The following is a 94,459-nucleotide window of genomic DNA, read 5'->3' as shown; positions in this document are numbered from 1 at the left end:
AGATGTGACCGATGCATGTGTCGGTGACGCCGCCTCTGAAGCGTTCTTGCCCTGTGAAGGCCATGCCGTTGTCCGTCAGAACGGTATGTATGCGGTACGAGAAGACCACGAGCACCTGCCGAAGGAACTGCGCTGCGTTGGCTTTCGTGGCCCTGTCAAAGAACGCAACATGCGTGAATTTTGTGACGCGGTCTATGGCAACAAACATGTGCTGTCTGCCGCTGGAGATCTTCATTTCGGCACTGTCGATGTGCACGAAGCCCAGCGTCGTTTCTTCAAACTTTCCGTGCCTTCGCGGCACCTGCGTTGCGGCCTGTCGGCTGATGCCGTGTCGCTGCAGGCAACGATGCAAGGCGCTGCGGCTGAGCTTGGGTGCCGTCTCCAGGAGCTGCCCCATGAGATCGTCCAGCGACAGATGCCCTTGCTTGCGTAATACAATTGCCAAGTGTTCTTGCTCTTGAGAAAGATGCTGGCTTGCTCTGTCCCGAGGACCCATGGGCTCATCGAGAACAGAGGTGCGCGCACGCCACTTGGCCACGGTCTTGGGGTTGAGGCCATAGAGCTTGGCCAAAGACCGATGGGAGCCGGTCGCTAGCAGGAGTTCTGCGCGGATACGCGGCGTCGTGCGGGCGCTGCCATGCAGGCGGATTGCCATAGTGCTTTCTCCTGTTCCAGGCTAAAGAATGCACCATGACTTCCTGGGACCATACATCTAAGCAACCTTTTCGCCATGAAATGAGCAGCTAACTCGCGAAAAAGCCGGCACTAACCATCACCAAATCTTGTGAATAAGCGACCGATTCAGAATACCTTAAGGAGAATAACCACTAACGCGCTACTAAACTATTGGGCGTAGGCCATATATAAGCGTCGTAGACCGAATCAGCTACTCTTTTGAATACAACACATGCATCTTTTTCATGTAAGAAAGATTTTAGTGAAAGATCTGAATCGAGCTGTTCATGAAGATATCCAAGTTTTTCAAGCTTATGTACGTTTAGACGGCGTCGCCAATCGTAACCAAATATCTCCTCAGCCCGAATCGATGTAATGTGTTTACGTGATTTTCCATGCTCATTCCTATAAGTTTTAGATTGAGTTAGAACAATACGATCATCTTTTCTACCATTGACATAAATATCCGGATTCCTACAGCCTACTTTCCGAAAATCTTCTTCCGAAACGCGGGCCATGACTTGATTTTTTGTTTCGTGAGTTACCTCCACCCAAGCATTGAATCGGATAATATCCAGCTTGGTGCTCTCTTTATTAGAGAGACACAAATCCAAATGAATTATACTCAGTAATTCATAACTGTTTATTTCTTTTATAAAAGTTTGCATTTTCTGATTAATTTTCATTTGAGTATAGCAGATTTTCAGGCTAAGAATTGGGACCTTTTTAGTATTTCTGCTTGTCTGAGCATCTCCATCGCTTTAATCGCTTTTTCTATCTGAGATAAAGTTTCTGCTACGGCAGGATTTTTCTCTATAGACATTTTTTTTGGACTGAGCTCCAAAGCTGATGTGTTTAGCCTGCCACGGCGCATATCCAAGAGCTGCTGCATCTGCAATTTCATCTGCTGAGTAGCCTTCGTTGTGCATGTCATGTAGAAAATCCCAATCGCTCATCTCATATCTCCTAGATTCGGCTATTAATGCTGTAGAGGATGCAAAGCTGTCCGATATATTTCTTAAGAAGAAGATGCTATGAAATTGACGAACTTGCTCGTTAAGTTCAAGGCGCTATCAAACGGAGCATCGTAACACTTGGTAAGGTATCCTTGCGAAAGGCGCAAAGCCTTCCATCTTTCCGATATGCGCACACGCCGAACCGAAGCATCATCTCAGCAGAAAACAACAATTAAGCCCTTGGTAGCGGCTCTCCACGCTACATCTTGTCTTGAGAGTACGAAGGTCGAACTGAGGCTATCTCTGTTCCAACACTCCTTAGCTAAGCCCACAAAATAAACTGCACATAAATCAGCGGAGCGTCTCCAATTAATTTTTGGAACATCTACTATTGACACATGAGCTAAATAGATAGCTCAAACAACCAAAGGAGCAAAAAATGCATATTGCAAGAATTTTTCGTGAGACTAAAGGTGGTCATAAGACTTACCGCGCATTTATTATCAACAACCTCGGAAATGGTGCACGCACTTGCCGCATCTGCATTGATGATGATAGTGATATCGAGGTCGGCGCTAGTGTTTATGCACTCGTTGCTAGTAGAAGCAAGCCCACAGCGTCACCATTTCAACACTACGTTGTTATTGAGCGTGTCAGTGATGCCGCTGGTGCTGAGTACCTCGAAAAAAACTCTGAAGTTAAGAAAGCTTATAAAGCTTTGTGCACAGCGACAAAGCATATTGAAGCAGGTAAGCTCAAATCTCCTGCTATCAAAACTGTCAAAGAACTCGCATTGAATATGCCATTTTTCAAGGCAGAATCTGAAGAAATTTTGGATACTCTCGCTGAGAAGCAAAAAAATTAAGCAAGCATAATTAACGAAAACCCAGCAGACGCAAAAGCACGCAGCGTCAACGAAAAACTGGCTCGCAGCCGAGAAATCTTCGCTCGCGCATCCAAGGCAGCGAAGCCACTCCCACTCACCACCGCATCTGGCGGGGTGAGCCTGGCTTGGCTCAAAGAGAAGACTGATCTCGAGCGCCAAGGCCGTGAATATTAAAAGCAATTCTGATATCAGGAGCTATCAAATCAACACCAAAAAATTCAATGCGCTGGCCGCCAAGCTTGCTGTCACCCGCCCCGACATCGGACATCCCGATGTCGTGGAAAGGATCTTGAAAAAGGCTCGAGATGCTGGCGCTGCCGGTTTGCTGATCACCCCCATCGCAGATGGAGGGCTCGCTGTGCGAGCTGCTGAGTGCCCAGACCACATCCCCGCAGCACTGATCTCTCTCCCTGGAGGGCCATCTCTGCTGCTGAGTACAGACTCGGATGCTACAGACGCTACAGATCTGCTCATGTATCTCCAAATGCTAAGTGCAAAACTGCCTGTACCGCCGTTTTACATCGTGTCTGCAGCCATGAGTGCTGTCGCTGCAATTCGCATCGACACAGGAATGTCTGCGTTGAGCTACGTCCAACGCTGGGGTGCTCAACAAAACCCTGCGGTTGCCGGCCAGCGGCCCGAAGATGTTTGGCACACGCCAGCGAATCATGCAGCTCTTACATATCTAGTTCGTTTGTCTGTTGCTGCCCGCAGCGCTACAGCTGCAAACGACAGATTCTGGAGGAAATCAGCATGAATCACGACTCCAGCACCACTACCTCAACGCTGGAATCTGAATTCCAGCGCATTGCGGCCAAGTACGGATACGACGACCTCTCGAGCATCAGCAGATCCTTGGATGATACAGAGCTACAACGCAAGGACGCTAGGGGTTTGCTCATGGACCTTGGGAAGCCATTGTCACAGCTCAACACTAGAGATGTTATGCGTGCTCGCGGCATAGGAGACAAACCCATGCCACGGACAGCTGATGAAGCGGCTATGCAAGCAGCGATGGAAGTCGTTATGCAAATCCTGAAAACACTTTTTGGGATTCGTACTGCCGATGACCTCGAGCGAGATCTCGAACAGCTCGAGCAAACCCGACTAGCTCTCAATCTGGAGCGCAACCACGCACAGGCAATACAGATGATGAGCGACGCAGCAAACGATGACGAATTCCGCGCAAGATCAACGCGCAGGAGGCCCTGACATGGCCCGCAAACCCTCCCCACGCCGAACTCTGACTGGCATGACCAAGGAACGAGCCGGCCGGTTCCTTAACCGCCTTGCCGAGGTCCGCAGTCTGGGTTTCCAGCGCCTCTACATCACATGCAACTGGGAGAATAGACGTTTCGTCATCGAATCCTGCGCAATCGAACCCCCGGCTAGCGAAAACGAAAACATAATCGCAATTGACACTAATATCGAAATCGAAACTTTCGTCAACGTAATAATTAAGTTTGGAGCGCAGCGAGAATACCATTATCGAAATAGAAAAAATGACGATATCGAAAATGTATTATCTGCTGACGACATGCTAATACATTTAGTGCCCGCATATTCTCACATCGCATTATGTAAGCAAAAATCGATTCTGTGGAGTTCGGCGCTTAAATACACGCCAGATCCTGAGATTTGGTGCCCGGATTGCGGTGCTGCATTTCGCGAGCGAGATGATTGAAGATGACGAAATCTGAACCACGAGAGCCCAGAAATTCAGGGGCTCTTTTCGTTTGCGGAGAGTTTTTCGTTGACTAAACGTGGTGCGTTGCCGAGATGGTCGAAACCGCAGGTACAGGGTTGCAATAACTGAGAAAAAAGTGCTTCTGGTTACGTTACTGTTAAGTTTGGCACAGGGGGTGCACTACCTCAAAACAGGGGGTGTACTGTGTATCTAAACAGCCACATCTGTATTTTTAAAATTAGCTACGAGAGAGTAAATTTTAACCTATATCAAAGAGCTTTTGCAGGGTTCTGTCTACACAGGAGATCTCACATGTCATTCGTCAACGCCGGCCAAATTCTGCATATGCAGCTCAACGCCTTTGGGGTCGCATATTCATCTCTTATTAACATCTTGGAGCACGACAAAATCAAGCGAGAGATTCTCACAGAGGTTAGTCAATACAATGCGCTCGTGAATAAATATAACGAACTGCATTATCGAGCGACTAATAAAATTAGCATTCTGCGTCATGAAAATATGCTGCTTGAAATAGAAAACTCCCAGCTCAAGAAGAAACTGGGCATCCCACGTTAAAAATTACAAGCTCGGCTTTTTGCCCTTAGCTTTGTTAACTTCCTCGGCTTGCTTTGCACGTGCGCCATCCTGTTCGGACGCTTGTTGCATCTTAAGCTCGTTGAAAACTTGCTGCACGTCAGATAGCGTAGCTGTGTAATAACTCGAACTGGACGCTCTTGGCTCTAATCGGATTGTCCTCATCTCGGTCCGACCTGTCTGGCCCATCACACATTTGGGGCTCGCTTGCTCTCCTTCAAAACGTCAGATTCACAATCAATTCTTCGCGCTCTTCAGTGCGCGCGCTGTCAAACTTGCGCGTTCCACGACTGCCCTTTGGCAAGCACGGCCCAGATGGTCCTGGCCAGCTTGTTAGCAACTGCCGCAACCACTACGTTGAGCAACGTTTGCAACCACGGCCATGTGGATGCTTCGTGGCTTTTGAGCACAACAGATCTCGCCGCGTGCATCAACAGCGTTCGCAGATATGCGTTTCCACGTTTGCTGATGCCCATTTGCTGCACTCGACCACCTGTGCCGCTTTGGCGTGGCACCAATCCGACCCACGCTGAGAACTCTCTCGCGTCTTTGAACGCCTGGGCATTGCCCATGCTGGCAACAACTGCGGTCGCCGTGAGCAAGCCAATGCCGGGTATCTGAGCAACGCTCTGGCAGTGCGGGGACTCACGCAGTTGCTGGGCAAGCCTGTGTTCGATCTGATTGATATCCTGGCTCAGTTGGGCAATGCGGCGCACTTGCTCGTTCAGACTCTCCATCAACATCGCTGGCAGGCGTTGGGCTGCATCAGCAAGCGCGTCTGGTATTGCTTGGAGCAGTGCGCGATGCCCTTCGGGCAGCACAAGGCCGAACTCATAGAGAATGCCTCGCAGTTCATTGGTCTGCATGATGCGGCTCTTCATGAGCCGCGCCCGGATCCGATGCAACGACAACACTACCTGCTGCGCTTGGGTCTTCACGGGCACAAAGCGCATGCCCGGCTGCTGGCACGCCGTCCAGATCGCCTGTGCATCCGCGGCATCTGTCTTGTTGCGCTGAACGAACGGCCGGACTTTGCGCGGAGAGATCAGGCGCACTTCGTGCCCCAACTTCGTCAAAGCGCGAGCCCACTCATGCGCGCCGCCGCAAGCCTCCATCACCACGAGCGATGGCTCACGGATGGCAAACCATTCAAGCAAGCGCGCCCGCCTGAGTTGCAGCCGTTCTATGCTGCCCGTATCGTGCTCCACCCAGTGCAACTGGAACACCTTCTTGGCAGTGTCAACCGCAATAACGGTATGGTCCATGACAGTCTCCTGTGCAGTAAGACTTCACACCTTGGCCCTGATTGGTGCAGAGCACAAGCCTCTCGGGAGGGAGGCTTCCATACCATCTAACACACCGATCCACGAAGCGTGCACAGATGATCGCAGCGGCCAGTTTCAGCGATGCGTCGTGGATATCTAGCCGCCTTTCAAAGCGGATGCGCCGCTCAGCCATGTGTGCGCTCTACAACCCAGCGATGCTTGCCTAGCTTTTCGCTGCTCTCGACACCTCGCCTGGCAATCCGGCTGGCAATGCCTCGTCGCCTGAGATAGCCGCGGCAGCGCTTGTAATCGTAGCCTTTGTCCGCATGCAGCTTCGCCGGCCGCTTGCGTGCCCGCCCCGGCAAGCCGGCAATGGCTGGAATCGCATCCATGCACTTCTCGAACATCATGGAGTCATGCCTGTTGGCACCATTGACGAGGATCAACAGCGGGATGCCTCTGGCATCTACAACGAGGTGGCGCTTGGTGCCAAGCTTGTCTCTGTCCGTGGGGTTGGGGCCCGTTTCCTGGCCCCCCGGGGGCTTGGCACCGAGGAGCCATCTATGCAGGCTCGGCTCCAATCAATCTGGTCATGCTCACGCAGACGTACCAGCATGGCTTGGTACAAACGCTGCCAAACGCCATTGGCATTTCAGTCACGCAAACGCCGCCAGCAGGTCATACCACTGCCGTAACGCAAGGACTGAGGCAAGTTTTCCCATGAGATGCCTGTTTGCAGCACTAACAGAATGCCATTGAGCGCTGCTTCATCGCTCACGGTGAACTTGCGTGCGCCACCTCTGACGGAAGGGGTGAAGGCTGGGATCAGGGGCTGCAGCTGTCGCCACGGTTCATTGCTAACGGGTTGTCTTGCCATGAGGTCTAGAAGCATAAAGCTTCTGGCTGATCCCAAAGCGAAGTGGCGTCAGCGGCTCTTATACAAGCTATATGTCAAAACCCCTTAGCGGCTTGCGGCTCCAACTACCGAGAGCCTCTTCTCAGTGACTTGCTTGACCACTTCTTCCTTGAAGTCCAGCGTAAACCTCCGTGCCCTCCTATGCTCAAAGATAGACCGGGTAGGCAGCCTCACTTGAACGCTACCCCTACATGTTACGTAACACAGCCGTGCCACTCACTTGAAATCGCCCTTAATAAAATAAAATTTCAATAAAAATCAATTAGTTAACTACAGAAAAAAATTAAAATTTCTTGGCACATATTTTGCTTGGAAAGGGTATGGATACCCATCATCAATAGCTAGTGACAATTGATTGATCAGGAAAAATTATGCTCACATTAAAGAGATATGTCTCCGGCTTTTATCAGCCTCTTCAACAATGGATGACAAGTGGAATCTTTCGTCAACTCGAAAGAGTAGACATACCTTCAGAGCCGACCTTTCAAGCATCAAATGAAGAATCTCCCCCTCAGGCTAGGCTTCTCCAAAGCAGCGAAGGCGTTCTTATTCTACGCGACGGTTATGCGCACTCCGCACGTTCAGGACTTCTCCTTCAACTTGGTGACCGCGTGATGGTCCCTAGGCAAGGCCAAGCTCAATTCATGTTTCATGAACAGGGGAGTAAAGCTTTGCTTGGTCGCTTTGAAGGAGGAAGCATTGCCTCCTTGGTCCATTTCAGTAAGGAAGATGGGGCTTGTTCAGTCGCCTTTGACGTACTGAGCGGCAAAGTACACCTATTCATGGAAGCTATTGGCGGAAACTGTCTTTGGGTTGGACGCAACACATCGGGCCAAACCACCGTCGGAATTTACTGCGCCCCATCTCGGACCTGATTATGGGTAACAGTCACCAAATTTCGCTGACGTAACTTTTACTCCCCTTCTGCCTTCTACCTTTTGTTAATTAGCTTCGTGATGCTTGGATACTCCTTAGGTGTGATTATGCCTGCGGTTTATTAGAAGTAAATAATTTGCAGGCTTCGGCCAACCAAGTTATTGATTAGTAATCCGAAATTTTTAACAGCCAGTAAAATCTAATCTCATCGCTTACAAAGAACAATAATTACGAAAATCATGATATTTAATCGACTTGATTTGATAACACTGACATGAGACAAAGTGCAAATGTTCGGACAACAGCATGCAATATGACTTTCCTGTGATCGTCCTGACAACAGTGATCTGCACGGTCGCTTTGTTTACCTCCATATATCTTCTGGATCGCATCAGTATAACCACTCGTAAGGTATGGCTCAGCGTGGCAGGAATTGCCACGGGATTCGGCATCTGGGCCACTCACTTCATTGCGATGCTCACTTATTCTCCAAGAATACAGAATAGCTATAACACCACCCTAGTTTTAGTCTCTCTATCCGCTGCCATCCTTCTCGCAATCCTGAGCTTTGCGGTTACCTCTGGTCTCCCACAGAGATTGGGCCGTGAGAAAGGTGGACTGTTGGTAGGCTGCGGAATTGCTATCATGCACTATAGTGGCATGGCTGCATTCGAGGTCCCTGGTCGTATTCTGTGGAACCCATCAATGATGGTTATATCCATTGTGCTGGGAAGCCTATTCTCCACCTTCGCATTGCCGACAGAATTACGCAAGAAAACACACCGCACCATCACCTCTGGAGCTCTGCTGCTGACCCTGGTCATTTGCAATCACCACTTCGCTGCGATGGCGACTGCGGATCTGATTCAGAATCAATCCATCACGGTTTCAACCAACGCCCCCCCCCGCTTACTGGCTAGCGATCACGGTAACCATTGCCTGCCTTCTGATCTTTTTGCTGACCCTGATAGTTTTTACACTGAATGTCTGGAATCTTCATCTGGCCACTCGCGAAATGGAACATTTAAACAGCTTGGCCAATGCAGCGTTCGAAGGCCTACTCGTATATGAGGACGGTGTGATCACTATGGCTAATACCAGTCTCGCTAAGTTGGCCGGTTGCAGCGCCGAAGAGCTTACTCACCGTGACCTCTCTTTGATTTTTCCTGACGCTATGGCGCGCAGTTGGCTGGAAGAAAAGCCGTGCATTGCACTCAAGACTATGCTCCACCCGCTTAGCGGCGAAGATTCCATAGTGGTCGAGGCGACATCTCGTTCCGTCATTTATGCCCAGAAACTGCAAAAAATCGTTGCTATACGCGACCTGCGAGATCACATAAAGGCCGAGCGGGACATTCACTATCTATTCAATCACGATACGTTGACGGGCCTAATCAACCGCAAAGCATTTAACCAAGAGCTGGAAAAGTTGCTGCAAGACCATGGAGTGAACGGGCGACTCTGTGGCAAGCATCTGGCCGTGCTGTGCTTAGACCTAGATCGATTCAAAGAAGTCAATGACCTTTTCGGTCATGCAGCCGGCGATGGTCTTTTGCAAACTGTGGCCCGCAGGGCGCAGCAAACGCTGCGCAGTGATCAATTGATGGCGCGCCTGGGAGGTGACGAGTTCGCGATCATTGCACCTGGGCTAAGCGATCCACAACAGGCCGAGCGAATTGCGCAAAAGCTATTCAGTGTATTCGCCGATGCAAACCGCTCAGCCTCAACGTCCTGCGGCACCATCTCCATCAGCATCGGCATAGCCATCTTCCCTCAGCATGGACATAACAGTCCCTCTATGATGAGGTGCGCTGCTAAAGCACTCTGTCAAGCCAAAGCCGATGGCCGTGGGGTTTACCGCTTTTTCGATGTTACGCTGGACCAGCAAATGCGTGATCGTCAGCGCCTAGAGCATGATCTACACTTAGCCATTGCGAATCAGGAGCTATCATTGGTCTACCAGCCACTGGTTCAGACCAAAAGCCGAGAAGTTGTAGGCTTTGAAACCCTGTTGCGCTGGAAACATCAAAATCGCGGTTTAGTGCCTCCAAGTGTCTTCATTCCAATCGCAGAAGAATGCGGCCAGATCTTGCAGATTGGAGAATGGGTACTGCACCAGGCTTGCAAAGAGGCATCAAGTTGGGAACGCCACTTGAATATTGCGGTGAATGTGTCGGCCGTGCAGTTACACAGCCCACAGTTTGTGCAGATAACCCGTGAGATCCTGAAGCAAACCAAACTACCGCCGAGCCGCCTCGAGCTGGAAATCACGGAAACAGCACTGATCCGAGATCCAGATATTGCATTATCTACCATACGTCAACTCAAGGAAATCGGCGTGCGCATCGCCATGGACGACTTCGGCATGGGATACTCGTCTCTATCTCACCTACTGACCTTTCCCTTCGACAAGATCAAGATTGATGGCTCATTCATCAAATCTGTTCACGTCAACCCGCGAGCGGCAACAATTGTGCGCGCAGTCTTAGAGCTGGGACGTGGCTTGGAGTTGCCAGTGCTTGCTGAAGGTGTAGAGACTGAAGAAGAGCTCGCTTTCCTAAGCGCAGAATCATGCGAGGAAGTTCAAGGCTATCTATTTGGAAAACCTGAGAGCATCGAGAGGTACTTGCAACTCACAACACGGGCACTCCAAGTCCCCAGATATACGGGGCCGATCGCACCAAAGGGTCCCGTTCGTGAAGACACGTGCCACCACACAAAGTTGCTCAAACAGGACGCTGATCTTGAGCACCAGATCATTCGCGTTTCAGAAGTCAAAGTCGCAACCACCCTACTTTGAGCAAGCCCCCTAAGGCACCCCAAATGCTTCAATCCGGTAAGTTTCCATACTTTTGGTAGGCACTGACAAACAGACCGATAGGATCCTGAACCAGGATTATGCAGCTTTGCGATTTTGCAGTCCCCTGTGGAATGGATTGTTGCAACGCACTGACCATTAATTGATTAGGCAGGTTTTTCAAATGCGCTGCATCCTAGTGTTCATTGATATGTCAAACAGCGAACCTAGGGGCAATACGTGCTTTTCTAAGCACTTGACTCGACCGTGAAGTCAAGCTGCAGACATTAGTAAGACCAAGCATAGTCCTATGTTTTGGAATACGCATGCTACATGCCATCAGCGATACAGCCACTGCAAAGCTGACCTAGGAGCCAGAAATCACCTTCAGGTTGAACTGGGACAGTTGACAGTGAAAATCCAGAAAGCACGGAGTCGTCGTATTCACTAGACAATACTCAGCCACGCACTCAAATATCCTCCAATGCGGCTTGTGACTACCCTCAGAAAGCCTTCCACTCACCGTCACGCATTCCCGCATATCTTGGTGTTCCTGAGATAGCAACTGCGTGACGCTGCGTTGAAAGCGTGGCCGTAGCGCCAAACTTTTGAAGCGACTCTACCGCCTTTGTAGCTTTCACCAGATTCGTCTTGCTGAGTGTGGTCACGGACCTTTCAATGCGGACTACCTGTTCAGCCTCTGACAGCTTGAAAACTGCCACAGCTTCAACCAAAGATTGAGCTTGGTGGCTCAAGCTGCTCGCTGCGGCAGCCATTTCCTCAACTAGTGCAGCGTTCTGTTGAGTGGTCTGAGCCATCTGCGTCACAGCTTTGCCAACCTGTGCCACTCCTTGACTTTGCTCTTGGCTAGCAGCGCTGATATCGCCCATGATGTGGCTAACTCTGCGAATAGCCGAGACCACATCGATCATCGTCTTACCTGCCTTATCCACGAGCATAGAGCCTTGTTCGACACGCTCGACACTAGTGGTAATCAAGGCTTTGATTTCTTTGGCTACTTCTGCCGAACGTCCAGCTAGTGCCCGTACTTCGCTCGCAACCACTGCAAAGCCGCGGCCGTGTTCACCGGCCCGAGCAGCCTCGACTGCTGCGTTCAATGCCAGGATATTGGTCTGAAAGGCGATGCTGTCGATGACGCTGATGATATCGGCAATCTTGTTGCTGCTTTCAACGATGCTCTTCATCGTTGCTACCACTTCAGCCACCACTTCACCACCCTCAGCTGCTACGGCAGACGCTTTCCTAGCCATCTGGCTTGCTTGGTTAGCGTTCTCTGCATTTTGTTTGACAGTAGAACCCAACTGCTCCATGGATGCAGTAGTTTGCTCGAGTGCGCTGGCCTGTTCTTCCGTTCTACCCGACAAATCATTGTTGCCTGCGGCAATCTGAGCGGTCGCGGCAGCTACGCCTTGCGCGTTGGAGCGCACTGTCGTCACAGTAGTCATCAGGCTTTGCTGCATGCGCTCAAGCGCTCCAAGCAGAAGGCCCATTTCATCCTTAGACTTGACTGCAATTGGGGCACTAAGATCCCCGCCAGCCACACGGTCTGTCACCTCCACAGCTAGGCTCAACGGGCGAGTAATCGAGCGAATGATGGCCAAGGCTAAAAAAAACGGCAATACTCGTGGCAATCCCACCACTGACCAGGACCTCTAGCACTAGTTGACGCGCAGCCCTCTCCGCCTGCTGACTGGCATTTTCCGCGCGCTGAGTCTGATTGGCTAACAATTCGTGAATGACTCGCTGATACTCAAGCTGAGTGGGGCGTAGCTTATCCTCAAGCATCGCCATAGCCTCATTATGCTGATTACCATCAACAAGTGCAATGAATTCATCGCCTTGCTGAAGGAACTTCGTGCGTTGTAACAGCAAGTGCGCCAACAAGAATTAACCTTTCTCCGAGCTTATCAATTGGGTCACGGTCTTTACCTGCTCCGCGATGTCAGTGCGTGCCTCTAGAATTCTGATGTGCGCAGCCTTCTGAAGGCTCTCTGATTTGAATAACACCAAGTTTCGAAATTGGATGGCTTGTTCGTTAGTGCCATCAATAATGATGTTTAATGCTCGGCTGAGAGGGACTCTTCTCAGGGTAATCTCGTCAATAGCTGAGCGCTGAATGGAAGAGCCAAAGAGTGCAACACCGCCCAGTACGGCAAGAAGCAGAACCATCAGTGTGAATGAGATGGTCAGTCGGATAGATATCTTGAAACGTTCCATAACAATCTAATATTTCATAGGTACTAATTTATTTATTAGAAAATATTCACTTTAAAAATTATCTAAAAATCTTCTTATTTAAGACAGAGTTTAGTATTTAAATACGCACTTATGCATTCTATTGATTATCCATTAAAATAAGTTAAGAAATATTTATTCCGTCAGATAATCAAATAATACAGCAAAAAAAATTTACTGAAGGACGCTTTACTAGATCAGCTCCCCAGGTTGAGTTTCATATGCAGAGCGACTAGGAAGCGTTATTCTAAATATGGCTCCACCATCAGGCTTGTTTTTTGCCGAAATAGTCCCATCCATTGCATCAATAATTTTTCTGCATATGGCAAGCCCCAGACCAGTTCCACCAGAACCATCTTTTGTCTTGCTCGATTGCACAAACGGCTGAAATATTTGATCAAGCTCCTGAGGTGGAATACCTGGGCCTTGGTCGGAAAAATCAATGCAAATATTTCCTTGATCATCGAATAGACCAATGACATCAATTCGTCCATGATTAGGTGAAAATTTGATCGCGTTGGCCAACATATTTCGAACCACTTGCTGAAAGCGTACAGGATCAGCTTTTGCGATCATCGGGTAATTTTCCAAATCGAGTCGTAGATCTATCTGCTTTTGATGCTGCAGTGGCTCCAGTTCACGAGCAATGGGCCTTATCAACCCTCTTAAGTCAATTCTCTCTAAATGTATGACTCCCACGGCGCTCTCAAGCTTGGCGACATCTAAAAGGTCATTGACCAAAGCCAGCATGCGTTGTCCCGCCGAGTGAATGTCATTGAACATTTCGCCCAACTGTGGTGAGTTGCGTGATCGCAGGTGACCAAGCTCTGCGAATCCAATGATAGATTGCAATGGAGTACGCAACTCGTGGCTCATATTGGCAACGAACTCTGACTTGACACGAAATGCCTCCTCTGCCGCATCACGTGCCTCCCTTGTTGCCTGCTCCGCTGCCCGAAAATCTGTGACATCAACAAAAATACTTAAAACACCTGTCGCTTTACCCCTGGAATCCTTAATTGCAGCCTTGGTAACTTGCATATCGCGATAATATCCGTTTGCATGAATTATCTTGGCATCAATGACCGCTTTTTGACCTGAATCCAACACCTTCTGATTGATCATCAACTGCATCGATGCGTTATCGCATGAGCAAACATCCTTTAAATACTGCCCCATAATTTTCAGGGCGCTGACACCAGAGAACTCTTCCCATGCCCTATTTACCAATGTAATAGAATTATTTTCATCAGTAATTAATAAAGGTAGCGGTGTCGTTTCAAAAAGCAGATGTTGAAAAGCCAATTGCGTCTGTAAATCATGCTGAGCTTTCCAACGAGCCGTCACATCAACGGCGCTTCCCGCAAAGCCAACAATTTGGCCTTTCTTTATAAGTGGAACGACAGCAATTTCGCACAGAATTTCTTTGCCATTTGGTAAAGAGAAGAAAGCTTGACAGGTGCGTAAGCTCCTCTGACTATTTGCATCAAGCAAAACCTTCACTTGATTTCGACATTGCGGCTCTACTATTTTCTCAAAGCGTAGCCCAAGTGCCATCTTACTTGATTGACCGGTTAGCATTTCCCAACGAGCATTCACGAATGTCAAAAGTCCATCTTTGTCAGTACGGAAAATTAACTCTTGAACACTTCGCATCAGTACAGCTAACTCTTGCTCACTTCTGGCAAGGCGTGCCTGAGAGCGATCCATCGCTTGACGGGCTGCTCTTTGGAGCTTTTGGGTCTTTCGTACAGAATGAGCAAGTCCCACTACTAATAAAAATACAGCTGGGGTAATTATAAAAAAAAATGAAAACCCTATCCTTCCAGCGTTTCAGCGCCGCCGAATAAGGCTCTTCCACAAGTATCCATAAAGGCCAACGGCGTACAGCACGGTAAGAGACTATTTCTCGCTCACCGAGCATCCCTTTACCAAGGTATGAAGCACGCTCGATATTCGCGCCAATAGGCGACTGCATCGCCATGGTGAGTGGCAATGTTGGCCCTACGTTGGTGCTGGCTAGAAGGCTTCCTTCATAGCTCAATAAAAAAGCATCATAGCTTGATGACTCCAAAGTAGATTTATAGAAATTAGCAATTGCATCCGGATTGATTAGCCCCACTAAATAGGCGACCGATCTATCATCTTGCTCAAAGCAGAAAACATGAGGAAGAAAACTAACACCTCGTGGTGCTATATTCCGGCTAGAAGTCAATGCAGAAAGATTTCGCCCTAAAATCATATCCCCCAGCCTTGCCTCACCTGGCTTAGGAATCAATTTTTTTCCTCCTACTAACCGTTCAATTGATATAGATATGCCTGTTTCTCCAGGCTGAGTGCTGGCAATGACTTCGCCTTTAACGTTTACCAAAGACACTCCACGAAGGAAAGGGATCTGCGACACAACCTGGGCTAAAGCGGCCTCACGCTCTTTGAGCGAGATAGCCTGGCCAAAAACCGTGGGATTTACTGCCAAACTAGTCAATGCAACTTCACTAGTCTCAAATGTTCTGGACGTTTGCTCTTCTAGAACGCGCGCAAGAAGCATTGACTGAGACTTGCTATTTGCGACTTGCGCATTCAGTTGGCCCCATAAGAATATTGATAAGGATCCAAGCACACAAAGCGAGAAAACCAAAATTAATGCTTTGACATGTGCGCTGTGCTTTACCCCAAAAAATTCACGAGTAGCAACTCTGTATGGCATAATATATGCTCTCTATTGACCGACATCAGTAACCATAATAGTGGTCAAGCCGTTTTTTTTGCGCAGCTCTAGCAAGACGCCCATCACGCTTGATGTCTGCAACAAATCGGTTTAGCCTAGCAAGCCATTGCAGGTCATTGGGATTAACTGCATATCCGTACGGCAATATATAAAATGGCTTTGGAGGAGCAATCAATTGAGCCCAGTCAGCCCCATCAAGTAGTCGACGACTGTATGGGTAATCGGTCATGAATACATCCACTCGTCCCGCCATGAGCTCCTTTTCGCGAGTCTGAGGCAGCTCAACGGCCACAACATTCGCATAATTGAGCGATTGCCTCATCACTGGCTCCATAAAAGTTCCGCGCTGCACTGCCACCTGCACACCTGGCTTATCTATATCCGCCCATTTCTTCACAGCGGGGTTAGTTTTGGTGCTAATCCCATAAATATCGCTTCTCAAATAAGGGGCCGTGAAGCTCAATTTTTCCTTTCGCTGGGGCAGCATACCAACGGCAAACATTGCAACATCACAGCGTGAACCCAAGAGATCTGGAATTAGTTTCAAAAATGAAGAATCAACGTATTCTAAACGTACCCCCAAATCCTTTGCGAGCTCAGCAGACAGCTCGATGTCAATTCCTTGCAGACGCCCTGAACGAGGATCTCTAAATGTCACTCCATAATAGTCCGGCCATATGCAAACCTTAACTACCCCACGCGATTGGACACGATCAAAAATGAGGCCCGCAGATATATTCATCGAATTCAGACATAGCGAGCTTAGGATCCCCATTTTTGCAACAAAGCGTTCAATAGCGGAAAATGACTTCATATACTTATATTTAGAATTTTTTCACTCATTAATTATTTAATGAGTATCAATTAAATCCGCGAATGTTGGTGTTTGACGGATTAGTGAGAGTCGTATATTCTCTAATTCATCTATATGCTTCAAAAATGTGTCGACAATTATTGGCCCCAATGCCTTACCATGCTCAGCCTGAATTAACTTGAGAGCATCATCTAGTGCAAATGCTGGTCGATATACTCTATCCATTGTTAATGCATCATATATATCCACGATTGAAGTAATCTGTGCAGATAGTGGGATTTCATCCCCCGAGATTCCGTTCGGATATCCTTTGCCATCAAATCGTTCATGATGAAAAGCAGCGATTTCAGAAGCCATCTGAAAAACCGGGATACGTGACTGCCCTAACAACTTTGCGCCAATATCCGTATGCGTATTCATGCAGGCACGCTCCTCCGGCGTCAACGGACCACGCTTTTTAAGAATGCTGTCTGGTATGCCGACCTTTCCGATGTCATGCATCGGAGCCGCTTTACGAAGTAGTCTGGCAAAATCAGGTCGGCAACCTAAGTACAAAGCAAGTGCTTCAGCTAAAAAGCCAATACGGATGATGTGCGCCCCCGTGTCGTCATCTTTAAACTCGGCTGCCATAGCCAAGCGCAGTAGAGTCTCGTGATGAGCACGAGTGACTTCTTTGAGCAATTGGTTGCGCTCCCGGTACATATACCCGAAGTCACGAATAAGCTGCTCCATTTGATCGACGGCCGCCGGGTCAAATCGCTGCGACTCAGATTCAGATTCATCACTGAGGATTTCAGTCATCGGATGCTCCCTTCTAAGCTTTCGATGACCTCTAGAAGCTTCAGTGTGCTGAAGGGCTTGACCAGGTACTCATCAGCCCCTGCGTTCAGGCCAGCCTGACGATCGTCGGCACTGCCCCTTGCAGTCAGCAAAATCACCTGGGTGTTACAGAGCTCATTGCTCTCTTTTATCAAGCGACAAACATCCAAGCCGCTGAAGGCTCCCGGCATCATGACGTCAAGAAGCACAACATCTGGTCTGACTTGTCGGACAACCTGCCATGCATCGTCACCGTTGGAGACATCAAGCACTTCAAAGTCACTGAACTCAAGAGTCATGCGGAGCAGTTTGCGTATGTCTGCGTGATCTTCAACGATGAGTATTTTTTTCATAGGGAGAGCATTCAGGCAACACCAGTAATTCTTAACAAATTGTATCCAAGTTATCAATTCTATCAAATTTACGTCAAATTCTTCAAGCCGATTTAAGGCAGAATGCCATCCATGTCCGAAATCAGCACACCTCTAGACGACCTTCCTCACTTCACAACCGCGGAAGTTGCAAAATTGTTAGGACTGGCAATTCGCTCTGTACAGCTGATGGTTGACCGCGGCGAGCTCCAAGCGTGGAAGACTCCAGGCGGCCATCGTCGAATCACTCGAGCCTCCGTTGAGGCATGGCGAAGCCGGCAATCAAGCTCTGCTGAACAATCGACATCTGTCGCCACATCGCACCTCAGTACCAAAGTTCGGATCTTGCTGATCGAGGATTCGGTACATTTTCAGAACCTTGTGCAGTTGTTAGTTCAGCGTCACTTCCCAGATGTCGAACTACATGTTGCTCACGATGGAATCACAGGCATGGCCTTGTTTGGAAAGGTTCAACCTCATGTGATGCTGGTAGACATCCTTCTGCCCGACATCAATGGAGCGGCTCTCATCACCGCTTTACGCACAAATCCGCAGTTCTCCACATGCAGGCTGCTAGTTATCACATCACTGGATCAGGAAGAGCGAAAAACATATGATTTCGCCCTAGAGGGAGTACGTGTCTTGCACAAGCCGAAGCTTGTTCAAGAATTTTCTCAAGCCTTGAATGAGCTGTTGACCTCATGAACTCGACCCCAGCAGTTGTCTTGTTGGTTGAAGATGACCCATCGATTGCTCGCTTTGTTGGACTAGCATTGGAGGGGCTTCCGTTAGAACTCATCACATGTACTAGTGCTGAAGAGGCACAACTTGTTTTGCCTGAGCGGCCATGTGCGATGCTCATCACCGACCTTATGTTGCCAGGTATATCCGGCCTTAAGCTCATCGAATGGCTACGCAGCTCAACTTCAGCCACTTGCCAAGTAGTGGTGTTCAGCGCGGGAGTGGACTATTCAATCGCCCAACAGCTTGATCATCTGAAAGTTCATCAGATATTGCGTAAACCCGTATCAGTCATTGAGCTGGTGACATGCGTTCAGAATGTTTTGGAATCCTGCTCAAACCGCTCAACAACAGTCACTTCGCCAAACAATACAAAGCCAGATGCTATCGAGAAATTTTTTTTGCGGCGATCGCGAATTGTTTCTGAGCTATCGAGCGTCATGCTCACTCCAGATGCCTGCTGACCAAGCCGAAGGCTCTAAACATGTGAGTGCGCGCGATAGTACCGCACTGCGACGACTGGCGCACAGCCTTAAAAGCGTTTTCAGACTTCTGGGGCAAGAGCAGGCTTTTAGCATCGCGCAAAGCTTGGAAAAGGCATGCTTACGCGAAGACTGGGTAATGCTTGATAAGCTCTGGATGCAGCTTGAAAACGAAATGCAAATCGCGTCCTCCTGGCACTGAAAGTTTGGAAAAGACTTTTCAATAAAAAGTCACTCGTCATAATTTCACAGCATTGGCATAGATATTCTTCCAGCAAATCGACGCAGCAAGCCAACAGCGGTACGACAATCAGCAGCCTATTCACCTGGCTCTCAGGTGCCTCATCGACATGCCTTGACAGCAGATGCTGCCAAGGCATTTTCTAGCTCTAAGCAGAGTCAATACATGAGTTCATCTTGCCGCTGCCTACTAGGAGATTCGTCCAATTGCCTGCCCAGGTCACTACTCAGAAGCACAACTACATGCTTCTCCCTAGGAGGCGAAGGGCTCGGAACCGTTGCTCCAAGTTCGAAGGTCGCCACCACCTTAACCAGCTCAGTGGCCTGCTCTCTGAGACTGCTCGCCGCAGCCGATACCTCTTCGACAAGGGCCGCATTTTGCTGCGTGACTTGATCCATCTGTGTAAGCGCCTCGCCTACTTGCAAAACACCATGGCTCTGCTCATCGCTCGCAGCACTGATTTCGCTCATGAGCCCAGTTACGCGTTTAACACTAGCCACAATCTCCTGCATCGTGTTGCCTGCTTGATTGGCCAGCCGATTTCCCCGCTCTACGCGCTGAACACTGTCATTGATAAGGCACGTAATTTCCTTGGCTGCTCCAGCAGAACGAATAGCCAGACTACGGACTTCAGAGGCCACAACTGCGAAACCACGACCTTGCTCACCAGCTCTGGCAGCCTCCACTGCGGCATTGAGAGCAAGGATATTGGTCTGGAAAGCGATGCTGTCGATGACATCGATAATCTCGCTAATCTTCTTGCTTGATGTAGAAATTCCCTGCATCGTGTTAACGACTTCGCCCACCAATTCTGCACCTTGTGTGGCGATATCGCTGGCACTTTGAGCGAAGGTGCTCGCCTCACGAGCACTATCTGCATTCTGTCCCACAGTCGCCGACAACTGCTCCATCGATGCAGCAGTCTCCTCAAGAGCTGCTGCCTGCTCTTCAGTACGCTGCGACAGATCCAAATTGCCTTGCGCAATTTCTGTACTAACAGTGGCCACCGATTCAGAGCCGGTGCGCACCACACTGACAACCTTTACCAGCTCGTGCTGCATCTCGTTCAGGGAGTTCAGAAGCTCACCAACTTCATCTTGACTCTGAACCTCAATGGCTGTGTTGAGGTCACCTGCTGCAACTGCTCGAGCAATATTGACGGCATGTCGAACTGGCCTCGTAATAGAGCGCACGATCCAGACACCTAATGTCACCGATATAACAATAGACAGCAATATGGCAATCAGAGTCGTAATCTGCAACGATCTCACCTCCTTGACGGCCTCAATCGATGAATCGTTTGCCAAATCAGATTGAAATTGAATGCTGCTATCCAAAATGCGTAGGTACTCAAGTTGAACAGGACGCAGCCCCTCAAGCAAATATATGACAGCTTTATTTTTCTCACCAGAATCAATCAATGAAAAATATCGATCAACATCAGACGAAAACCTCTTTCGAGCATTCACTATTTGATTTAGCAATTCCTGCCCTTTAGCGGCATTAATCTCTTGACTAAGAAGATTTATTAATTTTTCTGACTTTTTTCGAGACTCTATTACAGCTTGATGCTCTATGTCTATTTTTGACTTATCATCAATAATCACCATGTTTCTTAAAAATCGTGACTGACGATTTACCTCAAGACGCAGATCATTAAGATGTGATATAAGGACCATGCGCCGCTGGGTAATATCTATAATTCTATTTTGCACCGCAGAGGCTTTAATAATACTCTCCACCCCAATACCGATGGTTAGCAACAATAGTATTCCAAGTGTAATTATTAATCTCGAACCTATTTTTAAATTACGCAGAAATTTCATTTTATATGGATTTAAATAGTTTCAATTTATATCAAATTTGACTAGAAATATATTACACATCATCGAAATGAAAGTAATTCTTATTAATTTCATGTTTTAAATAGTCAAACTATTTTTTGAGATTATTTCACAGATAGACAAGGAAAAATATGACTATTGAAATTTAAGAGACAAAAGCAACGATAATTGGAAAAATATTCGCTGTTTGATTAGCCACTCTCTTTGGGCAAGGTCTGCGTAAGGTTAATAGATGCAATCAACTGACACCAACCATGCGGACAGATCAATCTTGTCCCGAGCCATAAACTTGTGGCATGGGTTTTGTCAGAAGTTGCCCACATCCATCGGCACATAAGGTCAGTCGATATCAAGTAATCCTTTAGTCCAAATTGACGCTGCATCTTGAGTCCTTAGCGGGCAAGGATGCATTGACAAGTCTTGTAAACCGCAGATGATTTGATGGGATTATTGAGTCCGAATGGCGCAAAGTCCACCGGTCTGAGGAAGCGCTCTCACTGCTCATACTGGGCGTAGATCACTTCAAGCCCCTCACCGATAGCTATGCTCATCCTTTTGGCGACAAGGTGCTCAAATGTTTTGCAAGTGTTCTAGTGCGCCCGTAACGCGCGCCCGAATTTTAGTTGCACGATACGGAGGAGAAGAGTTTACAGTGCTCCTGCCGAGCATGGACTTTCTAGTGCAACTATGCTCGCTGAATCCATCAGGCAACACGTTGAATCCATGTCACTTGGTGACGATTAATTCACGTTACTAAGAATAACAATCAGTATTGGCGTTGCATATTCCAGCGAGTCAGCATTTGATTCTCCTTGCATTTATGCTTGTAGATGCCTCTGACAAGGCTTTATACGAAGCCAAGCGGAATGGTCATAATCAAGTGGCTGTTGCCAGGTCAGAATTTTCCGAATGCGCTGGGATGTAAAATCTGCGCAAGTCTTACGTTGCTCATGCAGCAGTCCGGACTGTTGGTCAACAGCGATAAAGCAATCGGCCACTAACGAAGCATTAGTTCGTCTTTTAATTCGAAGATCTAATTGTTCGAGGTAGTCTTTAATACTCCTCTATCTCATGATCCAACTGACGATGTATAACTGTTTTCCACTTTTTTGCACTCTACTTTTCTGCCATCGATAAAATTGTGCACAGCTTGCCTAATGTTAGAAATCGGAATTTTAATTAACAACCTAGCTTTGTGAAAATTCAAGCCCGTGTGAAGAGTCTCTAGCCCAGAATAGCCAACAGGTGAGTCTGAAAGGCAAATAAATTGCGAACCTTGGTCAAGGGAATTTTTCTTATCGTAAATCACAACTGTAAAATTCTCAGCTACCTACGACCTCTTCCGAAAACAGCCTCCACCGATTTCCGACCATGCGCCAGTAAAGTCTCAGCCGCAAATCCTCTGCAAATGCCGTACTTCTAACCCTCAAATTCACAATCCGAATATCTCCCTTTTCATCATTCCATGCATAGACAGATACTTTTTGCAGCGATACATCTGAGGCTCCTGTGAAGTACGCAGACAAACGCATTTTTGATGAGATACGATGCTCCGACTCAGGCAGATCGGCTAAATAGATGCTGGCCAGTCGGTTCGCATTCTTACTTCGCCAAGCCTGCCTCCAATCATCAAGCACTTGCAGAAAGGGCCCTACAGATTTTTCTTGTGCTGGCCGCTCTTTAGGAGGAACCCAATGCAAACTGCTTCTGATCAACACCGGTGTTTGTCGCTCTACTGTCTGCATCAGAAAGTCTAGATCCGGGTTGGCCAGAACCACACAGCCATCACTGGCCTCAGGCAAACGGGCATATTGATCAGGTGGTGTGCCATGTAGCCATATCCCACTACCTGAACGACCAACCGCTCGATCCCAATCATTAGGGTAATTCATGGTCAACGCTCCCAGACCATAAAACTCTGGTAGTTTCATACCCGAAATCTGACGCCCTATAAAATAAAGCCCTTGGGGGGTACGCTGATCGCCCTCCTCTTTCTTGCCAAGACCTAGCTTGCCTACAGAAACATAAAAATTCCCTACGACACGAAAATGACCATCTTCATTAGCGAATAAATATAGCCTCGACTTGCTAGCATCGATAGCTATAGCCTGTCTTACTGATGCATCTAACATCAGAAACTCGCTAGGAATACTGCCAGTTTCTGGAACACTGTCAGCTCCTTGAACACGACGTCTAATCTCATCGTGGAGACCTGCAAGTTGCAAGTGAAGCTCTTTAGGTAAAGGCGCACTTGAAGCAGAACTTTTCACCGACGAAAGCCCCCCCCGCAAAGTCCTGAAATGGAACTCTCGATACGCCACTTTTGAAGCGCAGCAAATCTGCATAGACCAGTTGTGCTGCATGAAAATTAGGCACATCACTGGTCAATTCGGATGCAGAAATGAGCGCCCCATTTAAATCTTTCCGCTCAACTTGAGCAATGATGTTAAGCAGTCGCCTCTCATCATCCCGTTGCTTCACGCTCCTTGTTACAAATGATTTTTTTGCTGAAAAATTAGCCTTTCCGTGATTTTTTTTGGAATTAACAGGATTAAATTCCTGCGCATAAACTCCCAAAAACATCAAAGACGATCCAATAGTTATTATCAATCGTCTAAAATTCAGTCTATCTTTCGACATACTGTAATTCTCTAAATTTCGATAAAATTCGGATATCAAGCTCCGGTTGCCTCATTAATAATTCTCCAATAGCCATTTTCATATTGAAATTTCAATGTCTTTTTAGTTGTAGTTTTCAAAGAATCCGCCGCGTAGTTCTGTCGAAATTTGGCAGTTGCCGTATCGCCATCAATTCGTACTACAGTATCGAGGATGACGACGGTAATTGCAGACTTGCTCACGATGCGCTGACGACGTATCTCTTTCCACTTTGCAAGACTCGTGCCGTCAGAGGGAGTGAAATGATCGCTATATGCACCCAAGTATCGATCCAGATCTTGATCCGCCCAAGCCGCAGCCCAAGATGCCACCGCTTTTTCAACAGCCTGCACTGATACATCCTTCGAGTCCTTAACATCAACCGCTTGCTTGGTTGCAGTTATCACATCGGACTCAACACGCTTACTACTCTGATTCTTCTGGGATTGTGACGCTTTGTCTGCGACTGCAGGCTTTATCTCGGTTTTGACTTCCAACGGCACACGGACGCGTGTGTCTTCTATATTGATGATCTGCGAAGCAACTTCTCCACCCCTCACTCGCGAAGCAGTAGGAGTGGCCGGGAGAGGGCTAGCGGACGATAACAACTTAGCATCTTCCACCTTGGTTGGCCTAACAGGAAGCACAGAACCTGCCGCGCCCTTAACTTCCGCAATTTTTGAAACTGCCTCCGGCTGAGGGAATATCTGTGTAATCAAAGCCAACTTAGGCTGTATGGCTTGTCGCCGACCATCTAGCTGCAATGCCTTCGAATAAGCCTCACTCGCCATACGAGCGTATAGATCACCCAAGTTTTCATGCGCGGTCGCATAGCTTGGATTAGTCCTAATCGCCAACTCTAGGATTTCAGATGCTTTACGCTCCTTGCCTTCTGCCGCATAAATAACTGCCAAATTATTATACGGTTCCGGCAGATTTGGATAATCCTGAGTCAGTGCTGTAAACACTTTGATGGCCTGAGAATTTTTCTTCTGTTCAGCAGCAATCACCCCCTGCAAGAAACGCATTTGAATATTTCCAGGATTTTGCTTCAGATAACTGTCCGCCTGCTTTGAAGCCTGCGCCACTTTGCCTTGCTCTACTAACTTGGCAACTTCATCGATCGACTCCTGAGAGGCATATGCAGGCCCACAAGCCCCCCCCCAAACCGATGACTAGGGCCGCCAAGGGCCTAAAAACTAAAGAAACACTGTGCCCTGACATGACCGACAGGAACCGAGACGCATTCAGCATAAGGGTAAGAACCTTCTACGCGACAGATTGTTTAGCAAAAGCTGCAGTTTTTAAACACAGACATGCGCTTGCTTTGAAAAAGCATCGATTCTAAGTGCAGAAGCAGTTGACAAGTTCTATTCGGGAGGGTCTATCAATCTTGTTCAAGCACCTTTCAAGTTCCAAGGCCGAGTTGCAGAACGTTACGGAACAAGCAACGTAACAACATCCGTAACACTAACCTTTAAACCTACCAAGACAGCAGCACAAAAACGGCCCAAAGAATAAAAGCTAATAAAAATCAATAGGTTATAAATTAACACTAATCTCCAGATGAAATCAGCAGATATGGCACGCATGTTGCTTTGTAGTCCGCTGATCAATCTCGCAGCCTCAGAGGCTCCATTCAGCCTTCGGGCTCATCACCCCTGGAGAGAAAAATGTCCGCTCAATCAACACAGCCAACACCAATTGCATCAATAAGCAATGCACAGTTGGGTGGGAATGCACCGATTACGAACGTCGCCCAACTCGACGCTTCGAACATGTCCTCCGCCGCTGCAATAAATGGAGGATCTGCTCAAGCTGCCAAGATGGCTCAGGCGTCAGAAGGAGTTCAGATCATTCGCAATGGAGTAGCTCTTCCTGCGTCAACTGGCACAACACTGCAGTTGGGCGACAAAATCATCGTGCCCGCCAATGGCACCGCCAAAGCTGTCTTCAATGGGCAAGATGGCCAGGCAATTGTCGGGACTTTTGTCGGAGGTACAGAGGCAACTCTGACAGATGGCGGTGCTGGAACTACGCTGCTGGATTTAGCATCCGGTGATGTCGATGTCGCTCCAGCCAGCGACAGTGATGCTGTCGGCCTTATCGTGGCCAAGGACGCTGGCGGCTCTGTGCTAAGCGACTTCCTACTTGCGGGCTTGATTGGCGCGGGAGGTGCAGCCCTGATAGCTGCCGCAAATAACGATGACGAGTCCGGCCCTACAGGTGTGCCAACCAACCCCACCGACCCCACTGACGGCCCTACCGACCCCACCGACGGCCCTACCGATCCCACTGACGGCCCTACCGATCCCACCGACGGCCCTACCGATCCCACCGACGGCCCTACCGATCCCACTGATAGTCACGGCCTGATCACATCAGTCCAGGATGTAGTCGCCGGACTGGCTGGCGGTACATTGATTGAACCGGTCTCTGAATTACTGGACTCTCTGCTTAATCCTAATGAAGGGGCCCTTTCCTCCATAACAAGTATTCTAGAGAGTCTCACAAACACAGAAGGCGGGGCCTTGGGTGTGGTCACTGACTTGGTGGATGGACTGGTCAATATTCCAGAACAATCCCTAGAGCCACTTATTAGCACATTGAATGACTTGCTTGCAGGCTTAGCAAACCCAGGAAATGACGGAATAGGCGGTGTGGTTCATAGCGTCCTTGGTGGTCTTTTGGGCAAAGATGGAGTCTTGGATGGTCTGCTTTCCAGCGTCGGCGACGTCCTGGGCCAAGATGGCCTGCTGGGCGGCATCCTCGGCCAGGATGGCTTGCTGGGCAATGTCGTCGGTGACAACGGTCTGCTCGGCGGTGTTCTCGGTGGCAGCGGTGGCTTGCTCGGAGGCATCTCTGGAGGAAACGGAGGAACTGCCGAAAGCGGCTTGATCACAACTGTTCAGGATGTCCTTAGCAACCTGTCTGGCGGCACAGTTATCGAACCTGTTGGTCAGCTGCTCAATACGCTGATTGATCCTTCTGAGGGTTCGCTGAGCACCGTAACCGGTCTCTTGGAAGACCTGACCTCCGTTAACGATGGTCCTTTGGGCGTACTAACGGAGCTAGTAAATGGCCTAGCTACCGTCGAAGACAAGGCATTGGAGCCTGTAATCAGCACACTTAACGAGCTGATTGCCGGCCTAACCCAGGGCCTAACTGACGGAGGTAGCTTGAATAGCGACCTCATCAACAATGTGGTTGGAGATGTTCTCGGCGGCAATGGCGGTCTGCTCGGCGGCGTCCTCGGCCAGGATGGCTTGCTGGGCAATGTCGTCGGCGACAACGGTCTGCTCGGCGGTGTTCTCGGTGGCAATGGCGGTCTGCTCGGCAGCATCCTCGGTGGCCAATCAATTGCAGTACCCTCCATTGTCAACACAGCGATAACGGACCTGTCCTCAATAGCAACGGCTATTAATAGTCAAGCGGACACAGGCGGATATTTGACCGCAGACGTTTTGTCCCTGACACATCAACTGCAAAGCCAAGTGATTTAACACGTTTTCTGCGGCTCAGCATGCCGCATTCCCATGCCACGACTTCCCCAAAAAAGTCGTGGCATGGCTAAAGGAAAATTTTCATGCATAAAAATTACAGGCTTTGCGCCGCACTATTGCTTTCTCTCGGCTTGATAGCCTGCAGTTCAGCACCAACATCCAACAAAACGTCTCACCACTACGCGTATGGGCGCCCCACCGTTAGTACAGCAAGTGGCGTCGCACCAATAGTGGCTACCTCTCAGTCAGGCAAAAAAGGCCCCGCCAACGCCGCGCATATTGTCTATTTCGACTTTGACTCATACACCGTGCGTCCATCTGACCGGGGAATCGTCGAAAGCCATGCCCAATGGATGCGAAACAACCCAAGACAAGCGCTCATTTTGCGCGGTCATACTGACTCTCGGGGAGGCACTGAATACAACCTGGCACTGGGTCAAAAACGTTCCGAGTCAGTGCTCCAAAGCTTACAAATTCTGGGCATCGACCCTAGCAGAGTTGAAGCAATTAGCTATGGCAAAGAACGCCTCGTTGATCTAGGTAGCAGTAATGACGCCCACCAACTCAATCGACGTGTGGAGTTTGAATACCGCTAGGCGGAACCCGCACCTCTTTGCAATCGGCAGATGAACTTCACAAAGCTGCGACTCGCGCAGCCCTCTATCTGCCGTACCTAACGCTCCCGCCATATCTACAGATTGGGCTGCCTTTGCTACTTTTAGGTAGCTTTTATCGTTACCACAGTTATTAAAAGCACGAAATCCAAATACCACAAATAGAAATCGAAATCAGAAAAAATATTAAAAATAAATGAAATGAATTGATCTATGTCAATTAATAGTCTTAGTATTATTTGATACAATTGATACATTTGCTAAAGTAAATAGCAGAAAATCTAGTTTTTTAAAATTCCATACGTTAACCCTAATGATCCGATACTTACTTCCTCGTCAACTGGCATCTACTGCTAGTTATCCGGCGGATGTCAATGAGTTAGGGCCATACGCAACGGCAATCACCGACTCTTTTCGAAGCGCTTCTGTGCATTTACACAGCGCAGCATGGCTTTCTCTACCCATCAGTCTGCTAGGCCTACTTCCCTCCATTTTTTTGTTGCAGGTCTACAACCGCGTCCTTTCACGAGGAGGTACAGCCACTCTGACAGCAATGGTGGCTGGAGTCGTCTGTTTTTTGTGCCTTGAGTGGTGGCTGCGTCGCAGGCGCTCACGAGCCTTGCGCGAGGCTGGAGCCATGATTGACCGGGATGTATCTCAGGCACTAATGCAGTCAATGCTCAGGCACCCGCTGATAACGCTAGAGCAGCGCTCTGCAAGTCAGTGGCTACAGCTTTTTCGTGATGTAAGTGCCATGCGTGCAGGCATCTCCGGAGGACTCGCCACCTCCATTCTTGACCTGCCAATGGCCCTACTAGCATTGATCGTCATCAGCATCGTTGCTTGGCCAGTGCTTCCCGTCATTCTTGTCGCCATGGTTTCACTTGGAGTCCTAGCGTGGTGGTGGGCCGACGAATTACGCAGCGGACGTATCGAGGAAGTTGCTAAAGCCCGCGCACTGGATCGCAGCACCGCCGAAGTCTGCAATGCGCGCTCGACGCTCAAGGTATTGGGCTATGACACCGCTGCGAAACAGTCTTGGCAAGCTGGATATGACCACTGGCTGGCCGAAAGTTTTGCAAAACGGCGAGCTGGAAAATGCAAGGGAAACCAGTCATGTCCTGCTCACCTTTTTCTCCATCTCGGTCATTACCGTAGGAGCGATTGCTATCAATGCTCAATGGATGAGCATCGGCAGTCTCATGGCCGTAAACTTGCTCGCGACTAAAGCACTTGCACCCATCGCCCAGTTGGCAAGTAACTGGCGTTCCATGGCTCGAGCCAACGAGGCAGCTGAGCGCTTGCAAGCCACATTGCAAGAGCCTCTCGAAGTTCAGGGACAAACAGTGGAGTTGCCACGACCACGCGGTCACTTTCGTCTTGACCAAGTTAGCTTCCAATACCCTTCCGGCAAGTCCTCACTGGAGCAGGTTTCCCTAGAAATTGGTCCCGGTGGCATCCACGCAATTTTGGGTCGGAATGGCGCTGGTAAATCCACACTGGCTAAGCTCCTTGCGGGTCTCTATAAGCCAACTCAGGGGCGCATCTTTGTCGATGAATATGACATGGCCCAATTCCCACGTAGTGACCTCTACCAATGGATCGGCTGTCTAGCGCAGGAAGTCTACTGGTTTAGCGGGCCAATTGTGGATTGCTTGCGCATGGTCAACCCCGAAGCCGATGACAAAAACATCATCGCAGCATGCCATCTCGCTGGAGCACATAGCTTCATCAGTCGACTGCCTAATGGCTATCAGACAGTTCTTGGAGAAGGCGGCGCCGGCCTGTCCGCTGGTGAATTACGCAAGCTGGCACTTGCCCAATTGTTTCTGCGCAATCCCTCGATCCTGATTCTCGATGAGCCCAGTAACGACCTCGACTTTGAAAGTGAAACAGCGCTATTGAAAACCTTGAAGCAAATAGCACTGAAACACACCGTCATTGTAATTACACACTCCTCACGCGTAGCTTCGCTAGCGCAGCATATCTACCATGTGCGCGGCGACGGCAGTGTTGAGCATGGCTCTCCCATGCAATTGTTGCCCCATTTGTTCGGTGTCGCACAAGACATCGCACCTTATCAACCCGGAACAGCCCGCCCCGCCTCCACGTCTGGGCACAATCACGCTCAGCCGCAGGAGGTCAGTTCATCATGAAGATCTGGCACGACAGCGAGCTCCCACTGGCTTTACGCCAGTCACAGGATGTGGATTCCGACCGACACCCGAATCCAGTGTCAGCCTTGCGAACTGCAGCGGATGCAGCGCAGGCAAATGAACGAGCAGGTCTCTGGCGTCACCTGAGCCGCAAGCAAAAGCTGCTAGGAGGGGGCATTGCCGCCTTAGTCTTGTTCGGCCTTTTCTATCCTGTTGAAAACGTGGTCGTAGCCAGCGGCCAAGTCATCCCGTCTGATCGCGTCCAGACTGTCCAACACTTGGAAGGCGGTATTGTGACCAAGGTCCATGTGCGCGAAGGTCAGGCTGTAACCCGGTCTCAGCCTCTACTCGAAATAGACCTCGGTGGCTCCAGCCTCAACCTCGAGCAACTCACGGCTCGCCAGGCTACAGCAGAGGCAGTCAAAACACGCCTAACAGCCGAGAGCCAAGGCCATGTGCTGAAGGCCGAATACTTTCCTACTAGTCTTGATCCGCAAATCGTTCAAGCTGAGATTGGTGCCTTTGCCTCCCGGACCTTAGAACATCAAGGCACACAAGCCTCTGCACAAGCCCAGCTTATGCAGGCACAAGGAGATGTTGCTCAAGCTCAAGCACGCATTCAAGGCCTTGAAACAAGTCTTCGTCTTCACGAACAAGAAGCCGCCATTTCACGACAATTGGCTGCTGAGCAGCTCATCGGTCAGCTAGAAGTAATTGATAAACAGCGGGCCTTGGAGCTGGTACGTACTGATCTAGCTGCAGCGCGCCAAATCCTAGTCAGCAACCGAGCCAAAATTGAACAGGCTCAGGCCAAAAAACTGGAAACCCAGGGTGCCTTCCGCCGCCGTGCATCAGATGAACTAGCACAAACAGAGCGAGAGCTGTTAAGTCTGGCTGAAGATATCTCCCGCGCCAAGAGCCAGCGTACCCGCACTATCGTTCTTGCTCCTACCGACGGGGTGGTCAAAGGACTGCGCAGTTCTGGCACAGGTTGGGTCGTTAAACCCGGTGAAGCCATTCTCGAAGTTGTTCCCGTCAAAGACGAAGTCATTGTCGAAGCTCAACTCAACCCTGCAGACCGTGGCTATGTCCATACCGGTCAATCCACCAAGGTCAAGATTTCAGCCTACGACTTTCTGCGCTACGGTTATGTCAAAGGCCATGTCACGCTGGTTTCTGCAGATGCTGATCGCGACCGCAGCCAGCCTAATGCATCGTCCTACTTTCGGATTCAAGCGAGCTTGGATCAACCGTGGGTGGGACGCACCGACAACCGCATCACAACAGGCATGCAAGCTGAGCTGGACCTACTTCTAGGTCACGAGCCTTTTATTTGGTATCTGCTGCGCCCAATGCTGCGTATTCAGAGTGAAGCATTCCGGGAGCCATGATGACCAAGAGCATCTCTTCTTCGTTGTGCCATTCTGCTGCAGCGTCACTGCTCACATCGAAGCCTTGGGCAATTTTGCTTGGCGGACTGCACTTCATGGCATCTACAGCCATCGCACAAGCCCCCCAAGATGGCATGACACCAGTACAGCAAACAAAGCAACTGCTCGTCATTCGCAAGACACCTGCATCAGATTTGCGCTTAGTGCACAAGCTCAGTCCAGCCACTCTGGCTAACGACAATGCCAGTCGCCGCCTGGTTGATGCTCTGCATGCAATGCTCAATGAATACCCTGATGTTCTCAAGGCTCGCGCAGCACTGGAATCAGCTGGCCATGATGTCAATTCTGCACGCGGCGCGCGCTGGCCTACCTTCAAGGTAGGCACATCCAGCGGAGATGCGCAGATGCGACAGGGCACTCGAGCCAGTTACACCACCGTCAATGCAGAGGTACGCATGAGTCTGCTCGACGGTGGAGCAATTGGTGCCGGCATACGCTCTGCAGAGTCCTCGGAAGCCGCGCAAAGCAGCGCACTCTATGCAACTCGGCAGAACGTGCTACTCGACGCACTGACGGCCATGCAGGAACTTCAGCGCTTTGGTAGCAAAGCTACTATTGCCGCAGAATCTGCACGCATCATCGGCCAGCTAGCCCGACTTGAAGAGCGGCGCGCAGAATTAGGTGCTGTGGGCCGCAACGACTTGCGCCAAGCCTCTTCGCGCCAAGCCAGCGCACTCGCGCAGCAGCAAGCGCTTGAATCCCAGCGCCTGGATGCCCAGGCACGCTTTACCCGCTATTTCGGCTTCACCCCTGAAACTGACTGGCTACCGCAACTTCATGTTCCCCTGCAATGGATGCCTGCCAATGAGAGCGGTGCACTGCAAGCTGCAGAAAACAACAGCACGGAGCTTCAGGAGATTGAGCAACAGATTGCGCGCGCTACGGCCGAAGTCGAGCGCAGCAAGGCTCAACGCTATCCAACTCTAGCGGCTGTCGTGACGCATAACCGCGACCCTAAGGGCGTGCTTTACGCCGACGGGACACGCTATGGCGTGGAGCTGAACTGGAACTTCGGCAACGGCTTTGAACTACGCGACCGCATTCTGAAGGCTATCAATGAATTACAGGCTCAAGAGGCTCAGCAGGAGGCGGTTCGCCGCCAGGTTCGGGAAACCACATCTGCCACATGGGGTCGCACTATGACAGGCCGCCAACGCGAAGTCCAACTCGCTGGAGCCGTACGCGAAGCACGCGCAGCCTTTGAAGGCCGCCGCCGCCTGCTTGAAGCCGGTCGCGGCAGCCTCTCTCAAGTGCTTGACGCTCAACTCGACATGCAACGCTTCATGCTTGAGGAGGCTGATGCTATTTATGACCAGCGCATCAATGAGCTGCGCCTAGTGCGTGCCACTGGCAAGCTGCTGCCCTCCCCTATGCCCAATCAATGGCTGGGCCTGCTGTTTGCACAGCAAAGCCAAACACCTGCCACCTCGAGCAGCCAAGGTTTAGCCATCGCCTCTAAAGCGAGGCTCGAGCTATCTCCCAAATCACCGGCGATGTCCACGGTAAGCACAGACAAAGATTTGAACTCTGCAACTGTGCGCACTGTGCCAACAGCACAGCACCTACGACTGAGGCTGGAGCATCGTCTAGCCACCGAGCAATTGTCCCTGCCCCAAAACCAGATTAAGACGACCACCGCCCAGTGGTAGCTGCCAAGCATTTTTACGCCGTGGTCGGCGCTTGCCCATAGCCGACCATTGGATTTTTCATGGGCTTTTTAACTAACTGGAAATCATAATGACCAACCTCATCAAGACTTTCTGCAAAGACGAAGCAGGTGCTACCGCTATTGAATATGGACTGATAGCTGGGCTGATTGCGGTGGCGATCATTGCCACAGTTGGAAGCATTGGCCAAGAGCTCAAAGCATACTTTGACTACATTCTGGCGCAGCTGAAACTCAATCCAGCTCCCAAGTAACTCTATGCTGTTTGCTTGGCTTCTCTGGCTGGTCACCATCACAGTCATGGATCTCCGTATCCGCAAGGTGCGTAACTGGCTGGTACTGCTTGGCCTAGTTGCAGGTCTGGCAGTGCTGTTCAGCAGCTCACAGCCTTTTCATGTGCCGGTCTGGAATGGATTGGCAGGTATGTGTTTGGCTTTTGTTGCCTTGATGCCGTTTTATGCACTGCGCTGGATGGGAGCCGGGGATGTCAAATTTGCCGCCGTCATCGGCCTATGGTTTGGTTTTTCCCACCATCTACTGGTCATCTGGCTAGGGGGCAGTTTACTGGCGGGCCTGCACGGCCTGCTGGTACTTGCTTGGCATAGCGTGTGGCGTAGTCCTTATACCGACTGGATGCTGGCCTGTTTGCCTAGCCGACTGGCCACCGCACTTGCGTCGGCCGCATCTGCGCAGCCACTGGCCGGCCGTCTTGTCACGAATGGCGAACGCCCCGTACCACTCAGCATTCCCTATGCGGGCTATATGGCCATCGTCGCCATCTGGGTGGTGATACATGCCGAGCCGCCATTGGCGATTTAGACCTTACCTCTAAGCACAGGCACCACGATCACCAACGGGTGCTTTGCCATCGTCACGCTCACAGCCTCCAGGCTTGCGTGCCCGTTGCAAAGCGTCTGCTTCAAGCATTTTCAAAATCAAAAATCAAGGGAATACAAGCGATGAACCTCACCAAGATTCTTGCCGGCCTGCTGGTCGCGCTCGCTATCGCCTTAGCCATCATGGCCTGGATTATGGGGCGCCAACCCCAGCGTGCCGTGGCTCCTGCGCCCTCAATCAATGCTATTGACACAAATATCAGCGCCGAAGCATCCAAACCACGACCAGCCCCCATGCATGATGTAGTGGTTACAGCAAAGCCTGTTGCCGCAGGTCAGAAGCTCACAGCAGAAGATCTGAAGCTTGTGCCCAAGACCGCCGCCGTGGCTGACGGTGTGCTCTCCACCGAGGCGGCCATAGGCCGCACCACACTCACCGCACTGGCGGCTGACGCACCACTGCTGGAACAGCAATTGATCAGTGGCCTATCCCTTCAAATTGAACCCGGCCAGCGCGCGCTCTCGATTGCCGTCAAGGAACCCATGGCCGCAGGTAACCATGTACGACCCGGCGATTTTGTCGATGTGTACTTCACGCTGGACAGCAAGAGTAACGCCGCCGATGACAAGCTCAATGTTGATACCCAGACTCGCCTGCTATTGGCTCGCAGTCGTGTGCTGGCATATGGTGCCAGCAACGTGGAAGTACCTCCCCCCACAGCGGCCCAGCGCCTGAAGGCGCAGCAGGAAGAAGAAGCCGGAAGCAAAGGCCAACGCCGAAATACCGGCAACGACCAACGCTCTCAGCAGTCCGCAAACACCGCCGTGCTGGCCGTGCCCCTGGACGATGTAGAGCGCCTTACGCTTGCCGAGAAATATGGCCAACTCACTCTGGCCCTGCGTCACCCCGATGACTTATCTGTGCCCGAGGCTGCACTGTTTGCCACCCTGCCCACCGCTTTACTGCCCGTGGCCGGTCGACTGGCTAAGGGCGAGACCTTGAAGGGCGTAGATCGCTCGTTTGCGGGTCTGCGCTTCAAGGATCTGGCCACCGGTGCTGCTGCCAGAAATACCTCCCAAAGTAGTGCGCCAGCAGCGCCGCGCAACCAGCCCCAAGCTCCACGACAACAGACCGTACAGGTCCATCAGGGTGCAGCCATGCAGACGCTGAGCTACTAAAACAGCCCTACGCATGGATAAAAAAGATAGCCAAATATTCATAAAAAACCGAGCTTGCCGGCAAATGACGTCGCAATAAAAAGTTTTGACGTCGTTATCGATAAGCGAACAGAACAATTTCCAACCCTGAATGCAAAAGGCATTTTCCGTTCTGTGCGCTAAGGACACCGCTTGCAACGCCAAAGAGAGAGAAAGAACATGACCCGCCCCCCTTGCTTTACCGCACTCGGCCTTGCCAGCAGCGCTATTCTGTCCACCTTTACAACATCAGCCATGGCGCAGACCGCTGCGGCGGACAATGCTCTCGCAGGCGTGGTCTCTGTGGCTACACCCGCTGGAGCAGTTTCCCCACTACCTCTCACTATGGGTAGCCAGCACGTGCTGCTGCCCGGCATGCCTTTGGCTCGCCTAGCCGTCGGCGATCCTAATGTGCTCGATGTCAAGGTGTTGCGCTCGACAGGCAACTCTTCTGCGCCAGAGTTGCTGCTAACGCCCAAGGCTCCTGGCAGCACAACCTTATCCACCTGGTCCACACGCGGTCTGTCGCAAAGCTGGCAGGTAGAGGTCAGCAGTCCCAGTCTGCTCCTGAAAAAAAAAACTTGACTCCGTTCATGACCATGCGCTGGAGCTCGCTAGTCTTCGCCTCAAAGCGGCAAAGGATACGGCGCTACTCGACCGCTCACAGATCTCCGTACGCAGCAACACTGTGCAGGTTGATGTGCAAGTAGTGGAGTTCAAAAAGACGGCGCTTAAGCGCGCAGGTATCAACTTGTTCAGCGGAGGCTCCAACAATCATGGTTTCAGCTTTGGGATGTATACACCCGGCGCCAGCAGTTCTTCAGGATCGGGGGGTAGCTCTGGAGGTTCAGGTGATGGAGGTGCCTCTGGAGGCTCCACTGCGCTTTCTAGCGCCATGAATCTAGTGCTGGGGTTTAGCAAGGCGTTTAGCGGTGCCGGCATCAGCGCCCAGTTGGGTTTTCTCGAAGGCAATGGTCTGGCCCGTGTTCTGGCCAAGCCCACTTTGGTCGCGCATACCGGCCAGAGCGCCAGTTTTCTAGCTGGCGGCGAAATCCCCATTCCCGTCCCCAGCACTAGCAGCAACAATATTTCCATCCGCTACAAGGAGTTTGGCGTCAAGCTACAGCTGACCCCGACAGTTCTGTCCAACGAGCGAATTGCCCTCAAGGTCGCCCCCGAGGCCAGCGACCTGGATTACACCAGCGGCGTGACCATTGCTGGAGTGGCCGTGCCCGCCATCGCCACGCGCCGCGCCGACACCATGGTAGAGCTTGCCGATGGCGAAAGCTTTGTGATCGGCGGCTTGGTCAGCCGGTCCACCAGCTCCAGCGTCAATAAAGTACCTCTACTGGGCGACCTGCCTATTCTGGGTCCATTTTTCAAGAACCTGAACTATTCGCAGGACGAAAAAGAGCTGGTCATCATCGTCACTCCGCGGTTGGTGCAGCCACTGCCGGTTCAGACCGATCTAGAAGCCCTACTACCTGGCGGCCGCTCCGAACAGCGCAATGCCAACCAAGTCTGGGGGCCCTACCTGAGTGGCGCCTTGCATACCAATGCCGCTCTGCCTGGTTTCTCCAATTAATTGGAACAGAGCATCAGCCCTACATGAATACTCAGCCCCCTATCCCGAATAGGCAGCCTGCAGCCTCGCATGAGAGCGTAGCAGGCCTGCCGCCACTGGACACGCCAGCCACACTGGAAGCCTTGCTCTCACTACGTCCGACAACATCCAGAGAAGCCCCTTTTCCCGTAGAACCGGTCGATATACAGAGGCAAACTCGGACCGGGTTACTTCCTAATGTAGAGAGCACGAATCAAGTTGCCTTGGGTGATGTCATCCCAGCAGGTCTGCCGACTTTTACCGATGCACAAACTCACTTCCTGTTTATCCACGCAGGAACCAGAGAAAGTGCCCTGGTCAACATTTGGCTACAGAGCGTTCTGGGTAGTGACAACCTACACGCGACAAGCTTTGTGGACAACGCACTCGAGCAGTTGATGCAGCTGATGCCGCATATGGTGCTGGTAGATTTCGAGTCTACGTCCACAGAAACAGCCTCAGAGTTGGTTGTGCAAATGCGCGGCCAACTACCGCAAGTGCTCATAGTGGCTGTTGGGCGAAGCCGCGATCCTCAATGCATGCTCGCGGCCTTGCGAGCCGGCGTACAAGATTTTCTCGATGTCGATAGCTCTATTCAGTCTGCTCAGCAAACGATGAAGGATTTGCTGCGGCGCAGTAGCTCCATACAAAGCAGTGTTTCCTGCGCCCCTTTGTCAGTCATTCTTTCCGCACGTGCAGGCCTAGGAGCCAGCCTCCTGGCGTCACACCTAGCATGCTATCTACAGCAGTACCTGCGCATGCACTCTGCGGAAAGCTCTCCCTCAGCTGCGACCTATGAGACTGCGAAACTGGATGGTCTTTTGATTGACCTAGGGCATCCCAGTGGCGATTGCTCCTTATACCTAAATACTCCTAGCGAGTTTGATTTCATGCAGGCTCTCGGCAATCTGCACCGCTTTGACCGTCGTCTCGCGTCCTCGGGGCTTAGTCGCCATATCAACGGACTTCGCTTGTTGTCGCTACCTCGCAAGGCGGACATTCCAAGTGACACATCACGCTCCGACATAGAGGGACTGCTGCAACGCTTGCGTCAGTTTTTCCGCCATGTGGTGGTAGATCTGGGTGCCTCGTCACCAGCACTATGGACTAGTGATGTGATGCGCCATGCCAGCAATATATGGGTGTTGTGTGACCAGAGCGTGCCTAGCGTGGTGTCTACAACCGAAATGTTGCAACAACTAAGCGCACAGAAGATCGCCGCCGAGAAGTTGCAACTAATTGTCAGCCGCTATGACAGTCAGCTAGAGCTGAATGCTCAGCAGATTGCGCAACAACTGGATCTCCCCTTACTGGCCGTCATTCCCGAATGTCGCAGGGAGCTAGCTCATGCTGTTAATCAAGGTCAGCTTCTGAGCAGCGAGCAACGACGAGACCCTTATGTGCAGGCTGTCACCAAGCTTAGTACCAGCTTGCTATCAGCTCACCATCCGGGAGTTGCAGTTGGACCCGAATCTGCAAGCTCCGCATCCATGTCGGCCAGACTGCTGACCCATCTCATTCAACGCCTCAGAAGAAGCTGAACGCATCATGAAGACTTCAGTTTATGCCTCCTCGACAGAGAGCTCGAGCAGTGAATTCGAGCGCAGTGCGCTGTATGCAGAGCTAAAAAAATAGCACTTATGAACATCTGCTCAATCGCATTGAAGAACTAGGTGCCGAGTTCGGCCGCTGGTCACAGGCCGCGATTGCACAGTTTGTGCTGATGGAGCTCGATAGTTTCATCCGCTTGCATTCTGTGCCAGTGAACGAGCAGGAAGCATTGCTCGTGGCCAGATCACTTACCAGAGAGCTCACAGGTCTGGGACCGCTACAGCCGCTGCTGGAAGATGCACAGGTCGAAGATATCTTGATCAATGGCTACCGCAACATTTATGTCTCGCGCGGCGGCATGCTGCAGCGCGAAGACCTGCACTTCAAGGACGATGAACATGTGCTTCGCATTGTGCGGCGCATTCTTGCTCCACTTGGTCGACGATTGGACGAGTCCAGCCCCATGGTGGATGCCCGTCTACCCGATGGGGGGCGTATTAATGTCATCATTGCTCCCCTGTCTATCGACGGACCTTCAGTCTCCATCCGTAAGTTCCGTAAGGATCCACTGACCCCCGCAGAACTAGTTTCGCTGGGGACCTTTAACAGTGACATCTGCCGCATCTTAGAGATGGCCGTGCAGGCCCGCTGCAACATTCTTGTCAGCGGCGGGACCAGCTCGGGTAAAACTTCGCTACTTAATGCTCTGGCAAGCTTCATCCCCAGCAGCGAACGCATCGTATCGATCGAGGACACGGCCGAACTATCACTAAATCATAGTCATGTGGTCAGATTGGAAAGTCGGCCCGGCGGCTTTGAAAGCTTAGGACAGGTCAGCATTCGCGATCTGCTGCGCAACAGCCTGCGCATGCGTCCTGACCGCATCATCGTGGGCGAAGTACGCAGTGGTGAAGTCCTGGATCTACTCCAAGCCATGAACACCGGACACGATGGGTCGATGGGCACCATTCACGCCAGTTCACCACGCGAATGTCTGTATCGCGCTGAAATGCTGGCCGGATTTGCCGGCTTTCAGGGTAGCGAAATCAGCCTGCGCCGCCAGATTGCAAACGCAGTGGACTTTGTAGTTCAAATCGGTCGACTCTCCAATGGCCGCCGACGGCTGATCTCACTTACCGAAGTAACCGGTATGACGGACAACATGATTTCCATGCAGGAACTGTACCGCTACGAACCGCAGGTGACGGCTGACGGCCAAGAGATTGACAACTGGGTCTCAATGGGAATTTCTCCACACTCCCCCAAGCTGCTGAACTGGTGGCGTATGCAACAGCAAGCGGGCAATGGAGGTACAAGATGAGCCCGGCCACATTACTTCTGCTCGGCCTTGCCTGCCTACTGCTATCTTTTGCACTCTGGCTATGGGCACGTATGCAAAACAAAGCGCATAACCAATCAGTGCAAAACCATCTGCAGCGCAGCCTGGAAACACAGCGTCCACGCAATGCAGCATTCGATGGCCTGCCCGGAACACAGGCTACATACCAGCCTTTGTCCACTTCTGAACAACGCCCGCTAACTCAATGGCTGGAGCGTCACCTGAATCTGGATGCTTGGGACATAACACCCCGTACGCTGGCTCTGCTGACTGCTTTCGGCTTGTTGCTGGCCCTGCTCGCGGCTCTCAAAGGTGGCTTGCTGCTGGGCCTGATAGCAATGTCAATCTATGGCCTAGTGTGCAGCTTTGGCCTCTGGCGCCGCCTGAGCAAGCGCCGCGAACAGCTTCTACAACAGTTGCCCAGCTTTCTGGACAACATGGTGCGCCTCATAACTATCGGAAACTCGCCCCACGCAGCTTTTCAGCTAGCCGTGGTCAATGTACCAGCTCCGCTTGGAGACGCGCTGCAGCAAGCTTCAGCCTCATTGAGAGCATCACCAGACTTAGGACATGCAATGGGTCTGCTCGAGCGTAGCTGGCGTCTGTCCGAATTCGGTTTGCTTGCCGCCGTGTTTCGTATGAGCACCCGCTACGGCGGAAGGGCCGATCAGGTTTTGGAGCGTGTATCGGCCTATATCCGCGACCGACAGTCGGCCGAGCGTGAGCTTCACGCCCTGTCGGCTGAAGTTCGTCTCTCAGCCTGGATACTGGCTCTACTTCCCGTTGCCGTTGGCGGGCTAATCATGATACTTAACCAAGGCTATTTCATGACCATGTGGCAGGACGAAACTGGTCGCAAGATGGTATTGGGAGCTGCGGGCCTGGAAGCTCTGGGCTCTTTTTTTTCTTTACCGCTTGGCACGGCTTAAATAAGAAACAAAAGAAGAGCCCATGAAGCCAGTCCCCCCTCATTCACCACATTAGGAAAGTAGCGCTGTATGACATCGCATTTGCTCTGGATTCTGAGCCTATGTCTTGGTGCACTTGGTGTAGGGATTTTTGCCTACATCATGATTGCACGCTTGCACCTTTCAACGAAAGCCGCGCAGCAGGTGATCAAGCTGCTGCGGTTGCATTCCACAACTACGGTACCGTCCACAACGACAACGTCGTTCCACACTTCTGCCAGCCTTCCCGGCTTTACAGCCGGTACGACAACAGAAATAGCCTTTGGCATGAGCAGCGATACAGCTCAGCAACTAGCTGCCAGTCTGCAGCCGCCTGCATGGCTTAACTCTGGTATTGCGAAGTCTTTGCTAGCCGATGAAGACCGCAAGCTGTTGGATCAGGCCGGCATAAGCCTACGTAATGGTGGGTCAGTCTTTGTGGCTAGTCGCATGATTCTGGCTGTCGCCATGCCATTGCTGGCGATTCTGGTTTTTCAACCTAGAGGTATCCACCTGCTGATGTACGGTTTCTTTGGATTTGGCGGAGGCTTGATGCTGCCCAAATGGCTCGTCAGCTACAAATCAAGCCAGCGACGCGAACAGGTGGTCGAGGAGCTTCCGTTGTTTGTGGACCTGCTGCGTCTACTGCAAGGCGTAGGCCTAAGCATTGACCAGAGTCTGCAGATTCTGTCTCAGGAGTTCGGCAGCGTGCTGCCTGTTCTGAGCAGCGAACTAGCCATGGCCAACCAGTTGTATGCCAGCGGCCGAAGCCGTGATCAATCACTGCAAAGGCTAACTCACTTGAGTGACGATCAGGACATGACTGCCGTAGTCAATCTACTGGTGCAGGTGGACCGGCATGGCGGCGCAGTACAGGGTCCACTGCAGGATTTCGGTATTCGTTTGCGCGAAAAGCGCCAGGCAAGGTTCAAGGAAAAAATCGGCGCTATCACCGTCAAGATGACAGGGGTCATGGTTCTCACCCTGCTGCCTGCCCTCATGGTGATCACCGCAGGTCCAGGGTTCATGGCAGTGATTCGCTCACTTTCAAGTATGGGAGGACGCTGAAATGTCCTTAGCCCTTCTAATACCTTCACGCTGGCAAACTGCTGCCACATTTACTGGACTAGCTTTTCTTGTCGGCTGTGCCAACACATCAGCACCACAAGGCTACGGCGTAAACCAAGAAAGCACAGTAGCAGAGGCCCAACGGCAAATGCGGCAGGCCGAGCAATCCACCAAGGTAGATACGGCTCAGACCTATCTAGGTTTGATCGCGCAAATGCAGCAAGCCGGCAAGTGGTACGCATCACTTGCACATACTGAAGCGTTTGAGCAGCAGTACAGTGGTACCAGTACATCTGTTTATCTACAGGTCAAACTGCTGCGCGCCGACGCCTTACGCAATACCAACCAAGACCAGCTGGCACGACAGGCATATGGAGAGCTGTTGACCGCTCATGACAACAGCACAGTGGCGCGCGCAAGGCGTGGCCTGGGTCTGCTGGACGCTAGCCAGGGACAATACACCCAGGCGGTTACACAGTTGGAGATGGCACGCAAACTTGACCCGACCGATTCCAGCGTGCTGAGCGATCTTGCCTATGCGCATATGCTGACCGGTCAACTTGATCTTGCCCAGCTCCCCGCACTGCAGGCTGCACAACTGGCGCCCACAAACGCCAGGGCGCAACTCAACCTTACCCTCTACTGGCTGGCAAGTGGCAACAAAGCCGAGGCCAATCGCCTGCTCGAAGAACTCACCCTGCCACGCGCTAACAACGAGCCGCCACTGATCGACCAAAAGTCGCTGCAGACACTGGAAGCCCAGTTGACTCGCGTCAGACAAGCCATACAGGCTCATGCGACAAATTCGCCGATTTCACATCGCGCCGTGCCTCAGGAAACATTGGCTTTGTCACAAGAGCAATCACCGAACATCAACACGTCATCAGTCTTAGCACAACCTGCAATTTCAGAAGCAGTATCGGAGAAAGTCCTTGCCGCTGAGCAACCCGAAAGCGTTAAGTCAGCCCGGGGCGAAGAATTAACACAAGTTCCGGCCCAAGCATCGCTGCGGATGGAAACCCAAATTATCAGTGTCACGCCCAACCTCATGGTCAGGCGTCAGATGTACTTGCCTGCCATACCTGGCAACACCACTGCCCCCTCCGTCACAAGATAAACCATCTTAAGGAACACTCGTGCCCCACTCTCTTTTTTCTTTTTTTCCTTCCCTTCTGCTCGCCATATTGCTTTACTGCGCTGCAGCTACGGCTATGGCTCAGAGTTTCACCGGCCAGCCAGAAACCGCCGCGTCACGTTCAGTCACTGCAGTTGAAGCGGGCCTACCTATGAGCCCCTCGACCTTTGAATATGTGGCGACAAAACCCGACTCCACCGCCATCCAAGCCAGTGTTGTAGCCCCAGTGCAGCCAGTGCAAGTCCCCCCCCCAGCTGCGCGAACACACTGTTATTGGTAGCGCCACCGAACACTTGTTTTCCATGCAGAGAACACTGGCAGCTCAACGGCCCAGGCCTATTGACGGCGAGCAAGCCAGCCGTAGCTATCAGCGCTACCTCAAGAGCTTTGAAACCACCATTCCCGAGCAATTCGAAATGGGCTTAGATGTAAAGCGGTAACTCAAAGAAAGAAGACATCATGAATCCGCGACATCGGCCAGCGGCGTTAAGCACTTGTCCGCGTGGCCCCCAAAGCGGCGTATATGCGCTGGAGTGGGCAATTATTTTTCCAGTATTTTTTATATTGCTGTACGCCTGCATCAGTTATGGCTTCGCATTCTTAGTGCGTGAATCTATGCAGCTTGCTGCCGAAGATGGTGTGCGTGCGGCCTTGCAGTATCAAGCCAATCGTGACTCTCGCATGCAAAAGGCAAAAAAGACCGTCGAAGAAAAGCTAAGTTGGCTTCCTTCTTCGTTGCACCCCATCTCAAAATCCATCAATGTGGACGTCTGCCGTGTCGGCGCACCGAGTATTTGCTCGCCTGAACTGAAGTGCGGCGTCGCCATGACAGAGCGCTGCATGGTTCGGCTGAATTTCAGCATTCCCTATGGGTCATCGCCTTTGACTCCTAGCCTGAGCATGCTCGGCATGCACTTCTTCAACCCTTCAGAACTGTCTGCCAGTGCGACCATCCTTGTAGATCAAGGAGGAATCTAAGATGTACCACCGATTTTCTCTTTTCTACCCCTCTTTACGCAGGACGCAAACAGGCGTGGCTGCCGTGGAATTTGCTCTGCTCGTCAGCATATTGCTGACTATATTTTTCGGTATTTTTGTGTACTGGCATGCACTACAAGCACAGCAGTCCGTAGTTCGTGCGGCAGGTGATGGAGCGCGTTATGTCCATGAACTTTACTTTGGCAGCAAATTTAAAAATATCGATCTAGAGCATGAGGCCAAGACAGTGGTCGAACATAGTCTGATCCAAAGCGGGTTGAGCCTGTCTCATTTGGAGTCACAAGATCAGGAAAATCTGGTCACGCTGATTCAAACCCCTCAAGACATCACTCTTACCGTTTCATACCCGCTTCAATTACTACCTGGAGACAGCAGTCACGCGCTGAAAGGCCTGCTGGGCACCCCTCAAAAATTGCAGGCACAAAGCGTGCTCCTGCTGGCACATCAATGAGAAGGTGAGCCATGCATTCGAGCAAATCACTTCAGTTACATCGTTCACACGGGAGATTTCTTCCTAAAAGTAAGCGCCAGCAACGCGGGAGTCTTCTTGTGCAGTTTGCACTGGTTGCCGGCGTCATTTTCTCCATGCTTGGCGTTGTGGATCTTGGCTATATGTATTACGCAAAACGTAATCTTCAGCGCATTGCTGACTTGGCAGCTTTGGAAGCAGCGCAAAGCATCAATGCGGAGCAGGATAACTACTCAGAATGCCAAACAACTGGAGAAACCAGTCTGGATCGTCATTGGCCTGGCTTGGCCGAGCGCTCGGTGGTATGCGGGAACTGGAGTGCTCAATGGAGTGCCCCCAAGCACTTTACCAATGACATAACCCTACACCCTGTCAATGCAGCCTATGCAGTAGCAAAAGGACAATCCCCCACTCTCTCGCTTTTTCCCTGGGATCGCACTCTCTTTGCCGAAGCCATTGCCACTCGCAAGACTCCTGTTGCTGCATTCCAAGTCGGCTCTCAATTGCTAAGTCTCAATGAGGAAGCACCACTTGGCAGATTACTCAAATTAGTAGGCCTAGATGTCGATCAATTGACCGTGCTCGACTCCGAAGGTCTGGCCAATGCCAAGATAACCCCTTCTGGCCTTCTTAAAGCGTTGGGCATCGACTTGGGAGTTGGCGGCCTATCCGCGCTCTCTCCTGATCAGTTACTCCAGCTCAACAACCTGACCTTGCTGAACATAATAGATGCCTCAGTGGAGGCCGTTTCAGACAGCACAGCTAAGGCCAGTCTGAAGGCTATCATCGATATTCTTAATGAGGGGAAAATAGACTCTATAAAGCTCTTGGATCTGCAAACGCCGCTTATGAACGGCTCCAGCAACCCTGGCATCCTGGCCTTCCTCTCTACAGGCTCGGATAAATCACCCAACGACGCTGCACTAGATCTGCAACTGGGTGTGAGCGATCTGATTAAAACCGCCATCATGGTGGGTGCTAATGGACATGCAATCTCCATCCCTGAGCTTAATGTGCTGAACCTTGTAAAAGCCAAACTGACTGTGGTCGAACCCCCCAGTATTGGTGTTGGCCCCATTGGAACCAAAGCCAATAGCGCACAGGTTCGTCTCGATCTCGATATTGATTCCAAGCGCATGACTCTGCTCGGCCCTCTTCTCAGCATGATTGGCCTGCGAGTCAACTTACCAATTAAGGTTGAAGCTGTCCATGCAGAAGCCACACTGGATGCCGTGTACTGCTCTAACCCCAGTCGCAACAGCCAGCCTGCTATTGATCTAGGTGTCAATTCACGTCTGGCTCGAATCATCATCGGACATACCGATAAAAGTGCAACCGACGAAGAAAACATTCTGATTAAGACACCTCTGTCTTTGAATGTTCGTGGCCCAATCATCACCAATGTGCTCCAGGATCACGACGACATCAACAATCTGGTCGTGGATTTACCCCAATGGACCCGGGAAAACCGCCTATTCCTAGGTGATACGGTGGATGCACTGCTCAATACTGTATTCAATCTGCTAGGCGGCCTTTTTTCCCCTCCTATTCTTAGCTCCGACTGGGACGGCATGCATACCGATGGCAATCCTGAAGATGTTCGCAATGCACAGATTGAAATGCTGGCCAAGCTCTATTTGGAAGAAACCAAGGTCAACGGCTTCTATAACGTAAAAAATGCCACCGATCTGATTCTCAACGGCAAAGGCAAGCCTGGAACAGAAGGGGCTCTGGGAAAGCTGGTTGGAAGTGACTTTACTTTTGACAATGCGATTCCTCAGTCTTGCGCGCTTTTTGTCTGCCCTCCCAGTTCGTGGAAGCCCGGAACTTTCTCAGCAGCTTTTTATGCTTACACCAGCACCCCTTATAGCCTGCTGGACGTTGTTGGCATTCCCACCTTAGGCAATGGCTATATCAGTTGCTCGGGCTTGCTGACCTCTTTGCTAGCCTGGAATTCCTGCACATTAAGTAACCTGAACAATTTACTCAAACGTAACCAAAATCAAGTCGCACTGACGAATAGCAATGCGTTAGTTAACTCCCTCAAAGACAGGAGCTCCGACAGCGTCACTTGCGGTGGTGCTCTATGTGCACTCCTTCAACCTTTACTCAAGCCCATTAAATGGGTACTTAATCAATTGGGCAGTTCGTTGCTCTCTCCACTGCTTACCAAAGTTCTTGGACTGGACTTGGGAAAAAGTGAAGTTAAGGCTATTGAAGTCAACTGCAACTCAGCTCAATTGGTGTACTGATTTTGTTAGGCATTCATGATTCAACAACAAGGAACCCCACAGTGAATCTGGACGAGCTGGTCATCTATGTCTGGGAAGGACAGGCCGATATTGCAGAACGGGTAGAACGCTGCATGCTCAATCTAGGCGTAGAAGTAATCGTCGCCGACGGTTTGAGTCGGCCTGTCGTTACCGGAGAACTAGGCAATGCGATTGCAGTAGTCAGCGTCTCAACTCTTGAGGGGGCGCGTTTCACGCGCCAAGGTGTGGAAGGGACTTTCGGCATGCCAGTGCTGTGGGTCAGTGCGAACCAGCGCGAAGCCAACCCCGGCAGCTACGCAACCGAATACTCACATGTACTACCCTTTGACTTCACCGGTGCCGAGCTACGAGCTATGCTTGTGCGAATGCTTCGGCGCATGCAAAGTCATCAGCAACAAGTTGAACGCTCGGGTGACATCATTGCAGTATCCGATTGCATGCAGCAGCTGCTGCACGATGTAGATACCTTTGCCGACTGTGAGCACAGTGTGCTCATCATCGGTGAAACGGGCGTGGGTAAGGAGCGTATTGCCGAGCGACTCCATGAACACAACAGCCGTTATGGTCAAGGCCCGTTTATAGTCGTAAATTGTGGCGCCATTCCCGACGGACTATTCGAATCGCTGTTCTTCGGTCATGCCAAGGGCTCTTTTACCGGAGCTGTCTCCGCACACAAAGGCTTCCTTGAGCAAGCTAACGGCGGCACGCTCTTTCTAGACGAAATCGCCGACCTGCCGCTATATCAGCAGGTTAAACTCCTGCGTGTACTTGAGGAGCGTTCAGTAACGCGCCTTGGAGCGACTACTCCAGTCCGTCTGGATTTTCGTCTGGTTACGGCCACCAACAGGCCTCTACGCGGACTTGTACATGAAGGTAAATTCCGCGCCGACCTATTCTTTCGTCTAGCCGTGATCGAACTGAAGATCCCTAGCCTTGAAGAGCGTGGGGAGCAGGACAAGTTAGCGATTTTCCAAAGCATTTTGTCCAATGTAGTCGGCGAAACCATGATGACCGAACTGGGAACCCCGCCCTTCTTCATTATGGATGCAGTGGCTCAAATGTACTTTCCTGGCAATGTGCGTGAGTTACGCAATCTGGCAGAACGCATTGGTGTTGCTGCACGTCAGACACGCACTTGGGGAGAGGAAAGTGCCATTGAGCGCATTATCCAATACGCTCAAAGTCACTCTGCAAACACATTTCCACCAGAAACGGTTAATGAACCTGTTCTGGCCAATCGTAGTAACTGGGATATGGATGAGCGTAATCGCATTATCTCTGCACTCAGTGCACATGATTGGAAGCGGCAGAATACGGCTCAGCATCTGGGTATCAGTCGCAAAGTGCTTTGGGAAAAGATGCGTAAATACCAGATCAGCGACGGGGAGCCAGAAGTTCCTGTTTGAAATTCCTGTCTGAGATTTACTGAATTCAACGCCCTTAGTGCCACAACTTTAAACGGTCTCATCTGGCCGCCACTGCGCGGCCAAATTCAGGATCGTCAAGCTCAATTAAGACCGTCTATTCCATGCAGGAAAAACCCGTCATTATATTTATCGGTGCTGTATATCCTAGCCAATACACTTTACTATGCAGCCATTTACGTAATACCGGCATGGCAGATAGCTGGTTTATGACTACTCCCGGCCATAAGGCTCGTCATGAGCATGAGTGCGATCATCTACTCTCCTTCCAGCCTGACGGAAAAATTGTTGGTCCCCAAAGCTATTATTACTCCAGCAAGTTAGAGCGCTCTGCCCGTATTTGCCGGGGTGTACTTCAGGCATTGCAAACCTTCGAAAAGGAAAACTGCAAGCGCATTGATCTGGTGGTATGTCATTCACTATGGGGAGCCCCTAATTGGCTTTATGACGAGTTGAGTGCGGCAGTAGTCAGTTATATAGAATTTCCAAGCTATAGGCAGCATGGCTGGGATACTGCATATCCACCGGACCCTTCGCAACGAATGGCAGATCGCAATCAAGAAATGTTGCACTTCCATCAGGTCCTCCTTAGCGATCTAACCATCACACCCAGCCACCATGCTCGATCGATGTTTCCACCACAGTTGCAAGGAAGCATCGCTGTCCAATTTGAAGGGTTCGATATCCCCCCTCCACTGCGGGAGTCTCACGCAGCCATCCGGCACGAAAATGAACGATTCACTGTTGCATTTACTGCCCGTGATCTCTCCAGTGCCAAGGGTTTGGAGACATATATCCGCCTAGTTGATCGCCTTGTGCGTGAGGGAGACGGAGAGGATATGCGGTTTATCGCTATTGGTGATGCTAAAGCCATGACCTATGGATATGAACCGCAGTGGGTGCAGCGGCGTTATCAAGGCAAGGTGGGTAGTTTTCAAGAGCATCTGCTCAAAATTTATCCCGCCGCACAGGTTATTGAGTTTACCGGTTGTTTGCCATACCGAGATTTTTCGCGAATACTAGCCGAAGTAGACTTGTTTCTATATCCACTTCGCTATGGCGTTGCAAACTGGGGATTGATGGAAATTCTGGCTCGAGGTGGTTGCGTGATAGGCTCCAACTGGGGATTTGTTCCTGAACTTGTACAGCATGATGTTAACGGAATGCTGATGCCCGACAATGACGATGCTTGGATCTTCGCAATTCGCCAACTAAAGACAGACCCAAAACGACGCGAGCGCTACTCCAGTGCAGCACTAAAAACAGGTAAGAAATTCCACATCGCAAACGTAGCTCCTCGCTTCATGGAGTTGTTCAAGCTAGCTATGGCCCGTAAAAAAGTAAAGTCCTTGCAGGCATAGAGCTTGGAACGTTTGATTCATCTTCAGCTTATCCAAGCAGAGCATCAATAACGATTTCTATGCTCGGCACATCGCCTTGCGATTCACTGTCTGCCAAGCTATCAACCATCTTGGGGACTGCAGAGATCCGAGCAATTGTTGATGCTACAAGTTACAGCTCCTATCTAGCTGACTGGACATTGTCCGTCGGCTATGTGATCGGCATAGCTGGCTTTGCAGTGCTGTTCATCGACATGATGACGCGTACAGTGCTGAGCCATCTGGGTCAGTAGTTGCGCATTGACAGAGTCATATATGGGCTGCTGCTCGCCACCACGTTGTTGCGCATGCTGGCATTCCCGTCAGCGGGTGGCCTCAAGCCCACGCTGAATGCATCGACTCTGACACGGAGACCAGCCTTTGCTTTGTACCGGTGGCGCATTGCGCCATTGCTAATTTGACAAAACCGGCCACCTGCCGGCCCTCAGGACGCGTCGCGATCAAGTCCTGAAAATCTGTTTGAACGGAATCCGTCAATGCGTCTTACCTTAATGACTGACTATGCGCTGCGACTGCTTATGCACGTGGCCCAGCGACCCGAGCGGCTGTGTACGATTTCCGAGATCTCGCAGGCTTATGGTATTTCCGAGGCGCACATGATGAAAGTGACACACCAACTAGCCCAGCAGGGGTGGATAAAGACGGTTCGTGGCAAGGGCGGCGGCATGCGCCTTGCCCATGAGCCGCAGCAGATCAATCTCGGGGCCGTGGTACGTGGAATGGAGCCAGACTTTGCGCTGGTCGAATGCTTTACCAATGACAATCGCTGCATGCTAGCTGGTGACTGCCGCCTAACTGGTCTGCTTCAGGGTGCGCTACACAGCTTCATGGCACATCTGGACGGCTTCACTCTAGCGACTCTTCTGATCCCACAAGCATCGGCCAACGAATTGCCGCCGTTATCGGTTATACGACTGCGAAGAGAAGCGATGCAAACATGAGCTACAGACCGTTTATCACACTCATCTATTGGGCGGAGTTCAGGAACAGGTAATTGAAGTCCTGATCGAGCTGTGCCGGCACGCCGTCCACAACGCGCACGTCAGGAGGCGGAGAATGCGTTTTCTTGCATCCTTCCACGTGGTCGACTTTTCTGTGAGTCATCGGCTGAACCCATGCTTGGAGGCTCAACAAAAATCTATGCGTCTAAACCAATCTCAGTTGGGCCAAACGGCACAAGAAACGACAAAGGCACGAACAACTCACCGAGCGAGCGGACCGCATCAGTACCCGGCGCCAACTCGGAAGGCTCCGGTAACGCATGATTCCCAGGCAAATGGCGAAGGACATGCGCATTCATGAACCGAACAGTGAACGCCGTCCGCAAATGCATGTGGTATTGCTTGCTGATCCACCAAGCGATAGCGGCTGAACGGGATCGTCCCGCCCAGCAATGCACGAATACGTGAGCATACCTCCCACGCTCCAGCCAACGATCGCACCATGCCACCAGATCACTTGCCTGATCCGGCGTGAAGCATTCGGCGACGCGCGGCACTGCCTCCCGGGCTGGATCGACGTCCGAAAACCGCAGGCGTAGCACAGCCGCAAAGCCGGGCTCGACCTCGGCCTCATAAAAGCGGTCGGAAATCGAAATAACCAGCGCCTCAGGCCCTGGTCGTACCCACTGGAACTGCTCATACGAGAGAAACCACACTCCACCCATCATTCCCCCACATGCCCAGAAGCCGACATCGACTGCAACTGAGCGACCATGTGCTTGGCCTGATCAACGAGCGCATACCGCCCGGCGACGTAGCCAGTCCATCGATGTTTTTGAACGTGTTGAAGGCGCTCGACTGCTTCGGCGGACGTGCACACCAGGATGTCCGCCGGCCATGCACGTTCCGCGCCAGGATAGGTCAGCACCACGGCATCAAGGCCCATGGCCAGAGCCTCCCCGATCGCGTAGCCAAAGCTCTCGAACATCGAGGTAGACAGCAGGACGTCCTTGTCGGCAAGCCATTGGGGCATGTCGTCAACCACCCCGTCGAAGTGCACGACGTCCTGCAACCCGAGTTTTGCAACTAAATCGAGCAGGTGCAGGCGTACCCTAAGGCTTTTCCAGGCCCCGGCAAATGCCAGGCTTGCTTCGCCGCCCGCACGACGGAAATCGGCCAGGATCCGCAAGGCAAGCGCCGGGTCTTTTTTCGGCGCTAGGTCGCCTACCCAGGCAATCTTAGGAGCCTGCCTAGAGCCTGGCTGGTCGTAGTTGACCTTGAACCGGTGCAGATCGATACCGTTCTCGATTACGCACACATGACATCGCGCCATGCCTGCGCAACGTTCGTGCGCGATGCCGAGAATGGTCTCGCTGACCGCCACGCAGGTTGACACATTGGCCCAGTCGATGCGTTCGATGCAGTCGGTATCCAGCGCCTCATAGGAATGCAGCCGCACCAGCAGGGGCTTGCGTGCTAGGCGATTGAGCTTGGAGGCGAGCACAGCATGCTCTGTGGACCAGTCCACCCACAGGATGTCGGCTAAGGCCAGTGCCGGCGCGACCATTCCCAGCGGGGCATACTCGTGTAGCTCGACCCGGTAATACTGTTCCAGAGTTAGTAGCAGGGGCCGCACGAAGGACGTGCCTGGCGCCTTGACCGGATCGAGGATGATCAATAGAGGCTTGTACATCACCGCTGCCACATTCGCTGCAAAGCATCCAGCACTGCCGTCTCAGCCGCGGCATGTCTGTTGCAGGCTTGCCGCTGGAACTCGGCAATGCGGCGCGGCACATCATCCGAGCATAGTTGCCGTACCTGGTCCACGACATCGGCGACAGTCGCTACGCCGGCTTGCATGACAGGCCACCCCAGCCCTCCCAACACCGAGCGCACCTTCGCACCATCCCGGATCTGGTCGATGGCCAAGGTTGGCGTGCCCTTTGCTAGACTGAGCAAGCCGCCGTGCATGCGAGTCGTGATTACTAGGTCGACCGCTTCGAAAGCATGCTCAATCGCCTGCGCTTTTGCAATTTGGCCGTGCAAACGGGTATCGAGGACGACCACCGTTCCCCCAAGCATGTTTATGGCGGCGCGCACCAGCGCATCGGCGGCATCATGCAGTGAAGCATCGGCACCATATTCGCGTTGCGCGTGCCGAAGGCATAATCCGATCCGTTGCATCGCTTGCGGCGCGCGCGGCGGCTGCGGCCGAAAGCCAGCTAGGTCGCCCAAGCATGGCTCGATGCCGTCCCTTGCGATCGTGACGTCGAACGGATTCCAGGACTCTCCATCCTGCGCGGTCAGGACGCTGACGCCGGCAGCCATGCTTGGCACGCTGGCATAGCGGGCCATCAGTGCCGCAAAGGCCGCAGACTCACCGATCAGCGGTCCGCAGACGAACAGCAGCAAGTCCACCTCGCAGGGGGCGAGCGCATCCCACTGAACGCAATCGAACTCGCGCAGTTCCCGGTACATTACATTAGTGCCCACGCTGACTTTATATCCTGCCTGCTCCGCAAGTCGGCAGACGCGCACAACAGCATACAGGTCGCCGATCGTTTCACCGCCGCGCGCCAATGCACCCCACCACGCGATCAGGCACCGCTTCTTATTCATGGTTTTTCTCATCCAATAATGCCAAGTCTGGTGCTAAGGCCAACAGCCGGACCATTGCCTGCGCCGTGCCAGAAAATGCTTCGCTCGGGCCGCACACAGCAGCCAACGATGCGATGACGGTGGCCTGGCTCACGTACACCGCAAGCGCCGCCTGCTTGGCATGGCCCCAGCGAGACACGAAGCGCTGCCTCAGGGTACCGTCGTGTGCCTCCCTGGGCTGGTCAAACGGAGCGAACGCCAGAAACGGCACGTCATGCGTCCGTGTCCAACGAGCTACCAGCGCTGCGCATTGCGTATGGTGGCGATGCCGATGCAGTTCTCCATCCGCACCATGGCTCAGCACCAGCGACGGCCGCAAGACATGCAGCCAGTCAGCAAGCGTGCCATCGTCGAGGGACAATTCCGCGCGTTTGTTGTCAGCCAAGTCGAACATCGTGGGGCGAGCTCCCAGTGCCAAGCAGGCCCGCGCGAACTCATCCCGCCTGACTGGATTGCCGCCATTGGTCGCGGACACCACCTCGACCCGCTGCCCAGCCGCGGCGAGCGCGGCAATTGTTGCCCCGCACCAGATCGTTTCGTCGTCCGGATGAGCGACGACCACCAGTACGTCACATTGGTCCATGCGCCGCGACTTTCTCATCCTTGAGCCGTTGCAAGTGGGATTTGCGGTAGGCTTCGACGAATAGCGCATCGATCACGGGATGCTCCTTCACCTCTAGTGGCAGGAGAAAATCCGCATCCCTATCGTGCAGGGCAACGTCGTAGGCACTGGTGGCAAGCTTGTGAGTTCCGTCGCCGTCGAAGCCGATATTATTTACCAGCGAGACCGGCGGATACAGGAACAAGCCGTCGGCCAAGGCCACAGAGGCAAACCACATAGGCGACCAGGAATTGTCCTGGCCGAGCACGCCCTGGCGTAGCCTATTGGTCATCGACATCCCGCCCTCGGGGTCAAGGAATGCGGCTAAGCCAGTGGACGCGATCCGTTCCAACAAGCGCTCACGGGAGCGGTCCAGCCGGCGCCAAGATCGGGCCCACACGGCCCAACCCCAGCATGCCGCGCGGCGCGAAAATACAGCGCGTTCGCCGAGCGACCCGCGCAGGTCTTGCATGACATATCCCGATATGCCCATCACCTCCGCGTCGCCACCATATGCCTGCAGGCCTCGGTTCATGAAAGTCAGGAAGCCCGGAGCGACCAGCAGGTCATCCTCGACCACGATCGCGCATTCATACTTGGCAAGCATCGTATCGATCGCTGCCACCACCGCCTGTGCCATACCTGCGTTCCACTCGCGTTCGGCCACATGGACTGCTGCGAAGCCGCGCGCGGTGCGGCACAACGCTGCCACCTGCTGCGTCAGTAGCGCCTCGCCTTTGTCGCGAGGACCGTCGACGAACACGTGCAGTTCGCTGTCCCGGGCTTCCGGGCAATCCGCCAAGGCCGCCAAGCAGTACGCGGTCAGGGCCGGGCGCCGGTGTGCGACCAAGCAGATGGGCACCGGGTTCATGGCAGTTCCTGCGCGAGATAGCGTTTTTCGAGCAGTACATCGTCAAGCAACAACGCATCCAATGCCGAGTTCAGGAAGCAGCGCACAGCATCAGCCGGGCTTTCCACCAACGGTTCGCCGGCGATATTGAACGATGTATTCAACAGAACCGGGACGCCACTGAGTCGGCCGAACTCCGCTAGGAGCCGGCGAAGTTTCGGGTTCTGGTCGTGCGCCAGGGTCTGGGGCCGTGAGCTCCCGTCGATATGCGTGACGGCGGCGAGCCGCTCGCGCCAGCGCTCGCGTACTGGGCACACATACAGCATGTACGGGCTCGCGATGCCTAGGCTGAAGTATTCTTCCGCATCCTCGAGCCGCACCACCGGCGCGAACGGGCGAAACGGTTCACGGCGCTTGACGATGCGGTTGAGGTGCTCACGATTGGCGGCGGTGAAAGGGCTCATCAGAATCGAGCGGTGGCCCAGTGCACGCGGCCCCATCTCCGAGCGTCCCTGGAACAGCGCCACGCTACGCCCTTTCGCCAGCAAGGCTGTCGCCTTCTCGTCGGGGGCGTCGGTATGCACGAGCGCTGCACCGCTGTCCTGCGCCATGGCCACCGCTGCTTGGTAATGAGAGGCTCCGTATCTCGGACCGGTATAGGGCGAGACGTCCTCGTAGACTCGCTCCACGCCAAGTTCCACGTGCAGCCCCCATAAGGCAGCGCCTAGTGCGATGCCGGTATCCGAGCAAGCCGGGTTGATGAAGACTTGCTCGAAAATCCCGGAGCGCAGGATCCGGAAATTGGCGACGCCGTTCAAGGCAACCCCGCCACCCAGGCACAGATTGACTTCACCGGTCTCGCGGCGGGCCCATTCGGCGAGATGTAGCATGACTCGTTCGCACTCCTGCTGCACGGCCAAGGCTACGGTGGCGCGTTGGTTCTCGTCCCCTAGCGGCCCGAGATCGACATACAGTTCGTCGTCGCGGCCGCACAAAGAGCCGTAATCGGTCAAGATGCCATCGAAATCGGCCTTAAACGCCGTCGATAGCCGGAGGTCGTTGCAGCCAAATGGTGCCAATCCCATAGTCTTGCCGGCTTCAAGCGGACCGAAACCAATGCGACGGGTGACGGCTTCATACAGGAGGCCAATACCATTTGCGCTGGTACGCGCCACCAACTCGAGCGAGTGGCCGCGACCAACCCAGAGCGACTGCGTTTCGTATTCGGAGCCGCGGCCGTCGACGACGAGCACCGCGGCGCGCTCGAACGGCGAGGTGAAGAAACTGGCGGCCGCATGGCAGGCATGGTGCCGCACCATGCGCAAACGCTGGGCGTCGATCACATTCAGAAAGACGTCCGTGCGGCAGGAATTGCGCCGGAAATCGCGGCGCCAGTCTTGCCCATTCATGGTCCAGTCCAACACCACCAGGTCCGCCTCGCGCGGATCACTCATACCGAGTTCGGCTAGGCAGGCCGCAGTCGACAGCGCCGGGAATGCGCGGCTACTTTTTTCGCGGTCGAGCCGTTCTTCATTGCAGTGCGCGATTAGGCGTCTGCCATCCGCCCCCACGGTAACGACCGCAGCGCCGGTGTCATGCCAGCGATCCTTGTGCAGGCCTAATACGATTGGGGTATTCACATCATAATCCAGTTGTTTGACGGGCCAGTTCGCGATACACGCGCCAGCATGCGACCGAATCGTTGTCCGGCAGCGTCGTTGCCCACGGCTTGTCTTTTCCGACGAAGTGCAAGACCCTCACGCGGCCGAACGGGCCGACAAGTTTGGGTAGGCCACGCCGGTCCCATCCGGCGATGCGATTCGGTGCGAGGCCGGGAGCGCGACGATAGGAGTGCCGGGTGTTGTAGATATGGCCGGGGTCGATGTATGGGCGGCTACGGTTGGCAGCATATGCTGCAAAGTTCATGATGGCCATGTCGTTCCCCCAAAATAGCTCATGGTGCGGCAACAGGCGATCGACGAAGGGACGCATTCGCTCTTCGTAATATCGCGCATCGACTGCGAACACGCCACCGTTGAACGTCCGCGAGTCGAGGTCAGCGCCGGGCACAGCCCCATCCAAGGCATCGCGTGCGCCCGCCAGTTCACCAAGTTGATAGGCGAGCGTCAGCTCAGGGTAGTCCGGCACGCCGCAAATACCTGGATCTGCGACCGCCGCTGCAGCCAGATCGTCGAGCTTGCCCAGTACCACAGCATCGGCGTCGAGATGGATCGTGACCGGATACAGGTGGTCATGCACCGAAAAAAAAACCATAGACGGCGCTCGTGTAGTAATGGCGCATTACTTCGGGGATGACGAAACCCCGGTCGACCGCGGCCACGAGTTTGACACCCTCATGCCGCAATATCGCTGCTCGCTGCGGTAGAGTTAGCCCGCAATCGACAACCGTTATCGGCCATGCCGGATGCCAGACCCGCAGGCTTGCCAGCAAGGCATTAATACCATCAAAAAATTGCGCATCGGCCTTGGTGACGACCCCCGTTTGAGCAGACGTGCTTTCCATCATGCCGCCTTGCGCGCTCCGAGCGCGAGAATCATTGGCGCGCCATCGGCCAGCTTGGGCCAGGCCCAGCGTCCGTCACTTTGCATTGTCATCGAACGATGGAAGCGGTAAGATGAGCTTGGACGCTCCTCCATCAAAACCAGCTCCAGACCTGCCAACAGCATTGCGGTGACGATGGCGTGCAGCGGATGCGCATAGGCTGTCAAGGCGCCGAACTCGGCGCCGGTCGCATAAGACGCACCTCTTTCGTGCGTCATGGTCTGAGCGCAATAAGCGGCGTTACTGTCAGTTTCACACCGCATCAGCCATTTTGCGACCGGGTGCACTTCGACCAGATACATCATGCCGCCGGGACGCAGCACGGCGCAGGCCTGCATGAAATAGTCATGCAGATCGGCAACCCAGTCCAGCACGCCGTAACTTGCGAATACGGTATCAAATTGCCTTTCGCCGACGCATTGTGCGAGATCGCCACCATTCGCATCCCACTCGACAAAGATGGCATCAGCTGCGCAGCGCTCCGCGAGGGCTCGGGCGGCGGCCAGCGCCGGGACGCAGTTGTCAGCGCCGACTGCGCGCGCGCCAAGGCGAGCCAGGCTGATCGTGTCCAGCCCAAAGTTGCATTGCAAGTGCAGTACGTCCTTGCCATCGAGAGGGCCAAGCGCGAGTAGGTCATCCTCGCCGATCGTCAGGCGGGCTAGATCGACCACGAAACCAGGCAGGTCGTAATACTCGCTAGCTAGGTGATCGTGTAGAGCGCGTTCCCACCAGCCGGCGTTGTCTATCGTTGCCGGAACGGGATTCGAGCTGTCTGTGACCCCGAAGAAGGCTTCGACCTCTTGAGAGTGGGTAGCGAAGGTCACGCAATGCAGCGTGTCGTTGCGCCGGAAGGCTAGATTACCTGCGCCGCTGACACGCAACCACTCTTTCCAGTGATTACCCAGGAAGAGCATGGGTCGGCGCGATCCGAAGCCACGATCCGTCGACCACAAGGCGGCCGCGATTTCAACGATACTGCCGATGCCGCCGGGCAGGATGATAAAGGCGTCCGCCACCTCAATCAGTATGCGCAGCCTTTCCCAATGATCGGTGGCGGGAAAGACCAGATCAAAATGTTCATAGGCGATGGCGTCTTCCAGATTCGCACATGGCACCCCGATCGCCGTACCGCCAGCGCGCCGCACCGCGCTTGCGCTGGCCGTCATGGTGCCCTGGTAACCGCCATTGACGATTGCCGTGCCAGGACGCACCAACGAGCGCATGCAAGTCTCCAGTAAGCAAGTTGTCGCAGTGTCACCAGCGCTCACGGAGCTACCGAATACGACATATAGGAACGTGGCGCTCCGCGCCGCCGCTTGCTGGCGAACTGCTTCAGCCTTGGGATGGACTTCCATTGGTGTGTTTCCTGCCCCTAGTATTCAATGAGATGAGTACTGCCAGCTTCTGCGCTTCGTGTTTCGCCCTCAACGCGAAATCGTCCGCGGTGTCCTTTTCGACTGCGCAAAGGACTTCACGCACACCGAGTTCGAATCCGACATATCGCATTGGCAGGTCGAAACAGGCTTGCAGAAGCAGATCGAGTGGAATGTGTTTACCGTACTCTGTGTAATCGTCGCGGTCGGCAGCGGCCGTTATCAAGGCGTGGACAGTCTTGCCAGCCATACCGCCGGTGCCGTATTCCATGGTACCGCCATACGCGAAACCGCGGGCCAATACCCTCTCGACCCAACCTTTTAACACCGCCGGCATGCCGAAGAACCAGATCGGAAAGATAAATACGACATGGTCTGCCCACATCAGATTGTCTTGCTCGATCCTGATATCCGTTGCAAAGCCATCGCACCGCACTGCCAGCTTTTGTGAGGCTCGATAGCTGGGTTGGAATGGCAGAGTCGGTAGGAAGTCTAAGGGGCCTGCGATTGGATTGAAGCGGCTAGCGGCAAGGTCGCTTAAACGATACGCAATGCCGACTCGCTCCAGTGCACCTGTTATCGCCTCCGCTAGCACGCCGCCTTTAGTGTGCGGCGTGGTGTGGCAACATATGATGAAGACGCGGATGGTCATATGATGGACAGGGTTCAATATGCTGCCAGTTTCAGCCCTTGAATGAGTGTTGTGATTTCTTTCTAGGAAAGCACTCCCTCTGCAATGAGTTGTTCGAGGAGAGTCCGCCACTCATCTGCTTTCCACTCTTCATCATTGAATTTGTTCTTTTCTGGCATTTATCTTCCCTGGGGCGAGCATGCTGACAAGCTTGGTTGCCTCAGAAGTGGGTCTTGCTAGGGATGCTATGTACAAATCGCTTTCCTAGAAGTCAAACAATGGCGAACAAGTGCCTGTAAGTCTCGAGATACATAGTTTACATTTTATCGAAACTGAATAGAACAACGCAAACGATCTCGCATCCCCCTGCCTGAATCGCCCCCAGACTCCATATATCCTTCCGAGCTCCAACTGCAATAGGTGTTCAACCAATTCGATGAAGTACAGGAAAGTTGATTGGGATTCACTCGGCATCCGCAAATATGAATGAGCTCCATTTCACCTGCGGCCAATGCCCTAGAGATTTCTTCTCGCTCAGACATGGTCAATGCTCAGCGAGACCGACGCCTCGCTGGTGGCCGGATGCCGCCCGTCGCACTCAAGATGGTGTGAATGAAGGTGTGTGGTCGATCAAACAGCTTGCCGATCTCGTGCAAGGTATCGCCAACTTTCCAGCAATCCCACATCAGGGCTTTCTGCACTTCGGTGTAGTAAATCCGCAGTCTTTGCTTCATGCCAACGCTCCTTGCGCCAGTGGCGGTCATTGTGTTGCATTGACCATTTGAATATATACCGGTGAGTAGCCTTTGCGTGACATTGAGCGCACTAACTTGGCATCCGCGATGTGTGACAACCATCCTGGCCAGCGATAGTGGGCGCCTCGGTCGGAGTGAACCACAGGTTGCACCTCGCTGTCATTCAGCTTGGCGATCGCGGCATCCAGCATCGTGTTGACCAGTTCAGCGTCAGGGCGTGTTCCGATAGACCCGCTCACCACCAATTCATCGAAGCAATCGATCATGGGCGAGAGATAGACTTTGCCGGCTGGCAGTTGGAACTCCGAGATGTCGGTCAGCCACTTCTGGTTAGGTGCAGTGGCATTGAAGTTACGGTTCAGCAAGTTCTCAGGGGCCGGGCTGATCTCTCCCAAGTAGGAGCCAGTTTGGGCGCAGCTGCCACCAGCCCTTCCTGCTTCATCAGGCGCCGAACCACCTTCTCCGAGATCCACACGCATTGCCTGACCAGTGAGGCCTGGATGCGACGGCAGCCATAGCGCTATGGTTGCGCTCGAAGGTGTCGGTGATCGTTCGGCGCACAGCGACATACTTCTCGCCAGCGTTGGACCGAGCTCGATGGTAGAAGTACGTGCTGCGAGCCAGGACTAGCGAGGCGAGCAACTCGGCAAGCGAGTACACATGGCGCAGGGCATCAACCAGAAGTGTCTGTTCCCGATTGCTAAGGAGATGAAGGATGATGCCCTGATTCTTTTTTAGGAGCTCATTCGCCTTCTTCAATAGCTCCTGCTCCAACTGCAACCGTCTCACTTCACGGCGTAGTGTCTGGAGTTGCTGCTCCAACTGAGGCAGCTCCGAACTCGTTGAAGAATCATTGAAGCGCTTCATCGATGCGAGAGCCTCTGGCCCCAATAGTTCATTGCGCCAGTTGTACAGCGTCTCTCGACACACACCAACATCGTCAGCAATGGCTTGGGCACTTCCTTACCGTGTGCACAGCGCAAGCACCGCAGCGTGCTTGTTCTCGTTCAACGATGCTCCGAGCATGCGTGGCCGAGCCCGGGGATTGAGCTCTTGAACCCAAGCGTGAAGTGAGGCCCTCCCGGGATAGCCAAGAGCCTTGATTGTGAAAGCCACGCAGCGCCCGTGCGTCAGATAGTGCTCGACGGCCCGAGCCTTTTGCTCCCGGGTGAACTTCGGCGGGCGAACAACCGCGGTCTTCAAGTCCCGATCCTGCTCGTACTCGCAGTGCCTGCCCTTGAGCGAATTCTTGCAGGGATAGCCCAACTGCTGAATGGTTGCCGCGACTCGTTTGCCTAGCTTGATGTAGAGCATCACCGAGCGGATTCGATCTTCGTATGAATACATGAACTACCTCTCAGTAGTCCAAGTTTTTGTCCGCATCCCCCAATACCATCTGTTTTTCGAACGCATGGGCTGGTTGGAAGGTCTCTAGGCAGATAGACAAACACTACCTATTCTTTCATTTACCGCAGCCGATTTATTCGCCGCAGTTCCACTGCATTGGCTTGCGACAAAGGCGCTTCGCCGCGCTCGAGACGGAATAGGCGCATTGAGTTGCTCACACTGTTTACTTGACCTCGCAGCGATTGCGCGGCTGCGGCCAGTTCCTCCACCATCGCAGCGTTTTGTTGGGTGATCGAGTCCATGTGCGCCACAGCAGCGTTGACCTGTGAGATACCGGTTTGCTGCTCTATGGCTGCGGTACTAATTTCACCCAGCACAGCACTTACGCGTTGCACCGCTGACAATGCTTCGGCCATGCGCTCGCGCGCTTCGCCTGTAGCGGTGGCGCCCGATGCCACGCGCTCGGCCGAGTCGCCGATGAGCTGCTTAATATCGCGCGCTGCCTGGGCGGTGCGTGCAGATAGCGTGCGCACCTCCGACGCCACCACAGCAAAGCCCCGCCCAGCCCCTCCCGCACGCGCAGCTTCTACGGCTGCGTTCAGCGCAAGAATATTCGTCTGGAAGGCCACGCCCTCGATGAGGTGCACGATGTCTTCAATGTGTCGTGACGATTCAGCGATGCCCAGCATGGTCTGGCCCACGGCCTGCACGGCATCGTTGCTGCGTTGTGTGATGCTCGAAGCTTCTTCTGCAAAACAGGCGCCACGGCTGGCGGCTAGGGCGCTGTTATGCACTGTGCCATTAATCTGCTCCATGGATGCGGCAGTCTGCTCCAGGCTGCTGGCTTGAGTTTCGGTGCGGGACGACAGGTTGTGGTTGCCGCTGGCGATTTCCTGCACGGCAATCTCCAGGTGCCCTACCTCCTGGCGCACGTCGCTCACCACAGTGCGCAAGTTCACACTCAGTTGAAACAGTGCGCGCTGAAGATTTCCGACACTGCCGCTGGCACCTGTACGCATTGCGTGCGACAGGTCTCCAGATGCCAGCTGATTGGCATCGTGCACAAGTTCTTGCAGCGGCGCGATAGCCAGCGAGTGAGTCAGAAAAGACGACACAGCCACGGCCAACAAGGCCGCACTGCCCGTGACTAGCCAGGGGACATTCAGCCACGTGAGCAGTAGCGGAAGCATTACAGCTAGCGTCAGTACCAGCAGCAGGCGCACAAACGTAGAAGGAGCCAGTAGCCGCGTCAAGCGTCCACTCAGATTTTGGCGCAGTACGGCTCCATGGTGTAGCGTATGGACGGCACATCCAGCTTCCGCCTCGGCACGCATGGTGGCATAGAGCCTTTCTGCGACAAGCACATGTTCGCGCACAGGGAACGTGCGCACCGACAGGAAGCCCGTGATCTGCTCGCCGTCACGCAAGGGTGTGATGTTGGCCTGTACCCAGTAAAAATCTCCATTCTTGCGGCGATTTTTCACGATGCCGGTCCAAGGAAGGCCTGCCGATATGGTTTGCCACAAATCGCGGAAAGCCTCGGCGGGCATTTCAGGGTGGCGGATCAGGTTGTGGGGCTGGCCCAGCAACTCCTCGTGTGCGAAGCCGCTCACGTGAACGAATGCGGGGTTGCAATAAGTGATACGGCCCTTGGTATCCGTGACCGAGACCAGAGTGTCTCGCTCCGGAAACGTGAACTCATTGGTAGTGACTGGCAAATTGATCCGCATAGAATATTCTTTTTTATGGTGTTTTTGAGGAGGGTCAGAGGGACAGCCAGTCGCGTGTCAACTCGGCTGCGGGAACAGCTTTCGAGAAAAAGTAGCCTTGTACTTCGTCGCAGTGCAGGTCGCGAAGTTTGTCGAGTTGGCTTTGTGTTTCCACGCCTTCGGCCACCGTCCGCAGTTGCAGCGCATGGGCCAGGCCAATGACTGCTGTCACGATGGCGAGACTGCCAGGCTCGCTGAACATGCCGCGTACGAAAGACATGTCGATCTTGAGCCGAGAAACGGGAAAGCTCTGTAGCCGCGCCAGCGAAGAGTAGCCAGTGCCAAAGTCGTCGATAGATAGCGTGAAGCCCTGTTTCACTAACTGGGAAGCAACGCGCTTAGCCTTGGCAGGGTCATGCATCAGCGCCGACTCGGTGATCTCCAATTCGATGCATCGAGGGCTTACGGCGTGCGTGCGTACGATTGCCAAGGCACGCTCGGAGAAGGAGTCACTCATCATCTGCGTAGCCGATACGTTGACGGCAATCACAGGCGGCTGAGCTATGCCGGCAGAACTCCAGGCCCGCCACTGACGAGCTGCGGCGTCCAGACTCCAGTCGCCGAGCGCAATGATAAGGCCGCGTTCCTCTGCGACGGAGATAAACTCGGCGGGGCTCACCCAGCCCCATTCTTCGTCGTGCCAACGTGCAAGCGCTTCCACGCCGTATAACGTATTCGAATCTAAGGCTATCTTGGGCTGGAAGTGCAATTCCAAACGTGACTGAGCGAGAGCCTCTTCCAGCTTTGCTCCAAGTGCTATGCGCCGCTGAAGCCGGTGGCCCATTTGTGCATCGTAGAGTTGGCAATTACCACCGCCTTGCGTCTTGGCTTGGTACATCGCAATATCCGCGCGCTGTAGCAACTCGTCTACGCTGTGACCGTGCGAGGGATAAAGAGCTACTCCGACGCTTGCCCTCACTTCGAAACAAAGATCGTCTACCCTCAAGGGACTTGACAATGTTGCGCAAACCTCGTGGGCCAAGGCCATAGTATCGTTGCCTTCGGTGAGTGCACGCACGAACATAAATTCATCGCCTCCCAGGCGAGCCACCACCCCGTCTCCCCCGAGCATGCGTTCGCACCGCCTTGCCACTTCAGCAAGCAAGTCGTCCCCCACCACATGGCCTTGCGAGTCGTTGATCTCCTTGAAGCGATCGAGATCAACGAACAGCACAGTAGCTTGCTGGCCTCGTTGGCCTGCTATGTCGAGCAGGCGCTGAGCCAAATCTATGCCGTGAAAGCGATTAGGTAACCCAGTGAGCGCATCAAAAAACGCCAGCTTCTCCATGCGCCGTTCGGTCCGTTTGCGTTCCGTGATGTCGAGTAGCGTGCCATAGCCCCGGATCGGTTTGCCAGTTGCGTCACGCTCGATCGTGCCCAGTGCATCTACCCAGCGGACGCTGGTTCCATCCTGGATGCGCATTTCGAACGCGTAATGGCCAGTGGCAAGCCCTTTTTTCCATTGGGCATCTGCGAAGGCGCGGTCTTCTGCATGTACACAGCCAAGTAAGTCTGCATATTCGAAGGGCTGATCCGCTGCCCATCCAAGGATACGTGCAGCTTTTGGCGTGAGGGAAGGCTTGCCGTCAAAATATGAGAGCCAGGTACCGATGTTGGCTACCTCCTGGGCATTGAGTAAATCACGAGTGAGTTGTTCCTGTTTGCGCAGATCTTCGACAGTGATCAACAGCCGTGACTGACCTTGGCTATCGGGCTGTTGCAGGGAGTGGACGGTGATGGAAACCGGGATCGCCAATGCTTGAGCGTGGAAATGTAGTTGCGACCTTCCCCTGGCATGTTGATGCTGTAGCGCTTGCTTCACCAGTGCAGGTAAGCTGCCTACATCCATAAAGGCCGGTAGCGGGTCTCCTTTCGCTAGCGCCATGGGTGTTTGGCCTGCGAGTTGTGCGAAAGCCTGGTTGGCAAACACCACATTCAGCTCATCCGTGACCACAAGCGTGCCATGGGGCAGGTGCGCGAAAGCTGCGCCGTAATCTCGAAGTTCGGCGATAAGCGTATCGCGATGTGCAATATAGCTATCGATAGCCAGCCCGATATCCAGCAAGACCACTTTGATCAATGCCTGGATTGCATCATTGCGCTGCTCTGGCGTCAGTCCGGGCAGCCTGGTGATTCGCGGCAGGAGTTCGGTGAGGTAGTGACTGTAGGCGCCCAGATACCAGCCGGGCGACAGTCCAATACGCGCATGAGCCAAACCCACATGTTGGCGCTCATCTCCATAGGCCTCGTCATAGGTGCCTTTTGTGAGCCTGAGAAAGTAACGCATTTGTAGCGTCTTGAGCCTGTGCAGTGCCTCGTCGTCCGGCAGCAATGCACGCATCTCAGGAAAGGAAAGCAGGTGACGGTAGAAGCCTTCCACGAAGCCGTGTGCCTGGGTGCCAAGGGCGTCGTGCAGACTCCGCATGGCATGCTCATCCTGAACGGTGAGGCAGAGAAAGTCTTTACGGCGTTTGAAAGTTTGGAAGGTTTCTGTCAAGGATTTTTCTTATTTTCTTTGAAGAAAAACAATGTTATTAGATGTAACTTTCGAAATTCTGACCGATGGATGCAAGCTCTTGATGTATATCAAGTTTTATGCGATCTGCTACCGCTCAATCGCCAATATTCAGATCTATTGCTGTTCCTCACTCGCTACACCTCATCCACTTTGCGGCTCTCGCGCACAAGCGGGAGCGTGAGGTCGTGAACCTGCATAGGCTTGGTCTGCTTAACGACCTCCAACTGACATAAGTGCTGTCTCGGAACACCTAGTAATGAGTCGACGCTAATTGAGGGCCGAATTGGGGTAGATCTGCAAATAGGTTCTGCTTCATCGTCTTACTGCTTCCAGACTTGATGTGTCACAAAGTTACGTCGGCGTGAAGGGGCGCTCATGAGTGGTAGTTTGAGTTCTCGGATGGGCCAAGAAACAGACATCCTGAGACGTGCGCACGAATGTGCGGATTCCGGCTGAGTTGACCACCTGTGCCGGTTGCGACTGACAAGGCTGCTGTTCGTGACCGACCGAGTTCGGCCATGAGCAGACTCCCATAGTGCACCTCCGAACTACAACTTCAGTCTGATCTGAGTCATTCATGGCCCAGTGCCTGAGCCACAACAAGGGCCAACACCAGTCGTTGAGCGCAGTCTGTCCTGAACGGCCGCTTCACCCTCGGGACCCGCCACTCGATTGCGCGGTTTGCTAAGTACTGGCTCGAAGGACCGCTTCTACGTGCCGCCACGGCCTGGGGGCAGCCAAGCGACCATAATGAGCCAACAAGACCGCATCAATGGCATCCGTCTTGCGGAGCATGCCCAGGCCTCGCGCTAGCGAACGAACCTGCGCAGGATTGACCACCGAGACAAGTAGGCCAGCGTCATACAGCCGCGTTGCGGCGATCCACGGCGATAGAGCGAGCCCAGGTGATCAAGTCCAGAACGCCCTGACCATCATTGACAAAGGTTCGCGGTCGCTTGACACGCTGACCCTGCTCGTCAAGAACCGCACAGTCCAATTTGTCGCGGGACACAACGAGGTCAACCAGCGCGTGATCGCCAATGCTGATGACAAGTTCCGCTTTGGAGACATCTACTCCGATAAAGGTCGCTTGCATAAAAGCACCTCCAACAAAGACAATGACTTCGTCGAGGCGCCTGCTCCACCCAAGTGCGTTGGCTTGCCTTCAGATCGGTAGTCATGCAGAGTCCAAAGATTGCATGCTGCTCAGTTTTATATCGACGCTATTAGGTGGGGTGGGAGGGGTCGTCTGCGCAAGCAGCCATCTATGCATAGCCTCTGCCAAATCCAAACACCCACCCAATGGCCGATTCGCTCACTGCGAGTGTATTTCCGTGAGCCCAGGCGATGGGCAAGAACCTTCGAAGGGTTGCAAGAGCGGATACTCATCGCCCTGTGACCACTGGACCAGCAGCGGTAAGCCCTCGTCCAATAACACTACCCCCTTGAGACGCAGCAGGTGCGCCCCCAACCGTGAACCAAGCCAGGCCTTCCATGCATCAAGCGCCATGGGCTGCGGCAAGGGAATGAAGCGGCTTTGGACGCCATGCACAGACTCGCCTATCGGCGCATAGCCCGAACGTCCGCCGAGACGGACCGCTGCGAATCCAGCTCCACGAGGCACGGCCGCGGATAAGCGGTTGCCGAGCGACCGACCCGGAGTGGCGGCGGCCATGTCATTCCAGTCGAGAGAAGCCATCGCCGACTGCAAAACTCGGGCCTGAGGCGCATATGCTTGGATCAAAGTGGACAGCGACGCGATGGCAGCGGGTTCGGCACGATCCACTTTGGTGAACACCACCGTATCCGCCGCTTGAAGTTGTTCACGGGCTTGCGTCTGGGCTTCGATGCCCTCGCACCCGGCCGTGGCACTCACGGTCGTCACAACGGCATGCAGCACATAGCGCTCCCGCAAAAGCGGCACCAGTTCGAAGAGTTGGCTGATCGGCCCCGGCGCGGCCAAGCCCGTCGTCTCGATCACTACAGTATCGAAGTGGGGCCGCTCGCGCCGCAGCCGTGCCCACCAAAGCTCGGTCAGCGTCCCCTCCAGGCCGGGCAGGCCGTTGCAGCAGATGCACTGGTTGGCCAAAAGCGTCGAGGCGCTATCGGCGCTGCGAGACAGGATGTGGTCATCGAGCCCAACTTCCCCAATTTCATTGATGATCAGCACCGCATGCGCCAGCCCGGCGTGGCGCAGCCATCGGTTCAGCAATGTGGTCTTGCCGCTGCCCAGATAGCCTGTGACGACCCAGACGGGAATGGGGGAGTTTTTCATAGCAGGGATCAGGACTCGTGGCCGAGCCGCTGCGAGATCGCGTGCGCCGTCTCGATCACCATGCTCGTGAATTGATTCGTTTTGGCTTTCGGAAAGCGCGAAGTCGGCACAGCCAGGCCCACCGCGGCCACCACGGCCCCGGATGCATCGAAGATCGGTGCAGCAGCGCCCCTCATCCCCTCTTCGCTTTCCTCGTCGTCCACGGCACATCCGGCGCCATGCACTTTTTCCAGCAAATGGGCCAGCTTTGCCTTGTCGGTCACGGTATTCGATGTCCGTGCCTCCAGGGGGCCACGCAATATCTTGGCCTGTACCGTGGGTGGGCTGAAGGCAAGCAGGGCTCGGCCTTCGCTGGTACAGAACGCCGGTTTGCGCACGCCCAGATAGGAACGCGGACGAATGGCATGCCGGCTTTCAATGTTGCGCAGATACAGGATTTCACTGCCGTGCAGCACCGCGAGATGCACGGTTTCACCGCTTTGCTCGCCCAGCGCATGCAGCAGCGGTGCAGCCTCCTCCGCAACATTCATGCGCCGCCGCACCAAGGTTCCCATCGCGAAAAGCAGCAGGCCCAGGCGGTAACCGCTGCCCGTCGGAATGCGCTCAAGAAATCCCTCGGCAACCAAGGTCGCCGCGAGCCGATGGGCCGTGCTTTTGGCGACACCAAGACGCCTAGCAAGCTCGGTGATGCCCAGTTCGGGCTCTTCGGCCGTGAATGTCTTCAGCAGGCGCAGTGCCGCGCCTACCGAAGACAGGTTGCGGCTTTCGTCAGTGTTGTCTTTCGTGCTCAACGTTCAGGATCAATGGTTGTATGGATCGCCCCTTCCACTCCGTCACCCACCAGAGACCTAAGGGCAAGATCGGTCTCCTCCAGGGAAAAGGTGTGCGTACACATCTTCGTGACGCCATGGCGATTACCTGCAATCAATTGCAGCGCCAGTTCGACCGACTCATAAGAGTGCCCGCGCATCCCTTTAACAGTGAGGAAGTTGGCAATGATACTGTCACTGTCAAACGCGGGAACAGGCTGCCTTTTCTGGCCCGCGAGGATGACCGTGCCTCGCTTGCGGGCGAGCTGGATGGCACTGGAAACCGAAGCCGGCCCGCCTGAGGCGCAATCGATCACGAGATCGGCCATGTGGCCACCCGTGATGTCTGCGACGGTCTCCAACAGATCCTCCTGCTCGATGTCAATCGTATGGTGCGCGCCAAGTTCCCTGGCCAGGGCAAGGCGCTGCCGGTCCGTTTCGTTCGACAGCCCTGTGACGATCACGCACTGTGCGCCAGCCTCCCGGGCAGCAACAGCACAGGCAAGTCCTTGCTGTCCCGGTCCCTGGATCACCACCGTCTGACCTGGACCTGCGCCCCCCTGGAGATAGGCCCACTCGATGCCGTTGGACAACGGCAACGCCAGCGCCGCATGCCGGGGCGTCACCCCCGTTGGAACACGATGAAACACGGTGTTGAGATGCAAGTGCTGAGCCTGTGCGAAGCCGCCCCACAACCCCGGTTCCTTGCTCAAGGCCGTCGCGCCATAGCGCATGCCGCCCAGCCTCCAATCGGTCGCATGACACAGGCGGAACTCGCCGGAGCGGCAGTACTCGCAGTGCCCGCACGGCAGGTACTCCTCCAGTGCGACTAGTTCGCCTTCCTTGACTTTCCACTGCTGAGCGGCAAGGGAGCCGATCCGCTCCACGTAGCCAACAGTTTCATGCCCTAGGATCAGCGGTCCGCGCGAGCGCGGCAGGTTCTGGTAGTAACCCCAATCGCTTCCGCAGACACCTGTAATGGCGACCCGCAAAAGCCCGGAGTCGGCGCCGGGCTCCGGCACCTTCAGTTCCTGAATCTCGGTGCGCCCAGGCTCGACAGCGACCGCTGCCCGGATGATGGAACGATCAGTCATACGGTAGCGTGCGGTTTGCCGGGTTCTGCGCGCAGCGCATCGCGCGCGGCTTCGTGGAAGACTGCGCCTTCGGGCAACACAATTGCCACGGAACGCACCTTCTGCTGGCTTGGCTCGGTGCCCGGAGGCGGTGTTCCCGATTCGGCCAGTGCCATGGCTGCCGCCATGAGGCGCCGCCGGGCCTGAACAATGCCGCGATCCGTGCCGGTGAGGTTTTCACGCGTGCGGTCCTGGATAGGCCCCATGCTTTCCTGCAGCGAGGAGTCCTGAATCGCGATGCTTTCAACCCCACTGTACAGCTCGCCGGTTCTCTGCTTTTCGCGATCCATCAGGTAATCGTTGGACTTGTTTGCCAATGGAATAAACGTTCCGGGAACGTACTTGCAGTGAATCCCGGCGCCGTTGTGCATGGCCTCCACCTCCTGCTCCGTAAGCGGCCGGGTGGGGTGATAGTCAAAGCTCCAGGCCCAGCAATTTTCATCGTCGATAGGCACCCAGAAGTGACCGTGTACGGGGTGGTCGCCGCGCGGAGGCACCATGGTGAAGCAGGGAAGAATCCACGGCGTGATGCGCCAATAGAGCGAACCGGGCTCGGCCTTGCGCCGCACGCCGATGAACAGGCCGCCGTCAGCCTCCGCCACCTCGAACTGCGGGCGCAAGTCGTTCATGTTGTATTCATTGCCCTTGGCGCCCTTGAACAAGGGGTCGTGCTGCAATCCGCCGCTGTGCAGAAAGGAGACGTGGCTCGAATCAATGCCGCCTTCAAGGGCCTGCAGCCAGTTGCACTCCTGCAGACGCTTGGACATGAAGCTCTGATTGGCGGGCACGGTGGCGAACTCCCACTCGGGTGCAGGAGGCTGTAGCTCGGGCGGTCCCATGTAGATCCATACCACGCCACCGCGTTCGATCAGCGGATAGGACTTGAGCTTGATGCGCTCGCAATACCGGCTGCCTTCCGGTTCCGAAGGAACTTCCACGCATCGGCCGGAGACGTCGTACTTCCAGCCGTGATAAGGGCAGCGAATGCCGTTGTCCTCATTGCGTCCGAACCAAAGTGACACGCCGCGATGGGCGCAGAACTCATCCATCACCCCCAGACGCCCCTGCGTGTCACGGATCGCGATCAGTGACTCGCCCAGCAGCTTGACCCGCACCGGAGGACAGTCCGGCGCGGGCAGTTCCTGCGACAGCAGCGCCGGCAGCCAATAGCGCCTGAACACCTCCCCCATCGGGGTTCCCGCATTCGTTCGAGTCACCAATTCATTCTGCTCTTGCTTCAACATTGCACATCTCCTTTTTGTTCCATATAGAAGAACTGTTTTCCTTATGAAAGAACGATGATACATTCCTTCCCAAGCCGGAGCAAGCGGCTGAACACAAGAAAAGGAGACTTTGATGATGGAAAGAATCACCCGCCGAGCCTTGCTTTGCGCCGGCGTTTTGGGCTCCCTGGCCCTAAATTCAAATGCACAGAGCCCGGAGGTGGCAACCTGGCCCAACAAGGCAGTACGCATCGTCGTGCCCTATGTTCCGGGCGGAACGGCGGACGCACTGGGCCGCGCAATCGCCCAGCATCTGCAAACGGTCTACAAGCAGCCTTTCGTCGTCGATAACCGCGCGGGCGGAGCCGGCACCATCGGTTCGGCGCAGGTGGCCAAGGCCGTACCGGACGGCTATACCCTGGTGCTCTCTGGTGTCGGCTCGCACGTCATCGCTCCCGTGGACATCAAGGCTTTTGATCCAGTAGCCGACTTCACGCACATAGCGATGCTGGGGGGACCGCCCACGGTGCTGGTAGTGCATCCGTCGCTTCCCGCAAAGACGCTCGCCGAGTTCGTGGCCTATGCACGCGGGCTGCAAGGCGGCCTGAGTTGGGGCTCTCCCGGCCTGGGCACACACGGTGATCTGATCGGTTCGGTCTTCGCGCACAACGCGAAGTACAAACAGACCAGAGTGGGCTACAAGGGCGCCAACCCAGCAGTGACGGATCTGCTGGGCGGCCAGATTCCAGCGGTGTTCGTAACCTACCGCACGGCAAGCGCCTATATCAAGGCCGGCAAGCTCAACGCGCTTGCCATCACCTCGCCGGCGCGCCTGCCCGACATGCCTTCACTGCCGACATTCGCGGAGCTGGGCTACCCCTCCCTGACAGCGACGACCTGGTTTGCCCTGTCCGGTCCTGCAGGCATGGCACCGGCCCTGGTAACCAAGATCAATGAGGAAGTGCGGCGGGGGCTCAAGTCCGATGCAATGCAGAAGCTGTATGCGTCAGAAGGCATCGAGCCACAGGACTGGAACGCCTCAACATTCACGCGCTACGTCCAGACCGAAATCTCCCGCTGGACACCCCTGGCGAAATCCACCAGCAAATCGGCCCCCTAATCTGACACAGGAAACACCATGAACAAACTCCGACTCTCGGTCGCCATGGGCGACTACGACCGCACGCGCCCCCTCTACGACGGGCGGGTGCAAATCGATGGCGTGGACCCGGTATTCATGCTTCTCAATCCAGAGGAAATGTTTTTCCGCGCCATGCGGAGCCAGGATTTCGACATCACGGAAATTTCCTTCTCCAGCTATCTGGTCAAGCATTCCCAAGACTCCTGCCCCTATATCGGGATTCCAGTCTTTGTCTCACGAGCCTTTCGCCACACGTCAATCTACGTTCGCAAGGATCGCATCCAACGGCCCGAGGATCTCAAGGGAAAGCGCATCGGCTTGCCGGAATACCAACTCACGGCTAATGTCTGGGCTCGCGCCATCCTGGAAGCAGATCATGGTGTTCGCCCCTGTGATGTGCATTGGGTCCGCGGAGGAATTGAGACGGCAGCACGGCCGGAAAAAATCAAACTGGCCCTGCCCAGCGACATCCATATCGAAAACGCTCCGGAGGGCGAAACCATCTCCGCCCTGCTGGACCGTGGCGACATCGACGGATTCATCGGTCCACGCCCACCAGCCAGCACTGCCTTGCGCAACCCCAACATCGGCTGGCTCTACGACGATCCGACAGCCGCGGCCAAGGACTATTACCGCCGCACGGGCATTTTTCCGATCATGCACATCGTGGGTATCCGCAAGGAACTCGCCGCTCAGCACCCATGGCTGCCCTCGGCCGTATTCAAGGCATTTTCGCAAGCCAAGCAGGCAGCGCTCGACTTGCTGGAGGACACCTCCGCGACCAAGGTCACTCTGCCGTTCGTTGAAGAGCAGATACGCGCCGCGAAATCCACTCTGGGCGACGACTACTGGCCCTACGGCGTGGCCGCTTCGCGCCGAACCCTGGAGGCCTTCGTCCGCCACCACCATGCCCAAGGCCTCTCGGCCCGCCTGATGGCTGTGGAAGAACTCTTCCACCCCTCCACCTACGAGACCTACAGCATCTGAAAGTACCCTCATGACTGCCGCCACTCTGAGGGTTAGGGTTGCCCGCAAGACCCAGGAAACACCGGACATCTGCAGCCTTGAACTGGTCCATGCCGACGGAGAACTTCTACCCTCTTTCTCCGCAGGCTCCCATATCGATGTCCATCTGCCCAACGGACTCATACGGCAGTACTCGCTGCTCAACGATCCCGCCGAGCAGCACCGCTACATGATCGCCATCCTCAGGGATCCTAGCTCGCGCGGAGGCTCCCAGGCCGTCCACGACCTAGTGCAGGAAGGTCAGGCGATCACCATCGGCATGCCCCGCAACCTGTTCCCGCTGGCGCCTGTCGCGGGCCACAGCCTGCTGCTGGCTGGCGGCATCGGCATCACGCCCATTGTCTGCATGGCTCACCACCTGTCGTCGCAGCAGGCCGACTTCACGCTGCACTACTGCACCCGCTCACGCGAGCGCACGGCCTTCCGAGACAGCATTGCGCAATCTGCCTTTGCACCCCAGACCCGCTTCCACCATGATGATGAGCATCCTGCCGGCCTGCCCGCACTGATCGGCGATCCGACCCCCGACCGGCACTTGTATGTCTGCGGACCCAGAGGGTTCATGGACGCGGTGCTGGAAACGGCCCGCCGCCAGGGCTGGGCGGAGCAGAACCTGCACTACGAATTCTTCAGCGCCAGCACTGTGTCTCACGACACCGATGCGGCCTTCGACATCAAGCTTGCCCATACCGGACGCGTGATTCCGGTGCTGAAGGACCAGTCCGTAACGCAGGCGCTGGCCGCTGCAGGAGTCGCACTTTCGACCTCCTGCGAGCAAGGGGTCTGCGGAACCTGCCTCACCCGCGTATTGGAGGGAGAGCCGGACCATCGGGACATGTTTCTCTCCCCGGTTGAACAAAAGCGCAACGACAGCTTTCTGCCGTGCTGCTCGCGCTCGCGCACCCCCATGCTCGTGCTGGATATGTAGCCCCAGACCGGAATCGAATTCAACCGCCAAGGATGCTGACTTCAACCCAGAAGTAACACACTAGCCCCGGCGGGTCAGTTTTGCGTGGAAATTAACACCCTTCGCATCAGTAACTCACAAAATGCCGTTCACCCGCTTAAGTGAACGGCATTATCTCGTTGAGCGCTACCTTATGGCTATCCTGAATAGATCAGGGCATCAAGCCCCAATCACTGTTTGAACAAGCGTTCGTGTATCCAACCGTTATTGGTAAGGATAAGCGCAGCCTTGCTTTTAATGTCACCTTTCGACTGCTCCGCAATGTTTTTGTAACTGGTACGCAGTGCTTCAGACTTCGCCCAATCGGCGATCCCATCGACCTTGTAGCGGTAGTTCACCCGAGACACCTTCATACCCATCATGTCGCTTGGCTCGGTGAAGTTGTCCACGTCAACCATCACATACTTGCCAGAACAGAAGGCGTCTTGCCGCCCCAAGGTATCAGCCGCCTTGGGAGTGAGATGTGTTTTCCCAAAATCGGAAACTTGGTACTCGGTGGCGGGCTCCATCCTGTTGCCAAACATGGCCTTGATTTCGGTATCCCGCTTTGTCAGCAATCCTGCGTCTACCAGAGCGTCTGCGCGCTTTTTGGCATCCGCATTGAACCCACCTTTATTCTCCAGGGTGAACGGCACTTCCATCGCAGGGAGGGCAGCACATAGCCCGTGCTGCGTATCTAGGTAGGCCTGGATGGACTTGCTGAAATTGCTCTTGGTCGCATCCTTCGGATTGCCGCACGCTGCGAGGATCAAGGCCAAGCCTCCCATGACGGCGATTTTTCCTGTCTTCATCTTCTCTTTCTGTACCAGTGCAAGCCGCACTGCAAAGCCCAGAGAGCTTTACGCTGAAGCCTGTGCTGGGGAGAGACATATTGCAGCCGCCAGTTACTCATAAGACGGTAAGTTGCGGAGCACATCTCGACAATGAAACCTGCCTGCATACGGGTTCCAAGTTGGTCAGTGACTCTCCAAGTCACTGACTTCCCGGTAAGTTAACACATGAATTTGAGGCCATCCGGTGTTTTGCCTATCCTGCAATAGTGAACAATCCTAGCGGCAGTTCAGAATCACAGAGGCTCCATGATTTTCAAACATGGAGTCAATGACGAAATAATCCCCCCGAAGTAGCAAGCAAGCAGTGCGCCTAGTGTTGAAGCATCGTGACGAACACACCTCGTCACAGGACTCGATCTCTCAAACTACACCAACAGTCATTTTCCAGGAAAGTACAGCCACATCTTGAAAATACCGAAACCAGACCGAAACCAGACCGAAACCAGACCGAAACCAGACCGAAACCAGACCGAAACCAGACCGAAACCAGACCGAAACCAGGAATATAAACAAAAAAGCTCGCCACAAAAATTAGCAGGCTTTTAAATACCAGAAATGGCTATCTGGTAGGGCGTGGCGGACTTGAACCGACGACCAAAGGATTATGAGTTCGGCAAAAAAGGACTGCCAATCCTTTTGTCTCGTCCATCAAACCTTGTACCGCAAGGCCTCCACAACTCGTCTGGTCCGTCGTCGGTCCACGATTGCTGCACTAGACAAGTACCAGACACCCAGCTATGGACCGGAAAACGACCGGCAGCTAATGCAGATTCCGGTCTTAGTTGAGCACCCATTCCAGTGCTCCGTAGACAGGCCGCTGAAATTACATGGACCGTGAACCACAATTTGGTGGCCATATAGACCGTAACTTTAACGGCTGCTTCGACCGAGGCTGTGTAAAAACTCGTTCAACTAAGAAATTCAGGGGTCTTCTAACCGTTCCCTAGGGCAAGAAAAACGCATACAGAGCGATCTGAGAAGTCAGTTTTTGCCGAGCTCAGTGCTTGATCCGTTTTCACACAGCCTCGATCCTTAGCAGTCACTCAGCTAGTGGCAACGTTGCATTACCGGGAGTAAAAAGCACCTCAAAAGGCGCTTTTTTTTAATGAAGTTTAGCCTACCCGTTTGAGGCGGTAGCCCTCGCCTTCAATACAGAGTTTTTTGAACCAGGCTTACTCACCTGGTGGCATTTTTTTTATTGGACTTTATTTAGTACTCGCACTTGGCATCAGTGCTTGTTGCGACTATTAAATCGGTCCTCTTGCTGACGGCAAAGATCAGAGAGGGTTGTGGCAAACGCCGTCACGAACTCACGGTTAGGAGTTCCTCCTGAAAAATAAAGATCGTTGGCGAGATAGCCGAAGCCGTTCGTGAATGGGCCTACACAGACAAGAGAAACGGCCTCTGTGGGCTTGAGCCGACCAACCTTGCGGGAAACCTCTCGATGAAGCATGTCCGTCGCCGGTATCGACCGAACGGGTTTTTTGGCCGGATTGATGTCCAGAATGTCGATTCGGATGCTTTTGGTTTTGTATTCTGATGCCTCGCCTGCCATGCGGCGGATGTCGATCGTGCGAATCGCTCTAAGTTGTCTGCTTCTTTCTCCCAAAACAGTGTCATATGGAAGATCAGGCGATTTTGGAAGCGCAGTAGGTATCACTGGATACCTCATAACCTTGGTTATTGAGTTTTATGCCCGCGGCGAGAGCGACTTCTTTCGTTTGCCACATTTGATTGAACATCGCGAAGAACTCAATTCGATACTTTCCGTCTGGAAAAGAATATGCATCCAGACTGCCATATCGCTTAATAGTTGCTTTAAACGAACGATCGTTAGCAACAAAAATGTTCTCTACGGTCTTCATTGTGTGGCGATCTCGGTCCAGCGGCTTACCGTCGATGCTTATCACTGTTGCCCACATTTTTGTACCCGGAGGAATGATGTTGGCGACCCCTTCCACTACGATCGATGAACTCGTTCGTTCGTACTTCTGAACCACGATGACTGGAGAGCCTTGCGCACATGCAAGGGTGGAGGCGATAAGAAATACAGAGAGCAGTGGCAGTTGGGTGAATTTCATGGTCAATTCTGTGACTTTGAGTCAGTAGGCTCGGCACGGTGGAGTATGGGGTTCGGTAACCCCCCGAATTCCGTCGCTCCGAGAAGTAGAGCTATGCGGCCATGACCAGTAGCTGTTTCGGGGTGATACCGCCCAAGGCCATGTTTGGACGTTCATGCTTGCAGCTCCACATCTACTGCGTAGCGAACTCCCACACCTCGTCAATGTCGCTCCAATCATACTGGGACAGCCATTCATAGCGGACCGTTCTGTTGAAGCGCTCCACGTAGGCGTTTTGTTGCGGTTTGCCTGGTTGGATGTGTTCAATACGAATGCCCTGGCTGCAGGCAATGTGGCACTGATGTATTCCGGCCCGTTTTCACAACGAATCACTTCAGGTTTGCCACTCCAGGCCATGATCTGCGTCAGCACCCGGATCACACGATACGATGGCAGTGAGAAGTCCACCTCCATGCCTAGCGCCTCGCGGTTGAAGTCATCGATGACATTGAGCAACCTGATGCTACGGCCATCCTCAAGCATGCTCATACCAGACCGCATTGCAGTTTTCGGGCACCGTCAGAGGCTCGGGCTTTTCCCGCAACAATCGTTTGCTGGGCTTGATACGCAGGTTCAGTTCTAGCTCCCGGTAGACACGATAGAAGAGCGTGCCAAGGACAGGCACTTCCGGACCAACGGAGAACACGCCACGTGCACCGGATTGGATTCGTAGCGAAGGCAAGGAGAGCACCTTGTATCGGATATCCATTTCCAACATAGAGAACACCGCATCGAGCGCCGTGTTTTTAAGCTGGATGAAGTTGTCCAGGCTGCCCGCCACTGTGCCGATACTAATGTTCAGTTTGCCGCCCAGCAGGTTTGCCAGGAATCCGAAGACTGAGCCTGTTTTGTCACCACGGGCAACCTCATACACGATGCCACGCACAGGCACTTCACCGGTGGCCACATCGACTTGCGGCAGCAGCTCTTGCAGCTTGTCAATTTCACGCTAAGAGCCGGAGAACAGCAACGCATCGGCATCCTGGTCGATAAGCGCCGCAGCAGAGCCGCTACAAAGCGCCACGGTACATTGCAGGCCGGCCTTCAATCATTGCTCCGAACCATCTGCAGCGGCCGTTCACGGTGGACGCCCCAGACAAGGCCTGGGTCACTGACATAACCTTGTATCTTGCTGTGTGACGATTCGCTATCGTCACACGAGGCGGGGTCAGCACGGACATCACGTAAGGCACCGAGCCTGGAATGTAGATGTAGCGCCCCGCCTCACCTTTGCGCCATTCAGAGATCGGACGGTAGCAGAGGCCCCGCTCGGCGCGGTGAGCCTGCATTGACAAGGTAGATCGGCCCAGAGGGCATGGCGCAATAACCAGGAGTGTTGTCATGCTTAATTTCGGTATCGATGTGTCCCGCGACAAATTGGACTGTGCGGTTCTTGACGAGCAGGGTCAGCCTGTCAAGCGACCGCGAACCTTTGTCAATGATGCTCAGGGCGTTCTGGACTTGATCACCTGGGCTCGCTCTATTGCCGTGGATCAACTGCGGCGCTTTGTCATGGAGGCAACAGCCGCCTATCACGAAATCGCCGCAACGCGGCTGTATGACGCGGGCCTGCTTGTCTCGGTGGTCAATCCTGCGCAGGTTCGTTCGCTAGCGCGAGGCCTGGGCATGCTCAGCAAGACGGATGCCATTGATGCGGTCTTGTTGGCTCACTATGGCCGCTTGGCTGCCCCCAGGCCGTGGCGACCGGTACGACAAGACTTGGCACAGTTCAATGCCATGCTAATGCGCCTTGACTGCGTTGAGGCAGATCTGCGGCGCGAGCAGAATCGGCGGGAGCAAGCCTCAGTTCGCCGCTCAGCGGCTTGCGTTCTGCTCTCAATTGACCAGAGCATCGAGTTCCTTCGAGGTCAGCGCAAATCTCTGCGCAAGCTGATCGACAGCCTCATTGAATCCAGCCCTACTCTGAGCGAGAACGTGGCGCGCCTTCGGACCATTCCCGCTGTCGGCGAGAAGACAGCCAATCGAATGGCCGCTGTTCTTGGCGCAAACACCTTCGTCAGTGCCAAGGAGGCCGCAGCCTTTCTTGGCCTAGTTCCGGTCAAGGTGGAATCGGGTGTAAGCGTCAAAGGACGCGCTCGCCTGTCGAAGGCTGGGAATCCCCGCGTGCGTGCCTCGCTATACATGGCAGCTGTTGTTGCCAAGAAAGTAAACCCGGAAATCAAGGCACTGTACGAGCGGCTATGCGCGCAGGGAAAGTCCAAGATGTCAGCACTCGGCGCCTGCATGCGAAAGTTGGTTCATCTGTGTTTCGGTGTACTTAAGTCTGGCAAGGACTATGCGCCACCCGAGCAGTGAAACATTGCAAGCACTTGACTTTCAAGACGGTATCTACATTCGCACTGAGCAAGGTTGGTTGTACCTGGCTGCCGTGGTGGACCTGTACTCACGCAAGGTGGTGGGCTGGTCCATGAAGGCCACCCTCAACCGTAAGCATCGTGCTCGATGCGTTGCTGGCTGCAGCTTGGTGGCACAGGCCAGCAGTCGAGGTCTTGGTCCATTCCGATCAGGGCAGCCAAGGCGGATTCAAACGTTTCTGCCAAGCCCAGGGTCTGGTGCCCAGCATGAGTCGCAGAGGCAACTGCTGGGACAATGCCGTCATGGAGTTGTTCTTCAGCAGCCTGATGAAGGAACGCATTCGCAAGCGGATCTACAAGACCCGGGACATGGCCCGGGCCGATGTGTTTGACTACATCGAGGTGTTCTACAACCGCTCACGCAGTCACAGTCATCTGGGTGGCATCAGCCCCGAGGCGTTTGCGCGCGCCCGGGCTTGAGGCTGGGAATTGTCTACTGGAGTGGGGGCAGACCAGTCCCTGTAATGCAACAACGCCCCTCCGAGCGACAGCTGAATCTGCCGCGCAAAGCCGTCGTCGGCTGTAGGCCAAAAGCGGACTCTCAAGAGATTGGCTAGCGACGAAGCTGGACTGGCAGTGCTCTCTTTTTTTCGCTGCCCGCCGGCCAACAACACCAAAGACTCGCTTGCTTGCTAAAGGTCCAGCACCAAGCATTTGCTCTTGGCGCGAGAAACGCAAGCAGTCATGCAGTGCGTGCGCTCCTCGTCCGTCAGGATGTAGTCTTGATGGTCTACTTCACCCTCCAGGACCTCTACCTTGCAGGCGCCACACAGGCCAGAAAGGCAAGATGTGGCAACCCGATGGCCCGCAAGTTCCAGCGCGCGAACGATGGTTTGGTCGGGTAACACCTGAACCGTTTCGCCGGACTTGGCAAGCTTGACCTCGAAACTCCCAGCCGGGGTGTCGTCCGACTTTGGACGCTCTGGTGCCTTAAAGTGTTCACAGTGCACCGTACCCGATGGCCAATGCTTTGCGGCTTCCGTACATGCGTCCATGAAGCCGCTAGGTCCGCAGTAGTAGACGTGCGTCCCCGGTGCTGCGGACTTCAGCAGTTTGATCAGGTCGAGTGCTTTGGCACGGTCCCCACCGTCGTGATGCATGTGAAGGCGCTCGGCAGACACCAAAGAGCGCAATTCATCCATGAATGCCGCGTGTTTCGGCGTTCGAGAGCAGTAGTGCAGTTCGAAAGACTCGCCCCTGCTTGCAAGCGTATGGGCCATCGCTTTCAGTGGCGTGATGCCGATGCCGCCTGCCACGAGGATGCTATGAGCAGCCCCGGTAGCCAGCTTGAAAGCATTTCGAGGCCAGCCAATTTTCACGGTGTCGCCGACCCGAAGCGACTCGTGCATCGCCTTGGAGCCTCCGCGCCCCTTTAACTCTCGGAGCACACCAAGAGTCCAGTGTGTCCGGTGAGCTGGGTCTCCGGCCAACGAATAGGAGCGCACAACTCCGCCAGGCAGATGAACATCCACATGGGCTCCGGCTTCTACAGCCGGTAGCTCAAGGCCGTCCGACTGCACTAGCTCGAAGGAGTGAATGCCCTCGGCCTGCATCCGGATTGCGCGCACGACCATCTCGATGGGCTCGCCCTCCTTGTAGGGGGCAAGCGCTTCAAATACCACTGGGGCATTCATGCCATTCTCCGTGCTAGCACTTCCTGCTGCAGGTCTTCAAGTTTGCCCTTGATGAATGTGGTGCGCTCTGCACCCCGAAGAGAGTCGGACTCAGTGATGATGTTCACCACTTGCTTGGCAAGGTAGCGGCGAAGAGTGACCTCTTCGTCCTTGGTGCGGCCGACGGGCAAGTCGAAAACGTTACCCGAGCAGTAGCTGTTGGGTTCGCCATCGAAGTCGCGGAGCCATTCAGCGAACGCTTCCGGACTGGCCTTCGGATTGTTACCGCGAATTGCATCGCGGAGCAGCTTACGGAACATGTAGAGCCCCGCGTCGAACTTGATTGGGTTCTCCAGAGCATGCACGGCGATGGGGCGCTGCGAGATGATGGCCTCGTAGTCGCCAGGTGCGTATTGGCACTCCTTGTAGTTCTCGCGGGCGCGGTGGTCTGCGGGAATCGGAGGGATGTCTTCGAGCTTGTACTTGCCGAAACGCTCCGGCCGGCGCATGGCCACCTGGCCCTCCAGGAAGTCGATGGTCTCGTAACCGACCATGCTCTTGTCGCCGATGCCACGGGTGTCGATACCAGGGCCCATGACGCGCCAGCCAATCATCTTGCTATTCACGTCGTCGACCGGCACCGTCCATCGAATCATGTGGAAGCGGCCGAAAAGCTTCTTGGCATGACCGTCTTCCGAGGTGTAGGCGTGCAGGCTGAAGTTGGGCAGCACCTGGTGCTGCACGCGGATGTACATGTGGTCGTCGTCCGACCGACGGGCGCCCGTACATGCCAGTCCCCGGCCGCCATGGATGGGCACGAACTGCATGTCCGGCGGAACCTCCATGGACGCGGCACCCACCTCGTCGAACGTGGTGCCCTGGTAGTTCTCGCCCGTCACTTGACGCTTCGCGTGCAGCGCCATCGTGTGATAGTTGTCAGCCGAGTTGTCCTGCACCTGCAGCCAGTTTGCATGCTGGAAGTTGCTGTAGGGCACCAGTTCATCGCCCTCAGCGCAGGTGAAGTTGCCTTCCCATGCCGGGAACGGTGGCTCCTGTTCCGGTGGGCCCATGTAGGCGAACACCAGGCCGTGGCGTTCGACGGTCTTGTAGGCGCCCTGGCGAATGGAACAGCGATACCTCTCGCCTTCCTCCTCTTCGCCCTCAGGGAAGGGCACTTCCAGGCAGGTGCCATCGACGTCGAACTTCATGCCGTGATAGCAGCACGAGATGCCGTGCTCTTCAATCTTGCCGTATTCGAGCGACGCCTTTACGCATCGCAATGCGGCAATAGCTGCATGCAGGCTGTTTGGGAGAAAGATATGGAAAGTCTGGAGCGGCTACCACCGAAGAAGTTTGGTGGGGACCAAGATGAACTGCATCAAGCGACTGGGTGAGCGAGCAATGTCTCGAACCTTTGAGCGCCAAGTCAATGAACTGCACATCCGGGCAGCTATCTTGAATCGATTTACTGAACTGGGCCGTCCTCAGACGGTGGCCGTGGCCTAGCCACGGCTGGGGTTGGGACGGTTCGCCTCAAGCAAGATACTTTCTGTTAGGCCCATCAAAGCATTGAAGGGATGCCAAGTTGCGCCGCGATCAGCTTTCAGAAGTTGTGCCGAACTCCCATGTAGATATTTCGCGAGGCTCCGTTCGCCGAGCCTTCTAGCATTGCAGGGCCTTGAGCAGTTCCGGTACCCAGTACGTACTGCGATCCGTTCTTGTTGGTAATCCTCGCGACGCCGAAGTAGAGACGCGTCCGCTTAGACAGGTCATAGTCACCACCAAGGGCAATCCAATTGGCATCACGATTGCCAGTCGAGGCCGTGTAGTCGGAGCGGTCATTCACTCGGGTGAACTGGGCAATGGTGGTGAATGGCCCGAATGGCACGCGCATGCCGACGTTGGTCAACCTGAACTCGCTCATGAAAGTTCCTGGCAGTCGGGCAATGGCGCCGGTGCAGGTGCTGCAAGAGTTCTTCTCAACCGTCGTACCGAGGAAAAATTTGGCGAAGCGGGCATCGTAGGATCCGCCAAGCACCATTGCCGAGATCTTGCCCGAGGCAGTGTTGTCCGCACCCTCCTGCCGCTGGAAGCCCGCATTGAGGTCGAAGCCGCCAACTTGGTAGCGCGCAGATACGCCATAACCGCGCCCGATCGTCGCAGACTTCTCACCAAAGGAATACTGCCCACGCAACTCAAGGCCACCCCAGCGCGGAGACACATAACTGATGGCGTTGTCCTGACGCGCCGCTACACCCATCGGCAACACCTGACGCTGCGTGGTTGCGTTGATGTTCCGGGTGAGCGAAAGCAGCCCTCCAGCCCCCTCCCAGATGAAGGCATCTACATTACTCTGGACGGAATAGTAGGGTGTAGGAACACGCCCCATCTGCACGGTACCGAGCCTTGTATCGCTGAGGCCCACCGATGCTTCGCGCCCGAAAGCACGCCCGCCTTGGGCCAAGGTACCTTCATCGAGGTTGAGGCCTTGCTCTAGGCGAAAAACGGCTGAGAGCCCTCCCCCCAAGTTCTCTACACCTCGGAAACCGAGGCTACTACCAGCACTTCCGCCCGAATACACGCGATTGATGCTGGAGCCGCCAGAGCGAGGTGAGTCCACGCCAGAGTCCATGCGTCCGTAAATGGTGACACCTCCTTGCGCGTTCGCTGCTGGGCAAATGTTGAGCAACACAGCGCATGCCACAGCATGCTTGGCCAGTCCGATCATTGATGTCTCCTTCATTTTGTTTAGGGCCTTTTACCCCAGGTCCTCTTCTTCACAATGCGCTTGATTCTTCATGGGCAGCCCCAAGCACAGTCTTACAGCGTCCACATCCTCAGATGAATCTCAATTTCATCGTGGCTCCTCTGGTTCACGAAGTATAGGTAGCCATCTAACAATTTTGATAGCCATCTAAGTAAATATCCCAGATTCAGAATGCCCAACTGTGGCGAAGGTGCCACGCTTTATCTGCAAGGGGGCTAGTGGTTCACTTATGGGTGGAAATCAACAGCTTGCTATTGGAGACCTCATGAAAGCCTCCAGCCTCACCAGATGCTCGCTGTGCGCGACATCAGCTTTGGTCATCGCATTCCTTGGCCATACGGCCATTGCACAAGAATACTATCCGGCTAAACCGGTCACACTTGTCGTGTCCTTCACACCTGCAAGTCGCAACGACGTGATCGCCTGAGTAATCGGCATGCGACATAGTCCCAGCAGCTTCCTCTGCGACTCATGCTGGGTACTCGGCCATGGGCTCGGTACAAGCGTTTGAAGTCATCGCTACTGTATTGGGCGGATTCAACCGGTCGTCGCAACGCCTTCAATCATGGAGGTGATGATCTCCAATCGACCTGCAGAGGCAGAAGATCGTGCCGTGCCGGGGCACTGGGAAGGAGATTTAATCATCGGGTTGGACAGGTTCGCCATCGGAACATTGGTGGAGCGGTCAAGCCGCTTCACCATGCTCGTGTATTTGCCTCGCGAGGTGGGCTATGGACTGATTCCACGGACGAAGAACGGTCCTGTGCTCGCAGGCTACGGAGCCGTCACCATGGCTAATGCGCTCAAGAGAGTGGTGACCACGTTGCCAGCCCAGTTGTGGCAATCATTGACATGGGATCGTGGCAAGGAAGTGTCCGACCATGCCCGATTCACGATCGAGTCCGGGGTGAAGGTCTTCTTTGCCGACCCTCACAGCCCTTGGCAACTTGGCAACTTGGCAACTTGGCAACTTGGCACCAACGAGAACACAAACGGGCGCTGCGCCAATACTTCCCCAAAGGCACTGACCTGTCTCGCTGGAGCGAGCAAGAGATTCAAGCCGGGGCTCGGGCTTTGAACAACAGGCCGCGCAAAACGCTGGGCGGGAAGACACCCGCTGAGACTTTGAATGAGTGTCTAAAATCCGCGCAGCGACCCGGTGTTGCGACGACCGATTGAATCTGCCCCTGCACTTTGCGATATCCATAGCAACGGTAGCTGTTTTCGAAGATAGCCTATGTGTCAAGATTCTCAACAGCGCCCTGCTCTACACAAGCCAACTGAAGACAGTTAGACATGAGGGTTGGGATAGCACTGGTTAAGGCTTCTGGGAACCCTGAGCAGCCGCTCGCTTCGCGTCATCTTGAAGGCACTCGTCAGTTGCCAAGTTCTCGATAATCTTCAGTAGCGAACGCCGCACGATGACGATATGCGCATCCGACAGAGACTTGACGGCCAGTGCGTTAACCTCCTCGGCCATAGGCACCAGCTTCGCCTTGAGGCGCTTGCCTGCAGGCGTGAGGAACACGTACATACTCTTACGATTGTCGGGCCGGTGCCTTCGCACGACATATCCCAGCTCCTCCATCGCTTTCAATGCAATGGCCGTCGTGGGCGCCATTACCCCTGCTTCAGCGCTCAACTCCGCCTGGGTGAGCCCATCCCTTTCCCAGAGAATCCGCAGAAATGTCCAATGGCCGAGCTGGACATCGTAGCGTGCCAGACGGTTCTGCAGTGACCGTAGAAATGCGCGCGTCGCGTCTTTAACCAGATGAGCCAGGCGATCGTCAGGAACGCCCTCCTGCCAGTGCTGCAGGATTCGGCTCGCCATCTCTGCTGATTCTGCCTTTGCTTTCTTAGCCAATGTCAACCCCTCAATGCATGCCAACAGACGCTTTGCCTAGTCTATTCCCCGCAACACAGGCAACGAGCGACTACGCCTCAACGAGTCGACAATCACAAACAAGTGAGAGAAGTATGAAGATGTACGGAACCAAGCCAAGCGAGCCTAGCAAATATAGCACTCCACATTCCGCTGCTCCGCACTCCACCACTGCAGAAACAGATCGCGCTGCGATACGGCTCCACTGGCAGAATTGAAAGCGCACCCGAGCGGCAGCCGTGCAAGCTGTCCGCTTTGGACTTCCCCCTCAAAGGGCATCACCAAAGCCGATTCGGTGCCTCAGGGGTAAAGCGCCACTGCACCAATTCCGGTGCAACTGTGGCGACTGTCGGTGGTGACCACGAACTGGCGCTTGGTCTTGGCCCGAATGCCGTGCTGCTGCATGAGCTTGCGAACCCGGTCTTTGCCAACACGAATGCCCCTGGCTGCCACTGCCTTGTGCATGCGGAGCCAGCCATATTCGCCTTTGACCTCGGCATGGGTCGATCGGATGTGGGCCAGCAGGGCTTTGTCGCTGTAGCGTGCGCCAAGCCCTGGTCGAACTGAATCCCGGCGGCGCAGCCAGCTGAAATATCCGCTGGCACTCACATCCACCACCTCGTATGCCAAGCTCACCGGGTAGCGTGCTCTCATTTGGTGAATCCAGGCGTACCTCGCAGCATGTCCTAGGCTAAGTACGCCCTAGCCTTTTTTGATATCTCGAGCTCCATCCGAAGTCAGGCATTCTCGGCTCGCAGACGAGCTACTTCCATTTTCTCCTACGTGATCTTGGCCGTACTCCCGCTGCCAGCACCGTCCAATTCCCCTTTGGCCGACTGCCGCGCCCAGTTGTCCAAACTCGCCCTCGGGATATCCAGCACCTTCGCTATCACCGCAATCGATTGGCCCGCTCGCAGCTGCCGAACAGCCTCCAGCTTTAACTCTTGCGTGTACTGCGCACTTGCATGTCTGTCATTTCTTGATTCCTTGCCGATATTTTTCAACAAGACCAAGAACTCCACGTCTCAGGCGCAACCTCAGTAAGGCAGGACACATCGTATGGGGACCGGGCCAAAGGAGGCGCTCAGAGCACCGACGTCTTGCTCGTCCGCAGCCATCGCAGAAGAGACAGCTCATAGGGCGGAACATCCAACCGATCCGCCCGTGACTTCTACTGTGCAAGCACTTCAGCGCGGCAGTTCCACGTCTTTACCCGAACCGGCCGAGTCGAGCAACGCTAGACATACCTCAAGCGTGGCGCGCGCCCATACGCCGTCATGCAGCGGCTTGATCTCGTTCACCACAGCGTGGTACAGCTCATCGATAACCTCGAAACGGGGCACCACCGGCCGCTGCAACGACCGCCGCTCCTTGGCGAGGTCTGCGTACACGCAGACACTGTCCGGTAACGGGCGTATGTCTCCGCGCTCGCACGACACCACTATCGGGCCAAAATGTTGGTGCCAGATAGGCTGCGCATCCGTTGCGGCAGCCACATATCCAGGACCTCCATAGGTAGCAGCAGCCTTGAGGTTCGCCTCCTCCTGTGCTGAGCCCACGGTAGCCAGCTTGCGGCGGGCGGCGCCATATGCCTCAGGAGACTTGTCACCGCCCATCTCGCCAATCCAGTCGCACCACTCGTCGGAGTCGAAGTGCCCGTAGCCGTTATAGGAGATGCTGGCGAACGCGCCACCCTCGAACCACAGCAGCGCCGAATAGGCACCCTGGGTAGGACGCATAGGATCCCAGTCACCCGTGATGGCTCGCACCCTCCTGACCCGAGTGCCAACCAGCAAGCGCACAATGTCGACTTGGTGAGCAGCCTGACTGAACACCACGCCACCGCCCTCTTCAGTGCGCAGCTCCTCGGGACGACGCGGTCGGTAGAGAAAGTCGGTGTAATTCAACGCGTGGACCATACGCACGGGCCCCAGCTCCCCGCTCTGCACGATCTCTCGGGCGCTCAGGTAGGGTGTGTCAAAGCTGTGACAATGACCCACGATCAGGTGTACCCCTGCATCACGGCAGTGCTGGATCATCTCGTCGCAGTCGCCAAGGGACAGCGCCATCGGTTTTTCCACAAGAACATGCTTGCCGTGACGTGCTGCAATGCGTGCCTGCTGCGCATGAAATTGGTGTGGGCTGGCGATATAGATAGCCTCTACATCCGGATTAGATGCCAGGCCTTCAATGTCCGGGTACACCGGAGCACGGAAGTCGCTCGCAAATTGAGCCCGCGCCGATCCGCGCGGATCACAAGCAGCCACCAGCTTTATCCGCGGGTCCTGCTGGAGTGTCGGCAGCATAAGCGTGAAGGCGCGCCCGAGTCCGGCGACACCCAGTCGAAGTTGGTGGCCGGCGTTCACAGGTCGATCACCAATTCGTCTGACTTAGCCCGAGAGACGCAGATCATGATTTGCTTGTCCATCTCCTCGGGCAGCAATACCATGTCTCGATGATCTGCCTCGCCACTAAGTAGATTCGTGCGGCAGGTGCCGCAAGTACCGCTCTCGCAAGACGCCGCTGCATTACAGCCATGCTCACGAAGCACAGACAGAATCGACTTGCCGACTGGTACCTCAAACGCCGCGCCGGAGTTGGCCAGTTTTACCATGAAAGGCTTGTCGTCTGGCCGCACGCCTCCGCCTTCGTTAAAGCTCTCGAAATGTACGTTGGCCGGCGACCAGTGCCCAGTCATGTCGCGCACAGCTTCCATCAGCGGGCGGGGGCCGCAGCAGTATACGTGGGCGGAATTAGGCTTTTCAAGCTCGGGCCACAGGTCGAAGACGCGCTCAGCGTCCCCGTGACTGTGGTGGATCCGCACTCGCCCCTTGAGTTCGGGGGCTCCAAGCTCTTCACGGAAGGCTGTGTTTTCGGGAAAACGCGTCAGATAGATTAGCTTCCACGGCGCAGGCGGCAACTCACCGAACGAACGGATCATGGAAAGGATCGGCGTGATGCCAATACCCCCTGCGATAAAAAGGTAGCGCTTGGCGTTATCCACCAGCGGAAATGCGTTGGAAGGAAGCGATGTAGGCAGCGTGTCGCCTTCCTGCAGTTGCTCATGCATTGAAAGTGAACCGCCCTGCCCTTCGGGGTCGCGCTTGACGGCAATAACATAGCGCTTTCGCTCTGTCGGGTCATTGCAGAGCGAATATTTTCGCAGCATGCCGTTAGGGGTTTGAACCTTTACATGCGAGCCGGGAGTGAAGGGGGGTAGATCGCTGCCATCGTCATGCACCAACTCAAAGCTGCGGATGTCGAGCGCCAAGTCGATGATGCGAGACACCCTCAACGGCATCTGCGTATCGGAGTGAGTATGCGTAGAAGACATTGTGAAATCTCTATTATTCAGCCTTGAGTTGGGCCCGCTTAGCCGCGTCTGTGACCTGCGTCTTCTCGGCGCGTAGTGCCTGCACCAATTGGTCCACTGAGCCACCTACTGGGTCAACACCGGCAGTGCGTAACTGTTCAATGACATCGGGCATCTTCACGATCTTGTCAATCTCAGCATTAATGCGACTAACCACTGCTTCTGGTGTGCCCTTCTTTCCCAACACTGCAACCGTAAAGGCAAAGTCAAAGCCAGGAATTTTTTCGGCCAGCGAAGGCATTTGTGGCACTAGAAGGGAGCGGGCTGAGGAATTAGTGGCCAAAAGCCGAGCTTGTCCCGATTTGACAAACCCCATGAGAGATGGTGGCGAAGCGAAAACCATGTCGACCTGCCCCCCGATCATCGCAGGCACCGAGTTGGCGCTCCCCTTAAACGGGACGTGTGTCATCGTGAGGCCCAAGCTAGCATTCATGGCCTCTGCCGTGAGGTGGTGGATGCTGCCTGTGCCAGCTGAGCCATAGTTAAGCTCTCCCGGCTTGGCCTTCGCCAGCGCGATGAGCTCCTCCAGCGTCTTCGCCTTAACCTTCGCATTGACAGCAAGGAACAGCGGAGCCTTGCCGACGAGCGAAACCGGGACGAAGTCTCGACCAGCGTCGTAGCTAATCTTCTTTGTAAGCAGCGGGGTGATCGACAACATCGGTCCATCGGTCACAAGCAGCGTGTAGCCATCTGCAGGCACCTGCAGTATCGCTGATGCTGCCACCGCGCCACCGGCGCCGGGCCGATTATCGACGTAGACCGACTGCCCCAATACATCGCCCAACGGACGAGAGAGGATACGAGCCACTGTGTCAGGAAGGCCACCTGCAGAGTAGGGAACGACCAACTTGATGGCGCGGGTCGGGTAGTTTTGAGCGTACGCGCTGGAGCTAAATGCAAAGGGAGCCAGAAAGGCGATCCCAAGCAACTTGATTAGGGTTTTGCGTCTCATGAGGTTTGTCTCCACTTATGTTTTTTTGGATTTAGATGCTGTAGCTCTCATAGGTTGCGGGATGGAACAGCTCACTAACTGAAACCAGTCTGGATGACAGACCTTGCTCGTAATGACTACGAACGAAGGTCTCCAGGGTCCTACTTGCCGGCGCCACACCATAGGACCAGAAATCCTCACCCATAGCCACGCGTGCAGCGTGCAGTTGCTCTTCAACGAATGGAAGCGTGACCTTGGTGGCTGAGGTATCGGAAAGAAGCTCCAAAGCCACAGCCTTGGACTGGGTGAAAGCCTTCACAATCGCAGCTGCCAGCCAAGGGTGCTTGGCCGCCAGATCTTTTTTTAATTGCCGCCACATGCATGATCGGAAAGACGCCAGTACGACGGTAATAGTCCTTGGCTACCGCAGTCGGATCGTCGAAGAGCCAGCCAATATTTGGGTTGGCCAGCGCTGCCCGACTGGGTGGACGGGGGGCCATAAAAGCGTCGATCTCTCCTGAATCGAGCATTTGCGAAATCGTTGCCCCCTCGGGAGCCTGTTCAATACGGATATCAGCTGGAAGCTGCAGTTTGACTTTCTCAGGGCGACCGGGCGTCTCAATGCCTCCGCGTACCCAGGTCACATCGGAGGGACTGACTCCGAAATCGTCTTGCAAGACCGCTCGTGCCCATACATTAGCGGTAAGTTGATACTCAGGTACACCAATGCGCTTGCCCTTCAGGTCAGAAGGCTCCCTAATACGGTCCTTGCGGACGTAGATTGATGTGTGCCGAAAAGCCCGCGACAGAAAGACCGGCAGCGCGATATAGGGACACTCACCGCGCGAGTGTTTCACCAAGTAGCTGGAGAAAGAAAGCTCGGTGACGTCGAAGTCAATGCTACGCATCGCTCGGAAGAACATCTCCTCGGGATTGAGGAGCATATACACTGGGTCGACGCCATCTATTTGCACACGGCCATCGAACAATGCTCGAGTACGGTCGTAGTCGCCCATAGCGACGGAAAGTTGGAGTTTACTCATGGGATCAGGACTTCACGGAATAGGAGGGTTCGAACTCGGGGCGATCCTGGCCATCCAGCCAGACATAGTGAGCGTCGTATGTGCGCCAGTCGGTCGTCTTTGGGACGATGGCTTGGAAGGAACAGACCGTTGGCGTCGCCGCCTCGACCCCCGTCCCGATGGCAGGTGCCCCTTGCTCGAAGGCCTTCACCGCGTCGAGCATCTGCTTGCGAAATTCCACGATAGCCAGATCGCTTGCGCCCAGGCGGTCATGGGTACGGTCGGCGATGGGCCCCATAGTCAGCCACATCGCGACATCTTGGTTAGGGAAACCAGTGATGCCAGTGAAGTTACCGGCCTTCATAGCGTTACGGTCCTGCCAGAATTTGTTTGCTTCATTGCGCAAGGGACGGTAGTTTTGATCCAGGTCGACCCCCACCGTCTGACGCAAAAACTTGCGCCAGGTTTCAGTCTCCGGCGTTTGCGACGGATGGCCCCACGCGATGAAATAGAACGCCGTGTTTGTGTCATCCATCGGCACGTTAATGTTGGCCACGTTATAGAGGTTGTTTGGCGGGATCAGCGCAGTAGCCGGGGCCACGAAAACCGTGGAGCGCACGTAATCGTTCTCCGCAGCATTCGAGAGCGGCCGGCGCAACGCGGCATAGCGAAAACCGTAACCGGTACGCTGCACCTGCATGCGCGGAGCCTTGTCGGTCGAGGGACGCAGCCAAGTCTTGTCGGTGGCCTTCGCGCCATCGACCCGAGCCGGCACCATATCTGAGGAATGGAGACTGGAGCTATGGGCTGAGTCGATAGCGCCTTCGAGAATCTGCGCCCAGTTGCACGGCAGTAGCACCTTCGCGATGCTCACCCGCGTGTCGGCCGTTGGCGCCCATGCCGGCGGCAGGAATTCAGGCATGGTTTCCTTCGGCCCCATGTAAGCCCACACCATACCGGCCCACTCTTGGGTCGGATACGCGGTGTGCTTAACCTTGTCAACCATGCCGCTGGCTGCTGGCTCGGACGCCATCTCCAGCACGTTGCCATCGACATCCATCTTCCAGCCGTGGTAGAGGCAGCGCAGACCTCCCTCCTCGTTGCGACCGTACACCAGCGAGGCTCGGCGGTGAGGGCAATACTCGTCCATGACACCGACGCGGCCCTCACTGTCGCGAAAGACCACCAGATCCTCGCCGAACGCACGCGCTTTCACTGGCGTACCGTCGGGCTCACCCACCTCCTCCACTAGGCAGATGGGCGTCCAATGGCGACGCATGAGACGCCCCATCGGGGCGTCGCCTTCAACGCGACAAAGCAGCTCGTTTTCTTCGTGGGTCATCATGATGAATTCTCTACAGGGGTGATTAAAAAAGGGGTTGAATTAGGTCGCCAAGGCAGCCGCAGATTTGCGCACCTTGCGCAGCACTATCGGTTTAGCGCCGTGCTGCAGCTTGCAAAGCCAATGGGAAAGGGCCGAATCGAGGTGCTGGACATGGGCAGGGAACCAGGCAGCCAACTCATCCGCCAACCTGTATGCGACGCTGATTTCGTCGCTGCAATCCAGACGCCGGAGCACACCCCGAAGCGTCGAAAGCACGGCATCGTGCTCACGAATGTGACAGTCGCGCGGAGGAAATTGCGTACCAACCATCAGCTCGTTCTCAGCTGCGAAGTGCGATGCAGCATGCGCGATTACCGCTTCGAGCGCTTGCGCCATATCGGAAGCACTGGCGCGCTGCATGCGCTCGATTAGCCAAGCGAGCCGCTCGTGCTCATCATCGATTGGCACTTGCCCCAGCAACAGCGCCTCTGACCAGAGCGGCGGCTGCTCAGTTGACTTCGGAATAATCAAAGCAGACATCGACATACACAGTTGATCCGTATTTTTTATTAGATACCTAACAATTATATTGATGCACATTCATATCAACAATGGATTCCATCCCCGTGGTTTCCCTAGAATAGTTTTACAACTAACAATTACCCAAACCACATTCACACACGACCTTGGGCCACAATCGGTGGTCCACAAGCGCCTCTAACGGGTCATGGCGCGGCATCAATTGCTGCTGCCAAAGACGCCCAGTCGGCGGTATTCGAGCCTCATTCACGATGGCCAGGTCAGTGTGCCGATGAGCAACATGCGCTGGTGCTCTGACGGCTTTGAGATCAAGTGCGCTTCGGGCGAGACGGTCACAGCCACCTTCGCCAAGGACTGCTGCGACCGGGAGATCCTGGCCTGGCGCGCTTGGGAGGGCAAGGGACTTGCGGGAGAGCCTGTGCACGACATGCTGGCGGAAGCCGTGGAGCGGCGCCTTGGCACAGTTGAAGCTGTGCTCCAATTGGAGTGGACGGCCCCTACTCCAGTAGACAAATTCCCAGCCTCAAGACCGGATACGCTCAAACGCTTCGGGACTAATGCCACCCAGATGACTGTGGCGGCGTGAGCGGTTGTAGAACACCTCGATGTAGTCAAACACATCGGCCCGGGCCATGTCCCGGGTCTTGTAGATCCGCTTGCGAATGCGCTCCTTCTTCAGACTGCTGAAGAGCGATTCCATGACGACATTGTCCCAGCAGCTTCCTCTGCGACTCATGCTGGGTACTCGGCCATGGGCTCGGTACAAGCGTTTGGAGTCAACGCTGCTGTATTGGACGGATTCAACCGGTCGTCGCAACATCTTCAATCATGGAGGTGTTACGGGAAGACTTACAGGGCAGATGCAGAAGTCAACGGGGCGCTCAACAATGCCCACAGATCTACGCCTTCAAGAAGCTGCTCTACACCTTGAAGATCATGCCAGTTGGACTGGCAGCAAAACAAATCGCATCAAGTTCCCGAGGGCATCTGTCAGCGCCAAGATCTTGGTGGACAAACCACCTCGACTGCGACCTGTGGCCTGGCCCGCAGACCCCCTTTTGCACCCTGACCATGCCGGTGCACTCGCACAATCGTTGCATCCACCATCACGTATTCCATGTCCGGTTGATCGCTGACTGCATCAAACAGCTTTTGAAAACCATCAGCTTTGACCCAGTCGCGAAACCGCTGGAAGACGGTGTTCCACTTGCCAAACTCAGGCGGCAAATCTCGCCAAGGGCTACCTGTTCGTGTAATCCAAAGCACTGCTTCCAAGAAGAGTCGATTGTTGGAGCCACTGCGTCCTCGGTCTCCAACTGTTTGATCCCAGGTTTTGATGGTGCAATCTTTTCCCATGAATGGAAGGAAGCGCTATGGCCTAAGTTCTGCACGGGAGCGCCACCACGAAAGAGGCGATCCGTCGAGCGGTGCAACATAGTCAAGAGAGCCTGAGAGCGCTTTCTGCGCGCTATGACATCGGTCAGAAGACGGTGGCGAAGTGGAAGAAACGGACCTCAATCACGGATCTGCTAACAGCGCCTAGGCAGTCGTACTCCAGCGCTTTGTCCGCTGAGGATGAAGCCGCGATCGTCGCCTTTCGCAGGTATACCCTGCTGCCGCTGGACGACTGCCTCTACGCGCTGCAGCCGACTATCTCACATCTGACACGCTCGTCGTTGCACCGCTGCTTGCAGCGGCACGGTATCTCGCGGCTGCCCTAGGTGCAGGGCGACAAACCAGCCAAGAAGCGGTTCAAGAGCTACCTGTTGATTTCCACCCAGAAGTGACCCACTAGCCCCCGGTTTTTCCATCTCAATCTGACCCACGCATTAACCCTAGCCTGCTGCTTTCTTGTGCAGCAG

Annotated in this window: 77 protein-coding genes and 18 pseudogenes; 44 read left to right on the top strand and 51 right to left on the bottom strand. The window is 54.2% G+C overall.

What is annotated here, in order from left to right:
• From V8Z78_RS22100 to V8Z78_RS22090, 3 genes are all read right to left on the bottom strand, one after another.
• On the bottom strand, positions 1 to 655 hold a 655-nt coding region (locus tag V8Z78_RS22100), incomplete at its 3' end, for a helix-turn-helix domain-containing protein (protein ID WP_349732139.1).
• 172 nt (positions 656 to 827) lie between these two features.
• Positions 828 to 1,361: a hypothetical protein gene (locus tag V8Z78_RS22095; protein ID WP_349732138.1), complete on the bottom strand. Its 534-nt coding sequence runs from the start codon at positions 1,359 to 1,361 to the stop codon at positions 828 to 830.
• 75 nt (positions 1,362 to 1,436) lie between these two features.
• Complete coding sequence (locus tag V8Z78_RS22090) at positions 1,437 to 1,631, bottom strand: hypothetical protein (protein ID WP_349732137.1); 195 nt, start codon at positions 1,629 to 1,631, stop codon at positions 1,437 to 1,439.
• Positions 1,632 to 2,070: 439 nt separating this feature from the next.
• On the opposite strand from V8Z78_RS22090, the gene V8Z78_RS22085 reads away from it, so the two are divergent.
• The 5 genes from V8Z78_RS22085 (at position 2,071) to V8Z78_RS22065 (ending at position 4,780) form a co-directional block, all read left to right on the top strand.
• Entirely contained in the window at positions 2,071 to 2,496 is a 426-nt protein-coding gene (locus tag V8Z78_RS22085) for a hypothetical protein (protein WP_003054574.1), read from the top strand.
• A gap of 184 nt (positions 2,497 to 2,680) precedes the next feature.
• A complete protein-coding gene (locus tag V8Z78_RS22080) occupies positions 2,681 to 3,274 on the top strand; it encodes a hypothetical protein (protein ID WP_150106959.1) in 594 nt (197 codons plus the stop codon).
• Positions 3,271 to 3,729: a hypothetical protein gene (locus tag V8Z78_RS22075; RefSeq protein WP_003054572.1), complete on the top strand. Its 459-nt coding sequence runs from the start codon at positions 3,271 to 3,273 to the stop codon at positions 3,727 to 3,729. The genes V8Z78_RS22080 and V8Z78_RS22075 overlap by 4 nt, the downstream gene beginning before the upstream one ends.
• Position 3,730: 1 nt before the next feature.
• On the top strand, positions 3,731 to 4,201 hold the full coding sequence (locus tag V8Z78_RS22070) for a hypothetical protein (RefSeq protein ID WP_349732136.1): 471 nt from the start codon (positions 3,731 to 3,733) through the stop codon (positions 4,199 to 4,201).
• A gap of 315 nt (positions 4,202 to 4,516) precedes the next feature.
• Positions 4,517 to 4,780, top strand: coding sequence for a hypothetical protein (locus V8Z78_RS22065; protein ID WP_349732135.1), 264 nt, complete (start codon positions 4,517 to 4,519; stop codon positions 4,778 to 4,780).
• A 287-nt stretch (positions 4,781 to 5,067) separates the two neighbouring features.
• On the opposite strand, the gene V8Z78_RS22060 is transcribed toward V8Z78_RS22065, so the two are convergent.
• Positions 5,068 to 6,063, bottom strand: coding sequence for an IS110 family RNA-guided transposase (locus V8Z78_RS22060; RefSeq protein ID WP_349732134.1), 996 nt, complete (start codon positions 6,061 to 6,063; stop codon positions 5,068 to 5,070).
• 94 nt (positions 6,064 to 6,157) lie between these two features.
• Positions 6,158 to 6,940, bottom strand: a pseudogene (locus V8Z78_RS22055) (IS5 family transposase); the annotation flags it as partial.
• Positions 6,941 to 8,161: 1,221 nt separating this feature from the next.
• Here V8Z78_RS22055 and V8Z78_RS22050 point away from each other — a divergent pair.
• Together V8Z78_RS22050 and V8Z78_RS22045 are read left to right on the top strand one after the other, a co-directional pair.
• On the top strand, positions 8,162 to 8,926 hold the full coding sequence (locus V8Z78_RS22050) for an MHYT domain-containing protein (protein ID WP_349732133.1): 765 nt from the start codon (positions 8,162 to 8,164) through the stop codon (positions 8,924 to 8,926).
• Positions 8,871 to 10,655, top strand: coding sequence for a putative bifunctional diguanylate cyclase/phosphodiesterase (locus tag V8Z78_RS22045; RefSeq protein ID WP_349732132.1), 1,785 nt, complete (start codon positions 8,871 to 8,873; stop codon positions 10,653 to 10,655). The genes V8Z78_RS22050 and V8Z78_RS22045 overlap by 56 nt, the downstream gene beginning before the upstream one ends.
• A gap of 500 nt (positions 10,656 to 11,155) precedes the next feature.
• On the opposite strand, the pseudogene V8Z78_RS22040 reads toward V8Z78_RS22045, so the two are convergent.
• The 6 genes and pseudogenes from V8Z78_RS22040 to V8Z78_RS22015 form a co-directional block, all read right to left on the bottom strand.
• Positions 11,156 to 12,890: pseudogene (locus V8Z78_RS22040) on the bottom strand (methyl-accepting chemotaxis protein).
• Positions 12,891 to 13,100: 210 nt separating this feature from the next.
• Complete coding sequence (locus tag V8Z78_RS22035; protein WP_349732131.1) at positions 13,101 to 14,618, bottom strand: sensor histidine kinase; 1,518 nt, start codon at positions 14,616 to 14,618, stop codon at positions 13,101 to 13,103.
• Positions 14,584 to 15,615 (bottom strand): cache domain-containing protein, encoded by a 1,032-nt coding sequence (locus tag V8Z78_RS22030; protein WP_349732130.1) that lies wholly within the window; start codon positions 15,613 to 15,615, stop codon positions 14,584 to 14,586. The genes V8Z78_RS22035 and V8Z78_RS22030 overlap by 35 nt, the downstream gene beginning before the upstream one ends.
• Positions 15,616 to 15,640: 25 nt before the next feature.
• Positions 15,641 to 16,450: an ABC transporter substrate-binding protein gene (locus tag V8Z78_RS22025; protein WP_349732129.1), complete on the bottom strand. Its 810-nt coding sequence runs from the start codon at positions 16,448 to 16,450 to the stop codon at positions 15,641 to 15,643.
• A gap of 36 nt (positions 16,451 to 16,486) precedes the next feature.
• Complete coding sequence (locus tag V8Z78_RS22020; RefSeq protein ID WP_349732128.1) at positions 16,487 to 17,251, bottom strand: HD-GYP domain-containing protein; 765 nt, start codon at positions 17,249 to 17,251, stop codon at positions 16,487 to 16,489.
• Positions 17,248 to 17,622 (bottom strand): response regulator transcription factor, encoded by a 375-nt coding sequence (locus V8Z78_RS22015; protein WP_349732127.1) that lies wholly within the window; start codon positions 17,620 to 17,622, stop codon positions 17,248 to 17,250. The genes V8Z78_RS22020 and V8Z78_RS22015 overlap by 4 nt, the downstream gene beginning before the upstream one ends.
• 111 nt (positions 17,623 to 17,733) lie before the next feature.
• Here V8Z78_RS22015 and V8Z78_RS22010 point away from each other — a divergent pair, with 111 nt between their 5' ends.
• The 3 genes from V8Z78_RS22010 to V8Z78_RS27215 are packed head-to-tail and all read left to right on the top strand — an operon-like array spanning position 17,734 to position 19,065.
• Positions 17,734 to 18,345, top strand: a complete 612-nt coding sequence (locus V8Z78_RS22010) for a helix-turn-helix domain-containing protein (protein WP_349732126.1) — start codon at positions 17,734 to 17,736, stop codon at positions 18,343 to 18,345.
• Positions 18,342 to 18,845, top strand: a complete 504-nt coding sequence (locus V8Z78_RS22005; RefSeq protein ID WP_349732125.1) for a response regulator — start codon at positions 18,342 to 18,344, stop codon at positions 18,843 to 18,845. The genes V8Z78_RS22010 and V8Z78_RS22005 overlap by 4 nt, the downstream gene beginning before the upstream one ends.
• Positions 18,763 to 19,065, top strand: a complete 303-nt coding sequence (locus tag V8Z78_RS27215) for an Hpt domain-containing protein (RefSeq protein WP_502878868.1) — start codon at positions 18,763 to 18,765, stop codon at positions 19,063 to 19,065. The genes V8Z78_RS22005 and V8Z78_RS27215 overlap by 83 nt, the downstream gene beginning before the upstream one ends.
• Positions 19,066 to 19,262: 197 nt before the next feature.
• On the opposite strand, the gene V8Z78_RS22000 is transcribed toward V8Z78_RS27215, so the two are convergent.
• Complete coding sequence (locus V8Z78_RS22000; protein WP_349732124.1) at positions 19,263 to 20,930, bottom strand: methyl-accepting chemotaxis protein; 1,668 nt, start codon at positions 20,928 to 20,930, stop codon at positions 19,263 to 19,265.
• Positions 20,931 to 21,394: 464 nt separating this feature from the next.
• On the opposite strand from V8Z78_RS22000, the gene V8Z78_RS21995 reads away from it, so the two are divergent.
• Positions 21,395 to 21,553: a diguanylate cyclase gene (locus V8Z78_RS21995; protein ID WP_349732141.1), complete on the top strand. Its 159-nt coding sequence runs from the start codon at positions 21,395 to 21,397 to the stop codon at positions 21,551 to 21,553.
• Between the two features lie 717 nt (positions 21,554 to 22,270).
• Here the strand turns inward: V8Z78_RS21995 and V8Z78_RS21990 are convergent.
• From V8Z78_RS21990 to V8Z78_RS21980, 3 genes are all read right to left on the bottom strand, one after another.
• Positions 22,271 to 23,173: a L,D-transpeptidase family protein gene (locus V8Z78_RS21990; RefSeq protein ID WP_349732123.1), complete on the bottom strand. Its 903-nt coding sequence runs from the start codon at positions 23,171 to 23,173 to the stop codon at positions 22,271 to 22,273.
• A 10-nt stretch (positions 23,174 to 23,183) separates the two neighbouring features.
• The gene (locus V8Z78_RS21985; protein ID WP_349732122.1) at positions 23,184 to 23,531 is read right to left on the bottom strand and encodes a hypothetical protein; all 348 of its coding nucleotides are present in this window, start codon (positions 23,529 to 23,531) and stop codon (positions 23,184 to 23,186) included.
• 92 nt (positions 23,532 to 23,623) lie between these two features.
• Positions 23,624 to 24,694, bottom strand: a complete 1,071-nt coding sequence (locus tag V8Z78_RS21980; protein WP_349732121.1) for a tetratricopeptide repeat protein — start codon at positions 24,692 to 24,694, stop codon at positions 23,624 to 23,626.
• Positions 24,695 to 25,279: 585 nt separating this feature from the next.
• Between V8Z78_RS21980 and V8Z78_RS21975 the strand changes: the two genes are divergently transcribed.
• The 22 genes and pseudogenes from V8Z78_RS21975 (at position 25,280) to V8Z78_RS21865 (ending at position 50,178) form a co-directional block, all read left to right on the top strand.
• Positions 25,280 to 27,109 carry a hypothetical protein gene (locus V8Z78_RS21975; RefSeq protein WP_349732120.1) on the top strand — a complete coding sequence of 610 codons (1,830 nt, stop codon included), beginning with the start codon at positions 25,280 to 25,282 and terminating at the stop codon, positions 27,107 to 27,109.
• 83 nt (positions 27,110 to 27,192) lie between these two features.
• Positions 27,193 to 27,705, top strand: coding sequence for an OmpA family protein (locus tag V8Z78_RS21970; protein ID WP_003054534.1), 513 nt, complete (start codon positions 27,193 to 27,195; stop codon positions 27,703 to 27,705).
• Between the two features lie 331 nt (positions 27,706 to 28,036).
• Positions 28,037 to 29,879: pseudogene (locus tag V8Z78_RS27210) on the top strand (peptidase domain-containing ABC transporter).
• A complete protein-coding gene (locus V8Z78_RS21955; RefSeq protein WP_349732118.1) occupies positions 29,876 to 31,270 on the top strand; it encodes an HlyD family type I secretion periplasmic adaptor subunit in 1,395 nt (464 codons plus the stop codon). Before V8Z78_RS27210 ends, V8Z78_RS21955 begins: the two are co-directional and overlap by 4 nt.
• A complete protein-coding gene (locus tag V8Z78_RS21950; RefSeq protein WP_349732117.1) occupies positions 31,267 to 32,979 on the top strand; it encodes a TolC family protein in 1,713 nt (570 codons plus the stop codon). The genes V8Z78_RS21955 and V8Z78_RS21950 overlap by 4 nt, the downstream gene beginning before the upstream one ends.
• Before the next feature lie 88 nt (positions 32,980 to 33,067).
• The gene (locus tag V8Z78_RS21945) at positions 33,068 to 33,250 is read left to right on the top strand and encodes a Flp family type IVb pilin (protein ID WP_349732116.1); all 183 of its coding nucleotides are present in this window, start codon (positions 33,068 to 33,070) and stop codon (positions 33,248 to 33,250) included.
• Positions 33,251 to 33,254: 4 nt separating this feature from the next.
• Positions 33,255 to 33,815 (top strand): A24 family peptidase, encoded by a 561-nt coding sequence (locus V8Z78_RS21940; protein WP_349732115.1) that lies wholly within the window; start codon positions 33,255 to 33,257, stop codon positions 33,813 to 33,815.
• Between the two features lie 140 nt (positions 33,816 to 33,955).
• The gene (cpaB, locus tag V8Z78_RS21935) at positions 33,956 to 35,011 is read left to right on the top strand and encodes a Flp pilus assembly protein CpaB (protein ID WP_349732114.1); all 1,056 of its coding nucleotides are present in this window, start codon (positions 33,956 to 33,958) and stop codon (positions 35,009 to 35,011) included.
• A gap of 198 nt (positions 35,012 to 35,209) precedes the next feature.
• Entirely contained in the window at positions 35,210 to 35,614 is a 405-nt protein-coding gene (locus tag V8Z78_RS21930; protein WP_349732113.1) for a pilus assembly protein N-terminal domain-containing protein, read from the top strand.
• 310 nt (positions 35,615 to 35,924) lie between these two features.
• Positions 35,925 to 36,614, top strand: coding sequence for a type II and III secretion system protein family protein (locus V8Z78_RS21925; protein ID WP_349732112.1), 690 nt, complete (start codon positions 35,925 to 35,927; stop codon positions 36,612 to 36,614).
• A 242-nt stretch (positions 36,615 to 36,856) separates the two neighbouring features.
• Positions 36,857 to 38,173 (top strand): CpaE/TadZ family protein, encoded by a 1,317-nt coding sequence (locus V8Z78_RS21920; protein ID WP_349732111.1) that lies wholly within the window; start codon positions 36,857 to 36,859, stop codon positions 38,171 to 38,173.
• Between the two features lie 7 nt (positions 38,174 to 38,180).
• Positions 38,181 to 39,504, top strand: a pseudogene (locus V8Z78_RS21915) (TadA family conjugal transfer-associated ATPase).
• Positions 39,501 to 40,451 carry a type II secretion system F family protein gene (locus V8Z78_RS21910; protein ID WP_349732110.1) on the top strand — a complete coding sequence of 317 codons (951 nt, stop codon included), beginning with the start codon at positions 39,501 to 39,503 and terminating at the stop codon, positions 40,449 to 40,451. The pseudogene V8Z78_RS21915 and the gene V8Z78_RS21910 overlap by 4 nt, the downstream one beginning before the upstream one ends.
• Before the next feature lie 69 nt (positions 40,452 to 40,520).
• Positions 40,521 to 41,537, top strand: a complete 1,017-nt coding sequence (locus tag V8Z78_RS21905) for a type II secretion system F family protein (protein WP_003054519.1) — start codon at positions 40,521 to 40,523, stop codon at positions 41,535 to 41,537.
• Between the two features lies 1 nt (position 41,538).
• Entirely contained in the window at positions 41,539 to 42,654 is a 1,116-nt protein-coding gene (locus V8Z78_RS21900) for a tetratricopeptide repeat protein (protein WP_150106957.1), read from the top strand.
• Between the two features lie 272 nt (positions 42,655 to 42,926).
• Positions 42,927 to 43,112, top strand: a complete 186-nt coding sequence (locus tag V8Z78_RS21895; protein WP_349732140.1) for a DUF3613 domain-containing protein — start codon at positions 42,927 to 42,929, stop codon at positions 43,110 to 43,112.
• 19 nt (positions 43,113 to 43,131) lie between these two features.
• Positions 43,132 to 43,650: a TadE/TadG family type IV pilus assembly protein gene (locus tag V8Z78_RS21890; RefSeq protein ID WP_034400541.1), complete on the top strand. Its 519-nt coding sequence runs from the start codon at positions 43,132 to 43,134 to the stop codon at positions 43,648 to 43,650.
• Position 43,651: 1 nt separating this feature from the next.
• Positions 43,652 to 44,122, top strand: coding sequence for a TadE/TadG family type IV pilus assembly protein (locus V8Z78_RS21885; RefSeq protein WP_003054514.1), 471 nt, complete (start codon positions 43,652 to 43,654; stop codon positions 44,120 to 44,122).
• 98 nt (positions 44,123 to 44,220) lie between these two features.
• A complete protein-coding gene (locus V8Z78_RS21880; RefSeq protein ID WP_003054512.1) occupies positions 44,221 to 46,392 on the top strand; it encodes a pilus assembly protein TadG-related protein in 2,172 nt (723 codons plus the stop codon).
• A gap of 41 nt (positions 46,393 to 46,433) precedes the next feature.
• Positions 46,434 to 47,819 (top strand): sigma 54-interacting transcriptional regulator, encoded by a 1,386-nt coding sequence (locus V8Z78_RS21875; RefSeq protein WP_003054511.1) that lies wholly within the window; start codon positions 46,434 to 46,436, stop codon positions 47,817 to 47,819.
• A 122-nt stretch (positions 47,820 to 47,941) separates the two neighbouring features.
• Entirely contained in the window at positions 47,942 to 49,198 is a 1,257-nt protein-coding gene (locus tag V8Z78_RS21870; protein ID WP_003054509.1) for a glycosyltransferase, read from the top strand.
• Positions 49,199 to 49,713: 515 nt separating this feature from the next.
• Positions 49,714 to 50,178, top strand: coding sequence for an RrF2 family transcriptional regulator (locus tag V8Z78_RS21865; protein WP_003054506.1), 465 nt, complete (start codon positions 49,714 to 49,716; stop codon positions 50,176 to 50,178).
• A 724-nt stretch (positions 50,179 to 50,902) separates the two neighbouring features.
• On the opposite strand, the gene V8Z78_RS21860 is transcribed toward V8Z78_RS21865, so the two are convergent.
• The 19 genes and pseudogenes from V8Z78_RS21860 to V8Z78_RS21770 all read right to left on the bottom strand — a co-directional run bounded on the left by V8Z78_RS21860 (position 50,903) and on the right by V8Z78_RS21770 (position 70,704).
• Positions 50,903 to 51,871, bottom strand: a complete 969-nt coding sequence (locus V8Z78_RS21860) for a glycosyltransferase (protein WP_003054500.1) — start codon at positions 51,869 to 51,871, stop codon at positions 50,903 to 50,905.
• Positions 51,871 to 52,797, bottom strand: a complete 927-nt coding sequence (locus tag V8Z78_RS21855) for a hypothetical protein (protein ID WP_003054498.1) — start codon at positions 52,795 to 52,797, stop codon at positions 51,871 to 51,873. The genes V8Z78_RS21860 and V8Z78_RS21855 overlap by 1 nt, the downstream gene beginning before the upstream one ends.
• The gene (locus V8Z78_RS21850) at positions 52,790 to 53,419 is read right to left on the bottom strand and encodes a PIG-L deacetylase family protein (RefSeq protein WP_003054495.1); all 630 of its coding nucleotides are present in this window, start codon (positions 53,417 to 53,419) and stop codon (positions 52,790 to 52,792) included. Before V8Z78_RS21850 ends, V8Z78_RS21855 begins: the two co-directional genes overlap by 8 nt.
• The gene (locus tag V8Z78_RS21845; RefSeq protein WP_003054494.1) at positions 53,406 to 54,308 is read right to left on the bottom strand and encodes a glycosyltransferase family 2 protein; all 903 of its coding nucleotides are present in this window, start codon (positions 54,306 to 54,308) and stop codon (positions 53,406 to 53,408) included. The genes V8Z78_RS21850 and V8Z78_RS21845 overlap by 14 nt, the downstream gene beginning before the upstream one ends.
• Entirely contained in the window at positions 54,305 to 55,927 is a 1,623-nt protein-coding gene (locus V8Z78_RS21840) for a carbamoyltransferase family protein (protein WP_003054492.1), read from the bottom strand. The genes V8Z78_RS21845 and V8Z78_RS21840 overlap by 4 nt, the downstream gene beginning before the upstream one ends.
• A 1-nt stretch (position 55,928) precedes the next feature.
• Positions 55,929 to 56,561, bottom strand: coding sequence for a hypothetical protein (locus V8Z78_RS21835; RefSeq protein WP_349732109.1), 633 nt, complete (start codon positions 56,559 to 56,561; stop codon positions 55,929 to 55,931).
• Positions 56,539 to 56,814, bottom strand: coding sequence for a hypothetical protein (locus tag V8Z78_RS21830; protein WP_349732108.1), 276 nt, complete (start codon positions 56,812 to 56,814; stop codon positions 56,539 to 56,541). Before V8Z78_RS21830 ends, V8Z78_RS21835 begins: the two co-directional genes overlap by 23 nt.
• Positions 56,811 to 58,205: an SLOG cluster 4 domain-containing protein gene (locus V8Z78_RS21825; RefSeq protein WP_050785734.1), complete on the bottom strand. Its 1,395-nt coding sequence runs from the start codon at positions 58,203 to 58,205 to the stop codon at positions 56,811 to 56,813. Before V8Z78_RS21825 ends, V8Z78_RS21830 begins: the two co-directional genes overlap by 4 nt.
• Positions 58,183 to 58,875 (bottom strand): NAD(P)H-dependent oxidoreductase, encoded by a 693-nt coding sequence (locus tag V8Z78_RS21820; RefSeq protein WP_003054485.1) that lies wholly within the window; start codon positions 58,873 to 58,875, stop codon positions 58,183 to 58,185. Before V8Z78_RS21820 ends, V8Z78_RS21825 begins: the two co-directional genes overlap by 23 nt.
• A 533-nt stretch (positions 58,876 to 59,408) precedes the next feature.
• Positions 59,409 to 59,588, bottom strand: a pseudogene (locus V8Z78_RS21815) (IS30 family transposase); the annotation flags it as partial.
• A 59-nt stretch (positions 59,589 to 59,647) separates the two neighbouring features.
• A pseudogene (locus V8Z78_RS21810) lies at positions 59,648 to 60,956 on the bottom strand (IS3 family transposase); the annotation flags it as partial.
• A gap of 119 nt (positions 60,957 to 61,075) precedes the next feature.
• The gene (locus V8Z78_RS21805) at positions 61,076 to 62,686 is read right to left on the bottom strand and encodes a methyl-accepting chemotaxis protein (protein ID WP_182283019.1); all 1,611 of its coding nucleotides are present in this window, start codon (positions 62,684 to 62,686) and stop codon (positions 61,076 to 61,078) included.
• Positions 62,687 to 62,720: 34 nt separating this feature from the next.
• On the bottom strand, positions 62,721 to 65,222 hold the full coding sequence (locus V8Z78_RS21800) for an EAL domain-containing protein (protein ID WP_080990270.1): 2,502 nt from the start codon (positions 65,220 to 65,222) through the stop codon (positions 62,721 to 62,723).
• A 705-nt stretch (positions 65,223 to 65,927) separates the two neighbouring features.
• On the bottom strand, positions 65,928 to 66,083 hold the full coding sequence (locus tag V8Z78_RS27205; protein WP_172671687.1) for a hypothetical protein: 156 nt from the start codon (positions 66,081 to 66,083) through the stop codon (positions 65,928 to 65,930).
• A gap of 19 nt (positions 66,084 to 66,102) precedes the next feature.
• Entirely contained in the window at positions 66,103 to 66,339 is a 237-nt protein-coding gene (locus V8Z78_RS21790; RefSeq protein WP_003054465.1) for a hypothetical protein, read from the bottom strand.
• Positions 66,340 to 66,558: 219 nt separating this feature from the next.
• Positions 66,559 to 67,518, bottom strand: a complete 960-nt coding sequence (locus V8Z78_RS21785) for a CobW family GTP-binding protein (RefSeq protein ID WP_003054463.1) — start codon at positions 67,516 to 67,518, stop codon at positions 66,559 to 66,561.
• Positions 67,519 to 67,526: 8 nt separating this feature from the next.
• Entirely contained in the window at positions 67,527 to 68,309 is a 783-nt protein-coding gene (locus tag V8Z78_RS21780) for an IclR family transcriptional regulator (protein WP_003054461.1), read from the bottom strand.
• Entirely contained in the window at positions 68,306 to 69,421 is a 1,116-nt protein-coding gene (locus tag V8Z78_RS21775; protein WP_003054457.1) for a zinc-dependent alcohol dehydrogenase, read from the bottom strand. Before V8Z78_RS21775 ends, V8Z78_RS21780 begins: the two co-directional genes overlap by 4 nt.
• Complete coding sequence (locus V8Z78_RS21770) at positions 69,418 to 70,704, bottom strand: aromatic ring-hydroxylating dioxygenase subunit alpha (protein ID WP_003054454.1); 1,287 nt, start codon at positions 70,702 to 70,704, stop codon at positions 69,418 to 69,420. The genes V8Z78_RS21775 and V8Z78_RS21770 overlap by 4 nt, the downstream gene beginning before the upstream one ends.
• A 199-nt stretch (positions 70,705 to 70,903) precedes the next feature.
• Between V8Z78_RS21770 and V8Z78_RS21765 the strand changes: the two genes are divergently transcribed.
• The 3 genes from V8Z78_RS21765 to V8Z78_RS21755 are packed head-to-tail and all read left to right on the top strand — an operon-like array spanning position 70,904 to position 73,778.
• On the top strand, positions 70,904 to 71,803 hold the full coding sequence (locus V8Z78_RS21765) for a tripartite tricarboxylate transporter substrate binding protein (RefSeq protein ID WP_349732107.1): 900 nt from the start codon (positions 70,904 to 70,906) through the stop codon (positions 71,801 to 71,803).
• Between the two features lie 18 nt (positions 71,804 to 71,821).
• The gene (locus V8Z78_RS21760; protein ID WP_003054448.1) at positions 71,822 to 72,811 is read left to right on the top strand and encodes an ABC transporter substrate-binding protein; all 990 of its coding nucleotides are present in this window, start codon (positions 71,822 to 71,824) and stop codon (positions 72,809 to 72,811) included.
• A 10-nt stretch (positions 72,812 to 72,821) separates the two neighbouring features.
• The gene (locus V8Z78_RS21755; RefSeq protein WP_003054445.1) at positions 72,822 to 73,778 is read left to right on the top strand and encodes a PDR/VanB family oxidoreductase; all 957 of its coding nucleotides are present in this window, start codon (positions 72,822 to 72,824) and stop codon (positions 73,776 to 73,778) included.
• 209 nt (positions 73,779 to 73,987) lie between these two features.
• Here V8Z78_RS21755 and V8Z78_RS21750 read toward each other — a convergent pair whose 3' ends face one another.
• The 4 genes and pseudogenes from V8Z78_RS21750 to V8Z78_RS21735 form a co-directional block, all read right to left on the bottom strand.
• Positions 73,988 to 74,608, bottom strand: coding sequence for an SEN1982 family lipoprotein (locus V8Z78_RS21750; protein ID WP_034400986.1), 621 nt, complete (start codon positions 74,606 to 74,608; stop codon positions 73,988 to 73,990).
• A gap of 1,270 nt (positions 74,609 to 75,878) precedes the next feature.
• Entirely contained in the window at positions 75,879 to 76,259 is a 381-nt protein-coding gene (locus V8Z78_RS21745) for a hypothetical protein (RefSeq protein WP_349732106.1), read from the bottom strand.
• A 19-nt stretch (positions 76,260 to 76,278) separates the two neighbouring features.
• Entirely contained in the window at positions 76,279 to 76,731 is a 453-nt protein-coding gene (locus V8Z78_RS21740; protein WP_349732105.1) for a hypothetical protein, read from the bottom strand.
• A gap of 91 nt (positions 76,732 to 76,822) precedes the next feature.
• Positions 76,823 to 77,371 (bottom strand): annotated as a pseudogene (locus V8Z78_RS21735) (transposase); the annotation flags it as partial.
• Positions 77,372 to 77,781: 410 nt separating this feature from the next.
• Here V8Z78_RS21735 and V8Z78_RS27200 point away from each other — a divergent pair.
• The 3 genes and pseudogenes from V8Z78_RS27200 to V8Z78_RS21725 all read left to right on the top strand — a co-directional run.
• Positions 77,782 to 77,907 (top strand): annotated as a pseudogene (locus tag V8Z78_RS27200) (IS3 family transposase); the annotation flags it as partial.
• A 204-nt stretch (positions 77,908 to 78,111) separates the two neighbouring features.
• Positions 78,112 to 79,086 (top strand): IS110 family RNA-guided transposase, encoded by a 975-nt coding sequence (locus V8Z78_RS21730; RefSeq protein ID WP_003054435.1) that lies wholly within the window; start codon positions 78,112 to 78,114, stop codon positions 79,084 to 79,086.
• 25 nt (positions 79,087 to 79,111) lie between these two features.
• Positions 79,112 to 79,565: pseudogene (locus tag V8Z78_RS21725) on the top strand (IS3 family transposase); the annotation flags it as partial.
• A gap of 212 nt (positions 79,566 to 79,777) precedes the next feature.
• Here the strand turns inward: V8Z78_RS21725 and V8Z78_RS21720 are convergent.
• Together V8Z78_RS21720 and V8Z78_RS21715 are read right to left on the bottom strand one after the other, a co-directional pair.
• Entirely contained in the window at positions 79,778 to 80,779 is a 1,002-nt protein-coding gene (locus V8Z78_RS21720; RefSeq protein WP_003054430.1) for a PDR/VanB family oxidoreductase, read from the bottom strand.
• Positions 80,776 to 82,023: pseudogene (locus tag V8Z78_RS21715) on the bottom strand (Rieske 2Fe-2S domain-containing protein); the annotation flags it as partial. The gene V8Z78_RS21720 and the pseudogene V8Z78_RS21715, both read right to left, overlap by 4 nt.
• A gap of 10 nt (positions 82,024 to 82,033) precedes the next feature.
• On the opposite strand from V8Z78_RS21715, the pseudogene V8Z78_RS21710 reads away from it, so the two are divergent.
• Positions 82,034 to 82,264: pseudogene (locus V8Z78_RS21710) on the top strand (IS5/IS1182 family transposase); the annotation flags it as partial.
• Between the two features lie 97 nt (positions 82,265 to 82,361).
• Here V8Z78_RS21710 and V8Z78_RS21705 read toward each other — a convergent pair.
• Entirely contained in the window at positions 82,362 to 83,486 is a 1,125-nt protein-coding gene (locus V8Z78_RS21705; RefSeq protein ID WP_349732104.1) for a porin, read from the bottom strand.
• Between the two features lie 304 nt (positions 83,487 to 83,790).
• Between V8Z78_RS21705 and V8Z78_RS21700 the strand changes: the two genes are divergently transcribed.
• Both V8Z78_RS21700 and V8Z78_RS21695 read left to right on the top strand, forming a co-directional pair.
• Entirely contained in the window at positions 83,791 to 83,952 is a 162-nt protein-coding gene (locus tag V8Z78_RS21700; protein ID WP_003054425.1) for a hypothetical protein, read from the top strand.
• A 141-nt stretch (positions 83,953 to 84,093) separates the two neighbouring features.
• Positions 84,094 to 84,704: pseudogene (locus V8Z78_RS21695) on the top strand (IS30 family transposase); the annotation flags it as partial.
• A 139-nt stretch (positions 84,705 to 84,843) separates the two neighbouring features.
• Here V8Z78_RS21695 and V8Z78_RS21690 read toward each other — a convergent pair.
• The 8 genes and pseudogenes from V8Z78_RS21690 to V8Z78_RS21655 all read right to left on the bottom strand — a co-directional run bounded on the left by V8Z78_RS21690 (position 84,844) and on the right by V8Z78_RS21655 (position 92,603).
• Positions 84,844 to 85,356 carry a MarR family winged helix-turn-helix transcriptional regulator gene (locus tag V8Z78_RS21690; RefSeq protein WP_003054420.1) on the bottom strand — a complete coding sequence of 171 codons (513 nt, stop codon included), beginning with the start codon at positions 85,354 to 85,356 and terminating at the stop codon, positions 84,844 to 84,846.
• Positions 85,357 to 85,688: 332 nt separating this feature from the next.
• Positions 85,689 to 86,402 (bottom strand): annotated as a pseudogene (locus V8Z78_RS21685) (IS3 family transposase); the annotation flags it as partial.
• A 192-nt stretch (positions 86,403 to 86,594) separates the two neighbouring features.
• Entirely contained in the window at positions 86,595 to 87,773 is a 1,179-nt protein-coding gene (locus tag V8Z78_RS21680; RefSeq protein ID WP_034400531.1) for a Gfo/Idh/MocA family oxidoreductase, read from the bottom strand.
• Entirely contained in the window at positions 87,770 to 88,741 is a 972-nt protein-coding gene (locus V8Z78_RS21675) for a PDR/VanB family oxidoreductase (RefSeq protein ID WP_003054414.1), read from the bottom strand. The genes V8Z78_RS21680 and V8Z78_RS21675 overlap by 4 nt, the downstream gene beginning before the upstream one ends.
• Before the next feature lie 13 nt (positions 88,742 to 88,754).
• Positions 88,755 to 89,732, bottom strand: a complete 978-nt coding sequence (locus V8Z78_RS21670) for a Bug family tripartite tricarboxylate transporter substrate binding protein (protein WP_003054412.1) — start codon at positions 89,730 to 89,732, stop codon at positions 88,755 to 88,757.
• Positions 89,733 to 89,763: 31 nt separating this feature from the next.
• Positions 89,764 to 90,754, bottom strand: a pseudogene (locus tag V8Z78_RS21665) (ABC transporter substrate-binding protein).
• A 4-nt stretch (positions 90,755 to 90,758) separates the two neighbouring features.
• On the bottom strand, positions 90,759 to 92,078 hold the full coding sequence (locus V8Z78_RS21660) for a Rieske 2Fe-2S domain-containing protein (protein WP_003054408.1): 1,320 nt from the start codon (positions 92,076 to 92,078) through the stop codon (positions 90,759 to 90,761).
• 39 nt (positions 92,079 to 92,117) lie between these two features.
• Positions 92,118 to 92,603 carry a hemerythrin domain-containing protein gene (locus tag V8Z78_RS21655; RefSeq protein ID WP_034400981.1) on the bottom strand — a complete coding sequence of 162 codons (486 nt, stop codon included), beginning with the start codon at positions 92,601 to 92,603 and terminating at the stop codon, positions 92,118 to 92,120.
• 175 nt (positions 92,604 to 92,778) lie between these two features.
• Between V8Z78_RS21655 and V8Z78_RS21650 the strand changes: the two are divergent.
• Positions 92,779 to 93,078: pseudogene (locus V8Z78_RS21650) on the top strand (transposase family protein); the annotation flags it as partial.
• A 42-nt stretch (positions 93,079 to 93,120) separates the two neighbouring features.
• Here the strand turns inward: V8Z78_RS21650 and V8Z78_RS21645 are convergent.
• A pseudogene (locus V8Z78_RS21645) lies at positions 93,121 to 93,390 on the bottom strand (IS3 family transposase); the annotation flags it as partial.
• A gap of 59 nt (positions 93,391 to 93,449) precedes the next feature.
• Positions 93,450 to 93,943, bottom strand: a pseudogene (locus V8Z78_RS21640) (IS5 family transposase); the annotation flags it as partial.
• A gap of 39 nt (positions 93,944 to 93,982) precedes the next feature.
• On the opposite strand from V8Z78_RS21640, the pseudogene V8Z78_RS21635 reads away from it, so the two are divergent.
• Positions 93,983 to 94,315, top strand: a pseudogene (locus V8Z78_RS21635) (transposase family protein); the annotation flags it as partial.
• Positions 94,316 to 94,459 lie beyond the last annotated feature (144 nt).

This window comes from Comamonas sp. wu1-DMT, from assembly GCF_040187805.1.
Classification (GTDB): Bacteria; Pseudomonadota; Gammaproteobacteria; order Burkholderiales; family Burkholderiaceae_C; genus Comamonas; species Comamonas thiooxydans.
This window is presented reverse-complemented; position numbering and strand designations above follow the sequence as displayed.

What these genes read in the sequence shown, in the direction of transcription:
- V8Z78_RS21940 (WP_349732115.1), top strand. Translation starts at nt 33,255, where the DNA reads ATGCTGTTTGCTTGGCTTCTCTGGCTGGTCACCATCACAGTCATGGAT.
- V8Z78_RS21750 (WP_034400986.1), bottom strand. Translation starts at nt 74,608, where the DNA reads ATGAAGACAGGAAAAATCGCCGTCATGGGAGGCTTGGCCTTGATCCTC.
- V8Z78_RS22065 (WP_349732135.1), top strand. Translation starts at nt 4,517, where the DNA reads ATGTCATTCGTCAACGCCGGCCAAATTCTGCATATGCAGCTCAACGCC.
- V8Z78_RS27215 (WP_502878868.1), top strand. Translation starts at nt 18,763, where the DNA reads ATGCTATCGAGAAATTTTTTTTGCGGCGATCGCGAATTGTTTCTGAGC.
- V8Z78_RS21865 (WP_003054506.1), top strand. Translation starts at nt 49,714, where the DNA reads ATGCGTCTTACCTTAATGACTGACTATGCGCTGCGACTGCTTATGCAC.
- V8Z78_RS22005 (WP_349732125.1), top strand. Translation starts at nt 18,342, where the DNA reads ATGAACTCGACCCCAGCAGTTGTCTTGTTGGTTGAAGATGACCCATCG.
- V8Z78_RS21820 (WP_003054485.1), bottom strand. Translation starts at nt 58,875, where the DNA reads ATGACCATCCGCGTCTTCATCATATGTTGCCACACCACGCCGCACACT.
- V8Z78_RS21675 (WP_003054414.1), bottom strand. Translation starts at nt 88,741, where the DNA reads ATGTCTTCTACGCATACTCACTCCGATACGCAGATGCCGTTGAGGGTG.
- V8Z78_RS22010 (WP_349732126.1), top strand. Translation starts at nt 17,734, where the DNA reads ATGTCCGAAATCAGCACACCTCTAGACGACCTTCCTCACTTCACAACC.
- V8Z78_RS22085 (WP_003054574.1), top strand. Translation starts at nt 2,071, where the DNA reads ATGCATATTGCAAGAATTTTTCGTGAGACTAAAGGTGGTCATAAGACT.
- V8Z78_RS21830 (WP_349732108.1), bottom strand. Translation starts at nt 56,814, where the DNA reads ATGATGGAAAGCACGTCTGCTCAAACGGGGGTCGTCACCAAGGCCGAT.
- V8Z78_RS22095 (WP_349732138.1), bottom strand. Translation starts at nt 1,361, where the DNA reads ATGAAAATTAATCAGAAAATGCAAACTTTTATAAAAGAAATAAACAGT.
- V8Z78_RS21730 (WP_003054435.1), top strand. Translation starts at nt 78,112, where the DNA reads ATGCTTAATTTCGGTATCGATGTGTCCCGCGACAAATTGGACTGTGCG.
- V8Z78_RS21660 (WP_003054408.1), bottom strand. Translation starts at nt 92,078, where the DNA reads ATGATGACCCACGAAGAAAACGAGCTGCTTTGTCGCGTTGAAGGCGAC.
- V8Z78_RS22075 (WP_003054572.1), top strand. Translation starts at nt 3,271, where the DNA reads ATGAATCACGACTCCAGCACCACTACCTCAACGCTGGAATCTGAATTC.
- V8Z78_RS22070 (WP_349732136.1), top strand. Translation starts at nt 3,731, where the DNA reads ATGGCCCGCAAACCCTCCCCACGCCGAACTCTGACTGGCATGACCAAG.
- V8Z78_RS21955 (WP_349732118.1), top strand. Translation starts at nt 29,876, where the DNA reads ATGAAGATCTGGCACGACAGCGAGCTCCCACTGGCTTTACGCCAGTCA.
- V8Z78_RS22025 (WP_349732129.1), bottom strand. Translation starts at nt 16,450, where the DNA reads ATGAAGTCATTTTCCGCTATTGAACGCTTTGTTGCAAAAATGGGGATC.
- V8Z78_RS21910 (WP_349732110.1), top strand. Translation starts at nt 39,501, where the DNA reads ATGAGCCCGGCCACATTACTTCTGCTCGGCCTTGCCTGCCTACTGCTA.
- V8Z78_RS21860 (WP_003054500.1), bottom strand. Translation starts at nt 51,871, where the DNA reads ATGTACAAGCCTCTATTGATCATCCTCGATCCGGTCAAGGCGCCAGGC.
- V8Z78_RS22045 (WP_349732132.1), top strand. Translation starts at nt 8,871, where the DNA reads ATGGAACATTTAAACAGCTTGGCCAATGCAGCGTTCGAAGGCCTACTC.
- V8Z78_RS22050 (WP_349732133.1), top strand. Translation starts at nt 8,162, where the DNA reads ATGCAATATGACTTTCCTGTGATCGTCCTGACAACAGTGATCTGCACG.
- cpaB (WP_349732114.1), top strand. Translation starts at nt 33,956, where the DNA reads ATGAACCTCACCAAGATTCTTGCCGGCCTGCTGGTCGCGCTCGCTATC.
- V8Z78_RS21945 (WP_349732116.1), top strand. Translation starts at nt 33,068, where the DNA reads ATGACCAACCTCATCAAGACTTTCTGCAAAGACGAAGCAGGTGCTACC.
- V8Z78_RS21850 (WP_003054495.1), bottom strand. Translation starts at nt 53,419, where the DNA reads ATGGACCAATGTGACGTACTGGTGGTCGTCGCTCATCCGGACGACGAA.
- V8Z78_RS21975 (WP_349732120.1), top strand. Translation starts at nt 25,280, where the DNA reads ATGTCCGCTCAATCAACACAGCCAACACCAATTGCATCAATAAGCAAT.
- V8Z78_RS21785 (WP_003054463.1), bottom strand. Translation starts at nt 67,518, where the DNA reads ATGAAAAACTCCCCCATTCCCGTCTGGGTCGTCACAGGCTATCTGGGC.
- V8Z78_RS21775 (WP_003054457.1), bottom strand. Translation starts at nt 69,421, where the DNA reads ATGACTGATCGTTCCATCATCCGGGCAGCGGTCGCTGTCGAGCCTGGG.
- V8Z78_RS21655 (WP_034400981.1), bottom strand. Translation starts at nt 92,603, where the DNA reads ATGTCGATGTCTGCTTTGATTATTCCGAAGTCAACTGAGCAGCCGCCG.
- V8Z78_RS21905 (WP_003054519.1), top strand. Translation starts at nt 40,521, where the DNA reads ATGACATCGCATTTGCTCTGGATTCTGAGCCTATGTCTTGGTGCACTT.
- V8Z78_RS21835 (WP_349732109.1), bottom strand. Translation starts at nt 56,561, where the DNA reads ATGGTTTTTTTTTCGGTGCATGACCACCTGTATCCGGTCACGATCCAT.
- V8Z78_RS22060 (WP_349732134.1), bottom strand. Translation starts at nt 6,063, where the DNA reads ATGGACCATACCGTTATTGCGGTTGACACTGCCAAGAAGGTGTTCCAG.
- V8Z78_RS22000 (WP_349732124.1), bottom strand. Translation starts at nt 20,930, where the DNA reads ATGAAATTTCTGCGTAATTTAAAAATAGGTTCGAGATTAATAATTACA.
- V8Z78_RS21670 (WP_003054412.1), bottom strand. Translation starts at nt 89,732, where the DNA reads ATGAGACGCAAAACCCTAATCAAGTTGCTTGGGATCGCCTTTCTGGCT.
- V8Z78_RS21760 (WP_003054448.1), top strand. Translation starts at nt 71,822, where the DNA reads ATGAACAAACTCCGACTCTCGGTCGCCATGGGCGACTACGACCGCACG.
- V8Z78_RS21770 (WP_003054454.1), bottom strand. Translation starts at nt 70,704, where the DNA reads ATGTTGAAGCAAGAGCAGAATGAATTGGTGACTCGAACGAATGCGGGA.
- V8Z78_RS21700 (WP_003054425.1), top strand. Translation starts at nt 83,791, where the DNA reads ATGAAAGCCTCCAGCCTCACCAGATGCTCGCTGTGCGCGACATCAGCT.
- V8Z78_RS21985 (WP_349732122.1), bottom strand. Translation starts at nt 23,531, where the DNA reads ATGTTTTTGGGAGTTTATGCGCAGGAATTTAATCCTGTTAATTCCAAA.
- V8Z78_RS21740 (WP_349732105.1), bottom strand. Translation starts at nt 76,731, where the DNA reads ATGAAATTCACCCAACTGCCACTGCTCTCTGTATTTCTTATCGCCTCC.
- V8Z78_RS21720 (WP_003054430.1), bottom strand. Translation starts at nt 80,779, where the DNA reads ATGAATGCCCCAGTGGTATTTGAAGCGCTTGCCCCCTACAAGGAGGGC.
- V8Z78_RS22020 (WP_349732128.1), bottom strand. Translation starts at nt 17,251, where the DNA reads ATGACTGAAATCCTCAGTGATGAATCTGAATCTGAGTCGCAGCGATTT.
- V8Z78_RS21900 (WP_150106957.1), top strand. Translation starts at nt 41,539, where the DNA reads ATGTCCTTAGCCCTTCTAATACCTTCACGCTGGCAAACTGCTGCCACA.
- V8Z78_RS21970 (WP_003054534.1), top strand. Translation starts at nt 27,193, where the DNA reads ATGCATAAAAATTACAGGCTTTGCGCCGCACTATTGCTTTCTCTCGGC.
- V8Z78_RS21845 (WP_003054494.1), bottom strand. Translation starts at nt 54,308, where the DNA reads ATGAACCCGGTGCCCATCTGCTTGGTCGCACACCGGCGCCCGGCCCTG.
- V8Z78_RS21925 (WP_349732112.1), top strand. Translation starts at nt 35,925, where the DNA reads ATGAATCTAGTGCTGGGGTTTAGCAAGGCGTTTAGCGGTGCCGGCATC.
- V8Z78_RS21790 (WP_003054465.1), bottom strand. Translation starts at nt 66,339, where the DNA reads ATGCAAGCGACCTTTATCGGAGTAGATGTCTCCAAAGCGGAACTTGTC.
- V8Z78_RS21825 (WP_050785734.1), bottom strand. Translation starts at nt 58,205, where the DNA reads ATGGAAGTCCATCCCAAGGCTGAAGCAGTTCGCCAGCAAGCGGCGGCG.
- V8Z78_RS22035 (WP_349732131.1), bottom strand. Translation starts at nt 14,618, where the DNA reads ATGGATCGCTCTCAGGCACGCCTTGCCAGAAGTGAGCAAGAGTTAGCT.
- V8Z78_RS21805 (WP_182283019.1), bottom strand. Translation starts at nt 62,686, where the DNA reads ATGCGGATCAATTTGCCAGTCACTACCAATGAGTTCACGTTTCCGGAG.
- V8Z78_RS22030 (WP_349732130.1), bottom strand. Translation starts at nt 15,615, where the DNA reads ATGCCATACAGAGTTGCTACTCGTGAATTTTTTGGGGTAAAGCACAGC.
- V8Z78_RS21890 (WP_034400541.1), top strand. Translation starts at nt 43,132, where the DNA reads ATGAATCCGCGACATCGGCCAGCGGCGTTAAGCACTTGTCCGCGTGGC.
- V8Z78_RS22090 (WP_349732137.1), bottom strand. Translation starts at nt 1,631, where the DNA reads ATGAGCGATTGGGATTTTCTACATGACATGCACAACGAAGGCTACTCA.
- V8Z78_RS21755 (WP_003054445.1), top strand. Translation starts at nt 72,822, where the DNA reads ATGACTGCCGCCACTCTGAGGGTTAGGGTTGCCCGCAAGACCCAGGAA.
- V8Z78_RS21885 (WP_003054514.1), top strand. Translation starts at nt 43,652, where the DNA reads ATGTACCACCGATTTTCTCTTTTCTACCCCTCTTTACGCAGGACGCAA.
- V8Z78_RS21705 (WP_349732104.1), bottom strand. Translation starts at nt 83,486, where the DNA reads ATGATCGGACTGGCCAAGCATGCTGTGGCATGCGCTGTGTTGCTCAAC.
- V8Z78_RS21870 (WP_003054509.1), top strand. Translation starts at nt 47,942, where the DNA reads ATGCAGGAAAAACCCGTCATTATATTTATCGGTGCTGTATATCCTAGC.
- V8Z78_RS21930 (WP_349732113.1), top strand. Translation starts at nt 35,210, where the DNA reads ATGACCCGCCCCCCTTGCTTTACCGCACTCGGCCTTGCCAGCAGCGCT.
- V8Z78_RS21855 (WP_003054498.1), bottom strand. Translation starts at nt 52,797, where the DNA reads ATGAATAAGAAGCGGTGCCTGATCGCGTGGTGGGGTGCATTGGCGCGC.
- V8Z78_RS22015 (WP_349732127.1), bottom strand. Translation starts at nt 17,622, where the DNA reads ATGAAAAAAATACTCATCGTTGAAGATCACGCAGACATACGCAAACTG.
- V8Z78_RS21690 (WP_003054420.1), bottom strand. Translation starts at nt 85,356, where the DNA reads ATGGCGAGCCGAATCCTGCAGCACTGGCAGGAGGGCGTTCCTGACGAT.
- V8Z78_RS21950 (WP_349732117.1), top strand. Translation starts at nt 31,267, where the DNA reads ATGATGACCAAGAGCATCTCTTCTTCGTTGTGCCATTCTGCTGCAGCG.